104 protein-coding genes and 1 tRNA gene (1 of these 105 cut by a window edge) are annotated in these 113590 nt (G+C 70.1%); 69 read left to right on the top strand and 36 right to left on the bottom strand.

Going from position 1 to position 113590, the window contains the following annotated elements:
- On the bottom strand, positions 1–30 hold the 5' portion of the coding sequence (gene gshB, locus O9280_RS00525) for a glutathione synthase (protein WP_298337454.1). It extends 918 nt beyond the left edge of the window; only the first 30 of its 948 coding nucleotides appear in the window; it begins with the start codon at positions 28–30; the stop codon falls past the left edge of the window.
- Positions 31–213: 183 nt separating this feature from the next.
- On the opposite strand from gshB, the gene pilG reads away from it, so the two are divergent.
- The 6 genes from pilG (at position 214) to O9280_RS00495 (ending at position 12275) form a co-directional block, all read left to right on the top strand.
- Positions 214–615 carry a twitching motility response regulator PilG gene (pilG, locus tag O9280_RS00520; protein ID WP_297865840.1) on the top strand — a complete coding sequence of 134 codons (402 nt, stop codon included), beginning with the start codon at positions 214–216 and terminating at the stop codon, positions 613–615.
- Entirely contained in the window at positions 612–1139 is a 528-nt protein-coding gene (locus tag O9280_RS00515; RefSeq protein WP_297865841.1) for a chemotaxis protein CheW, read from the top strand. The genes pilG and O9280_RS00515 overlap by 4 nt, the downstream gene beginning before the upstream one ends.
- Positions 1140–1204: 65 nt before the next feature.
- Positions 1205–3238: a methyl-accepting chemotaxis protein gene (locus O9280_RS00510; protein ID WP_298337449.1), complete on the top strand. Its 2034-nt coding sequence runs from the start codon at positions 1205–1207 to the stop codon at positions 3236–3238.
- A gap of 56 nt (positions 3239–3294) precedes the next feature.
- Positions 3295–9750, top strand: a complete 6456-nt coding sequence (locus O9280_RS00505) for a response regulator (RefSeq protein ID WP_298337446.1) — start codon at positions 3295–3297, stop codon at positions 9748–9750.
- The gene (locus O9280_RS00500) at positions 9743–11776 is read left to right on the top strand and encodes a chemotaxis protein CheB (RefSeq protein ID WP_298337443.1); all 2034 of its coding nucleotides are present in this window, start codon (positions 9743–9745) and stop codon (positions 11774–11776) included. The genes O9280_RS00505 and O9280_RS00500 overlap by 8 nt, the downstream gene beginning before the upstream one ends.
- Positions 11777–11801: 25 nt before the next feature.
- Positions 11802–12275 (top strand): chemotaxis protein CheW, encoded by a 474-nt coding sequence (locus O9280_RS00495; protein ID WP_298337440.1) that lies wholly within the window; start codon positions 11802–11804, stop codon positions 12273–12275.
- Positions 12276–12319: 44 nt separating this feature from the next.
- Here O9280_RS00495 and rlmM read toward each other — a convergent pair whose 3' ends face one another.
- From rlmM to O9280_RS00470, 5 genes are all read right to left on the bottom strand, one after another.
- Positions 12320–13411 (bottom strand): 23S rRNA (cytidine(2498)-2'-O)-methyltransferase RlmM, encoded by a 1092-nt coding sequence (gene rlmM, locus O9280_RS00490; protein ID WP_298337437.1) that lies wholly within the window; start codon positions 13409–13411, stop codon positions 12320–12322.
- A gap of 4 nt (positions 13412–13415) precedes the next feature.
- A complete protein-coding gene (locus O9280_RS00485) occupies positions 13416–13973 on the bottom strand; it encodes a nucleoside deaminase (protein ID WP_298337434.1) in 558 nt (185 codons plus the stop codon).
- A complete protein-coding gene (locus tag O9280_RS00480; protein ID WP_298337431.1) occupies positions 13973–14407 on the bottom strand; it encodes a hypothetical protein in 435 nt (144 codons plus the stop codon). The genes O9280_RS00485 and O9280_RS00480 overlap by 1 nt, the downstream gene beginning before the upstream one ends.
- Position 14408: 1 nt before the next feature.
- The gene (locus O9280_RS00475; protein ID WP_298337429.1) at positions 14409–16151 is read right to left on the bottom strand and encodes a glutamine--tRNA ligase/YqeY domain fusion protein; all 1743 of its coding nucleotides are present in this window, start codon (positions 16149–16151) and stop codon (positions 14409–14411) included.
- 81 nt (positions 16152–16232) lie between these two features.
- Positions 16233–16583: a hypothetical protein gene (locus O9280_RS00470; protein ID WP_298337427.1), complete on the bottom strand. Its 351-nt coding sequence runs from the start codon at positions 16581–16583 to the stop codon at positions 16233–16235.
- A gap of 189 nt (positions 16584–16772) precedes the next feature.
- On the opposite strand from O9280_RS00470, the gene O9280_RS00465 reads away from it, so the two are divergent.
- Genes O9280_RS00465 through O9280_RS00455 form a run of 3 tightly spaced genes read left to right on the top strand, consistent with a single transcriptional unit; the run spans position 16773 to position 20508 of the window.
- Positions 16773–18971, top strand: coding sequence for a hypothetical protein (locus O9280_RS00465; RefSeq protein WP_298337424.1), 2199 nt, complete (start codon positions 16773–16775; stop codon positions 18969–18971).
- A gap of 3 nt (positions 18972–18974) precedes the next feature.
- Positions 18975–19616, top strand: coding sequence for a glutathione S-transferase family protein (locus tag O9280_RS00460; protein WP_298337421.1), 642 nt, complete (start codon positions 18975–18977; stop codon positions 19614–19616).
- Positions 19606–20508: a DMT family transporter gene (locus tag O9280_RS00455; protein ID WP_298337417.1), complete on the top strand. Its 903-nt coding sequence runs from the start codon at positions 19606–19608 to the stop codon at positions 20506–20508. The genes O9280_RS00460 and O9280_RS00455 overlap by 11 nt, the downstream gene beginning before the upstream one ends.
- Here O9280_RS00455 and O9280_RS00450 read toward each other — a convergent pair.
- The gene (locus tag O9280_RS00450) at positions 20478–21149 is read right to left on the bottom strand and encodes a hypothetical protein (protein WP_298337416.1); all 672 of its coding nucleotides are present in this window, start codon (positions 21147–21149) and stop codon (positions 20478–20480) included. The two genes, O9280_RS00455 and O9280_RS00450, sit on opposite strands and share 31 nt — an antisense overlap.
- The gene (locus tag O9280_RS00445) at positions 21146–22075 is read right to left on the bottom strand and encodes a LysR substrate-binding domain-containing protein (RefSeq protein WP_298337413.1); all 930 of its coding nucleotides are present in this window, start codon (positions 22073–22075) and stop codon (positions 21146–21148) included. The genes O9280_RS00450 and O9280_RS00445 overlap by 4 nt, the downstream gene beginning before the upstream one ends.
- Positions 22076–22245: 170 nt before the next feature.
- On the opposite strand from O9280_RS00445, the gene ahpC reads away from it, so the two are divergent.
- The 4 genes from ahpC to prmC all read left to right on the top strand — a co-directional run bounded on the left by ahpC (position 22246) and on the right by prmC (position 25978).
- Positions 22246–22809: an alkyl hydroperoxide reductase subunit C gene (gene ahpC / locus O9280_RS00440; protein ID WP_298337410.1), complete on the top strand. Its 564-nt coding sequence runs from the start codon at positions 22246–22248 to the stop codon at positions 22807–22809.
- A 100-nt stretch (positions 22810–22909) separates the two neighbouring features.
- Positions 22910–24505: an alkyl hydroperoxide reductase subunit F gene (ahpF, locus tag O9280_RS00435; protein WP_298337406.1), complete on the top strand. Its 1596-nt coding sequence runs from the start codon at positions 22910–22912 to the stop codon at positions 24503–24505.
- A gap of 58 nt (positions 24506–24563) precedes the next feature.
- A complete protein-coding gene (locus O9280_RS00430) occupies positions 24564–25127 on the top strand; it encodes a Pycsar system effector family protein (protein WP_298337403.1) in 564 nt (187 codons plus the stop codon).
- Positions 25118–25978 (top strand): peptide chain release factor N(5)-glutamine methyltransferase, encoded by an 861-nt coding sequence (gene prmC, locus O9280_RS00425; RefSeq protein WP_298337400.1) that lies wholly within the window; start codon positions 25118–25120, stop codon positions 25976–25978. Before O9280_RS00430 ends, prmC begins: the two co-directional genes overlap by 10 nt.
- Before the next feature lie 30 nt (positions 25979–26008).
- Here the strand turns inward: prmC and O9280_RS00420 are convergent, their stop codons facing one another.
- The 4 genes from O9280_RS00420 to O9280_RS00405 form a co-directional block, all read right to left on the bottom strand.
- Entirely contained in the window at positions 26009–26842 is an 834-nt protein-coding gene (locus O9280_RS00420) for an HDOD domain-containing protein (RefSeq protein ID WP_297865860.1), read from the bottom strand.
- A 32-nt stretch (positions 26843–26874) separates the two neighbouring features.
- Entirely contained in the window at positions 26875–28257 is a 1383-nt protein-coding gene (locus O9280_RS00415) for a leucyl aminopeptidase family protein (protein ID WP_298337397.1), read from the bottom strand.
- Between the two features lie 33 nt (positions 28258–28290).
- Positions 28291–29034, bottom strand: coding sequence for an HAD family hydrolase (locus O9280_RS00410; RefSeq protein WP_298337393.1), 744 nt, complete (start codon positions 29032–29034; stop codon positions 28291–28293).
- A gap of 70 nt (positions 29035–29104) precedes the next feature.
- Positions 29105–30562, bottom strand: coding sequence for a Do family serine endopeptidase (locus tag O9280_RS00405; RefSeq protein ID WP_298337390.1), 1458 nt, complete (start codon positions 30560–30562; stop codon positions 29105–29107).
- A 436-nt stretch (positions 30563–30998) separates the two neighbouring features.
- Between O9280_RS00405 and O9280_RS00400 the strand changes: the two genes are divergently transcribed.
- From O9280_RS00400 to O9280_RS00375, 6 genes are all read left to right on the top strand, one after another.
- Positions 30999–33149, top strand: coding sequence for an adenosylcobalamin-dependent ribonucleoside-diphosphate reductase (locus O9280_RS00400; RefSeq protein WP_298337387.1), 2151 nt, complete (start codon positions 30999–31001; stop codon positions 33147–33149).
- A gap of 156 nt (positions 33150–33305) precedes the next feature.
- Complete coding sequence (locus O9280_RS00395; protein WP_298337385.1) at positions 33306–33785, top strand: hypothetical protein; 480 nt, start codon at positions 33306–33308, stop codon at positions 33783–33785.
- 105 nt (positions 33786–33890) lie between these two features.
- Positions 33891–34646, top strand: a complete 756-nt coding sequence (locus tag O9280_RS00390; RefSeq protein WP_298337382.1) for an NrdJb — start codon at positions 33891–33893, stop codon at positions 34644–34646.
- Positions 34647–34676: 30 nt separating this feature from the next.
- The gene (locus tag O9280_RS00385; protein WP_298337379.1) at positions 34677–34997 is read left to right on the top strand and encodes a hypothetical protein; all 321 of its coding nucleotides are present in this window, start codon (positions 34677–34679) and stop codon (positions 34995–34997) included.
- A gap of 5 nt (positions 34998–35002) precedes the next feature.
- Entirely contained in the window at positions 35003–35326 is a 324-nt protein-coding gene (locus tag O9280_RS00380; RefSeq protein WP_298337376.1) for a hypothetical protein, read from the top strand.
- A gap of 340 nt (positions 35327–35666) precedes the next feature.
- Entirely contained in the window at positions 35667–36494 is an 828-nt protein-coding gene (locus O9280_RS00375; RefSeq protein ID WP_298337373.1) for a GGDEF domain-containing protein, read from the top strand.
- A gap of 6 nt (positions 36495–36500) precedes the next feature.
- On the opposite strand, the gene O9280_RS00370 is transcribed toward O9280_RS00375, so the two are convergent.
- Together O9280_RS00370 and O9280_RS00365 are read right to left on the bottom strand one after the other, a co-directional pair.
- A complete protein-coding gene (locus O9280_RS00370) occupies positions 36501–37631 on the bottom strand; it encodes a TraB/GumN family protein (RefSeq protein WP_298337367.1) in 1131 nt (376 codons plus the stop codon).
- A 91-nt stretch (positions 37632–37722) separates the two neighbouring features.
- A complete protein-coding gene (locus O9280_RS00365; RefSeq protein WP_298337364.1) occupies positions 37723–40128 on the bottom strand; it encodes an alpha/beta hydrolase fold domain-containing protein in 2406 nt (801 codons plus the stop codon).
- 44 nt (positions 40129–40172) lie between these two features.
- On the opposite strand from O9280_RS00365, the gene O9280_RS00360 reads away from it, so the two are divergent.
- The 3 genes from O9280_RS00360 to O9280_RS00350 are packed head-to-tail and all read left to right on the top strand — an operon-like array spanning position 40173 to position 42668.
- Entirely contained in the window at positions 40173–40685 is a 513-nt protein-coding gene (locus tag O9280_RS00360) for a DUF1993 domain-containing protein (protein ID WP_298337361.1), read from the top strand.
- 4 nt (positions 40686–40689) lie between these two features.
- Positions 40690–41400: an HAD family hydrolase gene (locus tag O9280_RS00355; protein WP_298337358.1), complete on the top strand. Its 711-nt coding sequence runs from the start codon at positions 40690–40692 to the stop codon at positions 41398–41400.
- Positions 41397–42668, top strand: a complete 1272-nt coding sequence (locus O9280_RS00350; protein ID WP_298337355.1) for a sialidase family protein — start codon at positions 41397–41399, stop codon at positions 42666–42668. Before O9280_RS00355 ends, O9280_RS00350 begins: the two co-directional genes overlap by 4 nt.
- A 34-nt stretch (positions 42669–42702) precedes the next feature.
- Here the strand turns inward: O9280_RS00350 and O9280_RS00345 are convergent, their stop codons facing one another.
- The 5 genes from O9280_RS00345 to O9280_RS00325 all read right to left on the bottom strand — a co-directional run bounded on the left by O9280_RS00345 (position 42703) and on the right by O9280_RS00325 (position 47504).
- Complete coding sequence (locus O9280_RS00345) at positions 42703–43521, bottom strand: DUF4239 domain-containing protein (protein WP_298337352.1); 819 nt, start codon at positions 43519–43521, stop codon at positions 42703–42705.
- Between the two features lie 66 nt (positions 43522–43587).
- Positions 43588–44076 (bottom strand): 8-oxo-dGTP diphosphatase, encoded by a 489-nt coding sequence (locus tag O9280_RS00340; RefSeq protein WP_298337349.1) that lies wholly within the window; start codon positions 44074–44076, stop codon positions 43588–43590.
- A gap of 466 nt (positions 44077–44542) precedes the next feature.
- The gene (locus O9280_RS00335; protein ID WP_298337347.1) at positions 44543–45883 is read right to left on the bottom strand and encodes an FAD-binding oxidoreductase; all 1341 of its coding nucleotides are present in this window, start codon (positions 45881–45883) and stop codon (positions 44543–44545) included.
- Positions 45880–46965, bottom strand: a complete 1086-nt coding sequence (gene aroB, locus O9280_RS00330; protein WP_298337344.1) for a 3-dehydroquinate synthase — start codon at positions 46963–46965, stop codon at positions 45880–45882. The genes O9280_RS00335 and aroB overlap by 4 nt, the downstream gene beginning before the upstream one ends.
- Positions 46965–47504 carry a shikimate kinase gene (locus O9280_RS00325; RefSeq protein ID WP_298337341.1) on the bottom strand — a complete coding sequence of 180 codons (540 nt, stop codon included), beginning with the start codon at positions 47502–47504 and terminating at the stop codon, positions 46965–46967. The genes aroB and O9280_RS00325 overlap by 1 nt, the downstream gene beginning before the upstream one ends.
- 55 nt (positions 47505–47559) lie before the next feature.
- On the opposite strand from O9280_RS00325, the gene O9280_RS00320 reads away from it, so the two are divergent.
- Both O9280_RS00320 and O9280_RS00315 read left to right on the top strand, forming a co-directional pair.
- Positions 47560–48375, top strand: coding sequence for an NAD-dependent epimerase/dehydratase family protein (locus O9280_RS00320; RefSeq protein ID WP_298337338.1), 816 nt, complete (start codon positions 47560–47562; stop codon positions 48373–48375).
- Positions 48376–48455: 80 nt separating this feature from the next.
- A complete protein-coding gene (locus O9280_RS00315) occupies positions 48456–50231 on the top strand; it encodes an acyl-CoA dehydrogenase (RefSeq protein WP_298337335.1) in 1776 nt (591 codons plus the stop codon).
- A 3-nt stretch (positions 50232–50234) separates the two neighbouring features.
- Here O9280_RS00315 and O9280_RS00310 read toward each other — a convergent pair whose 3' ends face one another.
- The gene (locus O9280_RS00310; protein WP_298337332.1) at positions 50235–51170 is read right to left on the bottom strand and encodes a neutral zinc metallopeptidase; all 936 of its coding nucleotides are present in this window, start codon (positions 51168–51170) and stop codon (positions 50235–50237) included.
- 10 nt (positions 51171–51180) lie between these two features.
- Positions 51181–51777 (bottom strand): pyridoxamine 5'-phosphate oxidase, encoded by a 597-nt coding sequence (gene pdxH / locus O9280_RS00305; RefSeq protein ID WP_298337328.1) that lies wholly within the window; start codon positions 51775–51777, stop codon positions 51181–51183.
- Between the two features lie 83 nt (positions 51778–51860).
- Here pdxH and O9280_RS00300 point away from each other — a divergent pair, with 83 nt between their 5' ends.
- Positions 51861–52691: a kinase gene (locus tag O9280_RS00300; RefSeq protein WP_298337325.1), complete on the top strand. Its 831-nt coding sequence runs from the start codon at positions 51861–51863 to the stop codon at positions 52689–52691.
- Between the two features lie 65 nt (positions 52692–52756).
- On the opposite strand, the gene O9280_RS00295 is transcribed toward O9280_RS00300, so the two are convergent.
- Entirely contained in the window at positions 52757–52966 is a 210-nt protein-coding gene (locus O9280_RS00295; protein WP_298337322.1) for a hypothetical protein, read from the bottom strand.
- Between the two features lie 65 nt (positions 52967–53031).
- Positions 53032–53691 carry a transcriptional repressor LexA gene (lexA, locus tag O9280_RS00290; protein ID WP_298337319.1) on the bottom strand — a complete coding sequence of 220 codons (660 nt, stop codon included), beginning with the start codon at positions 53689–53691 and terminating at the stop codon, positions 53032–53034.
- Positions 53692–53906: 215 nt separating this feature from the next.
- On the opposite strand from lexA, the gene O9280_RS00285 reads away from it, so the two are divergent.
- A complete protein-coding gene (locus O9280_RS00285) occupies positions 53907–54713 on the top strand; it encodes a DUF3313 family protein (protein ID WP_298337316.1) in 807 nt (268 codons plus the stop codon).
- On the opposite strand, the gene O9280_RS00280 is transcribed toward O9280_RS00285, so the two are convergent.
- Complete coding sequence (locus tag O9280_RS00280; RefSeq protein WP_298337313.1) at positions 54700–55365, bottom strand: energy transducer TonB; 666 nt, start codon at positions 55363–55365, stop codon at positions 54700–54702. The genes O9280_RS00285 and O9280_RS00280 overlap by 14 nt on opposite strands.
- Before the next feature lie 73 nt (positions 55366–55438).
- Between O9280_RS00280 and O9280_RS00275 the strand changes: the two genes are divergently transcribed.
- The 4 genes from O9280_RS00275 (at position 55439) to O9280_RS00260 (ending at position 58675) form a co-directional block, all read left to right on the top strand.
- Positions 55439–55906: a copper resistance protein NlpE N-terminal domain-containing protein gene (locus tag O9280_RS00275; protein ID WP_298337310.1), complete on the top strand. Its 468-nt coding sequence runs from the start codon at positions 55439–55441 to the stop codon at positions 55904–55906.
- Positions 55903–56295, top strand: a complete 393-nt coding sequence (locus O9280_RS00270; RefSeq protein ID WP_298337307.1) for a GFA family protein — start codon at positions 55903–55905, stop codon at positions 56293–56295. The genes O9280_RS00275 and O9280_RS00270 overlap by 4 nt, the downstream gene beginning before the upstream one ends.
- 84 nt (positions 56296–56379) lie before the next feature.
- Positions 56380–57864: an MFS transporter gene (locus O9280_RS00265; RefSeq protein WP_298337305.1), complete on the top strand. Its 1485-nt coding sequence runs from the start codon at positions 56380–56382 to the stop codon at positions 57862–57864.
- A gap of 13 nt (positions 57865–57877) precedes the next feature.
- Positions 57878–58675, top strand: a complete 798-nt coding sequence (locus O9280_RS00260; RefSeq protein WP_298337302.1) for an ABC transporter substrate-binding protein — start codon at positions 57878–57880, stop codon at positions 58673–58675.
- Here O9280_RS00260 and O9280_RS00255 read toward each other — a convergent pair.
- Positions 58672–61761, bottom strand: a complete 3090-nt coding sequence (locus O9280_RS00255; protein WP_298337299.1) for a diguanylate cyclase — start codon at positions 61759–61761, stop codon at positions 58672–58674. The genes O9280_RS00260 and O9280_RS00255 overlap by 4 nt on opposite strands.
- A gap of 152 nt (positions 61762–61913) precedes the next feature.
- Between O9280_RS00255 and dusA the strand changes: the two genes are divergently transcribed.
- From dusA to O9280_RS00230, 5 genes are all read left to right on the top strand, one after another.
- On the top strand, positions 61914–62915 hold the full coding sequence (dusA, locus tag O9280_RS00250) for a tRNA dihydrouridine(20/20a) synthase DusA (RefSeq protein WP_298337296.1): 1002 nt from the start codon (positions 61914–61916) through the stop codon (positions 62913–62915).
- On the top strand, positions 62912–63823 hold the full coding sequence (locus tag O9280_RS00245; protein ID WP_298337294.1) for an arginine deiminase-related protein: 912 nt from the start codon (positions 62912–62914) through the stop codon (positions 63821–63823). The genes dusA and O9280_RS00245 overlap by 4 nt, the downstream gene beginning before the upstream one ends.
- A 106-nt stretch (positions 63824–63929) precedes the next feature.
- On the top strand, positions 63930–64451 hold the full coding sequence (locus O9280_RS00240; RefSeq protein WP_298337291.1) for a hypothetical protein: 522 nt from the start codon (positions 63930–63932) through the stop codon (positions 64449–64451).
- A 38-nt stretch (positions 64452–64489) separates the two neighbouring features.
- Complete coding sequence (locus tag O9280_RS00235) at positions 64490–65170, top strand: response regulator transcription factor (RefSeq protein ID WP_298337289.1); 681 nt, start codon at positions 64490–64492, stop codon at positions 65168–65170.
- A 15-nt stretch (positions 65171–65185) separates the two neighbouring features.
- Positions 65186–66571 (top strand): ATP-binding protein, encoded by a 1386-nt coding sequence (locus O9280_RS00230; protein ID WP_298337286.1) that lies wholly within the window; start codon positions 65186–65188, stop codon positions 66569–66571.
- 13 nt (positions 66572–66584) lie between these two features.
- Here the strand turns inward: O9280_RS00230 and O9280_RS00225 are convergent, their stop codons facing one another.
- Positions 66585–67439, bottom strand: coding sequence for a M90 family metallopeptidase (locus O9280_RS00225; protein ID WP_298337283.1), 855 nt, complete (start codon positions 67437–67439; stop codon positions 66585–66587).
- Between the two features lie 18 nt (positions 67440–67457).
- A complete protein-coding gene (locus O9280_RS00220) occupies positions 67458–67733 on the bottom strand; it encodes a hypothetical protein (protein ID WP_298337279.1) in 276 nt (91 codons plus the stop codon).
- A gap of 161 nt (positions 67734–67894) precedes the next feature.
- Here O9280_RS00220 and O9280_RS00215 point away from each other — a divergent pair, with 161 nt between their 5' ends.
- From O9280_RS00215 to O9280_RS00180, 8 genes are all read left to right on the top strand, one after another.
- Entirely contained in the window at positions 67895–69745 is a 1851-nt protein-coding gene (locus O9280_RS00215) for a DegV family protein (protein WP_298337276.1), read from the top strand.
- Positions 69742–70371 carry a glycerol-3-phosphate 1-O-acyltransferase PlsY gene (plsY, locus tag O9280_RS00210; protein ID WP_298337273.1) on the top strand — a complete coding sequence of 210 codons (630 nt, stop codon included), beginning with the start codon at positions 69742–69744 and terminating at the stop codon, positions 70369–70371. The genes O9280_RS00215 and plsY overlap by 4 nt, the downstream gene beginning before the upstream one ends.
- Positions 70364–71134, top strand: a complete 771-nt coding sequence (locus O9280_RS00205; RefSeq protein ID WP_298337270.1) for a biotin--[acetyl-CoA-carboxylase] ligase — start codon at positions 70364–70366, stop codon at positions 71132–71134. The genes plsY and O9280_RS00205 overlap by 8 nt, the downstream gene beginning before the upstream one ends.
- Positions 71121–71876 carry a type III pantothenate kinase gene (locus tag O9280_RS00200; RefSeq protein ID WP_298337267.1) on the top strand — a complete coding sequence of 252 codons (756 nt, stop codon included), beginning with the start codon at positions 71121–71123 and terminating at the stop codon, positions 71874–71876. The genes O9280_RS00205 and O9280_RS00200 overlap by 14 nt, the downstream gene beginning before the upstream one ends.
- Positions 71877–71921: 45 nt before the next feature.
- A complete protein-coding gene (locus tag O9280_RS00195; protein ID WP_298337264.1) occupies positions 71922–72575 on the top strand; it encodes an SPOR domain-containing protein in 654 nt (217 codons plus the stop codon).
- A 40-nt stretch (positions 72576–72615) separates the two neighbouring features.
- Positions 72616–72691, top strand: a tRNA-Thr gene (locus tag O9280_RS00190).
- 54 nt (positions 72692–72745) lie between these two features.
- Positions 72746–73666, top strand: coding sequence for an arginase (rocF, locus tag O9280_RS00185; protein ID WP_298337261.1), 921 nt, complete (start codon positions 72746–72748; stop codon positions 73664–73666).
- A 91-nt stretch (positions 73667–73757) separates the two neighbouring features.
- Complete coding sequence (locus O9280_RS00180; protein WP_298337258.1) at positions 73758–73898, top strand: entericidin A/B family lipoprotein; 141 nt, start codon at positions 73758–73760, stop codon at positions 73896–73898.
- A gap of 7 nt (positions 73899–73905) precedes the next feature.
- On the opposite strand, the gene O9280_RS00175 is transcribed toward O9280_RS00180, so the two are convergent.
- Positions 73906–74706, bottom strand: a complete 801-nt coding sequence (locus O9280_RS00175; RefSeq protein WP_298337255.1) for a hypothetical protein — start codon at positions 74704–74706, stop codon at positions 73906–73908.
- An 87-nt stretch (positions 74707–74793) separates the two neighbouring features.
- On the opposite strand from O9280_RS00175, the gene O9280_RS00170 reads away from it, so the two are divergent.
- The 4 genes from O9280_RS00170 to O9280_RS00155 all read left to right on the top strand — a co-directional run bounded on the left by O9280_RS00170 (position 74794) and on the right by O9280_RS00155 (position 77213).
- On the top strand, positions 74794–76122 hold the full coding sequence (locus O9280_RS00170; RefSeq protein WP_298337252.1) for a tryptophan--tRNA ligase: 1329 nt from the start codon (positions 74794–74796) through the stop codon (positions 76120–76122).
- Positions 76123–76147: 25 nt separating this feature from the next.
- Complete coding sequence (locus O9280_RS00165) at positions 76148–76450, top strand: hypothetical protein (protein ID WP_298337249.1); 303 nt, start codon at positions 76148–76150, stop codon at positions 76448–76450.
- A 118-nt stretch (positions 76451–76568) separates the two neighbouring features.
- Entirely contained in the window at positions 76569–76757 is a 189-nt protein-coding gene (locus O9280_RS00160; RefSeq protein WP_298337245.1) for a DUF2892 domain-containing protein, read from the top strand.
- 102 nt (positions 76758–76859) lie between these two features.
- Positions 76860–77213 carry an HPF/RaiA family ribosome-associated protein gene (locus O9280_RS00155; RefSeq protein WP_298337242.1) on the top strand — a complete coding sequence of 118 codons (354 nt, stop codon included), beginning with the start codon at positions 76860–76862 and terminating at the stop codon, positions 77211–77213.
- 46 nt (positions 77214–77259) lie between these two features.
- Here O9280_RS00155 and O9280_RS00150 read toward each other — a convergent pair whose 3' ends face one another.
- From O9280_RS00150 to O9280_RS00130, 5 genes are all read right to left on the bottom strand, one after another.
- On the bottom strand, positions 77260–78324 hold the full coding sequence (locus tag O9280_RS00150) for a HEAT repeat domain-containing protein (protein WP_298337239.1): 1065 nt from the start codon (positions 78322–78324) through the stop codon (positions 77260–77262).
- Positions 78324–79763, bottom strand: coding sequence for a dihydrolipoamide acetyltransferase family protein (locus O9280_RS00145; protein ID WP_298337236.1), 1440 nt, complete (start codon positions 79761–79763; stop codon positions 78324–78326). Before O9280_RS00145 ends, O9280_RS00150 begins: the two co-directional genes overlap by 1 nt.
- 17 nt (positions 79764–79780) lie before the next feature.
- On the bottom strand, positions 79781–80779 hold the full coding sequence (locus tag O9280_RS00140) for an alpha-ketoacid dehydrogenase subunit beta (protein ID WP_298337234.1): 999 nt from the start codon (positions 80777–80779) through the stop codon (positions 79781–79783).
- On the bottom strand, positions 80776–81852 hold the full coding sequence (gene pdhA / locus O9280_RS00135; RefSeq protein ID WP_298337232.1) for a pyruvate dehydrogenase (acetyl-transferring) E1 component subunit alpha: 1077 nt from the start codon (positions 81850–81852) through the stop codon (positions 80776–80778). The genes O9280_RS00140 and pdhA overlap by 4 nt, the downstream gene beginning before the upstream one ends.
- A 141-nt stretch (positions 81853–81993) precedes the next feature.
- Positions 81994–88308 carry an Ig-like domain-containing protein gene (locus tag O9280_RS00130; protein ID WP_298337227.1) on the bottom strand — a complete coding sequence of 2105 codons (6315 nt, stop codon included), beginning with the start codon at positions 88306–88308 and terminating at the stop codon, positions 81994–81996.
- Between the two features lie 160 nt (positions 88309–88468).
- On the opposite strand from O9280_RS00130, the gene O9280_RS00125 reads away from it, so the two are divergent.
- The 3 genes from O9280_RS00125 (at position 88469) to O9280_RS00115 (ending at position 92645) form a co-directional block, all read left to right on the top strand.
- Positions 88469–89323, top strand: coding sequence for a tryptophan 2,3-dioxygenase family protein (locus O9280_RS00125; RefSeq protein WP_298337225.1), 855 nt, complete (start codon positions 88469–88471; stop codon positions 89321–89323).
- A 73-nt stretch (positions 89324–89396) separates the two neighbouring features.
- The gene (locus tag O9280_RS00120; RefSeq protein WP_298337223.1) at positions 89397–90968 is read left to right on the top strand and encodes an AbgT family transporter; all 1572 of its coding nucleotides are present in this window, start codon (positions 89397–89399) and stop codon (positions 90966–90968) included.
- A gap of 174 nt (positions 90969–91142) precedes the next feature.
- Complete coding sequence (locus tag O9280_RS00115; RefSeq protein ID WP_298337221.1) at positions 91143–92645, top strand: oligopeptide:H+ symporter; 1503 nt, start codon at positions 91143–91145, stop codon at positions 92643–92645.
- A gap of 103 nt (positions 92646–92748) precedes the next feature.
- On the opposite strand, the gene O9280_RS00110 is transcribed toward O9280_RS00115, so the two are convergent.
- Positions 92749–93234, bottom strand: a complete 486-nt coding sequence (locus O9280_RS00110; RefSeq protein WP_298337218.1) for a MarR family winged helix-turn-helix transcriptional regulator — start codon at positions 93232–93234, stop codon at positions 92749–92751.
- Positions 93235–93337: 103 nt separating this feature from the next.
- Here O9280_RS00110 and hppD point away from each other — a divergent pair, with 103 nt between their 5' ends.
- From hppD to maiA, 4 genes are read left to right on the top strand one after another with little or no spacing between them, the layout of a single operon-like run.
- A complete protein-coding gene (gene hppD, locus O9280_RS00105; protein ID WP_298337215.1) occupies positions 93338–94441 on the top strand; it encodes a 4-hydroxyphenylpyruvate dioxygenase in 1104 nt (367 codons plus the stop codon).
- A gap of 10 nt (positions 94442–94451) precedes the next feature.
- The gene (gene hmgA, locus O9280_RS00100) at positions 94452–95747 is read left to right on the top strand and encodes a homogentisate 1,2-dioxygenase (protein ID WP_298337212.1); all 1296 of its coding nucleotides are present in this window, start codon (positions 94452–94454) and stop codon (positions 95745–95747) included.
- Positions 95744–96742, top strand: coding sequence for a fumarylacetoacetate hydrolase family protein (locus tag O9280_RS00095; RefSeq protein WP_298337209.1), 999 nt, complete (start codon positions 95744–95746; stop codon positions 96740–96742). Before hmgA ends, O9280_RS00095 begins: the two co-directional genes overlap by 4 nt.
- A gap of 49 nt (positions 96743–96791) precedes the next feature.
- Complete coding sequence (gene maiA / locus O9280_RS00090; protein ID WP_298338348.1) at positions 96792–97457, top strand: maleylacetoacetate isomerase; 666 nt, start codon at positions 96792–96794, stop codon at positions 97455–97457.
- On the opposite strand, the gene O9280_RS00085 is transcribed toward maiA, so the two are convergent.
- The gene (locus tag O9280_RS00085) at positions 97458–98579 is read right to left on the bottom strand and encodes a PilT/PilU family type 4a pilus ATPase (protein WP_298337205.1); all 1122 of its coding nucleotides are present in this window, start codon (positions 98577–98579) and stop codon (positions 97458–97460) included.
- Positions 98580–98666: 87 nt separating this feature from the next.
- Between O9280_RS00085 and O9280_RS00080 the strand changes: the two genes are divergently transcribed.
- The 15 genes from O9280_RS00080 (at position 98667) to O9280_RS00010 (ending at position 112473) form a co-directional block, all read left to right on the top strand.
- A complete protein-coding gene (locus tag O9280_RS00080) occupies positions 98667–99038 on the top strand; it encodes a hypothetical protein (RefSeq protein ID WP_298337202.1) in 372 nt (123 codons plus the stop codon).
- A 4-nt stretch (positions 99039–99042) separates the two neighbouring features.
- Positions 99043–100014 (top strand): OmpA family protein, encoded by a 972-nt coding sequence (locus O9280_RS00075; RefSeq protein ID WP_298337199.1) that lies wholly within the window; start codon positions 99043–99045, stop codon positions 100012–100014.
- 327 nt (positions 100015–100341) lie between these two features.
- Entirely contained in the window at positions 100342–100560 is a 219-nt protein-coding gene (locus O9280_RS00070; RefSeq protein ID WP_297865388.1) for a YdcH family protein, read from the top strand.
- A gap of 94 nt (positions 100561–100654) precedes the next feature.
- The gene (locus tag O9280_RS00065) at positions 100655–102400 is read left to right on the top strand and encodes an ATPase, T2SS/T4P/T4SS family (RefSeq protein WP_298337195.1); all 1746 of its coding nucleotides are present in this window, start codon (positions 100655–100657) and stop codon (positions 102398–102400) included.
- Positions 102397–103596: a type II secretion system F family protein gene (locus O9280_RS00060; protein ID WP_298337192.1), complete on the top strand. Its 1200-nt coding sequence runs from the start codon at positions 102397–102399 to the stop codon at positions 103594–103596. The genes O9280_RS00065 and O9280_RS00060 overlap by 4 nt, the downstream gene beginning before the upstream one ends.
- Before the next feature lie 8 nt (positions 103597–103604).
- Complete coding sequence (gspG, locus tag O9280_RS00055) at positions 103605–104048, top strand: type II secretion system major pseudopilin GspG (RefSeq protein WP_298337189.1); 444 nt, start codon at positions 103605–103607, stop codon at positions 104046–104048.
- Between the two features lie 16 nt (positions 104049–104064).
- Entirely contained in the window at positions 104065–104451 is a 387-nt protein-coding gene (locus O9280_RS00050) for a prepilin-type N-terminal cleavage/methylation domain-containing protein (protein WP_298338346.1), read from the top strand.
- A complete protein-coding gene (locus O9280_RS00045) occupies positions 104441–104857 on the top strand; it encodes a prepilin-type N-terminal cleavage/methylation domain-containing protein (RefSeq protein ID WP_298337186.1) in 417 nt (138 codons plus the stop codon). Before O9280_RS00050 ends, O9280_RS00045 begins: the two co-directional genes overlap by 11 nt.
- Positions 104854–105444: a prepilin-type N-terminal cleavage/methylation domain-containing protein gene (locus O9280_RS00040; RefSeq protein ID WP_298337184.1), complete on the top strand. Its 591-nt coding sequence runs from the start codon at positions 104854–104856 to the stop codon at positions 105442–105444. Before O9280_RS00045 ends, O9280_RS00040 begins: the two co-directional genes overlap by 4 nt.
- Positions 105431–106495, top strand: a complete 1065-nt coding sequence (locus tag O9280_RS00035; protein ID WP_298337181.1) for a type II secretion system protein GspK — start codon at positions 105431–105433, stop codon at positions 106493–106495. The genes O9280_RS00040 and O9280_RS00035 overlap by 14 nt, the downstream gene beginning before the upstream one ends.
- Positions 106434–107495, top strand: a complete 1062-nt coding sequence (locus O9280_RS00030) for a hypothetical protein (RefSeq protein WP_298337177.1) — start codon at positions 106434–106436, stop codon at positions 107493–107495. The genes O9280_RS00035 and O9280_RS00030 overlap by 62 nt, the downstream gene beginning before the upstream one ends.
- Positions 107492–108061: a hypothetical protein gene (locus O9280_RS00025; RefSeq protein ID WP_298337174.1), complete on the top strand. Its 570-nt coding sequence runs from the start codon at positions 107492–107494 to the stop codon at positions 108059–108061. The genes O9280_RS00030 and O9280_RS00025 overlap by 4 nt, the downstream gene beginning before the upstream one ends.
- The gene (locus O9280_RS00020; RefSeq protein ID WP_298337171.1) at positions 108058–108528 is read left to right on the top strand and encodes a hypothetical protein; all 471 of its coding nucleotides are present in this window, start codon (positions 108058–108060) and stop codon (positions 108526–108528) included. The genes O9280_RS00025 and O9280_RS00020 overlap by 4 nt, the downstream gene beginning before the upstream one ends.
- Before the next feature lie 27 nt (positions 108529–108555).
- Positions 108556–110694 carry a secretin N-terminal domain-containing protein gene (locus O9280_RS00015; RefSeq protein WP_298337169.1) on the top strand — a complete coding sequence of 713 codons (2139 nt, stop codon included), beginning with the start codon at positions 108556–108558 and terminating at the stop codon, positions 110692–110694.
- Between the two features lie 318 nt (positions 110695–111012).
- The gene (locus O9280_RS00010; protein WP_298337167.1) at positions 111013–112473 is read left to right on the top strand and encodes a hypothetical protein; all 1461 of its coding nucleotides are present in this window, start codon (positions 111013–111015) and stop codon (positions 112471–112473) included.
- A 191-nt stretch (positions 112474–112664) separates the two neighbouring features.
- Here O9280_RS00010 and O9280_RS00005 read toward each other — a convergent pair whose 3' ends face one another.
- On the bottom strand, positions 112665–113426 hold the full coding sequence (locus O9280_RS00005; RefSeq protein WP_298337164.1) for a glycosyltransferase: 762 nt from the start codon (positions 113424–113426) through the stop codon (positions 112665–112667).
- Positions 113427–113590 lie beyond the last annotated feature (164 nt).

Below are 113590 nucleotides of genomic sequence, written 5' to 3'. Positions count from 1 at the left end.
GTCCATCACCACGGCCAGCCGACGCTGCATCCGGAACCGCCCTTCGGTGCGAGAATGTGAAACAGGGTATCAGGGGGCCGGAGGCACCGCTGAGCGTGGAATCATGAAGCGGGGCGCGGGCTTGACACGTTTTGTTGACACTGGGATATAGGTTGCGTTGCGGCGCGCCATGGCCTGCCCGGGCCTCTGCCGACGGCACTTTTGGGGATAGCGATGAGTGAAAGCAACGAGTCCGGCGCACTGGCGGGCCTGAGGGTCATGGTCATCGATGACTCGAAGACCATCCGCCGTACGGCGGAAACCCTACTCAAGAAGGAAGGTTGCGAGGTCGTGACCGCGAACGACGGCTTCGAGGCGCTCGGCCGCATCGCCGAGGTGCAGCCGCAGGTGATCTTCGTGGACATCATGATGCCGCGCCTCGATGGCTATCAGACCTGCGCCCTCATCAAGTCCAACCAGCTCTTCAAGAACACGCCGGTGATCATGCTGTCCTCGAAGGACGGCCTGTTCGACAAGGCCCGCGGCCGCATCGTCGGCTCCGAGCAGTACCTCACCAAGCCGTTCACCCGCGACGAGCTGCTCGACGTCGTCCGCCGCTACGCGCCCGCCGCATGAGCGCCTTCGACCTCCTGCTCGACTACGAGCGCCGCTCGCTGGCCCACCAGCCGGGCCGCCCCGAGTTGGTCGAAGCGCCCGGCCACTGGCGCGGCGTGGGTTTCCGCATCGGCAAGCACCGCCTCGTCGGCGCGTTCGGCGACGTGGTTGAAATCATCAGCCTGCCCGCGATCACCGCCGTGCCCGGCTCGCAGCCCTGGATGCTCGGCCTCGCCAACGTCCGCGGCAGCCTCTACGGCGTGGTCGACCTCAAGCAGTTCCTCGAAGGCGAGCGCAGCGCCGTCAACGAGGGGCAGCGCTGCCTGCTCGTCCGGCAGCCGGGTGGCAACGTCATCCTGCTCACCGACGAGCTCTACGGCCAGCGTTCGTTCAACGACTCGCACCTCATCGAGCGCCCGGAATCGCTGGAGGGCCGCTATGCCGCGGTCATCGCCCGCGCCTACCGCGTCGCCGACGTGACGTGGGGCGTCCTCGACATCCCGCTGCTGTCCCGCACCCCCGAGTTCCGCCAGGCCGCCGCCTGACCGCCGCACCCGCTTGAGCCGCACCCCAGCTTGAGTCAACCCGTTCCGATCCGAGGTCCGATGTAATGAGCGCTTCGAAAGTCACCTTCCAAGACCGCCTGACCAAGGTCGGCCTGCGCGTCTGGGCCTTCCTGCTCGCGGTGTCGCTGCTGGTCTTCGCGGCGAACTTCTTGGCCGCGACGTGGTTCGCCGGGCAGATCAACAGCGCTTCGGCGCTGTCCTTCGGTCTGCAGGTGGACGCGCAGAAGCTGGGTCGATACGCGACGGAGGCCATCGCCGGTCGTGAAGAAGCGTTCGCCGAACTCCAGGGCACGCGCGATGCCATCGTCACGGCGGTCGGCGCGCTCAACGACGGCACCGGCGGCAAGGGTGTGCCCGGCTACAAGGGCGACCTCAACATGCCTCAGGTGAACGCGGCGCTCGGCGAGGTCACGGAGACTTGGACGCGCATGTCGGCCGACACCGACAAGATCCTCGGTGCGCAGGACGAAATCATCGCGCTCGCCCAGACCGCCGACTCCTTCACCGGTCGCATCCCACGCCTCACCGCCCGTCTCGACGAAGTGGTGCGCGCCATGTCGGACGCCGGCGCCCCGGCCTCGCAGATCAACATCGCCAACCGCCAGATCGTGCTCGCCAACCGCATGGCGCAGCGCGTCGCGGAAATCCGCTCCGGTTCGGACCAGTCCGACGCGCTCTCGCGCGACGCCGCGGTGTTCGCCCAGGTGCTGGCCGGCCTGAAGCAGGGCAACTCGGACCTCGGCGTCGTGGCGCTCACCTCGCCGAACGCCCGCGCCGCCGTGGAAGCGGTCGAAACGCAGTACGCCGACGCCCAGAAGGAAATCGAAAGCATCCTGACCACCGCGCCGAACCTCTTCGCGGTGCAGGCCTCGGGCGACGTGCTCTCCGGTGACGCCGAGGTGCTCGGCGAGAACAGCGCGGCCCTCGCCGGCGCCTTCGCCAACGCCAACGTCACCCGCATCTTCCCGAACAACTGGTGGGCCATCGGTGGTGGCCTCGGCCTGCTCATCGGCGTGGTCGGCCTGTTGCTGACGATCTTCTCGGACGGTCGCAAGCGCGAACGCCAGGCCACCGAGCTCAACCAGCGTAACCAGGAGGCGATTCTGCGCCTGCTGGACGAAATGGGATCGCTCGCCGAGGGTGACCTGACCGCCAAGGCGACGGTGACGGAAGACATCACCGGCGCGATCGCCGACTCGATCAACTTCGCTATCGACCAGCTGCGCACCCTCGTCGGCACGATCAACGAGACCGCCGTGCAGGTGGCCGCCGCGGCCCAGGAAACGCAGGCGACCGCGATGCACCTCGCCGACGCCGCCGAGCACCAGGCGCAGCAGATCACCTCGGCCTCCGCGAAGATCAACGAAATCGCGGCGAGCATCGACGAGGTGTCGAAGAACTCCGCCGAATCGGCCGACGTGGCCCAGCGCTCCGTGCAGATCGCCGCCAAGGGCGCTGAAGTGGTGCGCCAGACGATCCAGGGCATGGACAACATCCGTGACCAGATCCAGGAAACCTCGAAGCGAATCAAGCGCCTCGGCGAAAGCTCGCAGGAAATCGGCTCGATCATCGAACTGATCAACGACATCTCGGAACAGACGAACATCCTCGCGCTGAACGCCGCCATCCAGGCGGCCTCCGCGGGTGAAGCGGGCCGCGGCTTCGCGGTCGTGGCCGACGAAGTGCAGCGACTCGCCGAACGCGCCTCGAACGCCACGAAGCGAATCGAAGCGCTGGTCGCCACCATTCAGAGCGATACCAACGAAGCGGTGTCCTCGATGGAACAGACGACCGCGGAAGTGGTCGCCGGTGCCCGCCTCGCCGAGGACGCCGGCCTCGCGCTGGTCGAGATCGAAAAGGTGTCGAACGACCTCGCCGACCTCATCCAGAGCATCTCCGAGGCCTCGCGCCAGCAGTCGGCCGCCGCGACGAACATCACCGCGACCATGACCGTCATTCAGGAGATCACCACGCAGACCTCGCAGGGTGCGAGCCAGACGGCCGAGTCGATCGGCAACCTGGCACAGCTCGCTGCCGACCTGCGCCGCTCGGTCGCCGACTTCAAGCTGCCGGACTGATCCGCTCTCCCGCGGCATCCGCCGCGGCGTGACCCCCGTACTGCCGAGAGCGCACGATGCGTCTGCAAGACCAGAACGACTACACCACGCTGACCTGGGTCAAGCCGGAGATCGACGAAACCCTCAAGCTGGCCCGCCAGGGCCTCGAGGACTACGTCGAGAACGGCCAGGACCCGGCCCAGCTCGAACTGTGCGCCAACGGGCTCGCCCAGGTGCACGGCGCGCTGCGCATGGTCGAGCTCTACGGCGCGGCGATGGTCGCGGAGGAAATGCACGCGCTGGCGAAGGCGCTGATCGCTGGGGGCATCGAGGATCGCGACAACGCCTTCAGCGCGCTGATGCGCGGCATCATGCAGTTGCCCGACTATCTCGAGCGCCTGCAGACCGGCTTCCGCGACATTCCTCTGGTGCTACTGCCGCTGCTCAATGATTTGCGTGGCGCCCGCGGCGAGAAAGGCGTGTCCGAGGCGATGCTGTTCTCGCCCAACCTCGGCGTCGAGCTTCCTGCGTCCGCCCGCGGCCCCGGCACGCCGCTGCCCCTCGACCAGGTCAAGCGCCGCGCCGAAGTCGCCAGCCAGTTGTTCCAGGGCTCGCTGTTGAAGTGGCTGAAGGACGGCGACAGAGCTTCCGCCCGGGACCTCGCCGACGTCTGCCTGCAGATGGTCGAGTTCACCAGCGCCGAATCGGCGCGTCGGCTGTTCTGGGTGGCGTCCTCGCTGCTCGATGCTGCGGCGCGTGGCGCCTTCCCGGTGGAGCGCGCGCACCAGCAGGTGATCGCCCGCATCGAGCGCGAGATCAAGCGCCTCGCCACCGAGGGCGACGCGGCCTTCCGCACCCAGCCGCCGGTCGAATTGACGCGGCAGCTCCTCTATTTCATCGCCCATGCGCCCGAGAAGTCTGGCCGCCTCGGCGAGGTCAATGCCGCGTTTGCGCTCGAGAGCTACATGCCGAGCGAGCGCGAGGTGGAACACGCACGCAGCGCGATGGCCGGCCACAACCGCGCCCTGCTGTCGACGGTCACTAACGCCATCAAGGAAGACCTCCTGCGCGTGAAGGACGCGCTCGATCTGCACATGCGCGCCCCTGCCGGCGTCGTCGCCGAACTCGGCGCGCAGATCGACACCCTCGACCGCGTCAAGGAAACCCTCGGCGTGCTCGGCCTCGGCGTGCCGCAGCGCGTCGTGCGCGACCAGCTCGCGACCATGCACGCCATCGCCGGCGGCCACCGTGCCCCGGACGAATCGGCCCTCCTCGACATCGCCGGTGCGCTGCTCTATGTCGAAGCGATGCTCGACGACCAGGTGGCGCGCCTTGGCGAAGGCGAGGCCGACGCCAACGCGCCGCAGCCGCTCCTGCCGGCCGCCGAAGCGCGCGCCGTGCTCGACGTGGTCGCCCGCGAAGCGCTGAACAATTTCAGCAGTGCGCGCGCCTGCTTCGTCGCCTTCGTCGAGACCCATTGGGACCACTCGCGACTGCAGGACGTCTCTCCCCTGCTGTCCGAAGTCGCCGGCGCCCTCCGGATCCTCGAAGTGCCCGCGGCGGTCGACCTGCTCACCGCCATCTCGCGCTTCACGGTGGAAGAGCTCATCGCCAAGCGTCGCGTGCCGACCGGCCACCAGCTCGATCGCCTCGCCGACGCCTTGGCCTCGGTCGAGTACTTCCTCGAGGCGATCCGCGATCGCCGGCCCAATCCGGACCAGATCCTCAACATCGCCCGCGAAAGCCTGACCGCCATCGGTTACTGGCCGCTGCCGGCCGCGCTTGGGCCCGCCATCGTGCCGGCGACGCCCGCGGCTCCGGCGTTCGAGCCGCCGATCACCGAAGCGTCGGCGGAATCGGTCGTCCCGGTCGATCCGGTCCTCATTGCCGCCATCGAAACCCCGGCCCCTGCCTTTGCCGAACCGCCCGCACCGGTGGCGCCGATCCCGGTGCCCCGCGTCGACGTGGCGGCCACCGTGGATACCCCGGCCCTCGCGCCGGCCGCTCCCGCGCCGAAGCCCGCGGCAGTCGTTGGCGAGCGCCTGCCGGGTTACGACGTCGCCTCGAACGAGGACGTCGACGCCGAGATCCAGGAAGTCTTCCTCGAAGAATTCTCGGAGGAGATCGAGAACCTCGGCACGCTGCTGCCGGCTTGGGCCGCGAAGCTCGACAACGTCGACGCGCTGCGCCCGATCCGTCGCGTGTTCCACACGTTGAAGGGCTCCGGCCGACTCGTGGGTGCCAAGGCGCTCGGCGAGTTCAGCTGGAAGATCGAGAACATGCTGAACCGCGTGCTCGATGGCACGCGCCCGCCGACCCAGGCGGTGCACGACATCGTCGCCGAGTGCGCGCGTGTGCTGCCGGACCTGCGCGCCGCGCTGGCCGGCGAGGAGCGCTACGCCGATCTCGACGGGCTGAAGGCCATTGCCGACCGCGTTGCCGCTGGTGAGGAAGCGCACTACGTCGCCCCGGCAGCCCATGCGCCGGAGCCCGACGCGCCGATCCAGGCGGCCGCGCCGGCCATCGAGCCGGTGCCTTCCGCGCCGGCCCCCATCGAGCCGCCGCCGCTGCCCGAAGTGCACGAGGTGGCGCCTGACGTGCCGGTCGTTCGCGCGGCCAGCCATTGGCCGATGCTGCCGGCCTACGAAGCGGTTCCGGAAGGGGTGTCCTTCGCGCTCGACCCGGTGCTGCTCGAGATCCTCCGTCCCGAGGTGGAAGGCCACTTGGAAGTGGTCGACGAGTGGCTGGCCCGCTCGGAAGCGCAGGGCCCACGGCGCATCGAAGAGCGCTTGCTCCGCTCGGTGCACACGATGAACGGTGCGTTCGCGATGACCGAGGTCAGCGCGATCACCGGTGTCACCTCGCCGTTGGAAGGCTTCCTGAAGCGCCTGATTTCCGCGCAGGCCCTGCCCTCCGCCGAGGACGTCGTGCTGGTTCGCCAAGCCACGTACGCCGTGCGCCAGACCCTCGACGCGTTGGCGGACCCCGAGGCGCGCCTGCCGCAGTTCCCGGCCCTGGCCGCGGCGCTGCAGGCCGTTCGCGACGCGCTGCCGGAGCCCGGTTCGCCGGTGCTCAGCCTTGGCGACGACGACACGATCGTCGCCGTCGACATGGGCGGCATCGACACGGCGGAAGTGCCACGCTTCAACGCCCCGGCCGAACCGGTGGCCGAAGCTACCGCACCGGAGGCCAGCGGTGAGTTCGCCCCGGCCGACGCCCAGGACCCCGAGCGCCTGACGCTCGACTCCTTCCTCGAGGCGCCGCTGCCGGTGGCGTTCGACATCGCCGAGAGCGAGTCCGTCGCCATCGAACCTTCCGTCGACGTCCCCGTCGACGCGACGCACGCCGCGGACGAGGCCTCCATCGCCGCTGCATTGCCGCCGGTCGACGATCGGGCCGAGGAAGCGGCCTACACCGCCGAGTTGGCGGCGCTGAAGGCCCTCGCCGATGCCGAGGCGGCTGCCGCGGCCGAGCAGGCCGCGCGTGCGCAGGCCGAGCGGGACGCCCGCGTCGCCGCCGAAGCCGCCATGGCCCTGGCCATCGCTGAAGCCGCCGCCGCCGAGGCAGCCGCCGCCGAGGCTGCCGCCGCTGAATCCGCAGCAGCAGCGCAAGCCGAAGCCGCCGCAGTGGCGGAAGCACAAGCGGCCGAACGTGCCGCCCAGGATGCCGAGGCGGCCGCTCTGGCTGCCGAGCTGGCGGCGTTCGAGCAGGCGGAGCGCGAGGCGCGCGCCGCTGCTGAACAGCGTGCCCGCGAGCAGTCCGAGCGCGAGGCCGCCGCCTTCGCCCAGATGCAGGCCGAGCTGGCCGAACAGGCCGCTCGCGCGCAAGCGGAGCAGGAAGCGCGTGAAGCCGAGGCTCGCGAGGCCGAAGCCCGCGCCGCTGCGGAACAGGCCGCCCGCGAGCAGGCCGAGCGCGACGCCGAAGCGGAAGCGCATCGGGCCGAGGCGGAGCGCGAGGCCGAGGAGGCCCGCCAAGCCGCCGACCGCGCCGAGCGCCAGCGCATCGCTGAAGAACTGGCCCGCCGCGAGGCGGCGCGTCTCGCCGCCGAATCGCCGTCCGGCGCCATCGACGCCGCCGGCGATACGGGCTTGGTCTTCGATGCCACCACCGTGCCCGACGCGGGCGATCCGGCCGATCCGGACGAGGCCCTCGACACCACCGAGATCGACACCGACCTGCTCGAGATCTTCCTCGATGAGTCGAGCGACCTGCTCGACCACAGCGACGGGCTGATGGCCCGCCTGCGCGACGAGCACGAGGATCGCGAGCTCATCACTGGCCTGCAGCGCGACCTGCATACCCTGAAGGGCGGCGCGCGCATGGCCGGCGTCTGGCCCGTCGGCGAACTCGGCCATGCGATGGAATCGCTGCTCGAGGCCGTCGCCGACGGCAAGCGCAGCCTCGATGCGCGCGGCGTCATCGTCCTCGAGCGCTGCTTCGACCGCCTGCACGCGATGACCACCCGCGTCACCGAGCGCAAGGCGATCGTCCAGCCGAACGGCCTCATCGCGCAGGTCAATGCCCTCGCGCTCGGCCAGCCGCTGCCGGGTGCGGGCGCAGGCGATGCCGAAGCCGGCACGCCGTCCGCCGCCGCGCCGGTCGCCGTCGACGCCCGCAAGCCCAAGCTCGCCGAGCTGTCCCGCCCGATCGACGACGTCCTCGACGACGACGACGGCGGTGCGCTGCGTGCCGCGCAGGAGCAGGTGCGCATCCGCGCCGACCTGCTCGACAAGCTGGTGACGTACGCCGGCGAGGTGGCCATCTACCGCGCCCGCCTCGAACAGCAGCTGGGTGCGTTCCGCGGCAACCTCAACGAACTCGAGCAGACGACCTCGCGTATCCGCGACCAGCTGCGCCGCCTCGAGATCGAGACGGAAGCGCAGATCGCCTCGCGCTACCAGCGCGAGGAAGAGACCAGCAAGCAGTTCGATCCGCTGGAGTTCGACCGCTTCTCGACGCAGCAGCAGCTCACCCGCTCGCTGGCCGAGTCGACGAACGACCTGGGCAACCTCTACGACTCGCTCGACGAACTGACCCGCGGTTACGAAGCCCTGCTGCTGCAGCAGTCGCGCGTGAGCTCGGACCTGCAGGAAGGCCTCATGCGCACGCGCATGCTGCCCTTCGAATCGCTGGTCCCGCGCCTGCGCCGCGTGCTCCGCCAGGCCTGCACCGACACCGGCAAGCAGGCCCAGCTCAAGGTCGACGGCGCCAGCGGCGAAATGGACCGCTCGGTGCTCGACCGCATGACGGCGCCCATCGAGCACATGCTGCGCAACGCCATCGCGCACGGCCTCGAAACGCCGGACGAGCGCCGCCAGGCCAAGAAGGACGCCGAAGGCACCGTCCGCATCGCGGTGGCGCGTGAAGGCTCCGAAGTGGTGCTGCGCCTGACCGACGACGGCAAGGGCCTCGATCGCGACCGCATCTTCGCCAAGGCCGTCGAACGTGGCCTGACCACGGCCGACGCCCAGCTCAGCGACGAGCAGGTGTTCGGTTTCATCCTCGAGTCGGGCTTTTCGACGGCCGAGACCGTCAGCAAGCTGGCCGGCCGCGGCGTCGGTATGGACGTGGTCTATAGCGAAATCCGCCAGCTCGGCGGCTCGCTGCAGATCCGCTCCACGCCCGGCAAGGGCAGCGAGTTCACGGTGCGCCTGCCGTTCACCCTCGCGGTCACGCAGGCCGTGTTCGTCAAGATCGGCGAGACGCGCTTCGCGGTGCCGATCGCCTCGGTGCAGGGTGTCGCGCGCATCGGCCGCAACGAACTGGCCGAGCAGGAGGCCACCGGGAGCCCGGTGTTCCGCTACGCCGGCGAGGACTACGGCATCTACGACCTCGGCCGACTGGTGGGCCATGCGCCGGCCAACGCGGAAGGCAGCCTGCAGATGCCGCTGCTGCTCGCCCGCTCCGGCGACCTGCGTGCCGCGATCTGCGTCGACCAGGTGCTCGGCAGCCGAGAGATCGTGGTGAAGCCGGTCGGCCCGCAGGTCAGCTCGGTCACCGGCATCTTCGGCGCCACCATCATGGGTGACGGCTCGGTCGTGGTGATCCTCGACGTCGCGCCGCTGGCGCGTCGTTTCAACGCCATCACCGCCGAGGCCATCGCCGAGGACCGCCCGGTCGCACCGGCCGCCGCGCCGCTGGCCGAGCGCAAGGTGCCTTTCGTGATGGTGGTCGACGACTCGATCACCATGCGCAAGGTCACCGGCCGAGTGCTCGAGCGCCACAGCTTCGAAGTCGGTACGGCGAAGGACGGCGTCGACGCCATCGAGAAGATGGCCGAGCGCGTGCCCGACCTGATGCTGCTCGACATCGAGATGCCGCGCATGGACGGCTACGAGCTGGCGCAGACGATGCGTGGCGATGCCCGCTTGCGCGACGTGCCGATCATCATGATCACCTCGCGCACCGGCGACAAACACCGCCAGCGCGCGTTCGAGATCGGCGTGAACCGCTACCTCGGCAAGCCCTACCAGGAGCCGGAGCTGATCCGCCACGTGTTCGAACTGCTGGCCGAGGTGGCCGCGCGTGGCTGACGGGTCGCGCCTGAAGGTCGCGCTGCTGGCCCGCGCCGGCGCCGCGCGCGAGCAGCTGAAGCGCGCCATCACCGAGCTCGGCGCCGAGCTCGTTGTGGAGGCCGACCCGAATGACCTTGCGCCGGGGGCCCTGGCGTCCGCTGGCGCGACCACCGTGCTGGTGAGCGTCGAGCCGGCGGTCGAAGACGCCCTCGATCGTCTCGAAGACGACCTGCTCGCGCCGTCGCTCAACGTCATGTTCGACGAGGCGGAGACGACGGCGAAGCTCGGCGGTTGGGATCTGAATCGTTGGGCGCGCCATTTGGCCGCCAAGTTGCTCGGCTGTGGCGTGCTGCCGCCCGGCGCCGAGCCGGAGGCGCACCAGGAGGCCGCCGCCTTCCTCGAACCCGGCGTGCCGACCACGCCGGCCGCGCTGGCGGACGAGGCCCGGATCGACGATTTCGCCGCCGAAATCAACGCGTCGGCGGCGGACGTGCCCAGCGCCTACCGGCCGAGCGATGCGCCGCCCACCGTCGAAGCCGCCGACACTGCCCCCGCCACCGAGGTCGCGCCGCCGGCCGACTGGGTGACGCCGCCGGTGGAAGAGGGCGACCCGGAACACCTTGAACTCGACCTCGCCGCGCTGGAACAGGCGATGCAGGCACCGGTCGTCGATGTCGGCGCCGCGGAGCCGGCCTCCCACAGCGGCCCGGCCGCGTTCGCGGTCGCGGATGACCTCGATGTCGGCATGATCGATCTGCGCGGCCTTGAACTGGTCGACGACGTCGACGTGCCGGCGCCGGAACGCCCGTCGCAATCGTCCGTCTCCCTGCTCTCGGCGAAGGAGATCAGCTTCGACGCGCCGGCCGCTTCGTCATCCGCGATCGACGTCGACGTGCTGTCGATGGACGTGGAAGAGCTGACCCTCACCGAGGAGGAGCTCGCGGCCTTCGGCGAAGGCGGTGGCTTCCGCTTCTCCAGCGGCGACACGTCGTCCGCCGGGGACGAGGAGGCCGGCGATGACGCGCTGGCCATGGCTCCCGAGCTGGCGAAGCTTGCCGCTTCCTTCGACGAGAACCTCGATTCGCTCGGTTTCGAAGGCAGCAGCGAGGACCTCGCCGACGACTTCGCCGATTTCGATCGCCGCGATACGCCGCTGGCGCTCGGACCGCAGGGCGAGACGCCGCTGGAGCCGGAGCGCGCTTTCGCCGAGCCGCCGCCGATCCCCGATTTCGATTTCGCGGAAGGGGCCTACGTCAGCGTTGCGAAGCCGGCGGCGATGCCGATCCCGGACACCAGTGGCCTGAGCCTCTCCGCCGAGGATGCCGCGCCGGTGGCCCCGGCTGCGGCCGCCGCCAACCCGGCCTTCAGCTTCGCGGGGCTGGGCGGCCTGGAACTGGCGCCGATTGATGACGTGCCGGCCGTGGCGCCGCCGCCGCCTCCGCTGGCCGAGCCGGTGGTGATCCCCGATGTCGCCCACCTCAGCCTGAGCCCGCTCACCGAGGAAGGTGCCGAGGCCGAGGCCGCGGCCGCCACCGGAACGGTGCTGGTGCTCTCGGGCATCGGTGGGCCGGATGCCGTGCGCCAGCTCTTGCGCGCGCTGCCGGCCAGCTTTCCCCTCGCCGTGCTGCTTCAGCAGAACCTTGATGGCGGGCGCCACGACCGGTTCGTCGAGCAGCTCGCGAAGATCAGCCGCCTGCCGGTGGCCCTCGCCGAGCCCACCGAAACGCCGCCGCCGGGTGCCGTCCGCGTGCTGCCGGAAGGTCTGTCCAGCGCCGGTGCCCTGAGCTTCCCCAAGGCCGAAGGGGTCGCCGCGCTGATCGCGGCAGCTACCGAGGTGCAGGGTGCCGTGGTCGTGCTCAGCGGCGCCGACGACGCCGTGGTCGAGCCGCTCGTGCAGGCCATGGCCAAGGGCACGCGCGTGCTGGTGCAGGACCCCGCCAGCTGCTTCGACGCCAAGGCCATCGTCGCGCTGCAGGCCGCGGGCGCGTCGCCGGTGTTGGCCGCCGACATCGCGGCGCGGCTCGATGCCTATTTCCCTACTTGATGATGCGAACCGACCGGAACACGCCATGAGCACCGAGCTGAACGATATCCGAGGCGTGATGATCGCCGTCGGCGGTGGTGGCCGCCTGCTGCTGCCGAACGCGAACGTGGCGGAAGTGATTTCGTACTCCGAGCCGGAGCGTGTCGACGCGGCGCCGGAGTGGATGCTGGGCGTGGCGCGCTGGCGCGGTTGGCGCCTGCCGGTGCTGAGCTTTCCGAAGCTGGTGGGCTGGCCGTCCGAGACCGTGCAACTCGGCGCCAAGCTCGCCGTGCTGAAGGCGCTGGGCGGCAATCCGCGCCTGCCGTACTACGCCGTGGTGTCGTCGGGCTTCCCGCGACTCGTCAGCGTCTCGCGCGAGCGCCTGATGCCCGTCGAAGACATGCGCGAGCACCCGCTCGGCGTGCAGGCGCGCGTGCAGCTCGGCGAGGACATCGTCGTGATTCCCGACCTGATGACGGTCGAGCTGCTGGTCGACGAAGCGCTCTCGAAGGTCGCCTGACGAAGGGCTTCAGCCCTTCGCGATGCGCTTGAGGACGGCGCGGCTCAGCGCCGCGCGAAGACCGTGATCTCTTCCCGGTCGTGGTAAAGCTGGCGCGCGCGCAGCGCCTTCAATTCGCCGGCCTGGGCGCGGAACAGGTCGAGGCACATCACCGTCTCGTCCCAGCGCTTCTTCATCGGCAGCTTGAGGTTGAAGATCGCGTTGCGGCACCAGCCTTCGCGGAACCACTCGGCCATGCGTTCGGCGACGCGACGCGGCTGTTCGACCATGTCGCAGACCATCCAGTCGAGCGGACGCGCCGGCTGCCAGCGGAAGCCGTCGGCACGCAGGTGCTCCACCTGCGGATGCCCGGCCACCGGATCCTTCAGCGGGCCGTTGTCGACCGCGGTGACGCGAAGTCCCGCACGCACCAGCACCCAGGTCCAACCGCCAGGCGCCGCGCCGAGGTCGGCAGCGCGCAGGCCATCGCGCAGCAGCGTCTGGCGCTCCTCGTCGGTGAGCAGGGTGTGGATCGCCTCGTCGAGCTTGGCGGCGCTGCGGCTCGGCGCGTTCGGCGGCTGGCGCAGGCGCGGGATGCCGCCGGGCCACGGGCTGCTGTCCTCCACGCGCGAAAGCGCGAGCTCCATCCGCGTGCCGGAATGCACGAGCACGTGCAGGCGCGGCTTGCGCGCATCCGGCTTGTCGGTGAGCCAGCCAGGCTTGCGGAGTGCCGGGCGCAGGGCATTACCGAAGCCGCGAGCGAGGCCGGCGAGTTCGCGTCCCTCGTCGGCGTCGCTGTGCTCGACCACGAGGTCGCCGAAGCGCAGGGTCCCGCCCGAGGCTGCCGCGACCGTTTCGCGGGTCGTCTCGAGGGCGGCCAGCAGCGGCGTGATGCGGTCCTTCGGATCGAGGCCATCCAGGCGCACGAGGCCCAGCAGTTTCTGCCGCGCGAAGATCAGGTCGTCGAAGGCGAGCTGCCGTTCCAGCAGTGCCGCGCTGGCGCAGACGTAGCGGACAACGCCGCTGTTGCGCTCGGTGGCGGCGTGGCCCCAGTGGTCGCGCTCGCCCGCGCGCGCGGTGAGTTCGGCGGCGAGCTCGGGCTCGAAGCCCGGTCGGCAGTAGGCGAGGAGGGCCGTTTCGGGTTTGGCGGTGCTCATCCGATCAATAGACCTTGCCGGCGCGGCCGTACTCGGCCAGAACGGCACACGCTTCGTCGCGGCGCAGGTCGGTGACGACGGCGATGCGGCGCTTCTGCAGCTCGCCGCGCCAGTCGGCCGGCAGCGGGCCTTCGTCGAAGCCCGCCAGCGATTCAACATCGCCGGCGCGCGCGCCGATCAACAGCCGGTCGATGCCCGCCCACACGCTGGCGCCGTAGCACATGCAGCAGGGCTGCGAGGACGTGGCCAAGGTGATCGGGCCACGCTCGGCGTTGAGGCGGAATTGCTGCACGCGCTGCTGGCTGGTGGCGAAAGCCATCATCTCGGCGTGCGCGATCGAGGTGCTGTGCGGCACCACGCGGTTGACGCCGACGCCGATCAAGCGGCCCTCCGGCGAGAACACCGCGGCGCCGAAAGGGCCGCCGCTACCGTGCTGCACGTTCAGTGCGGAGAGGCGGATCGCCAGCGCCATCTTGGCGTCGTCGTCGGCGTAGTCGGCCGCGGCGTCGACGGCCTCGTGCACCCAAGCCGGCAGCGTGAGGTGCACCTGCGCGTAGAGCATCAGCGCACGGCCTCGCCGCTGGTGGCCGGGCCGGCCTCGCAGCGACCCTCGACGCAGGCGCAGCCTTCGATGTCGCGGAAGCCGCAGACCGACTGCATGTCGTTCTGCGCGCACTCGGCTTTCACCTGCTCCGGGAAGGTCGGACTGTTCGTGTTGACGCAGGCCGGGTAGTAGCCGCAGCAGCTCCCCACGTCCTTGACGGCGCAGTCGGCGTCGGTGGTGCAGGAATAGTCCACCTCACCGGGCTTGGCGGCCTCCGTTGCCGGCACGGGTGCGCTCGAAACGGGCTGCTCGATCAGCGGCTTGCCGCTCGCATCGGTGGCGGCGCTGCCGTTGCCCGACGCGGTGCTGCCGCAGGCGCCGAGCGCCAGGGCGCCGAAAGCGACGGCGAGCGCGAACGCGAGATGGCGGAGCGATCGGGGGGAGGCGTGCATCTCAGGCTCCTTTCGCGGCCCAGCTGTCGCGCAGGGTCACGGTGCGATTGAACACCGGCTTGGCCGGCGCATGGTCGTAACGCTCGGTGGCGAAATAGCCGAGGCGCTCGAACTGCACGGCGGATTCGTTGGCCAGCGCAGCGGCGGCCGGCTCGACGACAGCGGTAACCACGCGGACCGAATCGGGATTCAGATGGTCGCGGTAGGTCTTGCCATCGGCGTCGTCGTCCGGGTTCTCGACCGAGAAGAGCCGGTCGTAGAGGCGCACTTCAGCCGTGATGCCGGCATTCGCGCACACCCAGTGGATGGTGCCCTTCACCTTGCGGTTCGCGCCCTCCATGCCGGGGCGGCTTTCGGGGTCGAGCGTGCAGCGCAGCTCGACGACCGCGTCGCCGTCCTTGATGACTTCGTCGCACTTGAGGATGCCGGCGCCGCGCAGGCGCACTTCGCCGCCGGGCACGAGGCGATGGAAGCCCTTCACCGGCGTTTCCATGAAGTCCTCGCGCTCGATCCACAGCGCGTTCGAGAACGGCACGTCGCGCTGGCCCTTGGATTCGTCCTTCGGGTGGTTGGCGAAGCGGAGGGTCTCGCGGTGGCCTTCGGCCACGTTGGTGATGGTCACCTTGAGCGGGTCGATCACCGCCATGCGGCGCTCGGCCTTGGCGTCGAGCACGTCGCGGATGCAGCCCTCGAACACCGAGAAGTCGATGACCGAGTTCTGCTTGGAGATGCCCACGCGCTCGGCCAGCAGGTGCAGGGCCTCGGGCGGCACGCCGCGGCGGCGGATGCCCTGCAGCGTCGGCATGCGCGGGTCGTCCCAGCCGGCGACGAGCTTTTCGTTCACCAGCGCGAGCAGCTTGCGCTTACTCATTACGGTGTAGTTGATGTTGAGGCGCGAGAACTCAATCTGTCGCGGCTTGGCGGCTTCATTCGCCACGCCACGGTCGGTCAGCGGCTTCAGCAGCTCGGGGCGTTCGTGCAGGCGCACGTGGTCCACGGCCCAGTCGTAGAGCGGGCGGTGGTCTTCGAACTCGAGCGTGCACAGCGAGTGGGTGATGCCTTCGATGGCGTCCGACAGCGCATGCGCATAGTCGTACATCGGGTAGATCGGCCATGCGTCGCCCGTGGCCTGGTGACTCACTTTCTTGATGCGGTACAGGGCCGGGTCGCGCAGGTTGATGTTGCCCGAGGCCATGTCGATCTTCGCGCGCAAGGTGCGCGCGCCGTCGGCGAACTCGCCTGCGCGCATGCGGCGGAACAGGTCGAGGTTCTCCTCGACGCTGCGGTTGCGGAACGGCGATTCGCGGCCCGGCTCGGTGAGGCTGCCGCGGTACTGGCGAACTTCCTCGGCCGAGAGATCGCAGACGAAGGCGTGGCCGTCGCGGATCAGCTGCTCGGCAGCCAGGTAGATCACGTCGAAATAGTCGGAGGCGTGGCGCAGTTCGTGCCACTCGAAGCCCAGCCAGCGCACGTCGTCCTTGATGGCCTCGACGTACTCGACGTCTTCCTTCTCGGGATTGGTGTCGTCGAAGCGCAGGTTGCAATGGCCGCCGAACTCGGCGGCGATGCCGAAGTTCAGGCAGATGCTCTTCGAATGCCCGAGGTGCAGGTAGCCGTTCGGCTCCGGCGGGAATCGGGTGTTGATGTGGCCGTGCTTCCCGCTGGCGAGGTCCTCGCGGACGATGTTGCGGATGAAGTCGGTGCGGGCCGGGACGGTCTCGGCCGCGGTGGAAGGTTCGCTCATGGCGCCTTGAAACGGAAACGGGGCAGACCGCGAAGTCTACCCCGCCGGGCACCTCGTCGCGCCGCGCGGGGGCGGGACGCCTTACTCGGTGAAGCGGAAGCTGGAGATCTCGCAGACGTCGATGCCGTGCTTGACCACTTCATCGCCGTCGTCGAACTCGGCCTTGAAGTCGAACTTGCAGTAGCCCGTACCGTCGTCGAAATTGATCATGACGGACTGGCCCGGCTCGAGCACCTTGTCGCCGAGGATGTCTTCTTCCCAGTCGGTGGTGCCGGCGTTCGAGCCGAAGAAACGGACGATGGTGTGGTTCGTCTCGTTGATGATGCGGACCCGGCGGTCTTCCTGGGCGCTCGCCGTGCCGCTGGCCAGGCCGGTGAGGGTGAGCACGACGAGGAGGATCGTGGTGCGGATGGCGGAGAGGTAGGACTTCACGCGGGAACTCCTTGGTTGGGAGCCTCGATCGTCGCGTATTCGCCGCGTGATGGGGAGTCACTTCCTGTCAAAGGCCGGGGGTAGCCCGCGTTGCGGGGCGGCTGGGGCGATCTGTCAAAAGCCGTCAAGGGTCGCAGCCCTTCCGCTAGAGTGGGGTTTCTCTCCCGCCTGCTCCCGCCCCGCATGCATGTGCGCCTGACCACCCTGGCCTTGGCCGCCATCGCCCTGCTGCTGCTCGCGGCGGTGGCGGTGGCGCCGGCCATGCGCATGGATCTCGCGCGCAGCGGCGTGCCGCTGAAGGTCGCGTCGACAGCGGCGCCCAACGACGTGCCCCTGGCCGACATCCTCAGCGGGCGCTATCAGCCCGGGTTCTTCCCGGCGCTGGACGGATCGGTGCGGGCCGCGCCGCGCGCGGACCGCATCGTGTGGTTGCGCCTTCAGGCCAACGTGCCGCCGCGGGAGGTCGGCGAGCGCTGGTACGTCCGGCTCGAACGCGCGCCGGTGGATCGCGTGGCCGTCCTGCTGCCCGGCGCGCCGGACCGCGAGGTGGCGGAGGCCCGCTATTTCCGCCTCGGCAGCTGGGATGCGCGTTGGCCCGACGGCTTCGTGTTGCCCTTGCCCGCGGCGGTCGTGGGCGACGTGGCGCTCTACGTGCGCGTGGAAGGGAATGTCGATGCCGACCTGCGGCCGCAGTTGATCGACGGCCGCGTGCTCGCCGAGCGCGAGGCGGCCGCGCTGCGCCTGTTCGCGCTCGTCTACGGCGTGCTGCTGGTGTCGCTGGCACTGTGCGTGGTCCCGGCGGTGCGGCGTTCGGGTGCCGGCGGTTGGAGCATGGCCGCGCTGACCGCCGTCTCCGCGCTGGCCATTGCCCTGATCAACGACCACCTGCCGCTGCCGCTGCGTGCCGTACTCGATCCCTGGTTGGCCGGTGGGCTCGTCTACGCGGTCACCATCCTGCTCGCGGGGGCCCTGCTGATCGTCGCGCGCCGCCAGTCCGGGCTGAAGGCGAACTCGGCGACGCTGGCGCACTGGTACCACCGCTTCGGGCTCGTGCTGATCCTGCTGGCCTTCGCCGGCACCCGCGTTCCGCCCGAGTACGCCGACCTGCTGAGGCAGGTGGCGGAACTCGTCTGGTCGCAGGCGTGGCTGCTCGTGCTGGTGGCCTTCGCGCTGGACCGTCGCCGCCTCCGCTCGGTGCCGATCGCCCTGATGGCGCTGCTGATCGCGGCGCTGGTGGTGCGCGCGCTGGCCGCCGGTGGCGCCGTGCCGGCGTCCGCGCTCGCGCTCTACGGCTACCAGTTGCTCATCGCCACCCTGATGTTAGCGCTGGTCCTGCTGCCGTGGATGCGCGGCCTGCCGGTGGAGGCACCGAAGGCCACCGCGCCGGAACCGGAGATTCCCGTCGAGGATCGCTGGGCGCGCGCCGAAGCGAAGATGGTCGCGGCCATCGACGCGGCGCTGCGCTACGGCGGCGGTGCGGAGGCCGACTGGGTGGTGGCACGCCGGCTCATCGAGACGCTGAAGCCGCTGCTGGAGGCGCGCTCCGTCGCCGTGGCGCGCTCCTCCCTGCACGGCGAGGACACGATCATCGCCGAGCCGGGGGACACCGAATCGGTCTACGCGATCCTGCTGCGCGATCGGGCCCGCGTGCTGCGCTCGCTGCTCCGCCTCGGCACCCCGCAGCAGCTCGTCCTGCCGATGGGCATCGATGGCCCGAGCCAGGTGGCGATGGTGCCGTATCTCGTCACCGAACGCGGTTGGACCGCCCTGTTCGCCGAGCGTCGCCGTCGTGGCTTCGAGCCGGACGAACTCGCCCGCATCGAGATGATGGTCGCCTCGGCGCGTCGGGTCGCGGCCAGTGCGCTCGATGAGCGCGAGGCGACGATCCGCGCCGATCTCGATCCGGTGCTTGACGTGCTGAACGCCGAGGCATTGCAGCGGGATTTGCGCACGGCCTTCGAGCGCTGCCGCGACAACAACGAGCCGATCGCCCTCCTGCGTGTGCCGCTGGCGGGCGAGGGCGGGTTCGAAGGGCGCGCCAAAGCGCTGATCGGAGCACTCGAAGTCCTCGATGCCTTGCCGTCCCACCTGTTGGGCCGTCCGGGCCCCGACGAACTGTGGATGGTGCTCCCAGGCCTCGACGTGCCCGCCGCGAGGGCCTTCGCCGAAGCCCTGCACCAGCGACTGTCCCCGGTCGCCGCGCCGGTGTCGGGGCTCGCGCCCGCGGGCAGACGCCCCATGGTGGCCGAGTGGGTGATCGGCATCGGCGCGATGGTGGTCGGCGAGCTCGTGCCGCGCCCGATGATCGAACGTGCGGGCGAAGCGCTCGAACGGGCCCGCGTGCCCGGCGCGCAGGCCGTCCAGGCCGTCGTGACGGCGCTACACTGAGGCATGCTCCGGCTCGTCATCGGCAACAAGAACTACTCCTCGTGGTCGCTGCGGCCCTGGCTGCTGCTGCGCCATTTCGAAGTGCCCTTCGACGAGGTCCGCCTGCCGCTCGACACCCCCGAGTTCCAGCAGCGCATCCCCGATTATTCGCCCACGGGCCGCGTCCCGGTGCTGCACGACGGCACTCGCGTGGTCTGGGATTCGCTGGCGATCTGCGAGTACGTCAACGAGACCTTCCTCGAAGGCCGTGGCTGGCCGTCGGATCCCTCGCTGCGATACCTCGCCCGTTGCGCCGCCGCAGAGATGCACTCCGGCTTCGGGCCGCTGCGTGCGCAGTTGCCGATGAACTGCCGGCGCACGCCGAACGCCTATCGCTGGAAGGCCGATGCCGAGGCCGACATCCGCCGCGTGCTCACGCTCTGGCGCGAGTTGCGTCGTCGTGCCGGCGGGCCGTTCCTGCTCGGCGATTTCGGCATCGTCGATGCGATGTTCGCACCGGTCGCCATCCGTTTCCGCGGCTATGGCGTCGTGCTCGACGACAACGCGGGGCGCTACAGCGAGGCGCTGTTCGCGCTGCCGGCGATGCGCGAATGGCAGGCCGCGGCCGAAGCCGAGACCGAGCGACTGGGCCACGATGCGCTCTGACCGGGGTGCGCTGCTGGCGATGGCCGGCGGTGCGAGCCTGATCAGCCTGACCGGCGTGCTGGTGCGCTTCGCCGACGTGCCGCCGACCGTCGCGGGCTTCTGGCGCATGGCCTTCGGCGGTTCGATGCTGGCGCTCGTGTTGTTCGCGTTGAGGCGCTGGCGCCACGTGCCTGCGCGCGCGTGGGCGTTCTGCCTGTGGCCGGCCTTCGCCTTCGCCGCCGACCTCTGGCTCTGGCATCGCAGCATCCATGCCATCGGTCCGGGGCTGGCGACGCTGCTGGCGAACACGCAGGTGTTCTTCATGGTGGCCGCCAGCGTGCTGTTCTTCGGCGAGCGCCTGCATGCGCGCTTCGCGCTCGGCGTCGCGCTGGCCTTCGGCGGGCTCGCACTGATCCTCGGCGATGGTTGGTCGGCCTTGGCCGCCGAGTCGAAGGCCGGCGTCTGGCTCGGCTTCGCCACCGGCATCGCCTACGCCGCCTACAATCTGGGCTTGAAGCGCAGCCAGCGCGAGGCGCCGATGGCCGCCGAGCCGATCCTCGTGGTGTCGACGCTGCAGTGCGCGGTGATCCTCGGCCTTGCCGCGTGGGTCGAAGGGGTGTCCTTCGCCATCCCCGACACCCGCAGCCTCGTCGCGCTGCTCGCGCTCGGGCTGATCGGCCAGTGCCTCGGCTGGGTGCTGATCGGCCGCGCCCTGCCGCGCATCAGCGTGGCCAGCGTCGGCCTGCTCCTGCTGCTGCAGCCGCTGCTGGCCTTCGTGTTCGACGTGCTGCTGTTCTCGCGCCCGACGGCGACGCACGAGTGGATCGGCGTGGCCATGTCGCTCGCCGGCATCTTCGTCGCCGGCCTGAAGCCTGCGGCACCTCAGGGCAACGCGGCGACCTCGCAGACGTAGACGATCTCGCAGGCGCCGTCGCCGCTGTCGTCACGACGCAGCGAGGTCGACCAGCGATAGCCCTCGGCCGTTTCGATGTCGACCAGCCAGCCGGTGAGGCGGATGCGGCGGCCGGTCTCGAGGTCGGCCAAGCGCTCCGCGACGGCCGGCGTGGCCGGGATCATGTGCATGTTGCTGCTGCTGGTGATGATGGTCTCCAGCGGCAGCGGCGGGCCGTCCGGGCCCCAGCGGTAGTGGTACCAGCGGCCCGACTGCGAAATGTCGAGGGCCTCGTAGGCGGCGGGATCGGACATCGGGCCCCAGCCCAGTGCGAGGTCGAGCGGTGAGACCGCGGCCTCGCGGCCCACGCGGTAGCGCTCGATGCCGAGCACGGTCGCTTCGACGGCGAAACCCGCGCGCGGTGTCGCCCGATGCTCATCGAGTTGGAAGGGCGGCATGGCCGGCGGCGTGGCCAGCTGCACCGGTGAGGGTGCGGCGCCGATGCGCGGCATCACGCAGGCGGCTGGCGCGCCGCTCGGGTCGCGAGCGGGCACGACCGAGGGCGCCCGCGATTGCCACCAGCCGAACGCCAGGCACCCCGCGATCACCAGGAGCAGGGTGCGCGGCACGGGCCCCAGCCCGCCAGGGAACAGCCCGCTCATTCGCGCGCCTCCAGGCGCAGGAGCTCGGCAGGGAGGCGCGCCAGCACGTCGGCGAAGCCGCGCAGGAAGGTGGCTCGGGCGGAACTCTTGCGCCAGAACAGGGCGATGCGGCGCTTCGGCGCCGGGGCCGCGAAGGGCAGCAGGCGCAGGTTGGGCTGCGGTGGCACCGGGGGTTTCACCGCCAGCACCGGCAGCAGGGTCATGCCCACGCCTGCGGCCACCATCTGCCGCAGCGTTTCCAGCGAGGTGGCGCGGAAGCCGTCCTTCTCGCTGGCGCCGGCGAGATGGCAGACATCCAGCGCCTGCTCGCGCAGGCAGTGGCCGTCCTCGAGCAGTAGCAGGTGCTCGTGCTGCAGCGTGTCGAGGCTGAGCGCCGCGCGCTTGCGGCCGCGCGGCGTGGCCAGCGGGTGCTTTTCGGGCACGGCCAGCACGAAGGGCTCGTCGAACAGCACCGCGTGCTCGAGGCCCTCGTCGTCGACGGGCAGGGCCAGCACCGCGGCGTCGATGCGCCCTTCGCGCAGCCGGGCGATCAGGGCTTCGGTCTTCTCCTCGACCAGCAGGAGTTCGAGCTTGGGATAGCGTGCGCGCAGCGGGCCGACGACGTGCGGCAGAAGGTAGGGCCCGAGCGTGGGGAACAGGCCGAGCCGCAGGGTGCCGGATTCCGGGTCGTGGGCGCGGCGGGCGATCTCGCGCATCTGTTCCACCTCGGCGATGACGTTCCGGGCGCGCTGGGCGATCTCGGTGCCGGCCTCGGTGAGCATCACCTTGCGCGGCGCGCGCTCGACGAGCGCGACGCCGAGTTCCTCCTCGAGCTTGCGGATCTGCGTCGAGAGGGTGGGCTGGCTGACGTGGCTGGCCTCGGCCGCGCGGCCGAAGTGCCGGTGGTCGGCGAGGGCGAGCAGGTAGCGGAGGTCGCGGAGATTCATATTGATAGTCTACAGCTATCAAAGCCATGCGTTCAATTCATTTCATCTTTTTGTGCGGTGCGGCTACATTGCGCTCCGTTGCCCCCGCCCCCACTTCCCCCGGCGACGCGCGGGCTCCCCTTCGCTGACTTCCCTTGTCCACCCGACCTTCCCCACCAGGAGTTGCAACGATGTCCCTGATCAACACGCACGTCCCGACGTTCAAGACCACCGCCTTCCACAACGGCAAGTTCGTGCCGGTGACGGAAGAGAGCTTCAAGGGCGAGTGGTCGGTGCTGGTGTTCATGCCGGCCGCCTTCACCTTCAACTGCCCGACCGAAGTCGAGGACGCGGCCGAGAACTACGCCGAGTTCCAGAAGCTGGGCGCCGAGGTCTACATCATCACGACCGATACCCACTTCTCGCACAAGGTGTGGCACGAAACCTCGCCGGCCGTCGGCAAGGCCAAGTTCCCGCTGGTCGGCGACCCGACCCACACGCTGACCCGCGCCTTCGGCGTGCACATCGAAGAGGAAGGCCTGGCCCTGCGCGGCACCTTCGTCATCAACCCGGAAGGCGTCATCAAGACCGCCGAGATCCACGACAACGCCATCGCGCGTGACATGAAGGAGACCCTGCGCAAGCTGAAGGCCGCGCAGTTCGTCGCCAAGAACCCGGGCCAGGTCTGCCCGGCCAGGTGGAACGAGGGCGCCAAGACGATCGCTCCCTCGCTGGACCTCGTCGGCAAGATCTAAGCCGCATTGCCACCCGGTCGCCGCGTCCTCGCGGCGGCCCGGGTGCTTGCCCAAGCCGCGCCGCGCGGTTTTGGCAAGCACCTGAAATCTGGAGTCCACCATGTTGGATGACGCCCTGAAGACCCAGCTCGCTGCCTATCTCGAGCGCCTGGTCGCCCCGATCGAACTGGTCGCCTCGCTCGACGGAAGCGAGTCTTCCGCCGAACTGCGCGCGCTGCTCGAGACTGTTGCCGGGCTTTCGCCGAAGATCTCGCTGCGCGAGGCAGCCGATGCCCGCACGCCGTCGTTCGCGATCCAACGTGCCGACGACGCGTCGGTGGCGGTGCGCTTCGCCGGTATCCCGCTCGGCCACGAGTTCACCTCGCTGGTGCTCGCCCTGCTGCAGGTCAGCGGCTACCCGCCGAAGGTCGAGCAGGCCCTGATCGACGCGGTGATTGGCCTCGACGGCGAATTCCACTTCGAAAGCTACTTCTCGCTGTCCTGCGGCAACTGCCCGGACGTGGTGCAGGCCCTGAACCTGATGGCGGTGCTGAACCCGCGCATCACCCACACCGCCATCGACGGCGCGCTGTTCCAGGCGGAAGTCGAGGCGCGCGAGGTGATGGCCGTGCCGGCGGTGTTCCTCAACGGCCAGCCCTTCGGTTCGGGCCGCATGGAGCTGGCGCAGATCGTCGCCAAGCTCGACACCGGCGCCGAGGCGCGCGCCGCCGAAGCCATCAAGGCGAAAGCGCCCTTCGACGTGCTGATCGTCGGCGGCGGCCCGGCGGGTGCGGCGGCCGCCATCTACGCGGCGCGCAAGGGCATCCGCACCGGCATCGCCGCCGAGCGTTTCGGCGGGCAGGTGATGGATACGATGGGCATCGAGAACCTCGTCGCCGTGATGGAGACGGAAGGCCCGAAGCTTGCCGCCGAGCTGGAGCGCAACGTGCGCGCCAACGGCGTCGACCTGATGAACCTGCAGCGCGCCGAGGCACTGGTGCCGGCCGGCGCCGACGGCCTCGTCGAGGTCAAGCTCGCCAGCGGCGCCTCGCTGAAGTCGAAGACCGTGATCCTCGCCACCGGCGCGCGCTGGCGCACGATGAACGTGCCGGGGGAGGACCAGTACCGCAACAAGGGCGTGGCCTTCTGCCCGCACTGCGATGGCCCGCTGTTCAAGGGCAAGCGCGTGGCGGTGATTGGCGGCGGCAACTCCGGCGTCGAGGCGGCCATCGACCTCGCCGGCCTCGTGGCGCACGTCACGCTGCTGGAGTTCGACAGCAAGCTGCGCGCCGACGAAGTGCTGCAGCGCAAGCTGCGCTCGCTGCCGAACGTCGCGGTGATCACCAACGCGCAGACCACCGAGGTCACCGGCGACGGCCAGCGCGTCGACGGCCTCGTCTACAGCGACCGCGGCACGGGTGAATCGAAGCGCATCGATCTCGAAGGCGTGTTCGTGCAGATCGGCCTGCTGCCGAACACCGAGTGGCTGAAGGGCACGATCGAACTGACGCCGCGCGGCGAGATCGTCACCGACGACAAGGGCCACACCTCGCTGCCGGGCGTGTTCGCCGCCGGCGACGCGACCACCGAGCCTTACAAGCAGATCGTCGTGGCGATGGGCGGCGGTTCGACGGCCGCGCTGTCGGCCTTCGACCACCTGATCCGCCACAGCGCGCCGGCCGCCGCCGCGCCGGTGGGCGCGCCCGAGACGGCCTGAGCGCGGGCGGGGCGGGCCGCCCGCTATCATCCCCTTCGTCCGACCGGGGGAGGGGACGATGGCGACGCCAGGGGAAGACCGGGCCCGATTCGAGGGCATTCCGGAACGCAACACCAGCGACAACCTGCTGCGCACCACGCAGCAGCACCACGTGCACCTGTCGGCGATGGCCGACACCAAGGCCAACATCGTGATCACGGTGTCCTCCGTGGTGCTGACGCTCAGCCTCGCGCGCCTCAACGACCCCGAGCTGCGCCACGCGATGATGGTGCTGGCGGTGTTCACCCTGCTGGCGCTGTTCCTCGCCGTGCTGGCCGTGCTGCCGAAGTACCGCCCGCTCCGCTTGCCCAGCCCCGATGCACCGCTCCCGCCGCAGTTCAACCTGCTGTTCTTCGGCCACTTCGCGGAACTGACGAAGGATCGCTTCCTCGATGAGATCGAGCGCTCGCTCAAGCCCGACGGCAGCGTCTACGCGACGATGGCGAAGGACGTCTATTCGCTGGGCTGGTACCTCTCGCACCACAAGTACCGCTACCTGCGCGGGGCCTACCTGAGCTCCCTGTGCGGCTTCGTCGGTGCCTGCGGCGTGCAGCTCGTGCGCGCGTTGGGCGGATGGTCCTGAGCGTCGGGGTGGCGGTCCGCGAGGCGGCGGCGACGCTGGTGTCCGCGGCGCCCAACGACGCCGCCGAGGCTCGCGCCGACGCCGAGATCCTCCTCGCCCACGTGCTGGGCAAGGACCGCACGTGGCTGTTCACCCATGCCGGTGATCCGCTCGACGCGGCCGCTGCCGCGTGTTTCGACGCACTGGTTGCCCGGCGCCGGGCCGGCGAGCCCGTGGCCTACCTCGTCGGCCAGCGGGGCTTCTGGCGCTTCGACCTCGAGGTCACGCCCGACACGCTGATCCCGCGCGCCGACACCGAGTGCCTGGTGGAGCAGGCGCTGGCGCGGCTGCCGAACGATCGGCCGCTGCGTCTGCTCGACCTTGGCACCGGCACCGGCGCGATCGCACTGGCGCTGGCGACCGAGCGGCCGCGGGCGAACGTTGTGGCGGTAGACCTCAGCCCGGGTGCCGCCACGGTGGCCCGGCGCAATGCCGATCGTCTCGGCCTCGCGGCACGCGTCGAGGTGCGCGAAGGCGCGTGGTTCGCGCCAGTCGCCGGCGAGCGCTTCGACCTGATCGCCAGCAACCCGCCCTACATCGAGGCCGACGATCCGCATCTCGCCGAAGGCGACCTGCGCTTCGAGCCGCGCAGTGCACTGGCCTCGGGTGCCGACGGCCTCGACGACCTGCGACTCATCGTGCGCGATGCCCCGGCACACCTTCGGCCGGGCGGATGGCTGTTGGTCGAGCACGGTTGGCAGCAGGGCGCGGCAGTGCGCGCGCTCTTCGACGCGGGAGGCTTCATCGAGATCGGGACGGAACGCGACCTCGAAGGTCGCGACCGGATCACGCTGGGGCGCCATCCCGCGTGAGCGGCGCCCTGTCGGGGTGACGCCCGGCTATCAGTCGAGCAGGGCGTCCATGTCGTTGCCGAGGGCCGCGACCTCGTCCCAGTGCTCCTCGAGCGTTTCCTGCTCCAGCTCCAGCCACGAGGCGACCGGCGCCGCTGCGCTGGAAAAGAGGCGATCGAGCGGCTGCTTGCCGATGACGAGCAGGTGGCAGGCCCGGGCGACATGCACGAGGCCGGCGTACTCGCTGGGCACCCTCGCGGCCATCGGTGCCGCCTGGTTCACCACCGCCTCGCACAGCGCGTCGGGGAAATGCCAATGGCTGGCGAGCGCACCGCCGATTTCCACCGAGGTGTAGCCGAGGATCATCTGTTCGGTGTCGCCGCGCGGCGCGCCGGCGGCGACCGCGGCATCGACTTCGCGCATGCGCTCGCCGTCGAGGGCGTGCATCAGCAGGTTGCCCACGTCATGCAGCAGGCCGGCGGTGAAGGCGGTTTCGGCGTTGAGGTTGCGCAGCTTGCCGCGCTTTACCAGCCAGCGGCACAGGCCCGCCACCATGAAGCTCTTGCGCCAGAACGCGCGCAGGTCGAAGCCCTCGGGGGCCTTGAAGGCCGCCACCACGCCGCCCGCGGCCACCATCGTCCGCAGCGAATCGACGCCGAGCAGCACCACCGCATCGTTGACCGAGCTGACCTTGCGCGTGCCGCCGTAGAAGGAGGAGTTCGCCAGGCGAAGCACCTTCGCGGTGAGTGCCTGGTCGAGCTGCAGCTTGGCGGCGATTTTGCCGGCGTCGACGTTCGGGTCGTCGAAGTCGCGCAGCAGCTCCTGCACGACCTTGGGGATCGACGGCAGCTGGTGGGCCTGTTCGAGCATCTTCTGCACGTGCATGGCGGGCTCCGTCCTGGCGTGGTGGGTGCAGCTTAGGGGGCGAACCGGCGTTTCAGGAAGCACCACGCGGCGCGCAGGCCCTGGGCCTCGCCGCCGGCGGGCTTGCCCGGGCGGTCGGCGTCGTTCCAGGAATACACGTCGACGTGCGTCCACGGCTGAGCATCGGGGATGAACCGCTCGAGATAGAGGGCGGCCGTCACACATCCCGCCATCCGCGAAGCGCCCGAGTTGGCCATGTCGGCGATGCCCGACTTCAGGTAGCTGTGGTACGGCCGCCACAGCGGCATCCGCCACAGCGGGTCGCGCTGCTCGGCGCCCGCGTCGAGGTAGGTCGCGGCGAGGTCGTCGCGGTTGCAGAACAGCGCGGGCAGGTCGGGGCCCAGCGCGATGCGCGCCGCGCCGGTGAGCGTGGCGAAGTCCATCACCAGCGCCGGCGACTGCTCGGCGGCGTAGGTGAGCGCATCGCAGAGGATGACGCGGCCTTCGGCATCGGTGTTGTCGATCTCGACGCTCAGGCCGGCGCGCGTGGCGATCACTTCGCCGGGGCGGTAGGCGTCCGGGCCCAGCGCGTTCTCCACGGCTGGCACCAGCAGGGTGAGGCGCACGGGCAGTGCGCGCTCGAGCACGAGGCGCGCCAGCGCGATCGCATGCGCGGCGCCGCCCATGTCCTTCTTCATGTTGCGCATGCCGTCCGGCGGCTTCACGTCGAGGCCGCCGGTGTCGAAGCACACGCCCTTGCCGACGATCACGAGGTGCGGCAGCGACGCGTCGCCGTGCGTGAGCTCGATCAGTCGCGGCGCGCGATGGCTGGCGCGGCCCACGGCATGGATGGCGGGGAAGTTCTGGGCCAGCAGTTCGGGCCCGCGCACGCTTCGGAAGCCCGCGCCATGCGACGACGCGAGGGCGTTCACCGTGGCCTCGAGCTCGTCCGGCCCCATGTGCTCGGTCGGCGTGTTGACGAGGTCGCGCGTCAGGATCGACGCGGCCAGCAGGGCCAGCGTCTCTGCCTGCGAGCCCGCGTCGATGGCGAGCTTCGCGGTCGGCTTCACCGACTTCAGGTAGCGGGCGAACTTGTAGGCGCCGAGGCCCCAGCCGAGCAGGGCGCGATCCGACGAAACGGCCACCGGGCTGTCGTCGGCGATGCGGAAGGCGATCGGCGGCAGCATCGAGGGCAGGTGGCCGAGGCTGGCCGGGTCCTGCGGGTCACCAATCCCGGCGACGGCGGCCGCTGGCGCGCCATTGGCGCCGGGGATCACCAGCTGGGTGAGCGCATCGCCCTTGAAGCCGTGGGCGTCGATCCAGGCCTGCGCGGCAGAGGGCTGGGCCGCCTTCCAAGCCGGGAAGCGCGCGGCGTCGACGAGGTGGAGCGGCAGGGCCGGGGCATCGGCCGGGACGAAGCAGGTGGGAAGCGACATGGGTGGCGGAATCGACGCGACGTGGAGCGGGGATCAGCCGAGCTTAACGGGTTCGCCGGGTGTGGCTTGCCGCGCTGCCGCAAGGCGGCCATCAGGCTCGAGGGCCGCCAACAGCGCGTCCAGCGTGGCCACCTCGAGATCCGGCGGTGGCAGTTCGGCCGGCCACGCGGCGCCGTGCCGGTTCACCCAGCAGGTGCGCAGCCCGGCGCGCGCGGCGCCGTCCACATCCAGCCAGGGGTCGTCGCCGACGTGCAGCACTTCGGCGTGGGCCACGTCGAGCGCGCGCACCGTGTGTTCGAAGATGCCGCGCTCGGGCTTGGCCATGCCCATCTCGCGGGCCGCGACGCGCACCGCGAAGCGATCGGCGATGCCGATGCGGTGCAGGTCGGCGTTGCCGTTCGTCAGCGAGGCGAGGACGAAGCGCGCGCCGAGGGCGTCGAGCGCCGGGAGCGCGTCGTCGTAGAACGTCACGTGGTTGCGCTCGAGGTACAGCGCCTCGAAGGCCGGGCGGGCGTGGGCGAGGTCTTCGCCGCCCTCCGTCAGGGCGCGCTCGAGGCAGATCAGGCGCTGCGCGGTGAAGTCGTGGGCGAGGTGCGGGTGCTCGTGCGCCACCTGCTCGCGCAGCGCGCGCATGCGCGGCAGCGGATAGGCCGCGGCGGTGCGCGGGCAGTGGGCGTCGAGGTAGGCGTGCAGGGCGGCTTCGGCGCGCTCGATCACCGGCCAGATCGGCCACAGGGTGTCGTCGAGGTCGAAGCTGATGGCGCGGATGGTCGTCATCCGCGCATTGTCCTCCAGAAGGCGTGAAGCCGGGCCTCGCGGTTCGGCGAGGCCCGCCTTGGCCGCCGGCTCAGCGCAGTTCGAGGTCGCCCTGCTGCGCGCCGCGCTGCACGCGCAGGATCAGCCGCGTCGGCGGCTGTGCGAGGGCGCTGCGCAACGCGGGCAGATCGTCGACCCGGCGGCCGTTGACGCCGTAGATGCGGTCGCCCGGCATCAGGCCGTTCTGGCCGGCGCGGGAGTCCGGCGCCACGTTCACCACCGCGACACCGGCAAGGCCGCCGCGGCGGAACTTTTCGGCCAGCTCGCCCAGCGTGGCACCGCCCAGACGCGCGTCGATGTCGGCGCCCGGCAGCTGCTTGGGCTGTTCGCGCAAGGTGGCCGAAAGCTTCAGCGCTTGCGCGCCGCGGCGCACGTCGAGTGCCGCCGCTTCGTTCACCGGCAGCAGGCCTTCGGCATTGCGCAGCGCCTGCGCGCTCTCCACGCGCTGGCCGTTGATGGCGGTGACCACGTCGCCGGGCCGCAGGCCCGCGGCCTCGCCCGGGGCGTTGCGGTACACGCGGGTGACGATGGCGCCACGCACGGCCGCGTCGAGGCCCAGCTCCTGTGCGAAGCGCGGCGTGAGATCGACCAGCTCGATGCCGAGCGAGCCGCGCTTCACTTCGCCGTAGACGAGCAGCTGGCGCATGACCTCGTGCGCGAGGTTGGCGGGGATGGCGAAACCGAGGCCGATGTTGCCGGCCGCGCTGCCGCGCGGGTTGAAGCTGGCGGTGTTGATGCCCACCAGTTCGCCGCGCAGGTTGACCAGCGCGCCGCCGGAGTTGCCCGGGTTGATCGAGGCATCCGTCTGGATGAAATCCTGGAAGCCGAGGCCGGTGAGGCCGCTGCGGCCGACGGCGGAGACGATGCCCGACGTTACGGTCTGGCCGAGGCCGAAGGGATTGCCCACGGCCACGACGAAATCGCCCACGCGCAGGCTCTGCGAGTTCGCCAGCGGCAGGGCGCGCAGGTTCTCGGCCGGGATGCGGATCAGCGCGACGTCGGTGCCCGGATCGCTGCCGATGAACTCGGCTTCCACGGTGCGGCCGTCGTGCAGCTGCACGCTCACTTCGGTGGCGTTGTCGACGACGTGGTGGTTGGTGAGCACGTAGCCGCGCTGCGCATCGACGATCACGCCGGAGCCCAGCGACTGCGACTCGCGCTGCTGCGGGCCTTCCGGCATGCCGAAGAAGCGGCGGAAGAACGGGTCGGCGGCCAGCGGGCTCTGCACCTCGACGACCTGCCGCGTGTAGATGTTCACGACCGCCGGGGTGACGCCTTCCAGCATCGGCGCCAGCGAGGGCAGGGCCGGCAGGGCGGCGACGCTCCGCGGCGTATCGGCGGTGACGGGGGGGGCGGCCGCCGTCGCAAGTGGCGGGGCGGCCGGGCTCGCGATGGCGGCGGGCACCGGGGCCGGGGCGAGGCCGCGGGCGATCAGGCCGCCGCCGATGGCGGTCGCGAGCAGGCAGGCGAGGAGGGGCAAGGGGCGCATTCGCAGGCGGTCCTCGAAGGGTTCGATGAGCACGATAGATGCGGATTCCGGACGTCTTCCGCAAGGGCCGGAGGTGGGCTCGGCCCCGTCCGTATGGATCGCGTGAATTCCCGCAAGCGATTGAAAACGCAGCGGAAAAATCCGCCGATCGCGATGCCGCGGCGCGGCATTCAAATCCGTTGACAGGGGTAGGGGGCGGGCGTACCGTTGTTCTCCGCCGGCCCTACATGTTGGGGTCCCGGCGGGGAGGGGCCCCAAGATTTTGGGGCTTGAACACAGCTGATGACGCAGGCCGGACGGTTCGTCATGGGGCAGGTCGACTGAAAAACGGGGTTCCGCCGGCGCATCGCGCCGAGGGCGGCCGTCTTTCCGTCTCCGAGGCCCCGGCGCCGAGCCGGTCGATAACGACGCCCCCCGGGCGGAGGAGAGACGAGGAATGAGCACGGTTCGCCTGGAAGCGGTCAAGACGGAAGGCCCGGTGGAGATCGCCATGCAGCCGGCGTCCTGGGACATCTGGGACAAGAAGTACCGCCTGAAGACCAAGAAGGGCGAGCCGGTCGATGCGGATATCGACGGCACCTACCGCCGCGTCGCCAAGGCCCTGGCCGACGCCGAGCCGAACGTCGAGAAGCAGAAGTACTGGTACGAGCGCTTCCTGTGGGCGCTGCGCCGCGGCGTGATCCCCGCCGGCCGCATCACGTCCAACGCCGGTGCGCTGGAGCACAAGCCCGCCACCTCGACGATCAACTGCACCGTGTCGGGCACGATCCCCGATTCGATGGACGGCATCCTCGAGAAGGTCCACGAAGCCGGCCTGACGCTGAAGGCCGGCTGCGGCATCGGCTACGAGTTCTCGACGCTGCGCCCGCGTGGCGCCTTCGTGGCCGGCGCCGGCGCCTACACCTCGGGCCCGCTGAGCTTCATGGATATCTACGACAAGATGTGCTTCACCGTCTCGTCGGCCGGCGGCCGCCGCGGTGCGCAGATGGGCACGTTCGAGATCAGCCATCCGGACGTCAAGGAATTCATCAAGGCCAAGCGCGAGGACGGGCGCCTGCGCCAGTTCAACCTTTCGCTGCTGATCACCGACGAGTTCATGGACGCCGTGGCCCGCGACGCCGAGTGGCCGCTGGTGTTCCCGATCAGCGACAAGGAGGTCGGCGACATCGATCTCGCCGACGCGAACCAGGTCATCTGGCGCGATTGGCCGACCAGCAAGGGCTACGTGAGCCGCGACGACGGCATGGTGGCGTGCCGGGTCTACAGCCGCGCCCGGGCGCGCGGCCTGTGGGACATGATCATGACGTCCACCTACGACTTCGCCGAGCCGGGCTTCATCCTCATCGACCGCGTCAATGAGATGAACAACAACTGGTTCTGCGAGGCGATCCGCGCGACCAACCCCTGCGGCGAGCAGCCGCTGCCGCCCTACGGCGCTTGCCTGCTGGGCTCGGTCAACCTGACCAAGTTCGTGCGCGACCCGTTCACCGACAAGGCGCGCTTCGACTGGGAGGAATACAAGGAAGTCGTGCGCGTGTTCACCCGCATGCTCGACAACGTCGTCGAAGTGAACGGCCTGCCGCTCGAGCAGCAGCGCATCGAGATCATGCGCAAGCGCCGCCACGGCATGGGCTTCCTCGGCCTCGGCTCGACGATGACCATGCTGCGCATGAAGTACGGCTCGCCGGAGAGCTGCGAGTTCACCGAAGCCGTGTCGCGCGAAATGGCCGTCGCCGGCTGGGAAGTGGCGCTGGCGCTCGCCGAGGAGAAGGGCCCGGCCCCGATCATGGACGAGGACTTCACCGTCACCGCCGAGATGCTGCGCAAGCGTCCGGAGATGGCGAAGGACGGCTTCAAGGTGGGCGATGCCATCAAGGGCCGCCTGCTGCACGCCAAGTACAGCCGCTACATGCAGCGCGTCGCCGGCGTGGCGCCGGAGCTGGTGCAGAAGCTCGCCGACACCGGCGCCCGCTTCACCCACCACAGCTCGATCGCGCCGACCGGCACGATCTCGCTTTCGCTCGCCAACAACGCCTCCAACGGCATCGAGCCCTCGTTCGCGCACCACTACTCGCGCAACGTGATCCGCGAAGGCAAGAAGTCGAAGGAGAAGGTGGACGTCTACAGCTTCGAGCTGCTGGCCTACCGCGAGCTGGTGAACCCCAAGGCGATGCCCTACAGCGATGACCCGGAAGCCAAGCTGCCGGACTACTTCATCGCCGCGGACGACATCTCGCCGAAGGAACACGTCGACATCCAGGCCGCCTCGCAGATCTGGATCGACTCCTCGATCTCCAAGACGGCGAACGTCCCGACGGACTTCCCGTACGAAGATTTCAAGGACATCTACCGCTACGCCCACGAGAAGGGCCTGAAGGGCTGCACCACCTTCCGTTTCAACCCCGCCGCCTTCCAGGGCGTGCTGGTGAAGGAGAAGGACCTCGAGAACACGACCTACCGCTTCGAACTCGAGGACGGCAGCGTGGTCGAGGTGAAGGGCAACGAGCAGATCGAGTACGACGGCGAGATGCACACCGCCGCGAACCTGTTCGATGCGCTGAAGGAAGGCTACTACGGCAAGTTCTGAGGCTTCGCGGTAAGTTCTGACGGAAGGCCGCGGGCAGAGCGCTCGCGGCTTCCGAATCGAGGCCCACCCGACCCGCCCCGGCGAGGTGGGCCCGAACCGGAAAGCGTGCACCGGCCCCCAAGGCACGCGGATGCAGCACCCCACTGGAGTGTTCCCATGAGCAATGGCAACGGTGTGACCACGACGATCGCCCAGGCGGTCGAAGCGGTGAGCGGCAAGGCCAACGAGGTCGTCGAGCAGGCGAAAGCCAAGGCGGCGCCGATGGTGAAGAAGGCCAAGGCCGAGGTCGCGAAGGTCGAGAAGGCCGCCAAGGCGAAGATGAAGCAGGCCGAGAAATCGCCCGCCGGCCAGGCCGTCAAGAAGGCCGTCGGCAACGCGAAGAAGAAGGTCGCGGCGGCGAAGAAGTCGGTCGACGCGGCAGTGAAGTCGGCGAAGGCCAAGCTCGGCGGCAAGCCGGCCGCGAAGAAGGCGGCACCGGCCAAGAAGGCCGCCAAGCCCGCGGCGAAGAAGGCGGCCAAGAAGGCGCCGGTGAAGAAGGCCGCGGCCAAGAAGGCACCCGCCAAGAAGGCGGCGCCGAAGAAAGCGGTGAAGAAGGCGGCCCCGAAGAAGGCCGCCAAGAAGACCGCGCGCCGCTGATCGCGGCGCTCGGCCCGGAAACCCCGCTCCCTGAGCGGGGCCGGAAGCGTCACCCCTGAATCCGCACCAGACAACGCAACACGCACCACCCGCAGGAGCGCCGGCATGGCCATCAAGATCAGCAAGAAAATCAAGTCGTACAGCGTTGCCACGCAGGACGACAAGGCCGCCACGCCGGCACCCGCTCCCGTCGCCGCCGCGCCTGCGCCGCTGCCGACGGCCGAGATCATCCAGATGCACGAGCGCGTCGAGCGCCCGGAGACGCTCGTCGGCGCGACCTACAAGATCAAGTCGCCGCTGTTCGAGCACGCGCTGTACGTGACGATCAACGACATCGTGCTGAACCCCGGCACCGAGCACGAACTCCGCCGTCCCTTCGAGCTGTTCATCAACTCGAAGAACATGGAGCACTTCCAGTGGATCGTCGCCATCACGCGCATCGTCTCGGCGGTGTTCCGCAAGGGCGGCGACGTGACCTTCCTCGCCGAGGAGATGAAGGCGGTGTTCGACCCGCGCGGCGGCTACTTCAAGGCCGGCGGCGTCTACATGCCTTCGATCATCGCCGAGATCGGCGGCGTCATCGAAGAGCACCTGAAGTCGATCGGCATGATCATCGACCCGGAGATCAGCGACGCGCAGCGCGCCCTGATCGCCGAGAAGCGCGCCGCCTACGAGAACCGCTCAAAAAAAAACCCTGACGTGAGCGCCGCCCCGGCGGTGGGCGGTGACATCGCGATCACCGGCGACGGCACCAGCTTCCCGCCGTCGGCGACGATGTGCAGCAAGTGCAACACCAAGGCCCTCGTGCTGATGGACGGCTGCCAGACCTGCTTGAACTGCGGTTATTCGAAGTGCGGCTGAGGCCGTCCGTTCTTCCACAGCCCCCCGCGCATGACCAATACCCTGACAAATGATCCGGCCTCGGCTCTGCCTTCCCGTGGCTGGCTGGCGACGTTCGCCTTCCTCGGGGTCGTGATGGCCCTCGACGGCCTGCTGAGCCTTGCGGCTGGCGAAGCGGCAACCGCCGCGATGGTGGAAGCTGCCGGCAAGGCGCTCGGCGGATCACTGGTGGCGGCCTATGGCGCCCTCGGCCTGCGCGGTGCCCGGCCGCTGGAGGGCAAGGGCATCGAAGGCTTGGCGATCATTGCGCTTTGCCTGTACGCCGGGGGCAAGGTCGTCGGCAGCGCGTGGTGGACATTGATCGTCGGCTGAAGCCAATGACTCTCGACACCTTCCGCTGCGGCCGTTGCGGGGGCGCCGTCCCTGAGCACACGTTGCGGGCGACCGCGGCCTACCCCCTCGGCGAGGCGACCTGCCCGCATTGCGGCACTCGCGTCGCCAGGCTTGCGGATGGCGCGTGGCGATCCTGGATGCAGGCGACGTTCGTGATGCTCGGTCTTGTCGGCCTCCTGGGCGGTTTGCGCGAAGGACACGGCGGCATCTGGTGGCCCTATGCGCTTGTCGTCGCCTCCAGCGCCTTGGCCGTATGGCAGTTCCGGGCGCGTCCTGATCGCGTCCTCCTGCCCGTGGCGATGGACTGATCGGTACTCGGGCGCGATTCCGGCGCCCGCCTCTGGCGGCATACTGCCGCCGTGACCGACACCCTCGACGCTGCCACTCGCCAGATCGCCTTCGAGCAGTTCGCGCGGAACTTCGGACGGGCGTTGCTGATGACGCCGGCCGGCTGGCTGGCTGTTCGTCGTCGCGATGTCCTGGGATTACGCCCCGGAGGGATCGCTGTGGGCTTGGTTCGCTGGTGCACTCGCCTGCTGGCTCACGAGCGCGGTGTTGTGCCTGCGGGCCCGACGTTCCGGCTTCGACCTTGCCGCGCATCGGGGCGCGCTTTGATCATCGGCATTCATCGACGGCGTCGGCTGGGGATTGCTGCCGGTCTTCCTGATGGGCCTCGATGCCACGCTGGACGCCCGCCTGGCCGCCGTGCTGTGCGGGGTGGTGGCCGTGACCGTGGGCGTCTACATCACGTCGCTGCCAGCCATGCGCCTGCAGATCGGTGGGACCTGGCTCGGGCTCGCGGTGTCGGTGCTGCTGGGCGGTGGTCCCGATGGCGCCATCCTCTTCGGCCTTGCCGTGATGCATTTGCTGACCCTCGTCCTGCTTCCCGGCATCTCCCTGCGCGTCGTCGACGGCATCCGCCTGCAACAGGCCAACGCGCAACTGGCGGAGCAGCTGCGCCTGCACCTTCAGACCGTCGAAGAGGAAGCCGCCACCGACCCCCTCACCGGCGTGCTGAACCGTCGCGCTCTCGACCGCCTGCTGGCGCGCGAGACCGACCGCTGCGAGGCGCAGGGCGGCATGGTTTCGGTGCTGGCGCTGGACCTCGATCACTTCAAGGCGGTCAACGACACGCACGGGCACGCGGTGGGCGACGAAGCGCTGCGCGCCTTCGCACGGCGCATCCGCGGCCCGTTGCGGCAGAGCGACCATCTCGCACGCGTGGGCGGGGAGGAATTCATCGTGCTGCTGCCCGGCGCGCCCCTGTCGAACGCGCACGAGATTGCCGAGCGACTGCGCGCGATCGTGGCTGAAGCCCCGCTGGTCGATGTGCCGCGTGTGGCGGTGACCGTGTCGATCGGCGTCGCGGCATTCCGTCCCGGCGACGGTGGCACCGACCTGCTCGCCCGCGCGGATGCGGCGGCCTACGAGGCCAAACGCTCAGGCCGTGACCGGGTGGTGTTGGCTGAGGGTTGAGGCCGCTCAGTTCGATGCGGGTTCGGTAGCCTCGACGGGAGCGCTGGCCCCGGCGGGCTCGCCTTCGGTGACCGCATCGGCCGGCGGCTCCTCGCCCGGCGCGATGATCGTGTAGCCCTTGGCGCGCATGGCGGCCAGCAGCCCATCGTCGGCGGTGAGCACCTGGTAGTCGGCCACGGCCACCGTCGTCGCATGCCCGGCGAGGCTTTCCTCGGCCACGCGCACCCACTCGTCGACCACGCGCTTCGGCAGATCGTCGAACCCACGGTTCTTCAACGCATCGGTGCCGAGCAGTGCCAGCGCGCAGGCGCGGATCTCGCTGTCGAATTCGAGTTCCTCGAGCGTTTGCAGGTCGCCCACGGCCCAGGCGTTCGCGCGCTCGACCATGTTGGCGGTGTCGGTCTCTAGGCGTGCGAGTGTCGACTCCATGCAGCCGACATCGTCGACGGCCGAGCGCTCGAATTCCTTCAGCGCATCGCGCGGGTCTTCGACCTTGATGCGGACGCTGACGCCCACGATCGGGCGATCGTTGCGCTTGGCGATGCGTTCCACGCGGTTCCACACGATGTTCTCGCGCTTGAGGTCGAGGTCGCCGAGGGCTTCGTCCATCAGCTCGTAGGCAGCGAACACTGGCCGGCGGTTCTCGACGCCGCGGTCGCGGCCCATGTAGATCGCCTTCTGGGCCTGCCAGCGTGCATAAAGCTCGGGCGGCAGCACCTCGGCCAGCGTTTTGTCGTCCGGGTTATTGCGGGCGCGAAGCGCCGTGGGCAGCAGTCGCAGGCTGCCGAAGAAGCCGATGTCGGCATCGACGCCGACGCCGGGCGAACCGAGGACACGGTCGGCGCGCGCCACCAAGGCATCGAGTTCGCGCGGCTCCCACTCCATCCGTTTCGGCAAGGGGCTCAACGTGGCCATGACCCACAGCGTGTTCTCGCCCTTGCGGATCTGCCACAGGCCGGGGCCGGGCTGGATGCCGGTGACGACCACCGTTTCCATCGTGGCGAGCGCGGGCTCGGTGGGCGCGCTGGCCTCGGTGCCGGAGGCGGGGGCGGATTCCGCAGGCGCGGTCTGCGCGTTGGCGGCGAGGGACGCGATCAGCGCGATGGCGAGGGCGAGCGGGCGGAGGCGCATGGCCATGGGTGGAATCCGGTTTCCGGGGGACGGACGCATGCTCGCGCAGTCGGGGCGGGGGCGGGATAGGCCGGAAGTCGCGTTGTGGGCGAACCGTTCAGCCCCAGCGATAGTCGGTGGGTTCAAGGGTGCCGGCCTTGCGCACGTATTCCGGCGTGAAGCCGGGGAAGATCGCGACCACGCGGCCGTCCTCCATGCGGTACCAGCTGCGGCATTGCGTCCAGATCGAGCCGCGCAGGCGTGCCTGCAGCGACGCATCGTGCGCGGCCATGGCCTCGGGCTTCACCGCAGCCCAGCGCCCGCCGCCATCCCGCACGCGACGCATCACCGCGAGGGCGTGGCGTGCGGCGGCTTCGATATAGAACAGGGTGCTGGTGTGGCCGGTGGCGGTGTTCGGCCCCAGCATCAGGAACAGGTTCGGGAACCCGGCGACGCCGATGCCATGCAGGGCCACGGGGCCGTCGCGCCAGGCCTCGGTGAGCGTCCGGCCTGCGCAGCCGGTGATCGTGATCGATTCGAGCAGTTTCACCGTCTCGAAACCGGTGGCGCAGACCAGCGCGTCCACGCGGTGCTCGCGGCCGTCGGCGGTGACGATGCCGTGCGCGGTGACGCGCTCGATGGTCTCGGTGACAAGCGCCACGTGCGGCTGCGCGAGCGTGGGGTAGTAGTCGCTGGCGTAGATGATCCGCTTGCAGCCCAGCGGGTAGGGCGGGGCGAGGGTGGCCTCGAGGGCGGCGCGATCGGGCGCGTCGCGCAGTTGCCGGCCGCGATGCCAGCGCGCGAGGCCCAGCATGAAGCGCCGCGCGAACGTGCCCTCGTCGAAGCCGCGGCGGGTCCATTCGAGGAAGCCCGCCCACGCCAGCCGCACGGCCGGCGCGTAGCCCGGCACCCGCATCAGCCAGCGATCGAACCAGCGATAGCGGCGTTCCAGCCGCGGAAGCACCCAGTTCGGTGTGCGCTGGAACACCTCGAGTTTCGACGCGCGAGCCGCGAGTTTCGGGATGAGTTGCACGGCGGTGGAGCCGGTGCCGATCACGCCGATGCGTTTCCCGTCGAGGGCTGTGTCGTCGGCGGGCCAGCGCGCGGTGTGCAGCCTCGGGCCTTCGAAGTCGTCGAGGCCGGGGATCGCCGGCCAGCGCGGCTGGCTCAAGGGCCCGGTGCTGCAGACGAAGAAGCGCGACTCCAGCGTGTCGCCTTTCGTGGTGCGAAAGCGCCACAGCGCAGCCGATTCGTCCCAGGTGGCGGAAACCAGCGCGGTGCCGAGGCGCAGGTGGCCCAGCAGCCCTGCGCGCGCCGCGAGCGCCTCCTGGTAGGCGTGGATGTCCGGCGCGTCGGCGAAGCGCTGCGGCCAATGGCGGTTCGGCGCGAATGAGAACGCATAGGCCGGCGCGGGCACGTCGACCTGCGCGCCCGGGTAGCGGTTGTCCCACCAGGTGCCACCGAGGCCGGGATGCTTCTCCAGCGCGACCGCGTCGTGGATCCCGGCCTGCTTCAGCGTGCGCAGCATGCACAGCCCCGACATGCCGGCGCCGAGCACGACCACGTCGTGTCGCGTGGTGCGCGGCGGGGTGGCGGCTTCGAGGTGCGGCAGGGCGAAGCGCGCGGCGCGGCCGAGGGCGGCATCGGCGCTCGGCAGCGTGCCCGCATGAAGCGCGAACACATGCCAGCGGTTCGCCACGACGTCGGCCGTCGCGGTGACGCCGGCGCCGTGCAAGGCAGCGACGAGGCGCGTGCAGCCGGGGGCGAAGATCTCGTCGCTGCCCCATTGCACGAAGGTGGGCGGCAGGCCGTCGAGCCGCCCATGCCACGGTGAAACGCGCGGATCATCGGCCGGGAGCGCGGCGCGGAAATGATCGATGCAGGCCGACACCCAGGGCTTGGACAGGAGCGCTTCGCCGGGGATGGTGTCGGGTAGGCCCGACAGCGTGAGGTCGGCCAGTGGCGAGAGCAGCAGCAGGCAGGCCGGCGGGGCTTCGCCGCGATCGCGCAGGGCCTGCGCGAGCAGCAGCACCAGCGTGCCGCCGGCGGAATCGCCCGCGACGATCACCGGCCCCTCGGCGGCCAGCGCGCGATACGCCGCCAGCGCGTCGTCGAGTGCGGCGGGGTAGGGGTGTTCCGGCGCCAGCCGGTAGTCGGCCGAGAACACCGGCAGGCCGAGGTCGCGGGCGAGCTTCGCGGTCAGTGCGCGATGCGTGGCCGGCGAGCCGACGCAGAACGCGCCGCCATGCAGGTAGAGCACGCGACCGGCCTTCACCGGTGCGTGCGGCGGGTGCAGCCATTCGCCCGGCACGCCGCCTTGCATCGCGGCTTCGAAACGGGTGCCTTTCGGCAGCCGGTTCAAGGGAATGAAGCGCTGCAGGCGTGCGCGCTGCGCGGCGATCGGGACCCGAGGCGAGAAGCGCGGCTTCACGGCGAGGCGCAGCACAGCGCGGAGCAGGGGCGCGATGACGGCTTCGCGCAGGCCGCTCGGCGTGACGGTGGTGGGCGGAGTCAGCAGGTCCATGGTGACGATTTACACTGCGTGCCTGTCCATCTCCAGTGACGCCCATGCACGCCCTGACCGTTCCTGCCCTTGTCCGCACCCTGACGCAGCTGAAGCACATCCTCGCCAAAGGCGAGGCCCACGCCCGCGCGCAGGGCTGGGACCCGGCGGTGCTGCTCGGCATGCGCCTCGCCCCGGACATGTTCCCGCTGACGCGGCAGGTGCAGATCGCGACCGACATCGCCAAGAACAGCGTCGGCCGCATGACGGGTGGCGAGGCGCCGAAGTTCGACGACACCGAGACGAGCTTCGAGCAGCTGGTCGATCGCGTCGAGCGCACCATCGCCTACATCGGTTCGGTGCCGGCCGCGGCCTTCGAAGGGGCGGAGACGCGCGACATCACCGTGCCCACCCGCGCCCGCGGCGACCTGCACTTCAAGGGCCTCGACTACCTGTTCGCCTTCATCCTGCCGAACGTGCACTTCCACGTGACGACCACCTACGCCCTGCTTCGCCACGCCGGCGTTCCGCTGGGCAAGGCCGATTACCTCGGACCGGTCGGCATGGGGCAGGGCTGAGGCCGTGGCCCGTAGCATCACCCTGGTCGGCTTCGATGCCGACGACACCCTCTGGCACAGCGAAACGTATTTCCACGAGGCGCACGCGGAGTTCGAGCGCATCGTCGGTGGCTACGTGGATCTGGCCGACGCCGGCGTGCACGAGCGCCTGCTCGCGACCGAGCGCGAGAACATCAAGCTGTTCGGCTACGGCGCCAAGGGCATGACGCTCTCGATGATCGAGACCGCCATCGCCCTGAGCGGCGAGCGCATCAGCGCGGCCGACCTGCACCGCATCGTGGGCCTCGGCAAATCGATCCTGCAGCATCCCGTCGAGCTGCTGCCCGGCGTGCGGTCCGCCGTCGAGGCCGTGGCCGCGACGCATCGCGTGGTGCTGATCACCAAGGGCGACCTCTTCCACCAGGAGCGGAAGGTCGCTGCGTCGGGACTCGCCGACCTGTTCCAGCGCATCGAGATCGTCAGTGAGAAGGACGAGAAGAGCTACACGCGGCTGTTCAAGGAGTTCGACGTGTCGCCTGCGGAGTTCGCGATGGTCGGCAACTCGCAGAAGTCCGATATCGCGCCGGTGCTGGCGCTGGGCGGCTGGGGCATCCACGTGCCGTACCCGCTGGTGTGGGCCTTGGACCGCGCCGAGATCGACCCGGCGCATCCGCGCTTCGCCAGCGTGCCGAATGCCGGCGCGGTGCCGGCCGTGCTGGCCGGTTGGGACGCATGAACCGGCGCGTCATCGTGCTGGGCTTCGGCTTGGCCGTCGCCGCACTGCCGGCGCTGGCCGTGCAGGTCGAGCCGCTGGCGTGGACGCCGGGGCCGAACAGCGCGCAGCCGAGCCTCACGGCGACGCGCGAAGGCAGCTTCGCGCTCACCTGGCAGCAGAAGCGCGGCACGGATGCCGATCTGCAGGTCGCGCGCTTCGATGCGCCGCGTCGCGTAGGCGCGAATCCGTCCGAGGCTTCGTCCATCCCCTCGGCGCAGGCCGCCGTCGCCCGCGGCGACGACTGGTTCGTGAACTGGGCGGATTTCCCCTCGCTCGCCGTCCTCGACAACGGCGACTGGGTGACGTTCACCCTGCGCAAGTCGGCGGGCTCGACCTACGCCTACGACATCCACCTGCAGCGAAGCCTCGACGGCGGCGCCACGTGGCAGCCGCCGGTGAAGGTCAACGACGACGGCCAATCCGTGCAGCACGGTTTCGTCTCGCTGCTGCCCGATGGTGGCGACCGCGTGCTGATGGTGTGGCTGGATGGCCGCCAGGACGCAGCGCATGCCGGCCACGGCGCGTCGAACGGCCACGAACACGGCCACGACGAGGGCCCGATGAGCCTGCGCAGCGCGGTGCTCGGCCGCGACGGCGTGGCGCGCGAGGGCGCGAAGCTCGATGCCGACACCTGCTCCTGTTGCCAGACCGATCTCGTGCGTCGCGGTGGCGAGGCCATCGCGGTGTACCGCGACCACGCCGAAGGCATCCGCGATATCGCGCTGGTGCGGCGCTCGAGCGCGGGGCGCTGGCAGGCCGCGCAGTCCGTGCACGACGACCAGTGGCGCATGCCGGGCTGCCCGGTGAACGGCCCGGCCGCCGCGGTGAACGGCGACGCGCTCGCCGTCGCCTGGCCGACGATGGCCGCGGGGCCGCTCGAAGTGAAGCTGGCGATCAGCCCGCGCGCAGGCGCGGCGTTCGCGGAGCCCGCGGTGCTCGAAGCCGGCGAGTCGGTGCTGGGGCGCGTCGATGTGGCGCCGTGGCGCGACGGCGGCTTCCTCGTCAGCTGGGTCGGCAGCGATGCGGGCAGCGCGGTGCTGCGCGTGGCCGAAGTCGATGCGCACGGCCGCGTTGGCGAGCGCATCGACGTGGTGCGGCTGCCGCCGGGCCGCCAGCTCGGGCATCCGCGCCTCGCGGCCACCGGCGGCGACGTCGCGATGGTCGCGTGGACCGAACCCACCGTGCAGGGCCCGCGGGTCCGCGCGGCGTGGCTTCGGGCGCAGGACTAGGCGTCGCGCTCAACCGCCGCTGCGGCAGCGCGCCTCAGGGCGCGCGGGCGTCGAAGTCGTTTTCCAGCAGGCGCTCGAAGGCGCCGGGCGGATCGTGGAGCGGGTAGGTGAAGGGGCTGGAGAACGCCTGCACGAAGAACAGCACGAGGCCGGCGTAGGCGCCAAGGCTCGCCAACAGCAGGCGGGTTTGCCGCGTCGGCGGAAACACGCAGAGCGGCAGGGTCACCAGCACCAGCCCCGCCAGCGCCGGCAGCCAGAACACCACGCTGAAGCCCTGCTCGGCCCACTCCTCGCGCAGGTGGCGATGCTCGGCGATCACGCCGAGGCGGGCCAGCATGCGCTCGCGCAGCGCCACTTCGCGCGGCGTCGCGGGCAGGGCGTCGAGCACTGCCGCATACGCCCGTTCGCGGGCGTCCCAAGCGCGGCGGGAGAGGCGCCTTTCCGTGCCGAGCAGCCGCCACTCGCGGTCGACGACGAAGCGCACGTAGTCGCGCATGGCGGACTGCACCGGCTCGGCGAGGTCCCCGCCGTAGCGTCCGGCGTCATGGAAGACATCGGCGATGGCCACCGCCTCGCGGGAGAGGCCCTCGCGCACCTGCTGGTACTGGCCCAGTTCCTGCGCGTAGACCATCGCGAGGATGACGCCGAAAAGCGCGGCGGTGCGCAACCCGATCACCTGCGCCGCGTCGCGCACCACCGGCGGGTGGTCATGGCCGTCGGCCGCGGGCGGCGTGCCTTCCGGCGCGGGCGGTGGCGCCATCCAGCGCCGACCGGCCGCATGCACGGCGAGCACGAGGCCGATGCTGCCGCCGATCCACAGCAGCGCGAGCAAGAGATCGATCAACCACGCCATGGGCCGGCGTCCGCAAGGGAGTCGGCGCCACGCTAGGCCGTCGCGCGGCGGCCGGCAAGCCTCGCCTCAGAACCTCGAGTAGGCCCAGCGCACCATCCGGCCGTCGCGGTAGGGCATCACGCCGTGGAAGGGCCGGCGGTCGCCGTCGAACACCAGGGGCAGGAAGTGGCGATCGCCTTCCCACATCGGCAGGTCCATCAGGCGGTCGAGCGGCACCCATTCGAGGTCGCCCTCGACATTGCGCGTCGGTGCCTCGCCCTCGAAGGCGGTGATCAGGAAGACGAAGCCGAGCCAGTCCTCGCCGTTCTTGCCGAAGCCCGGCCAGCTGATCGTGCCGCGCAGTTCCATCGCGGTGACGGTGAGGCCGGCTTCCTCGTGGATCTCGCGCGCCATGCCGGCGGCGACGTCCTCGTCCGCCTCGAGCTTGCCGCCGAGGCCGTTGTACTTGCCGAGGTGCTCGTCGCCGGGCCGCGCGTTGCGGTGGACCATCAGCACGTGCCTGCCGTCTGGCGAGAGCACGTAGCCGAGGGTGCCGGTGATCGGGGTGTAGGGCATGCGGGTCTCCGTGGTCGGCGCATTATCGCGCGGGGAGCGCGCCGTCGCGCCTGCCGCGCGTGGCGATGGGCCGCTCTCCGCGGACTCGGGTCTGTCCTGCCCCGAGCCGCGCGCTCGCCATCCATGGCTCGCTTGTCGCTGGCCCCTCACCCCGCGGGCGCGGCGCTCCACACCCTTCGCCGCTCATTCGAGCGCAGAGCGGCGGGTCAGCGAGGCGCAACGTTGCAGCGTGGCTTCGACGTGTGACGAACGCGCAGCGCCAGCACCCGGCCCGCAGCGAGGCGAATAAGGAGCCCCGGCGCGCTGTCGAGGCGAAAGCCCCGAAGGGGTCGCTCAGGATGAGCGATCGATCCGAGGGACATGGATGTCCCCTTCGGATCGACCGCCGGAAACGTCGAGAGAGAGGTGACGGGGCGGGCCAGCCTCGTTGCGGGCCGGGTGATGGACGCTTGCGCGTCCGGATGCCTCAGAAGACCTTCCCCGCGTTGAACACGCCTTTCGGGTCGAGTGCCTGCTTGATGCCGCGCAGGGCCGCGATGGCGAACGGATCGGTGTGCTTGAGGAAGGCCTCGCGCTTCGCGAGGCCGATGCCGTGTTCGCCGGAGAGCGTCCCGCCGAGTTCGATGCACAGCGCGAACAGCGGATCGAGCGCAGCGTCGAGGGCCGTGCCTTCCAGCTCGCCAGCATGCAGCAGATTGACGTGCAGGTTGCCGTCGCCGAGGTGGCCGTAACTCACCGTCTTCGCGTCCAACGCCGCGAGCCGCGCGAAGAACTCGGGCAGGCGGTCGCGCGGCACCACGACGTCCTCGCTCACCTTGCGCGGGAAGCGCTGCTTCAGGTGCACGCTGGTCATTCGCCGCACCGCCCACAGGGCTTCGCGCTGCGCGCCGGTGGTGGCCACCTGCGCGTCGGCAGCGAGCGGGCCGAGCGCGTCGAGCAGGGGCTCGAGGAAGCCGGTGTGCGAGCAACCGGGGTCGTCGAACTCCAGCAGCACCAGCGCCTCGCCAGGCAGGCGGCGAGCGTCGTCGGTGCCGTGCTGGCGTAGATCGGCGAGGACCGCCGAGTCCCAGAATTCGAGCGCCGACGGCAGGAAGCCGGCCGCGAACAACTGCGCCGGAAGCGCGGGCAGCAGCGCCATGTCCGGCAACGGCAGCAGCAGTGTGAGGTGCTCGCGGGGCCGGGGGATCAGCGCGACGGTGGCGCCAAGGATCATCCCGAACACGCCTTCGCTGCCGACCATCAGCTGCGCGAGGTTCGGGCCGGTGTTCTGCTTCACCGAGTCGATGCCGAAGCGATGCACTTCGCCGTCGGCCATCAGCGCCTCGACGCTCAGCACCCAGCGCCGCGTCATGCCGTATTTGCAGGCGTTCGGGCCGCCGGCATTCGTCGCGAGCGAGCCGCCGAAGCTGCACAGCGGCCAGGAGTTCGGGTCCGGCGGGTACCACAGCCCCTGCGCGTCGGCGTGTTCCTTCACCGCCGCCAGCCCGGCGCTGGCGGGCGCCGAGAGCGTGAGGTTCGCGGTGTTCACGGTGATGCTGCCCGGCCAATCGGAGAGATCGACGACGACACTGCGGGCATCGGGTACGCAACCACCGGCCTTGCCGCTGCCGGCCCCGCGTGGCACCAGGGTGAAGCCCTCGCTGCTGGCGCGACGCACCAGCTCGCGCAGCCCTTCGCGGCAGCGCGGCTTGATCACAGCGAGCGGTTCGGGCCCGCGCACATGCGATTCGTCGTGGCGGAAGCCGGCGGTCTGCGCGGGGTCGCGCAGCACGCGGGTGTCGGGCAGGGCGTCGAGCCAGTGCGTCACGCCGGGACCGGGGGTGCCGCCAGCGCGGCATGCACGGCGTGCTCCTCGACGCCGGTGGCGACGAAGGCTTGGCCGATGCCACGCCAGAGGATCAGCCGCAGCGTGCCGCTGAGGTTCTTCTTGTCGAGCCGCATGCGCGCGAGCAACGCCTCGGGATCAAGGCCCTCAGGGACAGCGGCGGGGAGGCCGAGCGCGTCGAGTGCGGCGACCAGTCGCTCCGTGTCCTGTGCGGGAGCGAGACCAAGCCCAGCGCTCAGTCGTGCGGCCAACACCATGCCCACGGCAACGGCTTCGCCGTGCACGAGGCCGCCGAAACCCTGCTCGGCCTCGATGGCGTGGCCGAAGGTGTGTCCGAGGTTCAACAGCATGCGTTCGCCGGTTTCGGTCTCGTCACGGGCGACGATGCCGGCCTTGTGCGCGCAGCTGGTGGCGATGGCGTGGGCCAGCGCGTCGGCGTCGCGCGACAGCAGGGCGGTCGCGTTGGCCGCCACCCAGTCGAAGAATGCCGCGTCGCCGAGCGCGCCGTACTTGATCACTTCGGCGAGGCCCGCGCGCAGCTCGCGATCCGGCAGCGTCGTCAGCGTGGCGGTGTCGGCGATCACGGCCGAAGGCTGGTGGAAGGCGCCGACGAGGTTCTTGCCCTCGGGCAGATCGACGGCGGTCTTGCCGCCGACGGACGAGTCAACCATCGCGAGCAGGGTGGTCGGCAGCTGTACGAAGCGCACGCCGCGCATCCAGCAGGCCGCGGCGAAACCGGTCATGTCGCCGATCACGCCGCCGCCGAGGGCGATGAGGGTTGCATCGCGGCTGGCGCCGAGGGCGGCCAGCGCCGACATCAGTTCGCCAAAGCGCGCGAGCGTCTTCTCCTGCTCGCCCGGCGGAAGGATGTGGCTGGCGACGCGCTTTCCGGCGAAGGCAGCCTCGACCCGCGCCAGGTAATGCGGCGCGACGTTGGCGTCGCTGACGATGAGCACATGGCGGCCGGGCGCCAGCGCCGCGAGGCGCGGTGCGTCATCGAGCAGTCCGGGGCCGATGTGGATCGGGTAGCGGCGCGTGCCGAGTTCGACGTCGACCGTGCGCATCACGCGGCCCTCGCCCGCAACCAGCGGTCGCGGAGCTGCGGGATGAGTTTTTCGCAGGCCTGCGCGGGCGTGAGGCCGCTCGAGTCGAAGCGCAGGTCGGCCACTTCGTCGTACAGCGGCGCACGCGTGGCGGCCATCGTGCGCAGCACCGCCTCGCGGTCGGGGCGCTGCAGCAGCGGGCGAACGCGGTCGTTGGCGAGGCGCCGGAGCTGCTCCTCGACCGACACCGCGAGGTGCAGCACGTAGCCGCGTTCGCGCATCAGGCGGCGGCTTTCCTCGCGCAATACGGCGCCGCCGCCGGTGGCGACCAGCTTGTCTTCGCCGTCGAGTTCGATCGCCAGCTGGCGCGCCTCGCGATCGCGGAAGCCCGCCTCGCCTTCGCGCTCGAAGATGTCGGCCACGCGCACGCCGGTGGCGGCTTCGATGGCGTGGTCGAGGTCGACAAAGGCCAAGCCGAAGCGCTCGGCGAGGCGCTTGCCGATGGAGGTCTTGCCAGCGCCCATGGGGCCGACGAGCACGAGGTTCACCGCGGGATTCATTAGCGAACGGTAGCATCGGCCTCCCGCCAATTCATCGCCGAGCGATCACGCCCGCATGCCCGCCCTGCACGACACCCGCCGCAGCCTGCTGATCGCCGGCGCCGGCGACACCGGCTCGCGCCTCGCCGCCCTGGCGGCCGCGAACGGGTTCGACGCGCTCGCGCTGCGCCGCCGGGACGTGGCGATGGGGCCCGGCATCCGCGCCCTGCGCGCCGACCTGCGCAGCGGCGAGGGCTTCGCGGCGATCCCCAAGCGGCTCGACGCCCTGGTGTTCTGCGCCGCGCCAGACGAGCGCACCGAGGCCGCCTATCGCGCGCTGTACCGCGACGGCCTGCGGCGCCTGCTCGACCGCAGCGAGATCGGCCGTGTGCTGTTCGTCTCCAGCACGGCCGTCTACGCCGAAGACGCTGGTGCCACCGTGGACGAAGACACGCCCGCCGACGCCACCGCCTTCAACGGCCGCGTGCTTCTCGAGGCCGAGCGTGAACTCGATGCCCATCCCGACGCCGCGGCCTTCCGCGCTTCGGGCATCTATGGCCCGGGCCGCGAGCGGATGTGGAACCGCGCGCGCCGGGACGAACCCGGCGAGCCACGCTGGACCAACCGCATCCATGTCGAGGACGTCGCCGGCGCGCTGTTGCACCTGCTTCAACCGCCGCGCATCGCCCGTGTCTACTGCGGCAACGACGATGCGCCGACACTTGAGCACGAGGTGGTCGATGGCCTGCGCGCGCGCCTCGGCCTGCCAGCGCTGGGTGCCGCTGACGGCCCCACGACCGGCAAGCGGGTGTCGAATGCGCGCTTGCGCGGCAGCGGCTGGCAGCCGCGCTACCCGACGTGGCGCGAGGGCTACGCCACGCCCCCCGCCTGATCGGCGATGCTCGCGGCGCCTTCTCGCCGCGCTCCCCAGACTTCGCGGTGCCCTTGGCCCGCCTTTCCCGGAACCTCCCCATGCTCCCACCCCGCGACGATCTGCACTTCTGGCTCTACGACTGGCTGCAGGCCGACACCTTGGCCGCGATGCCGGCCTTCGCCCATGTCGACCGTGAGACCGGCGTCGCGATGATCGATGCCGCGCTCGACCTCGCCGCATCGCACTTCCTGCCGCATGCGGCGGCGTCCGACCAGAACCCACCGAAGCTGGTGGACGGCAAGGTCGAACTGATGCCCGCCATCCGCGAGGCGCTCGCCGCCTATCGCGAGGCCGGCTTCTTCGGCATGGAGGCCCCGGCCGAGGAAGGTGGGCTCGGCCTGCCGTACACCTTCGTCGCCGCGTTGGGTGGGCTCTTCAGTTGCGCGAACGTCGCGACCAACGGCTATGCCTTCCTGACCCAGGCCGCGGCCAACCTGATCCGCGAAGTGGGCAGCGACGAGCAGAAGCGCCGCTTCCTGCCGGCCATGAACGAGGGCCGCTGGTTCGGCACGATGTGTTTGTCGGAACCGCAGGCCGGTTCCTCGCTGGCCGATTTGCGCTGCGTCGCCGAGCCGCTGCCTGACGGCCGCTACGCGATCCGCGGCAACAAGATGTGGATCAGCAGCGGCGACCACGAGATCGCGGAGAACATCGTCCACCTCGTGCTGGCCAAGATCCCGGGCGGCCCGGCCGGCACCAAGGGCATCTCGCTGTTCATCGTGCCGCGTCGCCACGTCGATGCCGAGGGCAAGGCCGGTGCGCGCAACGGCGTGCGCCTGATCGGCCTGAACCACAAGCTCGGCACGCACGGGCAGGTGAACTGCCTGCTCGGCTTCGGCGAGGAGGAGCCTGCCATCGGCGAGCTCGTCGGTGCGCCGCACGACGGCCTGCGCGGCATGTTCGTGATGATGAACGAGGCGCGGATTGGTGTGGGCATCGGCGCGGCCATGACCGGCTACGGCGGCTACCGCGCGGCACTCACCTACGCGAAGGAGCGTCGCCAAGGCCGCAAGCCCGGCGAGCGCGACGCCACCACGCCGATGGTGCCGATCATCGAGCACGCCGACGTGCGCCGCATGCTGCTGAAGGCCAAGAGCTTCGCGGAGGGCGGCCTCGCGCTGTGCCTGTACGCCGGGCGCCTCGTCGACGAGGCCAAGCATGGCGGCGATGCGGAGGCGCAGGCGCTGGTCGATCTGCTCACGCCGATCGTCAAGGCCTGGCCCTCGGACTACGGGCAGGAGGCCAACTCGCTGGCCATCCAGGTGCATGGTGGCGCCGGTTACACCCGCGATTTCCCGGTCGAGCGTCTGTGGCGCGAGAACCGCATCAACGCCATCCACGAAGGCACCAACGGCATCCAGGCGATGGATCTGCTCGGCCGCAAGCTGCTCGGAGACGGCGGCAAGGCCTTCGGCCTGCTCTCGAAGCGCGTGGAGGCGACCCTCGCCGCCGCGCGTGCCGACGCCGCGCTCGCTCCCTTGGCCGAGGCGCTGGCGGCGCGCTGGGCGGCGCTCGGCCCGGCGGTGTTGAAGGCCGGCAAGGTCGCCGCGACCGACCTCGAACTCGCGCTCGCGAACGCCTACCTGCTGCTCGACGCGATGGGCCACGCGGTCGTGGCGTGGCTCTGGCTCGATCAGGCACTCGCTGCGAATCGCGCGCTCGCCGCCGGCGACGTGCGCCGCGCGATGCTGGAAGGCAAGGTCGCCGCCGCGCGCTACTTCATCGATTGGGAACTGCCGACCAAGGATGCGGTGTTGGCGCGCTTCGCCAGCGTCGACCCGCTGTGCCGTGACCTCGATCCGGCGGTGCTGTGAGCGCTAGAGCGACTGCGCCGCGAAGGTGTCGCAGTCGTTCGGCTGGCCGCCCTCGAAGCCACGGCTGAACCAGCGCACGCGCTGCTCGCTGGTGCCGTGCGAGAAGCTGTCCGGCACCACGACGCCGCGCGCCTGCCGCTGCAGCGCGTCGTCGCCGATGGCGGTCGCGGTGCTGAGGGCCTCCTCGATATCGCCGGGCTCCAGCCACTGGTGGCGCGCCTGCGCGTGGTGCGCCCAGACACCGGCGTAGCAGTCGGCCTGCAGCTCCTGCCGCACCAGCAGGCCGCCATCGCCCTCGACGTTCTCGCCGCGGCGCCGCGCGGCGTTCACCCGTGCCGACACGCCGGTGATCGTCTGGATGTGGTGCCCGACCTCGTGTGCGATCACGTAGGCCTCGGCGAAATCCCCACCACCGCCGAGCCGGGCCTGCATCTCCTCGAAGAAATCCCGGTCGATGTACACCTGCCGATCGCCGGGGCAGTAGAACGGCCCCACGGCCGACGTCGCCTGCCCGCAGGCGCTTTGCACCGCACCGCTGAACAGCACGAGCCTCGGCGCGGGATAGGACTGGCCGTTCTGCTGGAACACCGCGCCCCACACATCCTCGGTGTCGCCGAGGATGCTGGCGACGAAATCGCGCTGGGGGTCGGCCGGAAGGGCCGCGGGGTCGTTCGCCGCGCCGCGCTCTGACGGCCGTTCCGGCGCGGATTGGGCGGGGACGTCGCCTTGCTGCTGGTTGAGGAGCCCGAGCATCTCCATCGGGCTGATGCCCATCACCCAGCCGATGAGCACGATCGCGATGAGCCCGCCCAGCCCCAAGCCGCCGCCACGCACGGGAAGCCGGCCACCACCGCGCCACCCGCCGGTGCCGTCGCCGCGCCAGCCGCTGCCGCGGCGATCCTCGACGTTCTGGCTCTGCCGCGCGCGCTGCCACTTCATGGGGGGCTCCTCAGGGGTAGAGCATCCGCTTCGTCCAGCGGCCGTCCACCCGAGCATAGCGCTGGCGCTCATGCAGCCGGTACTTTGCGCCGTACCAGAGCTCGATCATCTCCGGCACCACGCGGAAGCCCGACCAGTGCGACGGGCGCGGCACCGGGCCGCCGTCGAACTTCGCGGTGAATTCGGCGATGCGCGCTTCGAAGGTCTCGCGTGAATCCAGCGTCTGCGACTGCAGCGACGCCCACGCGCCGATCTGGCTCTCGCGCGGGCGGCTGGCGAAGTAGGCGTCGGCCTCGGCGGCGGTGACCGGTTCCACCGTGCCTTCGATCTTGGCCTGCACCTGTTCGCGCAGGGTCTTCCACAGGAACAGCAGCGCGGCCTGCGGGTTCGCCGCGAGCTGCCGCCCTTTGCGGGAATCGAAGTTGGTGTAGAAGACGAAGCCCTGTTCGTCGACGTGCTTCAGCAGCACGGTCCGCGCCGAGGGCCGGCCCTTCGCATCGGCGGTGGCCAGCGTCATCGCCGTCGGGTCGGGGTCTCCGGCCGCGCCGGCTTCGGCCAGCAGCGCCTTGAAGGTGTCGATGGCTTCGGCGAGCAGGGGATCGGTCACGGGGTTTCCTCGGGGGCGATGGTCGTCCGCGCTATTCTCGCCGGCCCCGCGCGATGCGCGCATGACCTCGCTCAATCCCCCGCATGGCCGTGCTGAAACCCGTCGGAACCGGCTACCCCGACGCCTTCGTGGCGAGCGTCCTCGAGCGCGCATTGGCCTTGCCGGGCCCGTGCCGCGTGTTCGGCATCACCGGCCTGCAGGGCACGGGGAAATCGACGCTGTCGGCACAGGTGGCGGCCTTAGCCGAGGCTCGCGGCTTGCGCGCGGTGGTGCTGTCGATCGACGACCTCTACCTCGACCAGCCGGAGCGCCAGCGTCTCGGCCGCGAGGTGCATCCGCTGCTGGCGACCCGCGGCGCGCCGGGTTCGCACGACCTCGCCCTCGGACGCGCCACGTTCGATGCGCTGCGTGCCGGCCGCGCGCGCCTGCCGGCCTTCGACAAGATCGGCGACCGGCGCTTGCCCGAATCCGATTGGGCGCGGATCGACGGCGTGCCAGACCTCGTGCTGTTCGAGGGCTGGTTCCACAAGGTGCCGCCGCAGGCCGAGGCCGAGCTGGTGGCGCCCATCAATGCGTTGGAGCGCGACGACGACCCCGACGGCACCTGGCGCCGCTGTTGCAATGCCGCGCTCGCCGGCTATGCGCCGCTGTGGGCGGAACTGGGGACGCTGTTGTTCCTGCAGGGGCCGGGCTTCGAACAGGTGCCGGAATGGCGCGGCCAGCAGGAGCGGACCTTGGCGGCCGCGAACCCGGGCCGGCGCACCATGACGCAGGCCGAGGTCGAGCGCTTCGTGCTGTTCTTCGAGCGGGTGTCACGCCAGGTCTTGGCGACCCTGCCCGGCATCGCCGACTGGACGGTGCCCGTGGATGCCCAGCGCCGCGTGATCGAGGGCTTGCCGGGCGCGGAATCCTGATCCGCAGGGCCCCCGCCGGGGACGAGGCCGACGGGAGGCCGCTGCGGGCCAAGACGTTCCGAAATTCAATGTGATGCGCGCGCCTGCCAGCGCCGGCGCGGCGCGGGCCGATCGTCATGGCGCTGCAGGCCGAAGGCGAACAGCCCCGCACCCACCATGGCGAAGCCGAGCCAGAAGGGCACGCTGAGCACCCAGGCGAACAGACCGCCGAAAACCGCGCAGAGCGAGAGCGCGAACAGCAGGGTGGCGAGGTCGGGCGTGCGGACGAGGTGCATGGGGTACTCCGGTGGCGTGCAACGCGGTAGCGGATGGAAGGACGACGAAGCGGGAGCCGGGCGATTCAACCGCGGCGCACGAGGCCGCAGTACAGGCCCTCGATGGCGAAATCGGCCTGCTCGGGCACTTCGATCGGGGCGTAATTCGGGTTGCGTGGCATCAGCAGCACGCGGCCCTTGCCGCGCTTGAGGCGTTTCACCGTGACCTCGCCATCGATGCGCGCGACCACGATCTGGTTGTTGTCGGCGTCCGGCGTGCGGCGCACGGCGATCAGGTCGCCATCGAAGATGCCGTCATCGACCATCGAATCGCCCTTCACCCGCAGCAGGTAGTCGGGCTGCGGGAAGAACAGCGCGCGGTCGAGCAGCATCTGGCCTTCGTAATCGGCCTGCGGGTCGATCGGCCGGCCGGCGGCGACGCGACCGAGCAGGGGCAGGGTGAGCAGTTGCGGGGCGTTCGCCGCCGTTCCGCCGCCGAAGCCCGCGGGGCCCGCCGAGGCGGCGAGCGGCTCCCCGTCCTCGTCGAGCAGGCGGATGCCACGGGCGCCGGGCACCAGCTCGATCACGCCCTTGGCCGCCAGCGCCTGCAGGTGGTCCTGGGCGCTGCGGGCCTGGCGGAAGCCGAAGGCCTGGGCGATCTCGGCGAGCGTCGGGGGGCGGCCTTCCGCCGCGATGTGATCGCGGAGGAAGTCGAGGATGGCCTGCTGGCGGTCGGTGAGTGTCATGCCACAAATTTGTGTGGTTCTTTGTCGGAATGCAAGAGGCGCGATGTGAAGGCCGGAATCGGCGGGCAGCGCGGCCCCGGCGTGGACGGCATTCCCGCATGGGCCGTTCTCACAGGCTGCGACAGCCGCCCGTTCACGACGCCGGCACGCGATCCGCACGTGCCCTGCATCGATCGAGCGTCAGTCTTCGCGGGGTTTCCCGTAGGCTCCCTCTGATGTCGATTCGCACGCTTTTCCTATTGCTCGCCACGCTGTTGCTGGCGGCCTGCGCCTCCGCCCCGAAGCCGACCGGCACCGGCATCCGCACCGAACAGCCGATGGCTGTCACGAGGGACGAGAGTTACGCGAAAACCGAGAGTTTCGTCGATGCCGAGGCCGTGCTCGCCGCGCGCAGCGTGGGTCTGCCGCGCGTGCGCATCGCCGACGGCGCGGTGGGCGAGGGCATCACGCCCGAGCAAGCCGCGCTGGTGGCCAATCGCGCCGCCCGCGACACCTGCGTGCAGCTGGCGCGGCGCTATCGCATCGATCCCGAGTCGCCCGACCTCGACATCGAGATCGTCGTGACGGCCATCGCGCCCACCTCGTCGGGTGCGGCCGGGGCCTCCGCCCTGCTCGGCGTGTTCGTGCCGGGCCCGTTCCGCCTGCCCGCGGGCCTGGGGGGCTTCGCCGCCGACGGCGCTGTGCGTGCGGATCTCGCCGACGTCGCGGTGCTGCGTTGGGCCGAGGGCGCCGGCGCCATCACCGAGGACGCCAAGGTGTCGCGCATTGGTGACGCCTACCAACTCGCCGGGGATTTCGCCGACGACCTGGCCAAGGCCTTGAACGACCCGTCCGGCGCGCAGGGCGACACCCGCGTGCCGCTCGAGGCCAGTGAACGCGAGGCCGGGCAAGCCCGCTGCTGGGCCCGGTTCGGCCGGGCCAGCGTGGCCGGGCGCGGCGCGTCGATCCTGCTGCCGCTGTCGCCCGAGTCGATCGACGCCGGCGCCCCGGCAGAGGGCGCCACTCCGCTCAAGGCAGGGTGAATCGCACCGGCACGCGGGCGTAGGCCGGAACGGCAATGCCGAAGCGCTGCGAGGGTTCGAACACCCAGCGGCGCAGCACGTGTTCGCGGGCGGCGCGGTCCAAGATCCCGTGGCCGCTGCTGCGCGTGATCGTCACCGATTCCGGGCGTCCGTCGACGCCGACGAGGATCAGCAGTTCCACTTCGCCTTCGAGACGGCGTGACAGGGCTGACGGCGGGTAACGCGGCGGCGCGCCGCTCCGCAGCTGCAGGCTTTCCTCCGCGGGACCGCTGTCGATGCCGGTCGTCTCTCCGCTTGGGTCCGGTGCGACCGTGTCCAGCAGCGACGGCGTGTCTGTAGTGGGCGCGATCACGGCCTCCGGCACCGGCAGGGGAACTACGGGCGTCGGCACGGAAACGGGGCGCGTCGGTGCCACGGTGCGGATCACGCGCACCGGTGGCGGTGGGGCGATCGGCGGGGGTGGCGGGGGCGGCAGGAAATCGGTCCGGACGACGGTCTGCTCGGGCATTTCGGCGTCGGGCGCGGCGATCGGCATGGCCAGCATCGCGGCGAGGCTCAGGTGCAGCGTCACGGCGGCGGCGATGGCGACGCTTCGCGGCAGGCTGAAGCCGCTGGGCAGGGCGGAAGACGTAACGGATGCTGCGGTTCGCATGGCGGGCTCCGGGGTGGGGCCACGCTTCCAACGCATGACGCCGCGCGACGGGGTTGGGGGCTACCATCCGGCCATGGTCTGGTCTGCCCGCCGCTCCCTGATGCTCCTTTCCGCCGCCTTGCTGGCCACGGTGTTGGCCGGCTGTGCGCGCGATGAGGGCGTGTCCGAGGCCCGCGGCGACGACCGGCCCGAAGGCGGGCTCGCGCCGCTGTCCGAGGCTTTCGAGGGCGTCTGGGCCGGGGTGCTCCCCTGCGCCGACTGCGAGGGCATCGATGTGGAGCTCGAGCTGCAGCGCGAAGGCGGTGCTGCCGGTCGCTATCGACTGGTTGAAACTTATCTCGGCGCGGCCGATGCGGTGGGCTTCGAGGTCGCGGGTGAATGGCGCGAAGACGCTTGCCGCGTCGGCGAGATCGCCGGCAGCTGCCTCGTACTGCTCGAATCCGGCCAGCGCTGGTTCCGCCACGCCGACGGTTCCCTGCAGGCCGTGGACGCCGAGGGCCGTGCCCTCGACGTCGAAGGCGCCAGGCTGCAGCGGCGATGACAGTGCTCCGGACCCACCATGGCGGCTGCCACTGCGGCGCCGTGCGCTTCGAGGTGGAGGCCCCGGCTGACCTCATCGTGCAGGATTGCAACTGCTCGATCTGCAGCAAGGCCGGTTTCCTGCACCTGATCGTCCCGGCGGCGCGTTTCCGCCTGCTGTCGGGCGAGTCGCAGCTCGTCGACTACCTGTGGAACAGCGGTGTCGCCCGCCACCGCTTCTGCGGCGTGTGCGGCATCAAGAGCTTCTATGTGCCGCGCAGCAACCCGGACGGCATCGACGTCAACGTGCGCTGCCTCGACGAGGGCACGATCGCCTCGATCACGGTGGAGCCCTTCGACGGCCGCAACTGGGAAGCCAACGCCGACGCGCTGGCCCACCTTTCGCGCTGACGCCCGGCCCATCCGGTCGGAGCCCCTGTCGCCGCGCGCCCCCGACCGGTAGTCTCCGCCGACGTCCTGGGAGGGAACGATTCCATGCTGCAAATGCAACAACGGCTGTCGCTGCCGTTCCTCGTGCTGCTCGGCCTGCCGTCGACGGCGATGGGCTTTGCGCTCGCCGTGCAGATTTCCGCGCTGAGCTGGCTGCTGCGCACCAGGTACCAGCTCGACATCCACGAGATCGGCATCGTCTGGGCCGCGGGTCCGCTGGCGGGCATCCTCGGCCAGGTGCTGATCGGCATCATCAGCGACAAGGTGTGGTTCTGGGGCGGACGCCGCCGGCCCTTCATCCTCGTCGGTGGCCTGCTCACCGCGCTGTCGCTGATGGCCCTGCCCTCCATCGGCCTGATCGACCAGGCGCTCGGCCTCGACGCCATCCTCGGCGTGGCGATTGCCGTGGCGCTCGCGCTCGACCTGTCGATCAACGTCAGCTTCAACCCGACACGCTCGCTGATCGCCGACGTCACGCCGGAAGGGCCGCAGCGCACCGCGGCCTACACCTGGATGCAGACGGTCTCCGGCACCTTCGGCGTGCTGGCCTATGCTGTCGGCGCGGTGTTCGGCAACGTCGCGCTGATCTACTTCGGCGTCGTCCTGGTGCTGCTGTTCTCCCTCGTGCCGCCGCTGCTGATCACCGAGCCCCGGGCGCTGGCCGGCGCCGAGGCGGAAGCCGCGGAGGCCCGCGCGCCGAAGCTCAGCCTGGGCACCGTCCTGCTGTTGATGCGCCCGCTGTGGCCGTTCGCCATCTACGCGGTCGTCGCGATGGGCCTGAAGCTCACCGGCCATGCCAGCCACTCGATGTGGATCGAAGTCGGATTCGCCGCGCTGGCCGTCGGCTTCCTCGTGCATGCCCTGATGGAGCCGCAGCCCGCTCCGAACACCGCGCGCGAGGACCTGCCGGCCTTCCGCAAGGTGCTGGCCGCACACTCCCTGAGCTGGATCGGCGTGCAGACGATGTTCGTCTACATGATCGCCTTCGTGCAGCAGCGCTTCCCCGGCCTCGACGATGACGGCACGGGCCGCCTGATGTCGACCTCCTTCCTCGTGCTCAATGCGGTCGGCGCGCTCGTGCCCGCCTTGCTGCTGAACCCGCTCGCGCGGCGTTTCGGCGAGGTGCACGTGCACGCCGCCAGCCTCGCCCTGATGGCGCTGGGTTTCGCCTTCGTCTACTTCGCGGGGCACAGCGCCACGGCCGTCTACGTGGGCATGGCGGTGATGGGCCTCGGTTGGGGCGCCATCGTCAGCCTGCCGTTCGCGATCTTCTCGCAGTGCGTGGCCCCGGCGCGCATCGGCCTGTACATGGGCGTGTTCAACCTCAGCGTGGTGCTGCCGCAGCTGGCGGTGAGCCTCGGCGTCGGCATGCTGATCGAGCACCTGCCCGACAAGGGCAGCGTGTTCCTGGTCGGCGCGGCCACCGCGGCCCTGTCGGCGATCGCGTGGATGGCGGTGAAGCGCGTGCCGCTGGCCGGTGCGCCGGCCGGCGCGGGCACGTCCGCGATGCCGTCCTCCGGCGGGCACTGAGGCGTCCGCCTTCGTGCGAGGCCCCCGCCGCATCGTCTGCCTGGTCGAAGAACCGACCGAGGTGCTCTACGCCCTCGGTGAGGACCACCGCATCGTCGGCATCAGCGGCTTCACCGTTCGCCCGCCGCGGGCGCGCAAGGAGAAGCCGAAGGTCAGCGCCTTCACCAGCGCGAAGGTCGACCAGATCCTCGCGCTGAAGCCCGATCTCGCCATCGGCTTCTCCGACATCCAGGCCGACATCGCCGCCGAACTCGTGCGCCGCGGCGTGGAGGTGTGGATCAGCAACCACCGTTCGGTGGCCGGCATCCTCGATTACGTGCGGCGCCTCGGCGCGATGGTCGGCGCGGCGGCCAAGGCCGAGGCCTACGCGGATTCGCTCGAACGCGGCGTCGACGCGGTGGCGGCGAAGGCGGCCCAGTTTCCGGTGCGCCCGCGCGTCTATTTCGAGGAATGGGACGAGCCGCGCATCAGCGGCATCCAGTGGGTGGCGGAGCTGGTGCGGATCGCCGGCGGCGACGACATCTTCCCGGAGCTCGCCGCGGAATCGCTGGCCAAGCACCGCATCCTCGCCAGTGACGACGCCATCCTCGCCCGCGATCCGCAGATCGTGTTCGGCTCTTGGTGCGGCAAGAAATTCCAGCCCGGCACCGTGGCCGCGCGGCCCGGATGGAACGGCGTTTCCGCTGTCCGCGACGGCCAGCTGTTCGAGATCAAGTCGCCGATCATCCTGCAGCCCGGGCCTGCGGCGCTGACGGATGGGCTGGCGGAAATGCACGCGCACATCTCCCGCTGGGTGGCGGCGCGCTCCTAGGGCTGGCGCAGAGGCGTTGAACGCAGGGCGCGAAGCACGTCCTCGGGCCAGCCGTCGATTTCGCCGGCAAGGATGCGTCCCACCGAGGCGCGGTCGGCCTCCGGGCCCGGCAACAGGCCCGCCCAGCCGTTCTTGCCGCTGCTCTTGATCCGGTAAAGCGCGCGGTCCGCGAGCCCGATGCTCTGCTCGCTGTCGCCGAGCATCGGCCAGGCCCGCGCCCAGGGCCACGGGGCGAAGCCGATCGAGCAGGTCACGCTCAAGGCGTGGCCGCTGGCCAGATCGAAGGGTCGATCGCGGGCGGCCGCGCACAACTGCTCGGCCTTCGCTGGGGCGTCGTCGACGTCCTCGAGGTGCAGGGCGTAGAGGAACTCCTCGCCGCCCCAGCGCACCAGAAGGTCCTCGGGGCCGCTCAGGGCCTCGAGCCGCGAAGCGAACTCGACGAGCACCGCGTCGCCCGCGTGGTGGCCGTTCTGGTCGTTGATGCGCTTGAAGTCGTCGATGTCGACCATGAAGAACACCAAGGCCCCCTTGGCGTCGCCAAGCGCGAGCCGGGCAAGCACCCGGCTGCCTTCGCGCTCCATCCAGTGCATGAATTCGCGGCGGTTCGCGACCCGGGTCAGCGGGTCGATTCGGTTGAGCTGCTGCAATTGCCCGTTCATCGCCTGCAGGCGCGCGTTGGCCCGTGCGATCTCCGCCGTGCGTTCCTCGACCAGCCGATTGAGCTCGGCGATCTGGGCGGCCTTGCGCCGTGACCTCGCCCGCAGCGCGAAGACGGTGCCGAATGCCGCCATCATCACCAGAACCGCGTACGCGGCCCGGGCCGTAGGGCTCAGCCACGGGGGCGGCGCCACCTCGATCGCCAGCGCGCGGGTCGGGCCGAACCGCCCGTCCCGTCCCGCCGCCTGGGCTTCGAGCACATGTGCCCCTGCCGGCACCTGCGTCAGCAGAACCTCGGCGGTCGCCCGCCCCGGCGTCACCCATTCCGGGAGCACGTCACCCATCCGGTAGCGCACTTGTGCGGCGCCTGGAGCATCGAAGTCGAGGGCCACGAGGTCGATCGCGACCACCCGGTCGCGATGGTCGAGCCGCACGGTGTCGCCGAGCAGCAGGTCGAACCCGGCCGGTCCGCGATCGCGGCCGCTCTGGCCCAGACGGCGGAAGCGGGCGAAGGCCGCCTCGACCGGGCGCGCCGAGGGGCGGAACGACCCGGGATCGACCACGTCCACGCCGTCGGTGCCGCCGAAGTACAGCCAGCCGCGCGCGTCCGCCATGCTGGCGCCGCTGTTGTACTCGCGGTTCGTCAGCCCATCCCCCCAGTCAATGCGCTGGGTGATGGCCGTCGACGGATCAAGCACGCTCAAGCCGGCATTCGTGCTCAGCCACAACCGTCCCGCGGCATCGGGTTCGATGCGGTAGATCACGTTGTTCGACAGGCCCTCGCGATCGGTGTAGCGACGCACCGAGCCGTCCTTTCGATCCACGCGGATCAGCCCGCCGGAAAACGTGCCGAACCACAGGGCCTCATCGTCGGCGTGCAGCGACCAGACCGAGTCGTGCGGCAGGCGGCCGTTGCCGGTATGCCATTGCTCCATGCGGCCATCGGGCCGCAGCAGGAACACGCCGCGCTCGTTGCTGCCGATCCAAAGCGTGCCGTCGGCGTCCCGTCGCAGGGCCGTCAGGACCAGGCCATCGAGGGCCTCGGGAACCGGCAGGGAGCGGAGGGTGTCGCTGGCGAGTCGCGCCAGTCCGCCGCGCGTCGCCACCAGCAGTTCGTTGCCCTCCACGAGGATATCGAGCACCCGCGGATCCGGCAGGGGCGCCAGGGTTTCGGTGGCCGTGCCATCGGCACCCAGCCGCCACAGCCCGTGTTGGGTGCCGATCCACCAGCCGCCAGCGGCCGCCGGGGTGATGCGGCGCACCTGCGTGCCGGAGAACGCCGTGATTTCCCGCCATGCCTCGTCGCCCTGACGTTGCCAGAGGCCGGCATCGGTGCCGAGCAGCAGCTGCGTCTCGTCGCGCCACAGCGAGCGGATGCTCCGGCTCGGCATCGACGGGGGCATGTCGAACGTGTCGTTGCGCACCACGTCCGACAGCCCCCGAACGCGGAAGGCCCCGTTGGTCATCGTGGCGATCCAGCGACCGCCCTCGCGATCCTCGAAGAAGCCGGAGACCTTGGAGCCGATCGGCGTCCGCAGCGTCACGGCGACGGGCAGGGCCCCGTCGCCGGCCGGGAGGGTGAAAACGCGGCCGATCGATGTGCCGATCCACGTCGAGCCGTCGCGCCAACGGTGCACGCTGGCGAGATCGTCGCGAGCACCATCGAAGCGCTCCTTGGGCCAGTGCGTCCGCGTCTGCCCGTTCCGATCGACGAGCAGCAGCCCATGGCGGCTGGTGGCGATCACGAGCCCATCGTCGTGGGCTGACACATCCACGCAGCGTGCGCGCTGCGGCGCGACGACGCTGACGGGTGCGGCGCCTCGGGCATCGAGCCGCCACAGCCGGCAATCCGCGGCCAGCGCAAAGGCGCCGTCGGCCCCGGAAGCGGCGAGCGCGATGATGCCGACCCCGGACAGCAGGGGCGTGCCCACGTCCGCGCCCTCCGCCAGATGCGCCAGGCCGCGTGGCGTGGCCAGCCAGGCGCCACCCTGACCGTCGAAGGCGATGGCCTGCACGGTGGGATGCCCTGCGGCGGCTTCGCCCAGGGCCTCGTGCCGTCCGCTGCGGAGGTCGAGCCGATCGAGGCCGCGATCGTTGGTGCCGATCCAAAGCCGCTGCCCGCCATCGATCGCCAGCGCGTCGACGCTGCTGCTCGACAGGCCGGCGCGCTCGTCGATGCTCTCGCGAAGCACCGTGAAGCCTTGCCCGTCGAAGCGGTTCAGGCCGTCCTGCGTGCCCCACCAGAGGAAGCCCCGGGCGTCCTGCGCCATCGCCGTGAGCGCGTTCTGCGAGAGGCCGTCATCGAGACCGTAGTGCTGCAGGTCGAGGGCGGGGGGCGGCGCGCGCTCCACGCCATGGGCCGGGGCCGACCACGTCGTGCCGGCCAGCCATAGGGCGAAAAGGACGACGCGGGCGTCGGGGCGATCCATCGGCGACGGGCGGGCACGCGAGAGTGATGTCCGGCGACGATAAGCGAACTCCGGATGAAGCCGCCGTCGCTGCGACGGCGCCGCGGCACGGGTTCGCCCCCGGCGATGGCGGGGGCTGAGGCATCATGTCGCTTTGCCGCCGATCGTCCCGCATGCCTTCGTTCGACGCCCATCCTCCGGTCACCGGCTCGCGCCTCTCGGTCGCGCCGATGATGGATTGGACCGACACCCACTGCCGCAGCTTCCATCGCGTGATGTCGCCGGGCGTGCTGCTCTACACCGAGATGGTCCACGCGCAGGCGGTGATCCACGGTGACCGCGCGCGCCTGCTCGGTTTCGACCCCAGCGAGCACCCGGTCGCGCTTCAACTCGGCGGCAGCGACCCGGCGGCCCTCGCCGAAGCCAGCCGCATCGGCGCCGACTGGGGCTACGACGAGATCAACCTCAATGTCGGCTGCCCTTCGGACCGCGTGCAGGCCGGTCGCTTCGGCGCCTGCCTGATGAAGGAGCCGCCGCTGGTCGCCGAGTGCATCGCCGCGATGCAGGCCGCGGTGCGCGTGCCGGTCACGGTGAAATGCCGGCTGGGTGTCGATGAAGTGGAGGACTACGCCGTCTTCCTCGCCTTCATCGATGCCGTGGCTGCCACCGGCTGCCGGCGCTTCGTGGTGCATGCCCGCAAGGCGTGGTTGCAGGGCCTGTCGCCGAAGGAGAACCGTGAGATCCCGCCACTGCGCCACGACTGGGTGCATCGCTTGAAGCGCGAGCGGCCCGAACTCGTCATCAGCATCAATGGCGGCCTGCGCGAGCTCGCGGAGGTTCGTGCTCAGTTCGCCCACGTCGACGGCGTGATGATCGGTCGCGCGGCCTACCACGAGCCCTACCGCCTGCACGAGTACGCCGTGGCGCTCGAAGGCGAGCCGCCGCGCACGCGCGAAGCCCTGCTGCGCGCCTGGTTCCCGTACGTCGAATCGCAGCTCGCTCGCGGCGTCGCGCTGAAACACCTCACGCGCCACATCCTCGGCCTGTTCCACGCCCAGCCCGGCGGTCGCGCCTTCCGGCAGGTGCTGAGCGAAGGCGCGCCCAAGGCCGGCGCCGGGCTCGAACTGCTCGAACGCGCGCTCGCCGCCACCCGCAGCCACGAGGCCGCCGCATGATCACCCGCGACCCGGAACGCTTCTTCGCCTTCGCGGCCCACGCCGCTCCCAACCCGGCACGGGCCACGCCGAAGGCGGTCTTCCTCGTCGCGCCGGAGGGCATGTCGCTGGCCGCCGAGTCGGCGCAGGACAACGCCTACATGGCGATGGCCGAGCGCATCGATCCGGACGGCGCGCTGGCCGAGCAACGGGCGCTGGCCAAGGCCTTGTCGCCCCACGTGCCCGTCGTCACCTTCCCCGGCGACCCCGCCACGCCGGACGCCGTCTTCCCGAACAACGTCTTCGCCAGCGCGCCCGGACGGTTGGTGATCGGCCACATGAAGCACGCCGTCCGCCAGCGCGAGGCCACGCGCGCCGACATCCGCGGCTTCTTCACCGAAGCCCTGGGCCGGCGCGAGATCGACCTGTCGCGCCAGCCGGGCATCGCGGAGCTCACCGGTTCGCTCGTGATCGACCGCGCCCGCAACATCGGCTACTGCGGACTCTCCGAGCGCTGCGACGAGACTGGCGCCGCCGCGATGCACGCCGCCTTCGGCCTCGACGCCATGCTGGTGTTCGACCTGGCGCCGGGCGAGTACCACACCAACGTGCTGCTGCAGATCTACGCCGGGCGTCTCGCCGTGGCCTGCCCGGACGGCTTCGCCGACCCGGGCGTGGCGCGCGCCATCCTCGAATTCCATGCGCCGCATGCGCTGGCGCTCGACGAGCGTGCGCGGCAGGCCTACGCCGGCAACGGCATCGCCGTCTCGGGTGACGCCGCCTTCCTCAGCGCCCGGGCCGTGGACGCGCTGTCGGCCGCTGAGCGCGCCGCCTTCGCTCGCGCCGGCTTCACCCTGCATGCCGTTCCCCTGCCGGAGATCGAGAAAGCCGGTGGTTCACTGCGCTGCTGCGTCGGCGAGATCTTCTGAACCGCCGTTGCGCGGCAATCCGGGGTTAAGAGGCAATTCACCCCCCCACGACCAGACTTCGCCGCATTGCTGGCCCCTGCCGCGCCCGCCCCGCTATCCTCCGCCCATGATCCTTCGCCGCCCGCTGTCGCTCGTCGTCGCCCTGGCCCTCGCGGCCGGTGCGGCGCATGCGCAGCAGGACGCGCCGCCGCCGCCGGCCTTCGATCCCCCGTCGTCGCCGCCCGCCGAGATGCGTCGGTCGGAGTTGCCGGAATCAGTGCTGCGCGCGGAGCGCCAGACCGGTGGCGAGGTGCTGCGCGCCGAATCGATGCAGCGCGATGGCCGCGAGGTCTACCGCCTCAAGGTGCTCACGCCCGACGGCCGCGTGCGGATCATGCGCGACGATCCGCACGAACGCCGGCGCGAGGCTTGGCGCGAGGCGCGGGCCGACGCCCTGCGCGACCCCTTCGCCGAACCGGACCTCGGTACGGGAAACCCGGTCATCGACGCCGATCGCGGCGCCCTGCCGCGCGAGGACCGCTTCCGCGATCGCCGCGAGGAACGCTTTGAACGCTTCGAGGCGCCGCCGCCGGCCGACCTCGACGTGCCTGAAACCCTGCCGCCTGTCGAACGCGGCGACCGTGACTGATCACCGGCCCTGAGCGCCGGCTTGCCCAAGGAGAGTCCATGCGCATCCTGCTGGTCGAAGACGAAGCCCCGCTGCGTGAAACCCTCGCGGCCCGACTGAAGCGCGAAGGCTTCGCGGTGGACGCCGCCGGCGATGGCGAGGAAGGCCTCTACAACGGCCGCGAAGTGCCGTTCGACATGGCGATCATCGACCTCGGCTTGCCGAAGATGTCGGGCATGGACCTCGTCCGCGCGCTGCGCTCGGAAGGCAAGAAGTTCCCGATCCTGATCCTCACCGCCCGCTCCTCGTGGCAGGACAAGGTGGAAGGCCTGAAGTCCGGCGCCGACGACTACCTCGTCAAGCCCTTCCACGTGGAGGAGCTGCTGGCGCGCATCAACGCGCTGCTGCGCCGCGCCGCCGGCTGGAGCAAGCCCTCGCTCGAGTGCGGCCCGGTCAAGCTCGACCTCTCGGCGCAGACGGTCACCGTCGGCGGCAGCGCGATCGACCTGACGAGTTACGAGTACAAGGTGCTCGAGTACCTGATGCTGCATGCGGGCGAGCTCGTCTCGAAGGCCGACCTCACCGAGCATATCTACCAGCAGGATTTCGACCGCGATTCGAACGTGCTCGAGGTCTTCATCGGTCGCCTGCGCAAGAAGCTCGATCCGGACGGCGAACTCAAGCCGATCGAGACCGTGCGCGGTCGCGGCTACCGTTTCGCGATCCCGCGCAACGAGTAAGCACGCTTGGGCGTGGTGCGCCGCCGCCTCTCGCTGCAGGCGCGCCAGCTGCTGGCCGCCGGCCTCGCGCTGGTGGCCTTCCTGGGTTTGACGGGTTACGCGCTCGACCGCGCGTTCACCGAGGCGGCGCTCAACAGCCAGCGTGAGCGTCTCGACAGTTTCGCGAAGGCCTACCTCGGCGGCGCTGAGACACTGCGCTCCGGCGCCATCGTGATGCCGCAGGTGCCGCCGGACCCACGTTTCGACCGGCCGGGCAGCGGCCTGTACGCCGTGGTGATCGGCGAGAACCTTCGCTGGGAATCGACCTCGACGCTCGGCCGTATCCTGCCGCCGCCTGAGCCCGGCCCGCCCGGCGACCAAGGCAGGTTGGTTGGCCCGCTGCCCGTCACCGACTCGAGCGGTCGCGAGCTTCAGGTGTACCTCTATTCGATGACCGCGATCATCGAGACGTCGCGCGACGAGATCGAACTGATCTTCGGCATCTACGAGGACGCCGCCTACGTGGCCGGGCAGGTGGGCGTATTCCGCCGCACGCTGTGGGCGTGGTTGGGCGCGGCCGCCATCGTGCTCGCGCTGGTGCAGGCGCTGGCCCTGCGCTGGAGCCTCAGGCCCGTCGCCGGCGTCGAGCGGGCGCTGGCCGACGTGCAGCAGGGCAGCGTTGCGCGCCTCGTCGACGAGCATCCGCGCGAGCTCCAGCCGCTGACCGAGAGCATCAACGCGCTGATCGATTCCGAACGCCGCAACCTCGAACAGGTGCGGCGGACGCTCGGCGACCTCGCGCATTCGCTGAAGACGCCCCTCGCGGTGCTGCAGAGCCGCCTCGAGGCGGGCGCCACCGGCGACGAGCTGCGCGAGGACGTGCGCACCCAGGTGCAACGCATGAACGACATCGTCGGCTACCAGCTGTCCCGCGCCGCGCGTTCGGGCCATGTGCTGTACGCCGCGCCGCTGAAGATCGAGGGGACCGCCGAGGAGATCGTGCTCGGCCTCGAGAAGATCTACGCGACGAAGGGCGTGCTGGCCGAATTCGACATCGATGCGGCGGCGCGCTTCCACGGCGAGCTCGGCGACCTGCAGGAGCTGCTCGGCAACCTGCTGGAGAACGCCTTCAAGTGGGCGAAGCGCCGCGTGGCGCTGCAGGTGACGACGCTGCCCGCCCCGACCGGCAAGCGCAGCGGCGTCGAGTTCGCGGTGGAGGACGACGGCCCCGGCATCGCCGAGGACCAGATCGACCGCGTGCTGCAGCGTGGCGTGCGCGGCGACGAGCGCGTGCAGGGCCACGGCATCGGCCTCTCGATCGTCCAGGACATCGTCGCGGCCTACCAGGGCGTGCTCACCGTCGAGCGCTCGGCCGAGCTCGGTGGCGCGCGCTTCGTGGCGAGGTTCCCGCCGCAGGGGTGAGCGGGTGTCCGGCTTAGGCCGGCGTCGGATCGTTGTCGCGGTCCAGGGCCGGCGGCGGCCCATAGAACCGCTCGAGGTGCGCGGCCACCGCCGGGAAGGCCGCACGCAGGCGCTCCGGGTCGGTGAAGTGGTACTCGCTGCAAACAGCGAAGAACTCTTCCGGGGCTTCCGCGGCGTAGGGATCGATGGCGGGTCTGGCGCCGTCCTCATCCGGCTCTTCATCGTCATGCGGGCCGTGCTGCGCCCCGGCGGCGTCGAGCGCGTCGAGTTCGGCGTTCAGGGCCTCGAAGGCGGCGCCGAAATCGCGGGCCCAGGCTCGCTGCCACTCGCGCGGCAGGGGCGGCGTGCCGTCCATGACGCCGTCCAGCGCGTCGAGCTTGTGGGCCATTTCGTGGACCACGAGCTGGTAGCCCGGTTCCGGCTCGGCGATCTCGGCGTCGAGGTCGGCCCAGCTCAGCACCATCGGCCCGTGCTGCCAGCTTTCGCCTTCGCGGTCTTCGAAGCCGTCCTCGACGACTTCGAGTTCGTCCATTTCGTGCGGTGCACCATGCCGTCCATGCTCCACCCGGAAGGCGCCGGGGTGGACGATCACCTCCGACCAGCCGCGCAGGCCTGCCTCGCCGATGCCGAGCAGGGGCAGGCAGGCGTGGGCCGCCAGCGCCAGCCGGTCGCCGTCGTCGAGGGTCAGGCCGTGGGCCGGGGAGATCGCCTTGCCGTCGAGGAATCGGGCGGTCAGCCCGCGCAGGCGTGATTGACGCAGTGGGCCCAGGCCTCGAACCAACGGAGCCCGGGCCAGCAGGGCGGCCCAGTGCGCGTCGTGGATGTCAGGGGGTGGCTTGCGCCAGCGTCGCCACCAGGCCCAGGGCATGCCGGTGCGCGGCGTGGGTCAGCGGAACATGCCCGGCAGCAGGCGGTTCCAGCGCGGCGTGGTGGTCCGCACGTTGCCCGGGCTGCGCGCGCTGGCCGGACGGGTCGGCGTAGCCTCGGTATGGCGCGCTGGGGCGTCGGTCGGTGCCGCGGCCTCGGCGGCCGGCGCGGTGGCCGGCTTGGCATCGCAGGCGCTCGGCGCTTCGGCGGCGGGCGCTTCCGTGACCGCTTCGGCGGCAACGCCGGCCATCGGCAGGGCCAGCAGGGCGAGCGACAGGAGAGCGGCGCGGATCATGGCGGTTTCCGTAGGGGTAGGCCCGGAGAGATGCGGCACCGGGCAAACGCGTCGCAGGATCATACGCCGCCGGTGAAGGCCGCGCATGGGCGCGCCTTGCCAGCCGGGCATGCTGTCGCGCAGCATGCCGAACCGTGGGGAGTTCCCCCAGACTCCGGCGTATGTCCGCGACCACGCCCCTCGCTTCCCCGCTGCCGCCACCCGGCCCCATCCGCGCCGCCGCCCTGCGCCATGCGCTGATCGCTGGCGTGCGCCGGGTCATCGCCCGCCGCGACGCGCTGAACAAGATCAACGTGTTCCCCGTGCCCGATGGCGACACCGGCAACAACCTCGCCCTGACGCTGAGCACGGTGCTCACCGGCGCGCTGCAGCGTCGGGCCGGTGGCGTGGGCCGCCTGCTTCGGCGGGTCGGCGACGAGGCGATCGACGGCGCGCGCGGCAACTCCGGCGCCATCCTCGCGCAGTTCTTCAGCGGCTTGGCCGATGCCGTCGGTTCGCGGGCCTCGCTCGACCGCCGCGGCCTCGCCGAGGCGGCGCGCGCCGCATCGCGTTCGGCGCGCTCGGCGATGGCTGATCCGAAGGAAGGCACGATGATCAGCGTGATCCATGCCTTCGCCGAGGCGCTGGTGCACGCCGCCGAGCAGGGCGAACGCCAGGAGCTCCGCGCCTGGTTCGAGTCCGCGCTGGCGCAGGCGCGCATCGCCCTCCAGCGCACGCCCGACCAGTTGCCCGTGCTGCGCAAGGCCGGCGTGGTCGATGCCGGCGCACAGGGCTTCGTCGATCTCCTCGAAGGCATCGGCGATTTCATGGCGCGGCGCGGGGCGTCTGGCGCTGCCGATGGTGCCGACGATCGCTCCGATCTCGACATCAGCGATGTGCACGATGCGCTGCACGCCGAACTCGACGACATCGATCCGCGCCATCGCTGGTGCACGGAATGCCTGCTGGTTGGCGAGGGCCTCGACCGCGCCGGGCTGCAGGCGGCGATGTCCGACCTTGGCGCCGACTGCGTCGTCGTCGCGGGCAGCGCGCATCGGGTGAAAGTGCATGCGCACGTGGCGAAGCCCTCGGCGATGTTCGAGGCGCTGGGCCGCTTCGGCCGCGTCGAATCGACCAAGGCCGACGACATGCTGGCGCAGGCGCGCACGGCCAACGCGCCGGGCGGCTGCGTGGTCGTCACCGACAGCTCGGCCGACCTGCCGGACGGCTTTGCCGACGCCCTGAACCTGCACGTGATCCCGCTGCGGGTGAACTTCGGCGAGCAGGACTACCTCGATCGCGTCGGCATCAGCCCCGCCGAGTTCTACGCGCGGCTGCGCCACGAGCACCTGCTGCCGCGCACCAGCCAGCCGCCGGTGGGTGATTTCCGCCGGCAGTTCGATTTCCTGCTCTCGCACCATGCCGAAGTCGTCTACATCGGGCTGTCGCGCGCGGTGTCGGGCACGCTGCAGGCGGCCGAGGCGGCTGCGCAGCGGGGTGATGCGTCCCGAACCCATGTGTTCGACACCGCGAATGCCGCGGGCGGGCAGGCCCTGCTCGCCATCGCCGCCGCCGAGAAGGCCGCCACCGGCGCCGCCGCGGCCGAGGTGCTCGCGCATGTGGCCGCGTTGAAGCCGAAGACGCTCACCTTCGCGCTCGCCCGCGACATCCGCCACGCCGTGCGCGGCGGCCGCGTGCCGCGCTGGGCCGGATGGATCGCGTCGGTGCTTCGCGCCACGCCGATCGCCAAGGTCGTGCCAGAAGGCCGCCTGAAACCCTGTGCCGCGCTGTTCGGCGAGGCGCGCGCCCGCGAGCGCTTTGCGGCCTATGTCGCCAAGCAGGCGCCTGCGGGAACGCGCTGGCGTCTGATCGTCGGCCATTGCGACGCGGCTGACGATGCCGCGGCCTTGCTGGCCGCCCTCAAGCTGCGGCTCGACATCGCCGAAGGCTGGCTGGTGGAAACCGGCCCTGCGGTTGGCGCGCATGCCGGCCCCGGGGCGCTGGTCGCCTGCCTGCAGCCGGTGGCGCCGTGAGCCTCGCGACGATGCTCGCGGCCGGTGCTGCGGCCTATCTGCTCGGTTCCATTTCCGGAAGCCTGTGGCTCGGCAAGTTGCGCGGCGTCGACATCCGCACCCAGGGCAGCGGCAATGCCGGCGGCACCAACGCCCTCCGTACCCAGGGTTGGGCCTTCGCGCTCGGCACCGTGTTGATCGACATCGGCAAGGGTGCGGCCGCGGTGGCGCTGATGCGCTGGGTGGGCGGTGATGTCGTGGCGCAGATGGTGGGTGCGTTGCTGGCCGTGGCTGGCCATGTGTGGCCGGTGTTCCACGGCTTCCGCGGCGGCAAGGGTGCGGCGACGCTGGTGGGCGGCCTCGCCCTGCTGTGGCCGCTGGCCTTGGCGCCGCTGCTGGGCGTCTGGCTGCTGGTGCTGCTCTCGACCGGCTACGTTGGGCTCGCGACCGTGCTGGCCGGCATCGCCCTGCCGGTGTGGGCGCTGGTCGAGGGCCGCGACGGCGCCTGGATGGGCTTCGCGCTGGTGGCCGCCGTGCTGCTGGCGTGGACGCATCGCGCCAACCTGCAGCGGCTGCGGGCCGGCAACGAGCACCGCTTCGAGAAGGCGCGCGTCTTCGCGCGACTGTGGGCCCGTACCGATGCCTGAAGCGTTCGGAGAACGCGACCTTGCGCTCGATGAGGCGGCGCTCGGTGAGCTGGCCGCATTCCATCACGTCGAAGCGGTCGACTCGACGCAGGACTGGGCGCTCTGCAGCCCGTTGCCGATGCGCGGTGCCGCGGTGTTCGTCGCCGACGGCCAGTCGGCCGGTCGTGGCCGACGCGGCCGCGCTTGGCAGACCGATCCCAAAGGCGCGCTGGCCTTCACCGTGCTCCGACGTTTCGCGCTGCCGCCCTTGCGGCTTGCCCCATTGGGTCCCGCCGTCGGTGTCGCAGTGGCGCGCGCCCTGCACGATTCTGGCGCCTCCAGCGTGCGCCTCAAGTGGCCGAACGATCTCGTGGTCGATGACGCCAAGCTCGCGGGCCTGCTCATCGAAGCCCGCGGCGAGGCGGTGGCCATCGGCATCGGCCTGAACCTCGACGTCGCGGCGGTGCCCGGCGTCGAGCAGCCGTGGACCGATCTGCGTCGCGCCGGCGTGGAGGACGTCGCGCGGCCGCGCATCCTTGGCGCCGTGCTGCGTCGTCTGCTGCCGGCGCTGGCCGAGTTCGAACGCGAGGACTTCGCGGCTTTCGTGGAGGACTGGGCCCGCTTCGACGCCTTGGCCGGTCGGCCGGTGCGGGTGCTGTCCGGTGAGCGCGTGGAGGACGGGGTGGCGATGGGCATCGACGTGGGCGGTGGCCTGCGCGTGCGCCATGTCGATGGCGATCGCGTGCACCATGCCGGCGAGGTGAGCGTCCGTGTGGCTGCTTGATCTCGGCAATACGCGCTTGAAGCTGGCGCGCGCCGATGCCTCGGGCCTCGGCCCGGTCACGGCGCTGGCCCATGGGGATGCCGGCTTCGATACCGCCCTCCACGAGGTGTTGGCCCAAGACGCGCCTGGCGATGCCGCGTGGCTGGCCAGCGTCGCGCCGGAGGCCATCCGCCAGCGCGTCGAGGCGGCGCTCGATGCCTGTGGCCTGCGACCGCAGCGCGCCGTCACGCGCGCCGAGTGCGCCGGCGTGCGCATCGCCTACGCCGACCCGGCGCGTCTGGGCGTCGACCGCTTCCTCGCCCTGTTGGCGGCGCGGGCCCGCGGCGGCGACCAGCTCGTCGTGAGCTATGGCAGCGCGATCACCGTCGATCTCCTCGACGCCCGGGGAATCCACCACGGTGGCCTCATCGGGATCGCTCCCGCGCATGCGCGCCAAGCCTTGGCGGCGCGGTTTCCGGCGCTGGATCGTGGCGAAGCGCCCACGCCTGCCGCCGTGGCTTTCGGCATCGATACCCCCGAGGCCGTCGCCGCCGGGGCGCGCGGGCAGGCCCTCGGCCTCGTCCTTGCCGCGTGGGACGACGCCTGCGCCGTGTTGGGCCGACCACCGTCCCTGCTGGTCGGCGGCGGCGATGCGGCGGCGTTCGCTGATGCCCTGGCTCGGCGCTTGTCCGCTCGAGTTGTGCATCACGAAGCGATGGTGCTGGAGGGGCTGCGCGTCTACGCGGCGGCCGGATGCGCTTGACCGCGGGATGAGCGAAGCCGCGTGCCGCGCGGCTACACTGCACGCATGCTTTCGCGCGGTGCCCTGATCATCCTGCTGTGCCTCAACGTCGCGGCGGCCCTCTGGTGGGGGCTGCATGCGCCGTCGCACGCGGCCGCCCTGCCGGCCACCCAGCCCGGCGTGCCGGGCCTCACCCTGCTGGCCGAAGCCGAACCCGATTCGCTGCCCGCCTCGGCGGAGTTGGCCGTGGCGCCCACCCGCATGGATGCCGCCATGGCCTGCCTCTCGGTCGGTCCGTTCGACACGCCCTCGGCGCTGCGCCGGGCGGTCGATGTGCTGGGTGCGAGCGTCGGCAAGCTGCAGTACCGCGAAGCCCAGGTCCAGAGTTCACGCGGCTGGCGCGTGTATGTGCCCGCGGCCGCCACCCGCGGCGATGCCTTGGCGAAGGCGCGCGCGCTGGCCGGGCAGGGCATCCGCGACTACTACGTCGTGACCGCCGGGCCGGGCGAGAACACCGTGTCGCTCGGCTTGTTCCGCGAACAGCAGAACGCCGAGGCTCGCCTCGCGGAAGTGAAGGCACTGGGCATCGAAGCGGTCATGGAGACCGCCAGCGAGGATCGCCCGCAGTGGTGGCTCGAGATCGCGGTCGCCGCCGATTACGACTGGCGCACGCCGCTGGGTGCGGGCAACTGGCAGGCGCGGCCCATCCCCTGCTTCTGATCGCCCGGTTGCCGGGCTGGTTTACACTTCCGCCCCCAGCGCCGGCATAGCTCAGCTGGTAGAGCAACCGCCTTGTAAGCGGTAGGTCGTCCGTTCGATTCGGACTGTCGGCACCACCTCCGCCGTAAGCGCCGTCCGGCCGAACGACGACGCAGCACGAAGGAGTGAGCATGAGTCGTTTTCCGACCGTCGCGCTGATCGGCGCGCCCACCGACATCGGCGCCGGCCACCGTGGTGCCGTCATGGGCCCCGAAGCCCTGCGCGTCGCCGGCATCGCCGAAGCGCTGCGCGAGCGCGGCGTCACCGTCGAGGACCGCGGCAACCTGACCGGCCCGATGAATCCCTGGCTGCCGCCCCTGAACGGCTACCGTCACTTGCCGCAGGTGGTCGAGTGGAACGAGGCGGCGATGCGCGCCGTCGAGGCCGAGCTCGATGCCGGCAACCTGCCGGTCCTGATGGGCGGCGACCACTGCCTCGGCCTTGGCAGCATCACCGCGGTCGCGCGCTGGTGCCGGCGCGTGGGCAAGAAGCTGCGGGTGATCTGGCTCGACGCGCACGCCGACTTCAACACCTCGGACGTGACGCCCTCCGGCAACATCCACGGCATGCCGGTGGCCTGCCTCTGCGGCCTCGGCCCGAAGGAACTGACGCATCTTGGCGGCAGCGCGCCGGCGATCTCGCCCGACGTCGTCCGCCAGATCGGCATCCGCTCGGTCGATGCCGGCGAGAAGAAGCTGGTGAAGGAGTACGGCCTCGACATCTACGACATGCGCTACATCGACGAGGTCGGCATGAAGCGCGCGATGGACGAGGCGCTGGCCGGCATCGACGCCGAGACCCACGTGCACGTGAGCTTCGACGTCGATTTCCTCGACCCCGGCATCGCCCCGGGTGTCGGCACCACGGTGCCCGGCGGCCCGAACTACCGCGAGGCCCAGCTGGTGATGGAAATGATCGCCGACACCGGCCGCATGGGTTCGCTCGACATCGTCGAGTTGAACCCGGCCTTCGACGACCACAACAAGACCGCGCTGCTGGCCGTGGACCTCGTCGAGAGCCTGTTCGGCAAGTCCACCCTGATGCGCGATTGAGTCGTCCCCGCGGTGGCGTGAAGACCCGCATTCCGCCGGTCTTCACCCGCCGGGACGCTAGAATCCGGCCACGTTCCAAGGGAGACCTTCCATGACCAAGTTCCGCCTGCTCGCCGTCGCCCTGCTTGCCCTCGTCGCGCTTTCCGCCTGCAACACCGTCTCCGGCTTCGGCAAGGACGTGAAGAAGGTCGGCGAAGTGATGACTCGCGAAGCCGACGAAGCCAAGGACTGAACCCGGCTCACGGGTCCGGCATGAAACCGCCCGGGAAGGCCCGCGGTTCGCGGGCCAGCCACGGCTGCCGTTCGAATCGGATGACGCCGCGTGCCACCAGCGCCTCGTGGCGGTCATGGCGCAGGGCGATGAGTTCATCGGCCTGCCGGCTTGCTCGTTCGAAGGTCGTCCGCGCGCTGGGCGACCAGCGCCGCTCGCCATGCGCGGTGCCCAAAGGCGAGGCGGGTGCGGGGGCTCCCGCCGCGGCGTCGGCCACGGTTTCCGCGGCTTGGGCGGATGGCGCGCTGCGCTCGGCCCGTGCGATCGGCGGGGTCGGTATCGGCCAAGGTTCAACCACCGCGGCTTCGCGGAACACCGCCGCACCGATCACCCCGAGGTCGAAGGGCCGCCCCGTGCGTGCGGCGTAGCTGTCCGCTGCGGCGCTGAATCGGAAGGCCGCGACCTCCTGCATCGATTTCCGCCAGCCGTCGATCTCGGCGCTCGCATAGGGCGCGAGCACGTAGCCGGACTGCGCTGGATCGGCCGATTCGCCCGTCACCACGTTGACGCCATCGACGCTGAGCACGACCAGCACGCGCGCCCCCATGATGTTGGTGAGGCGCAGGGTGTAGGGCTGGTCGTCCTCGCCGGCCACCCAGGCCTCGCGGCGGTGCCGGTATTGCGGCAAGGCCGCGCCGGTGTCGCGATCGACCACCTCGAGCCGCACCATGCGCGCCTCCTCGGGTGTCGTGGGGCGCGGATGGGCGCAGGCGATCTGGGACGCCGCGAGCAGCGCGACGGCGGCGAAGGAGCGGGGCAGGGCGGGCATCGCGGTTCTCCGTGGGGTCTGGAACCCTGCAACGCACCGCGCGCGCAAACGGGGTTGGACGGCCTGCCCGCAGGCTAAAATCGCGGCATGACCGCTCCCGTCCGCATCCTCACCGGCATCACCACGTCCGGCACCCCGCACCTCGGCAACTACGCCGGCGCCATCCGTCCAGCGGTGGCCGCCAGCCGCCAGCCCGGCACCGAGAGCTTCTACTTCCTCGCCGACTACCACGCGCTGATCAAGGTGCAGGACCCGGCGCGCGTGCAGCGTTCGACGCTGGAGATCGCGGCCACGTGGCTGGCCTGCGGGCTCGATCCGGATCGCGTGTGGTTCTACCGGCAGTCGGATATCCCGGAGATCCCCGAGCTCACGTGGTTCCTGACCTGCGTGGCCGGCAAGGGCCTGCTGAACCGCGCGCACGCCTATAAGGCGGCCGTGGACGCGAACACCGCCAATGGCGAGGACGCCGATGCCGGCGTCACTGCCGGGCTCTACATGTACCCGGTGCTGATGGCCGCCGACATCCTTGGCTTCAAGGCGCACAAGGTGCCGGTGGGCCGTGACCAGATCCAGCACATCGAGATGGCGCGCGATTTCGCCGCACGCTTCAACCACACCTACGGCGAGTACCTGGTGCTGCCGGAAGCGGTGATCGAGGAACAGGTGGCCACGCTGCCCGGCCTCGACGGCCGCAAGATGAGCAAGAGCTACGACAACACCATCCCGCTGTTCGCTCCGCCGGCGCAGCTGAAGAAGCTGATCGCCTCGATCGTCACCGACTCGCGCGCGCCGGGCGAGGCCAAAGACCCCGACGCCGCGCATCTGTTCACGCTGTACCGCGCCTTCGCCACCGAGGCGCAGGCGGCCGAGATGCACACCGCGCTGCGTGGCGGGCTCGCCTGGGGCGAGGCGAAGCAGGCGCTGTTTGAGCTGCTCGATGGCCACCTCGCGCCGATGCGCGAGCGCTACGAGGCGCTGATCGCGAAGCCGGCCGACATCGAAGCCACGCTGCAGGCGGGTGCCGCGAAGGCGCGTGCCATCGCCACGCCGCTGTTGCGCGAATTGCGCGAGGCCGTGGGCCTGCGGCCGCTGACCGCCACCATGGCCGAGGCGCCGAAGGCCAAGGCGGCGAAGGTCGCCCAGCCCACCTTCAAGCAGTACCGCGAGAGCGACGGCCGCTTCTACTTCAAGCTCGTGCATGCCGACGGCCGCGTGCTGGTGCAGAGCGAGGGCCATGCCTCGCCGAAGGACGCCGGGCAGCTCATCGCGAAGCTCAAGGCCGAAGGCGCGGCCCTGGTGCATCGCGCGGACGAAGGCCTGCATTTGGCCGGAGCGATGATCGGCCGTCTCGAGGACGGCATCGAGCTCGCCGAGGTGCTGGAATCTCTCGCCGCCTTCGCCGAGGACGCGGCCTGAACATCGCGTTCGGCAGACTATGCGCATGAGTCTCCTCGCCGTTCTTCTCCTCGCCCCGTGGTTCGCCGTGCTCGGCTGGATCTACTGGCGCACCGCGCCCGCCCGCTTCGCCAGCGCCCGTGGTTTCGACATCGCGGCGTTGGTCGGCGCCATCGCGCTGTCGGTCGCTGGCATGGTCGCCGGCCTGCAAGTCGAGCCCGCCGGACACCATCCGATCATCCGCGAGATCGTCGCTTCGCTGATCGCCTACAAGGGCTTCCTGCTGGTGTTGGTTGCAGCGTGGTTCTGGCGACGCCGCGCACCGCTCGCAGCGAACGCGCGTTCCTGACCCGCCGGCCCTCGGGCGGCAGCGAATTGATCGAGGTCATGGCGGCTCGCGGCGGCCTCCCGCAGGCTGGAATGGCGCGCTGGTACCCGGCGCTTGACCCCATCACGGAGCCTGCCTCATGAAAGCGAATGTCGGTGGCATCGATCGGATCCTGCGCGCCGCCGCAGGTTTGGGACTGGTGGGCTGGGCCGCCTTCGGCGGGCCGGTCTGGGCGTGGGTTGGCGTGGTGCCGCTGGCGACGTCCGCCATCGGCTTTTGCCCGATTTACCCGTTGCTCGGCCTGAACACGTGCCCCGTGAAGGGCTGAGCCCCTTCAGCGTCGTCAAGGTTCGCTGAACGCCGCGAGCGACGCGGGAACCTCCCGCCCGCCGCGGCACTCTGTCGTTGCCCAACCGCGGAGGAACGAACGATGCACATCGCCCTGCTCAGCCATCGCGACATCCATGGCACCGACACGCTCGACGCCCTGCAGCGCCGCGCGGAACGGCATCTCAGCCGCATCGCCCACTTGATCTCGGACCTCGTCGTTTCGCTCGCCGACCTCAATGGCCCGAAGGGCGGCATCGACCGCCAGTGCCAGGTGCAGGCCAAGCTTCACGATGGCCGGCTCGTCGTGGTGAAGGCGCGCAGCGAGGGCTTCGGCCCCGCCATCGACGGCGCGCTGCACAAACTGCTGAAGCGCCTGATCAAGCAGCGCAAGCGCATGGTCGAGCAGCGGCGTTCGGCGGTGCCGTTCGGGCGACTGGCTGCGGCGGTCACGTAGCCCAACGCCGGAGCCGACGGCTCGCCGAATCCCCGGGCTGGCTTGTTCAGTAGCTGAATTCCGCGAATGGATCGGCGCCGTACGCGAGGCAAGGCCATTCCACCACCTGCGCTTCGCGACCGATCACGAAGCCTCCCCAACGCCGGGAGGTCAAGTACAGGCGGCCGTCTCGCCCCATTCGCGGGCCCTCGCGGTACACGATGTCGTCGCTTTCTGATCCGGTGACGGTGCCCAAGCTGCCAGGTGCCCTGGCCACAACGCGGGCACCAAAGGTCCTGTCGGCGCGGCGGGAAATCAACAGCACGTCGGGTTGCTCGTGTGTGCCGCTTTCGACGGCGATCCAGCCCGATCCAAATGGCGCCAGAAAGCTGAGGTTTTCGTTGGCGAGAGGGGTGATGCTGAGACCACGATCGACGAACGCCAGCATCCCGCCCCATTCGCCGGCAGACTCGGCCACCAGCCAGCCATCGTCGATCCATACCGAGCGGAGCATGCCGGGTGTACGGAACGTGCTCTCCGATGCGAGCGTGAAGCCGTCGGGTAGCTCGGGGCCTTGGACGACCGGCGCTTCCTCGAAGACTGGAAACGCCAGGCAGGCGCGCGTCCGATCATGCGGCGTCGCGGTGAGACTTCGCGGAAGGATCGAGCGGCGCCGGATTTCCGCTTGACCCTCCGGCGTATTGAACGCGGCGGCCCGGTCGCGTGCCGGCGCAAACCAATGGGTCTCGGAGATTCGCTTCAGTGCCGCCTTCGACTCGTGTGTCGCCATGTAGGCCAGCGCATTGATCGCGAGGAAGCCCAAAGCGAGATCGTTCCGTCGATCGACGACTCGGACAAGCTCGTCCACGGCCGCCGGCGTTCCCAGTTCCGCCAGTACGCGAACGGCTCCGCTTCGATGATGCCGCTGCTGGTCGTCCAGAACCGCGCGGAGCTCCGGGAGTATGTTTTCGCCGGAGCGGTAACGATCGAGCTCTGCCTCGATGAGCAAGTCCTCGAAGCTCCGATCCAAAGGTGCCGGGTCGAGCTGTTGCCCGGCGGTCGTCGTCGCCCAGGCGGCGAAGATCACTCCAAGCCACAGCGGGTTTCGCACCTTCCGGCTCGTCATCGGCATCACCGCGCCCGCTGCAGGTCGTCGATCATCGCCTTGAGGAACCGCGCCGCTTCGCCACCTGTCGCTGCTCGATGATCGAAGGTGAGCGAGAGCGGCATCAGGCGGTGCGTCTCGATGCCGCCCAGCACCGGCACCACGCCGTGGTACAGCCGGCCCGCCGCAACGATGCACACGCAAGGCGGCACCACGACCGGCGTCGCGTACTTGCCGGCGAACTTGCCGAAGTTGCTCAGCATGATCGTGTAGCCGGAGAGCTCTTCGGCCGGCAGCGAGCGGTCCTTGAGGCCATCGCGCAGGCGCGAGATGCCCGCGCGCATTCCGGCGGCGTCCATCCGGTCGGCGCCGCGCAGGTTGGTCACGAACAGGCCGTCCGCGTGATCGATGGCAATGCCGACGTCGACGCGCGCATGGCGGCGCAGCGTGCCTTCCTTCGCGTTGAGCCAGGCGTTCATCGCCGGCTCGGCCGCGCTGGCGACCACCAGCGAGCGGATCAGGCGCACCGTGATGTCCTCGCCCGGCGACCATGCGTGGAGGTCGGCGTCGTCCATCAGCGTGGTCGGCACCACTTCGGCATGCGCGGCGGCCATGCTGCGCACCATGTTGCGGCGCACGCCGCGGATCGGCGCGTCGGTGTCGAAATCGGCATCGATCGAGCGCTCGGGGCGAGGAGGCATGGCTGCAACGGGTGGCCGGACATCGGCCACGGGTGCCGCGATCGACGGTGCCGGCGCGCGCAGCGCCGATGGGGTGGGCGACTCGCCGAGGCGGGCCTCGCCGCGTTCGGCGGCGCGCTTCACGTCGGCAAGGGTCACCACGCCGTCGGCGCCGGTCGGCGCGATGCGGGCAAGGTCGACGCCGAGCTTCTTCGCCAGCGCCCGAACGGCGGGTACGGCCTTGACGCCGCCGACCGCGACGGTGGATTCGCGCCTCACTTCGCTCGACACCTGCATCGCGCCGACGACGGTGCCAGCGTCCTCACGCTGGGCCGGCGCCGGAGTCGGCGCGGGCGCGGCCAGCGCCGGTGTCGCGTTCTTGAAGCCGCCGCCGAAGGCGGGCGTCACGCCTTCCGGCAGGTCGTTCGACAGGTCCGAGGCGGAGAGCGAGGGCATCGGCGGCATGACGGTTGGCGCGGGTGCGTGCCCTGCGCCATGCACATGCCCGGTGTCGTGGCCCGCGGCGCGCTGCGGCAGGGTCGGGTCCAGCTCGAATTCGGCCAGCCACGCGCCGGTGGTGATTACGTCGCCGGCCTTGCCGGCCACGCGCAGCAGGGTGCCGGAACAGGGCGCCGGCACGTCGACGACGGCCTTCGCCGTCTCCATCGACACCAGCGGATCATCGAGGCGGACGACCTGGCCGACGGCGACATGCCACTCGACGATCTCGGCGTCCGGGAGCCCTTCGCCCAGGTCGGGCAACAGGAACAGGTGCGTGGTGCTCATGCGGGGGGCGTCCTGGGTCAGGAGACGGCGAGCGTGCGCTTCGCGGCGGCCACGATCTTGTCGACCGAGGGCAGGTACTTCATCTCGAGGCGGAACAGCGGGATCGGCACGTCGTAGCCGGTGACGCGCTCCACCGGCGCGACGAGGTCGTACATCGCGTGTTCGGCGAGACGCGCGGCGATCTCGGCGCCGAAGCCGGCGGTGCGGCAGGCCTCGTGGACGATCACGCAACGGCCGGTTTTCTTCACCGACTCGTGGATGGTGTCGAAGTCGAGCGGCTTGAGCGTGGCGACGTCGACGACTTCGGCGCTGATGCCTTCGCCAGCGAGCTTCTCCGCGGCTTCGAGGCACTCCTTCACCTGCGCGCCCCAGGTGACGAGGGTCACGTCGGTGCCGTCGCGCAGCACGAAGCAGACGTCGAGCGGCAGGGCTTCGCCGTCGTCGGGCACCTCCTCCTTGTATTGGCGGTAGATGCGCTTCGGCTCCATGTAGATCACCGGGTCCGGGTCGCGGATGGCGGCAAGCAGCAGGCCGTAGGCGCGCTGCGGCGAGGAGGGCATCACCACGCGCAGGCCGGGGACGTTGGTGAACATCGCCTCGTTCGCTTCCGAGTGGTGCTCGGGTGCGCGGATGCCGCCGCCCCAGGGCACGCGCAGCACCATCGGGCAGGTGAGGCGGCCGCGCGTGCGGTTGCGGAAGCGCGCGGCGTGGCAGACCAGGTGGTCGAGCATCGGATAGACGAAGCCGTCGAACTGCACTTCGGCCACCGGCTTCATGCCCTGCGTGGCGAGGCCGACGGTGAGGCCGGCGATGGTCGTTTCGTCGAGCGGCGTGTCGAGCACGCGGTCCATACCGAAGCGCATCTGCAGGCCAGCGGTGGCGCGGAATACGCCGCCGTTGACGCCGACGTCCTCGCCGAGCACGAGGACGCTCGGATCGTTCGTCATCTCGTAGGCCAGCGCCTGCGTGATCGCTTCGATCAGGGTGATCGTGGGTGTCGTCGTTTCGGCGCTCATCGGCGGCTCTCCCAGTCGATGGCGTCCTCGCGCTGGGCGGCGAGGTCGAGCGGCAGCGTCTCGTAAAGGTGGTCGAACATGTCGGTGACCGGCGGCGGCGGCACAGCGAGGTAGGCATTCACTTCCTCGTCGACGCGTGCGTTGCACACCTCGCGCCACGCGAGCTCCTCGGCCTCGCTCCACACCCCGAGTGACGTGAGGTAGGTGCGCAGGCGCACCAGCGGTTCGCGGGTCCAGGCCGCCTTCACTTCCTCGTCGGGGCGGTAGCGGCGGGCATCGTCGGCGGTGGTGTGGTCGGCGAGGCGATAGGTGACCAGCTCGATCACGCTGCCGCCGTGGCCGGTGCGCGCGCGCTTGAGCGCATGGTCCATCGCGGCGCGCACGGCGATCAGGTCGTTGCCGTCGACCTGCACGCAGTCGAGGCCGCCGGCCAAGCCCTTCTGGGCCAGCGTGCGCGCGCCCGTCTGCGCCTTGCGCGGCACCGAGATCGCCCACTGGTTGTTGATGATGCACAGCACGAAGGGCAGGCAGTAGGCACCGGCCGAATTGATGGCGGCGTAAGTGTCGGTCTTGGAGCTGCCGCCGTCTCCCACGCAGGCCACGGCCACGCGGGGTTCGTCGCGCAGCTTGAAGGCGAGCGCCGCGCCGGCCGCGTGCAGGCACTGGGTGCCGATCGGCACGCACCACGGGTAGTCGTGCGCGGGGCCGGAGAAGTGGTTGCCGCGCTCGTCGCCGCCCCAGTACATCAGCACTTCGCGCGGCTTCACGCCGCGGACGAACTGCGCGCCGTACTCGCGGTAGCTCGGCGCCAGCACGTCGTCGAGCTGCATCGCGCTGCCGATGCCGATGTGCGTGGCCTCGTGGCCGAGGCAGCTGGCGTAGGTGCCAAGCTTGCCGGTGCGCTGCAGCGCCACCGCCTTGGTGTCGAAGGCGCGCACGAGGAGCATCTGCTTGAACAGCGCGACCAGCGCCTTCGGGTCCTTCGCGAACTCGGGCAGGTCCTCGCGTAGCAGGCGCCCGTCTTCGCCGAGGAACTGGACGTAGTCGATCTCGAACGTCGCTGCCGTGCGCATCCGCTGGGCTCCCGCCGAAGGGACCTGCTTGATAGCAGGCGGAGGGCACGGACGACAAGGTCTGTCGCGTCGCACCAAAGCAGAGGGCCCGGCATGGCCGGGCCCTCTGCGTTCCTCAGCGCTTTCGCGGTGCGCTTCCGCTCAAGGCACAGCGCATCCCTGCGTCATCCCGAGGGGCTGGACGCGATCGGTGCCGACCCATCGGCCCGACACGCCGTTCACGAAGGTCGCGTCGACGGTAAAGCTCTGCAGTGCACCTCCGCCGATGACGCGGCGCAGCGTTCCCACGCTGGTCCGCCGGGGAGCGGCGTCGCGTTCGCACCCCGGGCAGAAGCCGTTGAGTTGCTCGAGCACCAGCGTCTCGTCCACCCCACCGAAACGCGGGCGTTCGGCAATCGCGAAGCGTGCGACGCCGCTGGCGTCGTAGCCGTAGACCGCATGGAACTCGTAGTTCGGGAACAATTGCACGCTGTAGCCACTTCCGGCACGCGCGGGGTCGAACCAGTTGCCACTGGCGTCCAGCGTTCCTCCGCTGACACTCGGGCAGCCGCGGCCGAGTGCCGAGAAGGCTTCGCTCCCCGTGTAGCCATCGAGCGTGTAGGTGAACGTGAACGCATCAGGCCCGGTGGGCGTGGCCACCGCGCCGCCGATCGCCGTCAGGGTGTTCGACGTGCCATTCCAGCTGCTGCGGTAGAGCGTGCCGCGCCACACGCCGTTCTGCGCCGGCGCCGGGCCCTGCAGGTAGTACCAGGTGGCCGAGCCGTCTTGAAGATAGGTGTACCAGACGCCGGCCCACTGGTTCCCCGCAGGGTGCATGAACAGCCCGTGGCCACTGCGGCCGCTGTTGAAGTAGCTGCCGCCGCGAACGGCGGGCGCTTGCCCGACGAGTTCCACGCCGAGCGTGACCTCCGCCACGGCCGTGCCGAGGTTGCGCGGCACGAGGTAGAGGCGGCCCGCCGGCGGCGATTCGATCGCGATCTGTCGCGCGACTCCACCGGCCTCCTGCGAGGCGGAAATGACCGTCCCATTGGCCGGTGCGATCAGCGGCGCTTGCGGGCCCGCCGTCGGTGCCGGCGCGGCAAACACCTGGAAATCGAGCGGCTGCGACGTGCCCAGATTGACCAAGAGGCGTGTCGTTCCAGCGGGCACGTCGACGAACACGCGACGCGCCTCCTCGTTGGGGGCGAGTCGAAGCGTCGGCGGACTGAAGGGCAGGGGCGCTCCGCCCTCCGGGGCTGCAAGTGGGCCGACGGCACCTCCTCGACGTTCGATTGACACCGGCATCCATGCGGCCGGCGCGCCTGGGGCCTCCGCGATGCTCAGCCATGCGACGCGCCGCTCGCCGTCGAGAAGGGTGGGTTCATTCCACGCCAGCCGCACGGGCCATTCCGCCAGGCGGTCGGCGCGCGCCGGGCCGGTGGCCACCAGGGACGGCGTCCCCGCTAGCACCGGAACCTCGAAGACTTCCACGCGAGCGATGCTTGCGCCGCCATGGGGCATATGGCCCATGACCCAGTATCGGACCAGCGTGTTCGCCGGAACCTCCACCGTGAGCGAACAGCGCTCGATTAGGCTCGTCATGGCTGCGGTGCACCTCAGTTCTCCGCGTTCCGCGTCGCCCTGCCCGTCGTCGTCGATGCCGACGTAGAGATCGATGCCGTCCCCGAAGGGCCCTGGCGTTTCGACGAGCACGCGCCACTGGCGTGCGACGCTCGCGCTCGGCAGCGTGCGCAGTTCAGCGCGCCAGCCGTCCGCGTTGTCCCACGTCGTCTCGAAGGTCCGATCGGCGGGCACGGCAAGCTCGAAGCGCTGCGCCGCGACGGCGGGGGTGACGTTGATGCGCGCGTCCGAGGTTGCGCGGAATCCGCGGACCGTAACGTCGACGGCACCGCTCGTACCGTCCCTCTGCAATCGCAGGGCGGATTCGGCAATCGGAGTGACGATCAGCTGCAACCGGCCCTGCGCGCAGCGACTGCGGTTGTCGCAGAGTCGGTACTCGAGTCGATCTTCTCCGCTGCGGTCGTTCACCGGGCGGTAGACCACCCGGTCGTCGGCGACGTTGCCCGATGTGCTCGCGCTGTCGATGCTCGCCGTCCCGTAGGCCGGCCCTTGGATGATCTCGAGGCGCCCGCCCGCCAGCGCTGACGCCTCGAAGACGTCGTTGCCCAGGACATTGATCGAAGCGACGCCACTGTTCTCACCGATCCGGACAAGGTCGTCTCGGACACCGAACCGCGGGCCCGTCATCGTGATCGCCACGGTCGCGGTGGAGCAGGCGTTCTGGGGGTCGCAGGCCTCGTAGTCGAAGGTTACGCGGCCCCTGAAGCCCTCGGGTGGCACGAAGCGCAGCGCCCCGGCGTCAGAGACCGTGACCGTGCCCTCGCTGGGTGCACTCCGGAGGCGAGCCGTCAAGGCATCGCCGTCGGCATCGGTGTCGTTGGCAAGCACGCCCGGGGTCGGAATCTCTAAGGCCAAGTCGGCTCCGGCCGTGTAGGTGTCGGACGTCGCGACGGGGGGCGCGTTGACGATGACGACGGCTCGGCTGGTGATCCTGGCCTCGTTGGTGGCGTCCCGGACGGTCGCCTCGAAATCGATGCTCGCCCCGCGGTCACCCGTCCTCACGGTGTAGCTCGAGCCGGCGGCGCCGGGGATCGGCGTGCCGTTCCGACGCCAAACGATGGTGATGGTCGTCGGATCGTTTTCGGGGTCCCTCCAGCCGACAGAAACGTACAGCACGGCCCCCGCAACGGGGGTCCCTGAGATGCTTGGCGTGCCGCTGAATTCCGGGGCGCGATTGGCGACGACGGCGATGGTGGCGCTGGTCGTGTTGTCGGCGGGCGTCAGTTCGGTGCCCCGACTTTCGGCGGTGGCGGTCAACGCGATGTCTCCGTTGGCCAATCCGCTGCTGTTCGCCAGGGACACCTGGAACGTCGCCAGTGCACCGGAGGCGAAGGACTCGCGGCGACAGGTGGTGGACGTGGTGGTTGCGGTCGTTGTGATCGGCGCGCACGTCCATCCGCTCGGGGCGGCGACCGCCAGTCCGTTCAGCGGACGGTCGACGCGAAGCTCCACTGCTGTGCCGGGAGCCACATCGCCGTCCGACACCACATCGACCGTCCAGCCGAGGGACTGGCCGATGCTGATGGTCCTCGCGGTGGGGAACGCGCCGACACGCAGATTGACGCTGCGGAAGCTCGCCGCGGTGAGTTGGAGCACGACGGGATCGTGGTCCGAAACGCGCAAGGGGCCCGTGCCAAAGCGCGTTTCCGCGAAATCGGCATTGATCCTCGCGTGCTCGGCCTTCACCGCCAGCAGGCTGTCGAGCACACGCTGGTTGACCACCGCATGGTCGAGGGACTGGGCATTGCCGTCGAAGGCGAACGAATAGCGATCGTCGCGCGGCGAGAGTGGTGTCAATACGGTCAGCGGCGTCGTCACCGGGCTCGGGAAGTGCGTCAGCACCTGGTCGGCCGGCGCGGCGTTGCCTGTCACGATCCCCATCCCGTCGACGAGGCCGTCATTGAACTCGAAGACGTTGAAGTCGCCGAGGAGCAGCAGCCGCTCGTTGCTGTCGGCCGTCTGACGCTGCTGGACGATGTTGGCGAGGAACACCGCCTGCTGGCCCCGCTTGGCGCGCACGCGTTCCCCCGAGGTGGCCCAGCCGTTGCTGCCTGCCGCGGTGTCGGACGCGCCACCCAGCGAACGCATGTGGTTGTTGATGACGGTGAAGGCCTCCGACGCGCCATTCGGATGCTCGACCACGGCGCGCAGGAGCAAGGGCGGTCGGTCGTTCAGGAGCTCGGTGCTCGCGTCCGGGTTGGTGAACAGCGCATCCTTGCCGATCTGCTGCACTTCGAGCACGCGGACCCGCGGCACGCCCGAGCGAACTTCGCGGGTCGACACCAGGTAGCCGACATCGATGCCGCCGACGTCGTTGCCTTCCACGAGGTAGGCGACGTACTGCGGGTTCTGCGTGCAGCCGTTGGTCCCGGCGGCGCCGGAGGCGTTGATGCGGTCCGCCAGCTGGGTCAGCACGGCGAGGTTCTCGACCTCGACGATGCCGAGGATGTCGGGCACGCGCACGTAGCGGCAGATGGCTTCGGTGGTCTGGGTGAGCCGGCGGTCCAAGGCGGCCGCGGTCAGTACCGGCTCGCCAACGAGGGGGTCGTTGACGCTGTCGAAGAAGCGCAGGATGTTGAAGCCGCCAACGGTGGCCATGTCGCTAGCCGGGGTGGGGACGGCGGCCGCAGCGCGGCCGCCGGCCAGGAAGCCGCCGGCGTCGACCTGCAGCTGGCCGGCATCGGGCAACAGCGAGTAGTAGTTGAACGCGTAGTCGATGACGCCAACGAGGTTGCTCAGGGCAACGCCGGCGTCCGCCGACACGCGCAGCGCCCCGATCTGGCCATCGCTGTCCACGCGAAGGAGCTCGGAGTTGTTGTCGAAGCGCGGCACCGTCGACGGCGCCGTCGTTGCGACCAGCTCGTCGGGGTCGAGTCCGGCTTCGCGCAGCGGGCGCGGCACGCCAGCCAGCGTGGCGAAGAACACGCCGTTTCCATTCGTCGCCGTCGCGTTCGCCTCGCTGATGTTGGCATTCGTCGGCGCGACCGTGACCAGCGACGGTGCGCGCACGCGCATTCCCTCGAAGCGCTCCATGGCTTCCGGGCCATTGCCCGGGGCGAGGTCGGCAGTCTGCAGGTCGACCGTGGCGGGCAGCGGCTGTCCACTGGCGATCAGGGTCACGCTGAGCGTCACGCCGGCGCCCGCGTTGCTCGCGAGCTGCGTGATCGGCAGGGAGCGGCTGACGGTGTCGCTGAACGCGAACTCGGTGACCCGGCCGAAGACACGGACGCGGTTCCCCACGGCCGCCGCGGCCGGGGGCGCGCTGGAGGTGAAGACGAAGATGCCCTGCGAGGTCGTCGGGTCGGCGTCGGCCTCACCTTCGGCGGTCTGCAGGAAGAAGCCGTTGTTGGATTTGCGCGCCGTGACGATGCCTTCCACCGTCACATCCGTCCCCACCAAGGGCGACTGTGCCCCGTTGCCCTGGATGGCGTGGATCGCCGTCAGCGCCACGTCGTCGTTGCGGATCGTGCCCGTCGCGCTGCCGTCCACCACGGTGGCGCCGCTGACATTGGCGATCGTGACGGTGAAGGTCTCGTCGGCCTCGAGCGTCGAGTCGCCGTTGATCGTCACGTCAAAGTCGAGGCTGCTGGCGCCCGCGGCGATGGTCTCGGCTGCCAAGTTGCGGGCGACGTAGTCGCTGCCGGCCGAGGCCGTTCCGTCCGCCGTCGCGATGTCGAAGCGGACGCCGCCGGCCGGGGCCGGGGTCGCGAGGCTCACCGTGAATCGGGCGATCGTCGTCCCGGCATTGCCTTCGAACAGGCTGGCGTCGTTGATCGACAGGTCGGGGGAGGCAGCGGCGTCGTCGTTGGTGATCGTGCCGAGGCCCTGGCCGTCAGCGACGTTCGCGCCGATGACGTTGGTGACGTTCACGAAGAGCGTCTCGTTCGCCTCGACCTGCGTGTCGCCGCTGATGTCGACGGTGAAGTTCGCGGTGCTGGCCCCGGCCGCGATCGACTGGCCGGACAGCGCTTTGGCGACATAGTCGCTGCTGGCGGTGGCGGTGCCATCGGCGGTTCCGATGTCGAACGTGACGCCACCCGCGGGCGCGGGCTGGTTGAGGCTGACCGTGAAGGTGGCGCTGGTGGCCCCGCTGTTCCCCTCGGCCACGGTGACGTCATTGATCGACAGCGTCGGCGTCGCCGAACCGGCCGTCAGGGTGAAGTCGTCGATCGCGAGGCCGTCGTCGGCGCCACTCGCATCGACGTCGACCCACCGGAGGCAGAAGGACGCTCCGTTGGCGATCGCCAGTGCATTGATGGAGGCGGCGATCGCCGTCCGGTTGCCGGCGGCGTTGCCGTCGCGTGCGCCCGCGGTGCCGCCGCTGTTGGGCGTGGTGAAGTCCAGCGTGTCGATGTCCGTCCAGGTGCCCGTGGTCAGGCTGGTGGCATCGAGGCTGTACTGGGCATCAAGGCGGTCCGAACGGGCCGCCGTACCGAGGCGCCACTGCTCGCCGGTATAGCCGACGTCGATGTTCGCCAGCGTGGCGCCGCTCTGGTTCGTGAAGCAGGCGCCGTAGGTCGCGATCAGCGTGCCGCTTCGGATCGATCCGAGGGCGCGTTCTGTGGAGCCGGCGGCGCCATAGCTGAACGTGTCGCCGGTGTTCGAGGCGCCGGTGTCGACGGCGTACTGCTCGTTGTCGCGCGCGCCGCCGCCGGTTTCGTTGAGGAGCCATCCGGTGGGCAGGGCCGTGTTGGTCGTGCTCCCCGCGGTGTTCGACAGGGTGTCGAAGTTCTGCGAGTACGTGCCTCCCGACAGGGGGACGGTCTGGGCGGAGGCGGTCGTGGCGGACAGGAACAGGAGGGCGGCCGCAAGGGCGGCCGTCGTCGGGAGACGCATCGGCAGGGCTCGGAAGAAGGGGGGGGCATCGCGCGCTTGGGGGCCGCGCGAACGGCCGCGTAGTTTACTCGCGAATGTGACGTCTTGTTTACGTCCGGTTCATTCGCCGGGCGTGCGAGGCGGCCCCGTAGACTGTCCGGCCACCCTGTTCAGCATCCCCATGACCGATCCCGTCCACCGCCCGCTGGAAGTCGGCATCACCACCGACCTCCGCGACCGCCTGAGTTACTCCGGATACCTGCGTCTCGACGTGTTGCTGGCCGCCCAGCAGCCGCGCAGCGCGCCGGACAACCACGACGAGCTGCTGTTCATCGTCCAGCACCAGACCTCCGAGCTGTGGATGAAGCTGGTCATCGCCGAACTGCAGGCGGCCATCGGCCACCTTCGCGAGGACCGGCTCGATCGCGCGCTCAAGGGCATCGCCCGGGTCAAGCACGTGCAGAAGCAGCTGGTCGAGCAATGGAGCGTGCTCGAGACGCTGACGCCCAGCGAGTACGCGGGCATCCGGCCGCATCTCGGGCCGTCCTCGGGCTTCCAGTCGCTGCAGTACCGGATGATCGAGTTCCTGCTCGGCAACAAGAACGCCGCGATGCTGGCGGTGTTCGCCCACGAGCCGGCCGAGCACGCGGCGCTGGCGGCCGTCTACGAGGCCCCCAGCCTCTACGACGAGGTGCTGCGCTTCCTCGCCCGCCGCGGTCACGCCGTGCCGGCCGACCTGCTCGCCCGCGACGTGCGCCAGCCGCACGCCCGTCGCGCTGATCTGGTGCCCACGCTGGTTGGCATCTATGCCGACACCGCCACCCACTGGGACGCCTACCACTTGTGTGAATCGCTGGTGGACCTCGAGGTGAACTTCCAGCTCTGGCGCTTCCGGCATCTGAAGACGGTCGAACGCATCATCGGCTTCAAGGCCGGCACCGGCGGCAGTTCGGGGGCGGGCTTCCTGAAGCAGGCCTTGGACCTCACTTTCTTCCCCGAGCTGTTCGACGTCCGGACCGCCCTCGGGGCGGGCTGACGACGCGATCTTCACGGGCTGCTGACGGCGGCCCGGCTTTAGTCGCGCGTCCTTCCCATCCGGTGATCCCCGCGTGACCACGGCTGTTCCTGCTCCCGATGCGCCGCGTGGCGCCCTGATGCGTTTCCTCGACGGCGTCGAGAAGGTGGGCAACAAGCTGCCCGACCCGGCGCTGCTGTTCATCCTGCTGATGCTGGTGGTGTTCGGCCTGAGCTGGGTGCTCTCCGGCGTGACATGGGACGTGGTCGACCCGCGCACCAAGGCGCCGCTGGTCATCAACAACCTGCTCGGCGGTGATGCCCTCGTGGGCTTCCTGTCGAACATGGTCAACGCCTTCGTGAACTTCCCGCCGTTGGGCGTCGTGCTGGTCTCGATGCTCGGCCTCGGCATCGCCGAGCACACCGGCTTCATCAACGCCGTCCTGCGCGCGCTGATGGCGATCACGGTGAAGCAGCTGATGACGCCGATGGTGGCCTTCGTGGCCATCCTCTCGCACTACGCGGTGGATGCCGGCTATGTGCTGGTGATCCCGCTGGCCGGCGTGATCTTCCACGCCGCCGGGCGCCACCCGCTCGCCGGTATCGCCGCGGCGTTCGCGGCCGTCTCGGGCGCCTACAGCGCGACCTTCTTCCTGCCCACCAGCCTCGATCCGATGCTGGCCAACATCACGATGGCCGGCGCGCAGATCCTCGACCCCACGCACCAGGTGGGCTCGGCCAACAACCTGTACTTCACCTTCGCCTCGGCCGGCCTGGTGATCGCCATCGTCTGGGCGCTGACCGACCTGATCATCGAGCCGCGCCTGAAGCGCACGGCCTCCATCGACGGCGACTTGTCGGCGATCGAAGCCTTCCAGCCGCTGGCTCCGCAGGAGCGCTCGGCGATGTGGGCGGCGCTCGGTTCGATGCTGTTCGGTCTCGTGGCCCTCGCGCTGACGGCCCTGCCGGAAACCTCGTCGTGGCGTTCGCCCACCACGGGCGCGCTGGAATCGACCGATGCGCCGCTGATGAAGTCGATCGTGCCGCTGATCTTCGTGCTGTTCCTGTTGCCCGGCGTCATCTACGGGATCATGGCCGGCACCGTGAAGACCCATCGCGACATCATCGCCGGCATGAGCAAGGCGATGAACGGCATGGGCTATTACCTCGTGCTGGTGTTCTTCTGCGCGCAGTTCATCGCGGCCTTCGGGCAGTCGAACCTCGGCGTCCTGCTGGCCCTCGAAGGTGCGGAAGTGCTGAAGGCCGCGGCGCTGCCGGCGGGCGTCACCATGGTGGGCATCATCCTGCTGACCGCCTCGGTGAACCTGGTGATCGGCTCGGCTTCCGCCAAGTGGACCCTGCTGGCGCCGATCTTCGTGCCGATGCTGATGCAGCTCGGCATCTCGCCGGACCTCACCCAGGCCGCCTACCGCGTCGGTGACTCGAGCTCGAACATCATCACCCCGCTGATGCCGTACTTCCCGCTGGTGGTCGTGTTCTGCCAGCGCTACGTCAAGAACACCGGCATCGGCACGGTGGTCGCGATGATGCTGCCCTTCACGATCACTTACCTCGTGCTGTGGAGCGGCTTCCTGCTGCTGTACTGGAGCCTCGGCATCCCGCTCGGCCCGGGCGCCAGCTACGTGTACCCGACGCCGGCCGGCTGATCCCCCGGCTTGGTCGCCCTAGGACGCCCCGCCTCGTGCGGGGCGTCTTTTTTCGTGGGCCGTCCGAAGCCATGCCGCAACGCGGTTTGACCTCCGCCTTCACAAACGGTACACAGTCGCGGCCCCGGCGCCTGTTGTCGGGTTTCTCTTCCTGACGAACCAAGGGGATACCGCATGAGCGGTGCTGCAACTTCCGCGACGGCCACGCCGCCGCCGGCCTTCGACCAGCTGCTCGGCCATCCGAAGCCGCTGTGGATGCTGTTCATGTCGGAGTTCTGGGAGCGCTTCGCGTTCTACGGCATCCGCTGGGCGCTGGTGCTGTACATCGTGGCGCAGTTCCACGGCGGCGATGCGGCGGGTCAGCAGCCGGCCGGCCTGATCTACGGTTCGTATCTCGCCCTCGTCTACGCCGCCGCCATCTTCGGCGGGCTCGTGGCCGACAAGTACCTCGGCTACCAGCGCTCGATCCTCGTCGGCGCCGTGTTCATGGCCGCCGGCCTGTTCATGATCGCCGTGCCCAACGAGACGGTCTTCAAGCTCGGTCTCGCCACCATCGTCGTCGGCAACGGCCTGTTCAAGCCGATCATCTCGACCCTCGTCGGCAAGATCTACGCCACCGGTGACGAGCGCCGCGATTCGGGCTTCACCATCTTCTACATGGGCATCAACCTCGGCGCGATGATCTCGCCGATCCTGACCCAGATCCTTGCCGCCAAGATCTTCGGCACCGAAGCGATGCCGGCCTACAAGGTCGTGTTCATCGCCGCGGGTATCGGCATGGTGATCTCGCTGTTCTGGTTCTACATGGGCCGTGCCCAGCTCAAGGGCGTGGGCGAGGCGCCGGAAGGTGCCGGCGGCATCGGCCGGGTCGTGACCGTGTTCGTCGGCTGCGCCATTGCTGTGCCGGTGGTCTATGCCCTGCTGGCCATGGGCGCGGCGACGCTGCAGATCATCCTCACCGTGATGTTCGTCGTGCTGGCCGGCATGCTGCTGGTCGAGGGCATCAAGAACGGCGCGCAGGCCCGCGACAAGGTGATCGCCATGCTGATCATCTTCGCCTTCAACATCCTGTTCTGGATGTTCTTCGAGCAGGCGGGCAGCTCGTTCACCTTCCTCGCCGACCAGATCGTCAACCGCGACCTCGGCTTCATGACCTTCCCGACGGCGTGGTTCCAGTCGGTGAACTCGGTGGCCATCATCGTGCTGGCTCCGCTCATCGCCTGGGGCTGGGTGAAGATGGGTTCGTGGAATCCGTCGATCCCGCGCAAGTTCGGCCTCGGCATCCTCTTCAACGGCCTCGCTTTCCTGCTGCTGATGATTGCCCTGGGCAGCATGGTCGACCCGGAGACGATGAAGATCCCGTTCTGGACCCTGTTCGCGGTCTACTGGATCCAGTCGATCGGCGAGCTCTGCCTGTCGCCGATCGGCCTCTCGATGGTGACCAAGCTGGCCCCGCTGCGCCTCGTCGGCTTCGGCATGGGCGGCTGGTTCCTCTCCACCGGCATCGGCAACAACCTGTCGGGCATCTTCGCCGGCCATGTATCGGGCGAGGGCGGCATGACCGCGGCCTCGGCCCTGTCGGGCTACACCTTCGGGTTCTGGGCGCTGTTGATCGGCGGTGTTTCGCTGTTCCTGCTCGCCCCGCTGATCCAGAAGCTGATGCACGGCGTGAAGTAAGCGCCTCGGCAAACGCTGAAACGCGAACGGCCCGGAGTGATCCGGGCCGTTTCGTTTTCGGGACCTCGTCGCGGTCAGCCGCGCGCCAGGCTTGAGCGGCGGGTCAGGGCATCGACGCCGCGGCGCTGGCTGCCGCTCGCGCGGCGCGCTCGGCGCGGTCCGCCTCGGCGGTGAGCTGCTCCATCCGTGCGAGCAGGCGGTCGAGGGCCTGGCGCTCGTCGGTGCGCAGGGCGCCGAGCAGGCGCTGTTCGTAGGCGAGGGCCTGCGGGGCGATGTCCTCGTAGACGGCCTTGCCGGCGTCCGTCAGCCGGAGCACGCTCTTGCGGCGGTCGTCGCTGTCGATGTCGCGCTGGATGCGGCCGGCATCCAGCAGGGAGGACACCGCGCGGCTCACCGCCACCTTGTCCATGGCCGTGCGCTGGGCCACTTCCGTGGCCGAGAGGCCGGGGCGCTTCGCCAGGACGGCGATCACCCGCCACTCCGGGATGGCCATGCCGTAGCGGGTCTCGTAGAGCTGGGCGATGTCGGCGCTGATGCGGTTCGACAACACGGACAGGCGGTAGGGCAGGAAGCGTTCGAGGTCGAGCATCGGATGCTGCAGTGCGGCGCAAGTTGCGCGTGGTTTCAAATGAAACTATAACGGGCGGCGAACCATCCCCTGTGCCGTCCCGTCCCCAGCTCCGGAGCATGCCATGAACGCTTCTCCCGCAATCGCCGCGCCGAACCTCGGCATGAACGTCACCACCTTCGAGAACCCGATGGGCATCGACGGCTTCGAGTTCGTCGAGTTCGCGGCACCGGCCGGGCAGGGCGAAATGCTGCACGCCTACTTCCGCGCGATGGGCTTCACCGCGGTGCGCAAGCACAAGGCGCGCCCGATCACCCTGTACCGGCAGGGCGGCGTGCACTTCCTCGTCAACGAGGACCCGGACAGCTTCGCGGCGGATTTCGCCAAGGCGCACGGCCCCTCGGCCTGCGGTTTCGCGATCCGCTTCGAGAAGAACGCGCATGAGGTGCAGGCCGCGGCGCTGGCCGCTGGCGGCGAGTACGTGGCCCGCGAAGCCACGAAGGCCATCGATCGCCCGGTCATCCAGGGCATCGGCGGCTGCATGCTCTACCTCGTCGACGACTACGGCAGCGTCGACAGCATCTACCGCGATTTCGTCGCGATTCCGGGCGTCGATGCGAACCCGTTCGGCTTCGGCCTGACCTTCATCGACCACCTCACGCACAACCTCTACTTCGGCAACATGCAGAAGTGGTCGGACTACTACGAGAAGCTCTTCAACTTCCGCGAGATCCGCTACTTCGATATCAAGGGCGCGAAGACCGGCCTCGTCTCGAAGGCCATGACCGCGCCGGACGGCATCGTCCGCATCCCGCTGAACGAGTCGTCGGACCCGAAGTCGCAGATCAACGAGTACCTCGACGCGTACCACGGCGAGGGCATCCAGCACATCGCCTGCTTCACCGACGACATCTACGCCACCATCGAAGCGATGCGCGGGCAGGGCATGCAGTTCCTCAACACGCCCGACACCTATTTCGACGTGATCGACGCGCGCATCCCCAACCACGGCGAAGACGTGGCGCGCCTGCGCGAGAACAAGATCCTGATCGACGCCGACCCGGAGACGAAGTCGCGCAAGCTGCTGCAGATCTTCACGCAGAACGCCATTGGCCCGATCTTCTTCGAGATCATCCAGCGCAAGGGCAACGAGGGCTTCGGCGAGGGCAACTTCCAGGCCCTGTTCGAGAGCATCGAGCGCGACCAGATGCGTCGCGGCGTGCTCTGAGGGCGCGGCCATGACGCTCGCCTACCAGTCCGGCTTCGGCAACGAGTTCGCCACCGAGGCCCTGCCCGGCGCGCTGCCGGTGGGGCGCAATTCGCCGCAGCGCTGCCCCTACGGCCTCTACGCCGAGCAGCTCTCCGGCACGGCCTTCACCGCGCCGCGCCACCAGAACCACCGCAGCTGGCTCTACCGCATCCGCCCGAGCGCCATGCACGGCGCGTTCGAGCTCCTGCCGGAAGGCGCGTTCCACAACGTCTTCGGTGATGGCCCGGTCTCGCCGGAGCAGATGCGCTGGAACCCGCTGCCCGCTCCGACGGCGCCCACCGATTTCCTCGATGGCCTCTACACCATGGCCGGCAACGGCGGCCCCGGGGCCGGTGTGGGCGTGGGCATCCACCTGTACGCGGCCAACCGCTCGATGCAGGGCCGCTACTTCTACGACGCCGACGGCGAGCTGCTGATCGTCCCCCAGCAGGGCCGCCTGGTGATCCGCACCGAGTTCGGCGTGCTCGAGGTCGAGCCGCAGGAGATCGCGCTGATCCCGCGTGGCATCCGCTTCGCGGTGGATCTGCCGGACGGCGAAGCCCGCGGCTACGTCTGCGAGAACCTCGGCGCTGGCCTGCGCCTGCCCGACCTCGGCCCCATCGGCAGCAACGGGCTCGCCAACCCGCGCGATTTCCTCGCGCCGGTGGCGGCCTGGGAAGACGTGGAGGGCGACTTCGAGCTGGTGGCGAAGTTCGACGGCCGGCTGTGGCGCGCCGCGATCGGCCACTCGCCGCTGGACGTGGTGGCGTGGCACGGCAACCACGTGCCCTGCAAATACGACCTGCGCCGCTTCAACACCATCGGCTCGATCAGCTACGACCACCCGGACCCGAGCATCTTCCTCGTGCTCACCTCGCCGAGCGATACGCCCGGCGTTGGCAACATGGACTTCGTGATCTTCCCGCCGCGCATCCTCGCGATGGAGGACACCTTCCGTCCGCCGTGGTTCCACCGCAACGTGGCCAGCGAGTTCATGGGCCTCGTGCACGGCGCCTACGACGCCAAGGCCGACGGCTTCGTGCCGGGCGGTGCCTCGCTGCACAACAGCTTCACCGGCCACGGCCCGGACGCCGAGACCTTCGAGAAGGCGAGCGCCGCCGACACCAGCAAGCCGCACTACATCCGTGACACGATGGCCTTCATGTTCGAGTCGCGCGCGGTGCTGCGCCCCACGGCCCAGGCCGTCGCGGCGGCCCACCGCCAGCGCCAGTACGTGGCCTGCTGGCACGGCCTGAAGAAGCACTTCAACCAGGACAAGCGATGAAACTCGGATCCCTGAAGGAAGGCGGCCGCGACGGCACGCTGATCGTCGTCTCCCGCGACCTCGCCCGCGGCGTGCGCGTTCCGCACATCGCGCCGACCCTGCAGCGCGCGCTGGAGGACTGGTCGAACACGGCGCCGCGCCTCAACGGCGTGTCGGAGGCCCTGAACCGCTCCACGGCGCAGACGATCGATGGCCATGAAGTGTTCGCCCTCGACATGGCCGCGCTGGCCGCGCCCTTGCCGCGTGCTTACGAGTTCGTCGACGGCTCGGCCTACCTGCCGCACGTCGAGCGCGTGCGGCGCGCCCGCGGTGCCGAGGTGCCGGAGAGCTTCTACAGCGACCCGCTGATGTACCAGGCGGTGAGCGCCGGCTTCTACGGCCCGCGCGATGCGGTGCTGGTGCGCGACGAGGCCTACGGCATCGACCTCGAGGCCGAGGTCGTGATCGTTACCGACGACGTGCCGCACGGCGTGTCGGCCGAGGATGCCGCCGAGCACATCCAGCTGGTCGGACTCGTCAACGACGTCAGCTTGCGCAACCTGATCCCGAACGAGCTGGCCAAGGGTTTCGGCTTCCTGCAGAGCAAGCCGCGTTCGGCCTTGAGTCCGGTGTTCGTCACGCCGGATGAGCTGGGTGACGCCTGGAAGGACAGCAAGGTGCACCGCCCGCTGCTCACCCACATCAATGGCGAGTGGTTCGGCGCGCCGGAGGCCGGCGAGGACATGCAGTTCAGCTTCGCGCAGCTGGTCGCCCACGCCGCGAAGACGCGTCCGCTGTCGGCCGGCACGATCGTCGGCTCGGGCACGGTCGCGAACCAGAGCACCGACAAGGGGGCGAGCTGCTTCGCCGAACAGCGCACCATCGAGACGCTCCGCGACGGCAAGCCCTCGACGCCCTTCATGAAGTTCGGCGACACCGTGCGCATCGAAATGTTGGATGCCGACGGCAAGTCGATCTTCGGCGCCATCGAGCAGGTGATGAAGCGGCAGGATTGAGCCTGCCGCGCTAGGCTGGCAGGGAAGGGCCGGGGAGGGCAAAGCCATGGTGAGCGGCGGATTGCGGCTGTATTCCTACTGGCGCTCGAGCGCCGCCTACCGCGTGCGCATCGCTTTGAACCTCAAGGGGCTCGATTACCAGCTGGCGCCGGTGCATCTGGTGCGAGGCGGTGGCGAGCAGCATGGTGCCGAGTTCCGGAAGGTCAACCCGCAGGGCCTCGTGCCCACGCTGCAGCACGGCCAGCGGCTGGTGCGTCAGTCGATGGCGATCATCGAGTACCTCGACGAGACCTTCGCCGACCAGCCGCTGCTGCCGGCGACCGCGCGCGAGCGCGCCCGGGTGCGCGGGCTGGCCCAACTCATCGCTTGCGACATGCACCCCTTGGGCAACCTGCGGGTGCTGCAGTACCTCGAGCGCGAGTTCAAGGCGACGCCGGAGCAGCGCGAAGCCTGGATCCGCCACTGGCTGTCGTTGGGCTTCGAAGCGATCGAGGCCTTGCTGGCGGAGCACCCGTCCACTGGCAGCTTCTGCGACGGGGAGCACCCCGGCCTCGCGGACTGCCTGCTGGTGCCGATGGTCTACAACGCACGGCGGTTCGCGCTCGACCTCTCGCCCTATCCGACCGTGCGGCGCATCGACGCGCAGTGCCTCACGCTGGAGGCCTTCCAGCGCGCCGCGCCGGAAGCCCAGCCGGACGCGCCTCCTCCGGGTTGATCAGCCGAAGGCGCCGCCCGCACCGCCGAACACGTCGGCGTAGGGATCGTGCTCGGCGTTCGCGCCTTCCGACAGGCGGATGCGCAGGGCCAGGCCATCGCGCGAGTCGGCCTTCCGCAGCGCTTCCTCGAGGTCGATCTTGCCTTCCTTGTAGAGCTTGAACAGCGACTGGTCGAAGGTGTGCATGCCCGCTTCCAGCGACTTCTCCATCGCCTCCTTCACCTCGTGGATCTGGCCGCGGCGGATCAGGTCGCGGATCATCGGGGTGTTGATCAGGATCTCGGAGGCGGGCAGGCGCTTGCCGTCCTTGCCGATCACGAGGCGCAGCGAGACGACCGCCTTCAGGTTCAAGGACAGGTTCATCAGGATGTTCTTGTGCGCCGCCTCGGGGAAGAAGTTGAGGATGCGCTCCAGCGTCTGGTCGGCGTTGTTCGAGTGCAGCGTCGCGAGGCAGAGGTGGCCGGTCTCGGCGAAGGCGATGGCCGATTCCATGGTCACGGAATCGAGGATCTCGCCGATCAGGATGACGTCCGGCGCCTCGCGCATCGCGTTCTTCAGCGCGTTGTGGAAGGCGTGGGTGTCGAGGCCGACCTCGCGCTGGTTGACGATGGACTTCTTGTGCGTGTGCAGGAACTCGATCGGGTCCTCGATGGTGAGGATGTGGCCGGTCGAGTTGGTGTTGCGGTAGTCGATCATCGAGGCCAGCGCGGTCGACTTGCCCGAGCCCGTGGAACCCACCACGAGCACGAGGCCGCGGGGTTCCATGATGATGTCCTTCAGCACGTGGGGCAGCTGCAGCTGTTCGAGCGTCGGCACCGTGCTCTTGATCGCACGGATGACCATGCCGACCTCGCCGCGCTGCTTGAACACGTTGACGCGGAAACGCCCGGCGTCCTTCACGGCGATCGCCATGTTGTACTCAAGGTCGCGCTCGAACTGGGGCACCTGGCCCTCGTCCATCAGCGAGTAGGCGATCTTCTTCACCATGCCGGCCGGGAGGCCGGTGTTGCCGAGCGGATAGAGCTTGCCCTCGACCTTGATGTACACCGGCGCGCCGGTCGTGAGGAACATGTCGGAGGCGTTCTTCTCCGTCATCAGCTTCAGGAAATAGCCGATGTCCATGGGGATGGGCTCCTCAGCGCCATTGCGTAACCGGGTCAGGCTTTTGAGAATAGCCGCGTTCCGCCACCAAAAGCGACCCGTATCCCCATGAGCCGAAACGTCCCCGCCGGCCTTGCCGCCGGCCTCCTCCTCGCGACGCTGCTGGGCGGCTGCGCCAGCGTCCCGCCGCCCACCGCCGAACTCGACGCGGCCGACCGCGCCATCCGCAGCGCCGATGCCCTCGAGCCCCGCGGCGCGGCCCAGCAGGCGCTCGACGAGGCCCGCCAGCGCCTCGCCGCGGCCCGCGATGCCGCATCGCGCAAACGCCATGCCGAAGCCCTCGTTGCCGCGCGGGAAGCCGAGGCCGCCGCGGCGGTCGCCGCCGCCGAAGCCCGCCGCGCCACGCTCGAGGCCGAGGTTGATTCCAAAGCCGCGCGCAACGCCGAGCTGCGCCGCCGCCTGCTGGTCCAGGGAGATTGATCCGATGCGTGCTTTCCACTCTGTCCGAATCCACGCCCTGGCCCGCGGCCTCGCGTTCGCTGCTGCCGTCGCGCTGGCCGTGCCCGCCGTGTCCGCCGATGACGAGATCGACCCCGTCGTCGCCCGTCTCCAGGCCCAACTCGCCCAGCTCGATGGCGACGCCCAACTCGCCGGCATGGGCGGCGTCGAGCGGCTGAAGGCCCAGCAGGCCGTGCAGGCCCTCGCCCTCGCGAAGTCGAAGGAGTACGCCTCGGCCCAATTCGTGGCCGAGCGGCGCGTGCGTGCGGCCTTGGCCGCGGCGCAGGCCGACGCGTTGGCGCGGCAGTCGACCGACCTCGACCGCGAGCGCGACCAGATCATGGTGGCGGCCGCGCGCCGCGATGCCGATGCCGCCCGTCGCGACGCCGAGCGCCTGCGCATGCAGAACCTCGCTCGACAGGAAGAAGCCGAAATGGAGCGCATCGCGCGCGCCGAGACCTTCGCGCTGGCCGAGCAGGCCAAGGCTGATGCCGAGCAGGCGCGCCGCCTGGCCGCCAGCCGCGGCCGCGAGGCCGCGCTGGCCCGCGAGGAAGCCGAACTGGCGAACTCGCTCGTGGCCGAAGCGCTGGCCGCCGACGCGCCCCTGCCGCCCTCGCGCAGCGTCGGGCCGGCGACGGTCTACACGCTGGCCGGTTCGGCCTTCGCCAGCGGTCGCGCCGCCCTGACCACCGAAGCCAACGCCAGCCTCCGTCGCCTTGCCATGGAGATCGGCGGCCGCAATGTCGAGGTCGTCGGCTACACCGACAGCCAGGGCGCCGCCGCTGCGAACCAGGCGCTGTCCCTGCGCAGGGCCGAGGCCGTCGCCGCCATCCTCAAGGAGTCGGGCGCCAGCGGTTCGATCCGCACCGACGGCCGCGGTGCCGCCGACCCGGTGGCCGACAACGGCTCGGCGGAAGGCCGCGCGGCCAACCGCCGGGTGGAAATCACCGTCCGCTGAGGGCGGTTCGCCTTCACCCGGCTGAACCCCGTTAGGGGCGGGTGAGGGCTTCCGAGCGGTCTTGTTAAGTGGTGTTTCCGGGGCGGAAAAAGGCCTTGCCGCCCCGCGGCGGCGGGCGTAGCGTCGTTTTCCCGAGGGGGCTGTTCCCTTCGGGAGAACGAGCCAGGCCGATGACCGCTGACCTCATCCCGCCCCCGCTGCCGCGTCCCGCCCGGGATGCGCGTGGCCCGCGGCCCGAGGCGGCCAGCCTTCCCGACCTGACCCCAGTCCAACCCCAACGCCCCGCGCCTCCGAGCCGGGGCGTTCGCGTTTGAGGAGGTCGCTGAAATGTTCGAAGGTCAATCCACCGCCGATGTCGAAGCCTTGATCAAGTCCGATCCGGAGTTCCGCCAGCTCTACCGCCACCACCAGCAGCTGAACAGCAAGGTGATGGACGCCGAGCTCGGCGTGCTGCCGATCGACGACATGACGCTGGCCCGGATGAAGAAGGAAAAGCTGCTGGCGAAGGACCGGCTCACCCGGTTGTTCGCCCGAACCCGACATTGACGGTGGCGGCGACGGAAGGAAGGCGGCCCGCTGCGTGCGGGCCGCGTTGTTTCCGGCCGGCCGCAGCCGCGCGGCTGGGCATTAAGATGGCGGCATGCTGACCACCGACGCCTTCCGAGACCCCGGCGCCCCAAGGGCCGCGCCCAGTCCCCGCCGTCTCGGCGACCTGCTCGTCGAGCGCCGCCTGGTCGTTCCGGCGGACCTTGCGCGAGCCCTGAGCCTGCAGCCGCAAATCGGCGGACGCGTCGGCCAGATCCTTGTCCGGCTTGGCGCGCTGTCGGAGGAAGCGTTGATCCCGGTCCTCGCGGAACAGTTGGCGATGCCGATTCTGGCGTCCTCCGAGTGGCCGCAGGACAACGAGGCGTTCCGCTTGGGGGACGCCGCCCCCGGTGTTGCCGTCGACTGGTGGGTCGACCAGGGCGTGGCGGCGTGGCGCATCGCAGAGGGCGAGCTTCTCGTCGTTGCTCGCGATCCCCTGGACGCCACCGTCAACGAAGTTCTGGAAAAGCGGCTGGCGGCGCCGTGGCAGTGGCGCCTCGCCCGCGCCCAGGACGTCGAGCGCCTCGTGGATGCCTTCCAGCGGGCGAACCGCGCGGGCGAGGCCGAAGACGACGATGTCGGTCACCTCCGCGAGCTCGCGGAAGAGGCGCCTGTCATCGAGCTGGTGAACTCGCTGCTGGCGCAGGCGATGGACCGCGCCGCGTCCGACATCCACGTCGAGCCCGAGGAGGACAGCTTCAGCGTGCGCTTCCGCATCGACGGCGTTCTGCATCCGGTGCTGCAACTGCCGCTCTCGCGCTTCGCTGCCGTGGCATCGCGCGTGAAGCTGATTTCCGGCATGGATATCGCCGAGCGACGCCTGCCGCAGGACGGCCGGCTGTCCGCCCGCGTCAGCGGCAAGGAGGTCGACGTTCGCGCCTCGGCGGTGCCTGGGGTGCACGGCGAATCGATCGTGATGCGCCTGCTGCCGAAGGAGCGCGAGGACCTGTCGCTGGAGAAGCTCGGCTTCGAGCCGCGCGATCTCGCCCGGTTCCGGCGCTGGGCGGCTGAGCCACACGGCATCGTGCTGGTGACCGGCCCCACCGGTTCCGGCAAGAGCACGACGCTGTACGCCACCCTCGAGAGCATCAACGACCGCGAGGAAAAGATCATCACGGTCGAGGATCCCGTCGAGTACCGCGTCAAGGGCATCACCCAGATCCAGGCCAACGCCGAGATCGGCTACACCTTCGCCCGTGCGCTGCGCGCCATCCTGCGCCAGGACCCCGACGTGGTGATGATCGGCGAGATCCGCGACCGCGAGACCGCCGAGATCGCCATCCAGGCGGCGCTCACCGGCCACCTCGTGTTCTCCACCCTGCACACCAACGACGCCGTCAGCGCGTTCACCCGCCTCGTCGACATGGGCGTCGAACCCTTCCTCGTCGCGACCAGCGTGCGCGCCGTGCAGGCCCAGCGCCTTCTGCGTCGCCTCTGTACTGCGTGCGCCGTCCCTGCCGATGTCCATCCCGATATTGCGGCCACCGCCGCGCATCTGGCGCCGGGCGAGACGCCGCGCTGGCGCAAGGCGGTTGGTTGCCCGGCCTGCCAGGGCACCGGCTACCGCGGTCGCGTTGGCATCTACGAGCTTGTTGATGTCGATCCCGAACTGCAGGGGCTGGTCATGCAGCGCGCGAGCGCCGGCGAGATGCGCCGGCATGCCAGCAGCAAGGGCAGCCTGACCCTGCGCGAGGACGGCTTGCTGAAGGCTCTCCGCGGGCTGACCACTGTCGACGAGGTGGTGCGCATCACCGGCGCCGCGCTCGAAGCCGCCGATGACGTCGGAGCATCGGCACCGTGAACTTCCGTTATCGCGCCATCGATGGGCGCGGCCAGGAAGTCAGCGGCCTGCTCGAAGCCGCTGACCTCCGGGCCGCGGACCGGGAAGTGCTGAGGCGCGGCCTCACGCCCGTGCTGCTCGAGCCGGACCAACCCGTCGTCGACGCCTGGCGGGATCGGCTGCCGCCCTCGCCCCGGGAAATGCAGCTCGTGCTGCAGGAGTTCGCGACCCTCGTCGACTCGGGTGTCAGCCTCGCGACGGCACTCACGTCGCTGTCCAACTCCAGCCACCATCCGAAGATCACCGGCGCGTTCGCCGCGATGGCCAAGGCGGTGCGCCGCGGCGACAGTTTCGCCCACGCCCTGGCCGCCAGTGGGCTCGACCTGCCGGCCTACATCCAGCAGCTCGTCGAGGCGAGCGAGCTCACCGGTCGGTTGGGGCCGGCCCTCGAGGACGGCGCGCGCCAGTACGAATACGACCTGCGCCTTCAAGCCGAGGTTCGGTCGGCGCTGGTCTACCCGGCGGTGCTCGTCGCTTCTGGCATCGGCGCGGTCTGCATCGTCTTCCTGTGGGTGGTTCCGCGCTTCGGTGGACTGTTGGCGCAGCGGGCCGAGCAACTGCCGGCGCTCTCGCGCTGGGTGATCGGCGGCGGCGTTTGGTTCGCCGACCACATTGGCTTTGTTGCTCTGGCCGCCGCTGCGCTGGTTGCCTTCCTCGTGCTGCTGCTGCGTCGCGATAGCGTGCGCCAGTCGATCCTCGAAGCCTGTGCCAAAGCCCCGCTGCTGGGCCCTTGGCTGATGGAGTCCGAGGTCGGGCGCTGGGCCGGCACGCTCGGCACGCTGTTGTCCAACCGCGTCGAACTGACGCGCGCGCTGGATCTTTCGGCGGCCTCGGTCGGGCTCGCTTTCCTTCGGGCGCGCCTGTCGCAGGTCACGCGCTCGGTGCGCGGCGGGGCGACGCTCTCCCATGCACTGCGCGAGCATCGCGCGCTCAACGCCAGCGGCTACGACCTGGTCTCGGTAGGCGAGGCCTCCGGCGAGCTGCCGAAGCTGCTGCTCGCCTTGTCGCGCCTCTACCAGACCAGCGGCCGCGAACGCATGCAGCGCGCGCTCAAGCTCATCGAGCCCGCGGCCATCATCGTGATCGGCGGTGCGATCGGCTTGCTGGTCACCGCCGTCATCCTCGCCATCACCAGCGTCAACGACCTGCCCCTGTGAGCCCCCGAATGTCCCGTTCCCCTCGCGCCGCCCGCGGCTTCACCCTGCTCGAGATCCTCGTCGTCCTCGTCATCATCGGCTTGATCGCCAGCCTCGTCGGCCCGCGCCTCTTCACCCAGCTCGAGGGCTCGCAGGTACGTGTCGCCGAGACCCAAATCAAGATGCTGCGCGGCGCGGTCGAGACGTTCCGCCTCGACATGGGTCGCCTGCCGACGGTCGACGAGGGGCTGGGCGTGCTTTATGCCAAGCCGTCCGAGCCGCGCGCGGCCGAACGCTGGCGCGGCCCCTACCTCGAGGAAGCGGCCCCGCTGGATCCTTGGGACACGCCCTACCAGTATTCGATTCCCGGGCGCGATGGCCAAAGCTTCGCGCTTTACTCCTTCGGTGCCGACAAGGCGCCGGGAGGCGAAGGCAACGATGCCGACCTTGGCGTACTGCCGCCGGCGAACTGAGCCCGCCGCCTTGGCGATGCGCGGGTTCAGCCTGCTGGAGATGCTGGTCGTGCTGGTGCTGCTCGGGCTGGCGGCGGGGCTCATCGCCCCTTCGCTGTCGCGCACTGCGGATCGCGTGCAGGCTGCCGGTGATCGCGACGACGTGCTGCGCCGCATTCAGGGTTTGCCGGCGATGGCGCGCCAAGCGGGTCGGCCGTTCCGCTGGGAGGCCGGCAGCCTCGTCGAACGACCGGGCCTCGTCTGGCCATCGGGCTGGCGCGTGGTCGCGCTGACGCCGCTCGAACTCGCGGCCAACGGCTGGTGCGAAGGGGGCCAACTGCAGGCGCAGGGCGCGGGCCTTTCGATGCGCCTTGAGGCACTCGCGCCGGACTGCCGTGTCGTGGAGCTCACCGATGCACCGTGACCACCACGGCTTCACTCTGCTCGAAGCCATCGTGGCGCTCGCCATCCTCGCCGCGGGCGGCATGGCTTTGTTCGCGGCGCTCAACACGTCGCTGCGGTCAATCGAGCGCGTCGATGCAGCGGCGCGTCGGGATACGGCGACGCAGAGTGCGCTGTCGCGCATCGAAAACCTGAACCCGATGCTGCAGCCGACCGGCGACGAACCGCTCGGCGATCGACGGATGCGCTGGACGGCGACGCCCGTCGAAGCGCCGCGCGACGGCCTGACCGATTACCTCCAACCCGGGTACTACGAGGTAGGCCTGTACCGCGTTGAGGTCGAGTTGCTTTCAGGGACGCAGGTCGACCATCGCTTCGTCGTGCGCAAGGCCGGCTGGCGCCAGGTGCGGTTCCCGGAGTCGCTATGAACGCACGCGGCTTCAGCCTTCTGGAGGCGATGGTGACCCTGGTGGTCATCGCCCTGGTGGCCACCCTGCTCATGCAGTCGCTCGTCCATGTGCTCGGGATGCGCGAGCGCGTCCTCCGCCATGAGCGCGATGCGCGGGTTGCCGCGCTGCACGAGCGCTGGTTCCGCGACACGATCGCCGCGGCTGCGGCGGATCGCCCGGGCGAAGCGCTGGCGTTCCGCGGCGACGCCACGGCGATGGAGTTCCTTTGCCTCGACGCCCTGCGAGCCGGTGCCGCGGCACGCGTTGGCTGGCGCCTCGTCGACGCCGAACGGGGGCGTCAGGTGGTCTATGCCGAGGGCGGTGCGGACTGGCCGCTCGTCAGCGCGAATCTCGAGGATGCGGCCTTCGCCTACCTCGACTCGGGCGGCCGCTGGCACGACGTCTGGCCAGTCCCCGAGCAGCCCGCTGAGGTTTTGCCGCGCGCGGTGCGCCTTGGCTGGCGCACCGAGCAGGGTGTTCGCCTGTGGTGGGCGCACGTGGGGCCGGCGGTCGGCCTGCCTCCCGCGCTGGCCAATCGGATGGAGCAGATCGATGGCTCGTTCTGAATGCCGCTCGCGGGAGCAGGGCTTCATCTTGGCCATGGTGCTCTGGATGCTGGTGGCCATCGCCGTGGGCGTGGGCTTCCTGATGCTCTGGACGCGGGAGCGGGTGGCGGAAGCGACGCTGGATCGCGCCGAGGTCGACGACCGCATCGCCCTCGTATCGACTCGCGAAACACTGCTGTACGTCGCGGCCACGGTGCCGTTGACCCAGGCCGGCCAGCCCCTGTCGCCGATTCCCGACGGCGAACTCGCGGCGCGGCGATTGGAGGATTTCGGAGGGTTCGATCGCAGCCCCCGTGGCGGCGAACTGCGCCTCGACGGCCATCCGTATCGAGGCCTCGGCGGCATCACCGTCGCCATCCAGGACGAATCCGGCCTCGTGCCCGTGGCTTTTCCGGAAACCTCGCCGGTGCCGCGCCTGCTCGCGGCGGCGGGCGCGCCCGCGCGCGATGTGCCGGCCCTCGTCGACCGCCTTGCCGACTACACCGACGCGGATGACCTGCGCCGGCTCAATGGCGCCGAGGCCCGCGAGTACGAGCGGGTAGGGCGTTCGCCGCCGCCCGGTCGGCCCTTGCTCCATCCGCGCGAGTTGTCGCGCGTGCTGGGCTGGGACGCGCTGCCGCCCGCGGTGCTGGCCCGGGCGCAAGACTGGTCGACGAGTGCCTACAGCGGGGCACTGAACCTCAACACCGCCCCGTTGCCCCTGCTCGCAGCCTTCGTCGAGGATTGCGGCACGGTATGCCGTGATCGCCTCGCTCGACGCGATGAGGCCCTGTTTTTCTCGGGTCGGCAGTTCGAGGCTGAAACCGGGGCGCGGCTGCTCGGCGATCGCGATACCGATTTCCGCAACGCGCCGTCGGAGGCGTGGCGTCTGGCGTTCTGGGGCGCCTCAGGCAGGGCCTGGCGCATCCATGTACGATTGACCCCCTTGGCGGATCAAGCGGCGCCGTGGACTGTCGATGCCGTCTACCGCGCCCCTCGCCCCGATGCAGATGACGCTCCGCCGACGATTCCAAGCCCTCTTTTCGCCGACGCGCCGCTGGATCGGGGCTGAGGGCGAAGCGATCCAGTCGGGAGGCTGGCTGGGGGCCGTCGAAGTCGTCGTGCCGCGCACGGCTTGCGAACATCGCCGCCTTGCGTTTCCGCAACTCGCCGCTGACCAGCGAACTGCCGCGCTGAAGCTCGCTGCGTCCCGCGCTCTGCCGTCGGAGGGCGGGCGCTGGATCGCGCGTTGGCAGGACGACGTGGCACAGGTCTGGCTGGTCGACGCCGCTGTTCTCGCCGACGTCGATCCTGCGGCCACACTCGTGCCGGAAAGTGGGCTTCGTCCACCACCGGCGACGCCCGAGGCGACGCGTCTGCTGGCCATGCGCGAAGGCGTGGAGGGTCAGGTCTGGCGCGAGGGGCGGCTGTTTGCCTCGCGCTGGTGGCCGTCGGCCCCGGATGCCGCGTCCTGGGGCCGATTCCTGCGCTCCGCCTCGCTCACGGCTGACGATGTCACGCCTCCACCGGTGGAGACCTTGCCGCTGGCGTCGTCGCCGTGGGGCCGTGCCGACGATCGACTGCGTTGGTCGGCGACCCAATTGGAGCGCGCGTTCTGGCGCAGCCTTGGCCTGGTGGCCGGCCTGCTCCTGGGCTGGCAGGTGGTCGCCACCGCGATCTGGGCCGTTGCGGCCCGCTGGCAGGACGCGGAACTCGACCGTGTCCGCCGCGAGTCGATGCCGCTGATCGAGGCCCGCGAGCAGGCCGAAGCCGCGCAGGCCCGCATGGCGGCCTACGTCGATCTGTCGAACACACCGGTGGACCATGTGCTGATTGGCGACCTGAAGCGTGGCCTTCCCGCGGATGCACGCCTGCTCACGTGGAACCGGGATGCCGGCGGCTTGCGGGTCGAAGTGCAATCGGCGACCAGCGATCCGAGGGTTTTCGTCCAGGCCTTCCGCGAGCACCCGGCGCTCGCCGAAATCGTCGCCAATCCCAGCGAAGCGGGCCGCATCGTTCTCGAAGTCGATCTCGATGCCCCTGCGGCAACGTCGCCGGAGGCCACGCCATGAGCGCTGCCTGGCAGTCCTTGCAAGGCCAATGGCGCGCGAACCGCCGCCTACGCATCGCCGTCGGCCTGGCCCTCCTGGTGGCCGTCCTGCACGCAGCGATCGCCCTTTCGGAGGCCCGCGGCGCGCGCATCGAGCGCTACTTGCAGGATCGCAGCCTGCTGGGGCGGCTCGAGGGTGCGGCCGCCGATGCGGCGTGGACCGGCCGCGCTACGGAGGCACGTGACGCGCTCGCAACGATGGAGGCGACGATGACGGCCGCGGCCAGCGCCGGCGAGGCACAGGCCGAACTGCAGGCGATGCTGAGCGCCCTGGCCACCACGGCCGGCCTCGACCAGCCCCGCGTGCGTTCGGAGGCGGCGCTCGACGTCGAGGGTGTGCCTGACCTCTGGCAGGTCGTGGCCCGGCTGGATGCCGGTGCCACGCCAAGCGCCATCGACAGCGCGTTGCAGGACTTGGCGCAGCGGCCGTGGTTGCGCGTCGAGCGCATCGAGATCCGCGACGGATCGCCGGCCACCGTGCAGCTCATCGTCCGCGGCTACCTCCGCAAGGCGGGGGAGGGCGAATGAGCACCGCTTGGACCCTTGCCGTCGCGCGTGTTCGTGCCGCGATGCGTCAGCCCGACGTGCGTCGCGTCATCGTCGCCTTCGTGTTGGGTGGGCTGGCGTTCCTTGTGTTGGGCACCACGCCCACCCGTTTGCCGGCGACGACGACCGGCCCGCTGGCCTGGGCGCTGCCCGCCGTCTCCTCGACCCCGCCGACGCCGTGGGATGTGCCCGTCTGGGCCTCCGAGCCCGCGAAGGTCGCCGCTGCGGCGGCCGAGGCCCCTCAGCCCCGCCTGCTGGGGACGGTGCGCGTCGCCGGCCGCTGGCGCGCGCTGTTCGAGATGCCTGATGGACGCCGCGTACGTGCCGCGGAAGGCGAGCGCTTGCCCGATGGCGCTGAAGTCACCACCGTGGCGGCCACCCGTGCCGAATGGCGCGACGGTCGCGGGGAGCGCCACGAGGCGCGCCTCCTCGACGCCCGCCAGCCTTGAACCGATTGATGTGATCCGGACGAACCCATGCCCCTTTCGCTGACGCCCGCCCGACTGCCCCTCGCCCTGCTGGTCGCGCTCGTGCTCGCTGGTTGCGCCACTGCCCCGGCGAACTTGCCGGAGCCGCTGCGCGCCCCGCTGCCGACGACGGAGACGCCCGCGGTGGCCGAGGACGCCGCCGATGAAGGCGCGCGCATCTCCGAGGGGCCGCGGACCGAAGCGCCGCCCGCGCGGCTCCTCGATGCGCGCCGCAGCCCGGTCCGGCCGGGCGGGGCACCGATCGCCCTCGCCATCGACGGCGCGAACCTCACCGCCTTCATCGACGAGGTGTTCGCCAACCAGTTGGGCTTCTCGATCGAGGTCGAGCAGGCGGTGCGCGACAAGCAGGACCTCGTGAGCCTCCGCCTCGTCGATCCTGAGCCGCCGAACCGCCTATACGCGATCGCCGAGGAAGTCTTGAAGCGCTACGGCGTCGCCGTCGTGCAAGAGCAGGGGCGCTTGCGCTTCACCGCCGAGTCGGGTGCCGTCGTCGAAGCGCCGCAGTTGCTGACCGGCCGCGCCTTGCCCGAGGTGCCCGCTGGCCAGCGCCCGATCTTCGTGTTCATGCCGCTCGACGTCGCGGACCCGGCGCGCATCAGTGCGCAGGTCCGCACGCTCTATGGCAGCGGCGGCCCCGCGGGCCTGCAGGTCACCGAACTCAACGACAACAACGCGCTGCTGCTCAGCGGCCCGCCGGCGCTGGTGAACTCGGCGATGGAAGCGGTGCAGTTGCTGGACCGCACGGGCCTGCGCGAGAAGCGCTCGCTGCGGATTTCGCCGCTGTACCTGAGCGTCGACGTGCTCGCCAAGGAGCTCCGCGAGTTGCTGTCCGGCCAAGGGTTCTCCTTCCGCAGCACGCCCGGCAGCGGCGGTGCGCTGACCTTCGTGCCGGTGGCCTCCGCGAATGCCCTCGTGGTGTTCAGCGAGTCGGATGCGGCACTCGAAGCCGTGGCGCAGTGGGCCGAGACGCTTGACCAGCCCGCCGATGACGGCGGCACGCAGGCAGGCGCCTACATCTACCAGGTGCGCCACACCACGGCCGAGAGCCTGCGCATCACGATGGAGGCGCTGATCGGCGGCACGGGGTCGACCTCGACCTCGGGCACCAGCGCCTCGGCCGGCCGCCAGGGCACGACTACCGTGCAGGGCGGGAATGGCTTCGACGAGCCGGGCCGCACGGTGGCGTCGGGCGGCAGCGGGAGCGCCGGCACTGGCGCGCAGGCGTCGGTGAGCGTGGCGCCGGATGGCAGCCGCATCGTCGTCGACCCGCAGCGCAACGCCATCATCTTCCAGGGTGAGGCGAGCCGCTGGCGCACCTTGCAAAGCGTGCTTGCGCGCCTCGACCAGCCGGCTCGGCAGGTGCTGGTGGAAGTGACGGTGGCGGAGGTCACGCTCAACGACGAGTTTTCGCACGGCGTGGAGTGGGCGCTGCGCGAGGCCGGCATCAGCGATTTCGGCGGAAGCCTCGGCGCCTACACGGGAACAGTGCCCACCCGCGGCGTGGTGTGGAGGCCGATCTCGTCGAGTGGGCAGGTGCGCGCCGTGATGAACCTGTTCCAGAACAGCCAACGGGTGAACATCCTTTCCACGCCGCGCCTGATGGTGCGCAGTGGCGAAAGCGCGAGCATCGACGTGGGTACGGAAGTACCGATCCTCACCAGCCAGGCCACGGCGCCCGACCTCGGTGGCGTGACGCCGTCGATCCTCCAGCAGGTGCAGTACCGCAAGACCGGCGTGCTCCTCGAGATCAAGCCGATCGTGCATTCGAGCCAGCGCGTCGACCTGACCGTGAGCCAAGAGGTCAGCGAGGCGCAGCAGACCGAATCGAGTACGATTTCGTCGCCTAGCATCTTTTCGCGCCGGTTGCAAACGGCGATGAGCCTCTCCGACGGTGAAGCGACCCTGATGGGGGGGCTCATTTCGAACACGACGACGAACGGCGGCACCGAGATCCCGGGTTTGGGGCGCCTGCCGGTGGTCGGTGAGCTGTTTCGCAGCCGCAGCCGCAAGACCGACCGCACTGAACTGATGATCCTGATCACCCCCTACGTGATCGAAGATGCCAGCCAGGCAAGGCAGATCACCGAGGCGCTGAAGGCCCGTTTGGGTGAAATCCCGCGCGAATAGACGGACAAAGGACTCTGCCGTAAGTCATTGCCGTGGCGGTTCTTTTCGGTTGTGTGACGAGCCTAGCTAACAATTTCTCCACAATCGTTGACGCCCTGAAAAGCCACGTACTACTATCGGCGGGCGTTTGGGGACTGCGTGGTGCTCTTGCATGCGCAGAAGGTGGGTGCCAAAACCGCGATCTCTCTGTCATAGTGAGTTCCGGCGGCAACTTTCCTCCCGTGCCGGCGCCGGCATGATGCATGCAGGCGCTAGGTGGTGCCCGGACGTTGTGCTGTTCTGATGCTTCAAAACCCTAAGCTTAGGAGTAACAACGTAATGACCCTCAACAAGAAGATTCTCGCCGCAGCGATCGTCGGTGGCCTGTTCGCCACGGCGGCCCAGGCGCAGGTCAACCTCAGCGCCACCGGCGGTTCGACTCCGGTGACCTTCGCGTCGGAGCTGATCATCTCCAACCCGACGAACGGCCTCGCCATCACGAACGCCGCCAACGCGCTCGACCTGGCTGCGAACCTCCGTTACAACTTCTCCGAGAACGAAGTGCGCTACGCGCGCGTCGAGTGCTCGAGCAACGTCCGTTTCTCGGCCGGTAGCGCCGTGACCCTGGGCGCCGGCACCGGCGTCGCGGGCGACCTGACGGGTGCCACCATCGGCGCCATCAACGGTCTCGGCACCAACGTGATCACCTTCTCGATCACCTCGGGCACCGGCCTGCTGAAGTCGGTCAACACCCTGACCATCAACGGCAACCGCAACATCACGGCCACCACCGCCGGCTCCTGCTCGTACAGCCTGTACGATCAGCCGTCGCAGGCTGCTGCGGGCGGCACCGCGGGCCTGATCACTACCCTCTCGGGTAACTACATCTCGTTCGCCCAGAGCTACGGCCTGGCCGTGCTCAACCCGCGTGGCGCCGTCGCCAACGTCGAGGCCAGTCCGTCGTTCTCGCGCTTCGTCTCGGCCGCCCCGACCAGCTCGGTTGACCGTGGCAACATCGGTACGATCGTGTTTGACACCCGCGCCAACGTCGCCGTTGCTCAGGGCTCGACCGCGACTCAGCCGCGCCTCGCCAACGGCGTTGCCGCCACGCTGGCCGATCTGCTCGACGCCGACTCGACCCACTCGATCGCTGGTGATTTCTCGGCCGCGGCCAACTCCAACGGCACGTTCTCGGGTGCTGCGCTGAGCCGCGTTTACTTCTCGGTGAACGCCGACTGCTCGACCGTCGACGTTGCCGCGAACGCGGTCACGGCCACCTCGGCCCGCTTCGACACCGGCGCGACGGCCGTCAACGCTTCGCTGTGCTATGCCCCGCGCACGGGCGTCGCCATCCCGGCGTCGGGCTACGCTCAGACCTTCAATGCGGTGTCGGCTGACACGGCGCTGTACTCGGTCACCAGCCTCGGCCCGGTCACGCTGGGTTCCATCACCCGCAACGGCACCACGCTGCAGGCCCCGTTCGTCCAGCTCCCGGCTGGCTGGCTGAGCCGCGTTGTCCTGACGAACACCGGTTCGGTGGCCCGTCCGTACACCATCGCGGCGCAGACGGAAACCGGCACGACGGCGGCGCTGGGTTCGGCGGCCACGGGCACCATCCCGGCCGGCGGCACCATCGTCCTGAGCGTCTCGGACATCGTCAGCTTCACGGGCAACTCGCGCGGTACGCTGGTCGCCACGGTTGCTGGCCCGAACAACGACATCCAGGGTCTGTACCAGATCGTGAATGGCGTCACCGGTTCGATCGCCAACACCGCGATGCAGCGTCCGGGCACCAACTAATCCTTGCGGGTTAGTCGCAACACGAGAAAGGCCCGCGTAAGCGGGCCTTTCTTTTTGGCTTCGATCACAACGCTGTGAATGCGTTGCCCTGTGCGGCGAGTGGCGACGGCATGCCTGCCCAGATGAACCTCACGAAGTGAGTGCGCAGGCTCGCGCAGGCCAGGGTTTCTTCCCCGGCTATCGTCGTTGCTCTAGATGCGATCGATCTCTATCCGCCAGAACTCCAGCAAGGCTTCCTCCATCATCGCCGGGCTGTAGCGGGCCACGGTTGCGGCCATGGCCTGACGAACCGATGAGCTCGCCGACGGCTCCGCCTTGTACATGTCCAACGCCGCTGCCAGGCCTTCGACGCAGGCCCGCCAATCGCCAGTATCCGCCCACCAGCCATTCTCCTCGTTCATGTACTCGCGCCCGCCGTCACCATGGAAGCCGGCGACCAAGCATCCTGCGGCCATCGCTTCCAGAGGTGGGAGTCCAAAGGACTCTTTGTGTGACAGGGAAAAGAACACGGCGCTTTCGCCGAGTGCTGCTGCGGCTTCCTGCTGCGTACCCCCCTGGATGGCGACCCAAGGAACGTTTGCGTGGCGTGGGTGCATCCGTCGTAACGTCGCCTGCACGAATGCAGCGTAGTCGCCCAGCTTGCGTGGCATGCAGGCCACTTGGAGTTTCTTGTTCGGCGCTGGCGTGAATCGACGCGGATCGACGGCGCAAGGTATGAGCGGCACATCGGTCAATCCATACACATCGGCGAAGAGCTTCTGAACGGCTTGACTCGAAGCGATGAAGCCGTCGACACCCAGTTCAGACGCACCTTTGCCTGGTTCAGGAGGAAAAGGAATGTAGTACTGGTTCTGACAGAACATCAGTTTGCGTACCGGTGCTTGCCGCAGAGCTTCGACATAGGTGGAGAACCCCTCGGGAATCACCCAAATGTCGCCCGGCTCGACTGTCAATCGACCGCCGTGCAAAGTGATTGGTGTCACCGCCGACTGAAAACTGACCCACCGTCGCCGAAGTAAATCTGACCCACCCCGGCGAGGATGGCGACCTTTTGGAGGTCGCCTGGATGCTGAGCCAGGAGGAGTCGGTGGAGATCAAGGTATTGGCCCGTCAGGGC

Origin of the sequence: Silanimonas sp. (genome assembly GCF_027531545.1) — a bacterium.
In the GTDB taxonomy this organism is placed as follows: Bacteria; Pseudomonadota; Gammaproteobacteria; order Xanthomonadales; family Xanthomonadaceae; genus Silanimonas.
The sequence above is the reverse complement of the archived record's forward strand: the minus strand, read 5'-3'. Positions and strand labels throughout refer to the sequence as shown.

Bases quoted from the DNA above. Each gene is read 5' to 3' on its own strand.
- pilG (WP_297865840.1), top strand. From the start codon at position 214: ATGAGTGAAAGCAACGAGTCCGGCGCACTGGCGGGCCTGAGGGTCATG.
- O9280_RS00515 (WP_297865841.1), top strand. From the start codon at position 612: ATGAGCGCCTTCGACCTCCTGCTCGACTACGAGCGCCGCTCGCTGGCC.
- O9280_RS00510 (WP_298337449.1), top strand. From the start codon at position 1,205: ATGAGCGCTTCGAAAGTCACCTTCCAAGACCGCCTGACCAAGGTCGGC.
- O9280_RS00505 (WP_298337446.1), top strand. From the start codon at position 3,295: ATGCGTCTGCAAGACCAGAACGACTACACCACGCTGACCTGGGTCAAG.
- O9280_RS00495 (WP_298337440.1), top strand. From the start codon at position 11,802: ATGAGCACCGAGCTGAACGATATCCGAGGCGTGATGATCGCCGTCGGC.
- rlmM (WP_298337437.1), bottom strand. From the start codon at position 13,411: ATGAGCACCGCCAAACCCGAAACGGCCCTCCTCGCCTACTGCCGACCG.
- O9280_RS00485 (WP_298337434.1), bottom strand. From the start codon at position 13,973: ATGCTCTACGCGCAGGTGCACCTCACGCTGCCGGCTTGGGTGCACGAG.
- O9280_RS00480 (WP_298337431.1), bottom strand. From the start codon at position 14,407: ATGCACGCCTCCCCCCGATCGCTCCGCCATCTCGCGTTCGCGCTCGCC.
- O9280_RS00475 (WP_298337429.1), bottom strand. From the start codon at position 16,151: ATGAGCGAACCTTCCACCGCGGCCGAGACCGTCCCGGCCCGCACCGAC.
- O9280_RS00460 (WP_298337421.1), top strand. From the start codon at position 18,975: ATGCTCCGGCTCGTCATCGGCAACAAGAACTACTCCTCGTGGTCGCTG.
- O9280_RS00455 (WP_298337417.1), top strand. From the start codon at position 19,606: ATGCGCTCTGACCGGGGTGCGCTGCTGGCGATGGCCGGCGGTGCGAGC.
- O9280_RS00450 (WP_298337416.1), bottom strand. From the start codon at position 21,149: ATGAGCGGGCTGTTCCCTGGCGGGCTGGGGCCCGTGCCGCGCACCCTG.
- O9280_RS00445 (WP_298337413.1), bottom strand. From the start codon at position 22,075: ATGAATCTCCGCGACCTCCGCTACCTGCTCGCCCTCGCCGACCACCGG.
- ahpC (WP_298337410.1), top strand. From the start codon at position 22,246: ATGTCCCTGATCAACACGCACGTCCCGACGTTCAAGACCACCGCCTTC.
- ahpF (WP_298337406.1), top strand. From the start codon at position 22,910: ATGTTGGATGACGCCCTGAAGACCCAGCTCGCTGCCTATCTCGAGCGC.
- O9280_RS00430 (WP_298337403.1), top strand. From the start codon at position 24,564: ATGGCGACGCCAGGGGAAGACCGGGCCCGATTCGAGGGCATTCCGGAA.
- prmC (WP_298337400.1), top strand. From the start codon at position 25,118: ATGGTCCTGAGCGTCGGGGTGGCGGTCCGCGAGGCGGCGGCGACGCTG.
- O9280_RS00420 (WP_297865860.1), bottom strand. From the start codon at position 26,842: ATGCACGTGCAGAAGATGCTCGAACAGGCCCACCAGCTGCCGTCGATC.
- O9280_RS00415 (WP_298337397.1), bottom strand. From the start codon at position 28,257: ATGTCGCTTCCCACCTGCTTCGTCCCGGCCGATGCCCCGGCCCTGCCG.
- O9280_RS00410 (WP_298337393.1), bottom strand. From the start codon at position 29,034: ATGACGACCATCCGCGCCATCAGCTTCGACCTCGACGACACCCTGTGG.
- O9280_RS00405 (WP_298337390.1), bottom strand. From the start codon at position 30,562: ATGCGCCCCTTGCCCCTCCTCGCCTGCCTGCTCGCGACCGCCATCGGC.
- O9280_RS00400 (WP_298337387.1), top strand. From the start codon at position 30,999: ATGAGCACGGTTCGCCTGGAAGCGGTCAAGACGGAAGGCCCGGTGGAG.
- O9280_RS00395 (WP_298337385.1), top strand. From the start codon at position 33,306: ATGAGCAATGGCAACGGTGTGACCACGACGATCGCCCAGGCGGTCGAA.
- O9280_RS00390 (WP_298337382.1), top strand. From the start codon at position 33,891: ATGGCCATCAAGATCAGCAAGAAAATCAAGTCGTACAGCGTTGCCACG.
- O9280_RS00385 (WP_298337379.1), top strand. From the start codon at position 34,677: ATGACCAATACCCTGACAAATGATCCGGCCTCGGCTCTGCCTTCCCGT.
- O9280_RS00380 (WP_298337376.1), top strand. From the start codon at position 35,003: ATGACTCTCGACACCTTCCGCTGCGGCCGTTGCGGGGGCGCCGTCCCT.
- O9280_RS00370 (WP_298337367.1), bottom strand. From the start codon at position 37,631: ATGGCCATGCGCCTCCGCCCGCTCGCCCTCGCCATCGCGCTGATCGCG.
- O9280_RS00365 (WP_298337364.1), bottom strand. From the start codon at position 40,128: ATGGACCTGCTGACTCCGCCCACCACCGTCACGCCGAGCGGCCTGCGC.
- O9280_RS00360 (WP_298337361.1), top strand. From the start codon at position 40,173: ATGCACGCCCTGACCGTTCCTGCCCTTGTCCGCACCCTGACGCAGCTG.
- O9280_RS00350 (WP_298337355.1), top strand. From the start codon at position 41,397: ATGAACCGGCGCGTCATCGTGCTGGGCTTCGGCTTGGCCGTCGCCGCA.
- O9280_RS00345 (WP_298337352.1), bottom strand. From the start codon at position 43,521: ATGGCGTGGTTGATCGATCTCTTGCTCGCGCTGCTGTGGATCGGCGGC.
- O9280_RS00340 (WP_298337349.1), bottom strand. From the start codon at position 44,076: ATGCCCTACACCCCGATCACCGGCACCCTCGGCTACGTGCTCTCGCCA.
- aroB (WP_298337344.1), bottom strand. From the start codon at position 46,965: ATGCGCACGGTCGACGTCGAACTCGGCACGCGCCGCTACCCGATCCAC.
- O9280_RS00325 (WP_298337341.1), bottom strand. From the start codon at position 47,504: ATGAATCCCGCGGTGAACCTCGTGCTCGTCGGCCCCATGGGCGCTGGC.
- O9280_RS00320 (WP_298337338.1), top strand. From the start codon at position 47,560: ATGCCCGCCCTGCACGACACCCGCCGCAGCCTGCTGATCGCCGGCGCC.
- O9280_RS00315 (WP_298337335.1), top strand. From the start codon at position 48,456: ATGCTCCCACCCCGCGACGATCTGCACTTCTGGCTCTACGACTGGCTG.
- O9280_RS00310 (WP_298337332.1), bottom strand. From the start codon at position 51,170: ATGAAGTGGCAGCGCGCGCGGCAGAGCCAGAACGTCGAGGATCGCCGC.
- O9280_RS00300 (WP_298337325.1), top strand. From the start codon at position 51,861: ATGGCCGTGCTGAAACCCGTCGGAACCGGCTACCCCGACGCCTTCGTG.
- O9280_RS00295 (WP_298337322.1), bottom strand. From the start codon at position 52,966: ATGCACCTCGTCCGCACGCCCGACCTCGCCACCCTGCTGTTCGCGCTC.
- lexA (WP_298337319.1), bottom strand. From the start codon at position 53,691: ATGACACTCACCGACCGCCAGCAGGCCATCCTCGACTTCCTCCGCGAT.
- O9280_RS00285 (WP_298337316.1), top strand. From the start codon at position 53,907: ATGTCGATTCGCACGCTTTTCCTATTGCTCGCCACGCTGTTGCTGGCG.
- O9280_RS00280 (WP_298337313.1), bottom strand. From the start codon at position 55,365: ATGCGAACCGCAGCATCCGTTACGTCTTCCGCCCTGCCCAGCGGCTTC.
- O9280_RS00275 (WP_298337310.1), top strand. From the start codon at position 55,439: ATGGTCTGGTCTGCCCGCCGCTCCCTGATGCTCCTTTCCGCCGCCTTG.
- O9280_RS00270 (WP_298337307.1), top strand. From the start codon at position 55,903: ATGACAGTGCTCCGGACCCACCATGGCGGCTGCCACTGCGGCGCCGTG.
- O9280_RS00265 (WP_298337305.1), top strand. From the start codon at position 56,380: ATGCTGCAAATGCAACAACGGCTGTCGCTGCCGTTCCTCGTGCTGCTC.
- O9280_RS00255 (WP_298337299.1), bottom strand. From the start codon at position 61,761: ATGGATCGCCCCGACGCCCGCGTCGTCCTTTTCGCCCTATGGCTGGCC.
- dusA (WP_298337296.1), top strand. From the start codon at position 61,914: ATGCCTTCGTTCGACGCCCATCCTCCGGTCACCGGCTCGCGCCTCTCG.
- O9280_RS00245 (WP_298337294.1), top strand. From the start codon at position 62,912: ATGATCACCCGCGACCCGGAACGCTTCTTCGCCTTCGCGGCCCACGCC.
- O9280_RS00240 (WP_298337291.1), top strand. From the start codon at position 63,930: ATGATCCTTCGCCGCCCGCTGTCGCTCGTCGTCGCCCTGGCCCTCGCG.
- O9280_RS00235 (WP_298337289.1), top strand. From the start codon at position 64,490: ATGCGCATCCTGCTGGTCGAAGACGAAGCCCCGCTGCGTGAAACCCTC.
- O9280_RS00225 (WP_298337283.1), bottom strand. From the start codon at position 67,439: ATGCCCTGGGCCTGGTGGCGACGCTGGCGCAAGCCACCCCCTGACATC.
- O9280_RS00220 (WP_298337279.1), bottom strand. From the start codon at position 67,733: ATGATCCGCGCCGCTCTCCTGTCGCTCGCCCTGCTGGCCCTGCCGATG.
- O9280_RS00215 (WP_298337276.1), top strand. From the start codon at position 67,895: ATGTCCGCGACCACGCCCCTCGCTTCCCCGCTGCCGCCACCCGGCCCC.
- O9280_RS00205 (WP_298337270.1), top strand. From the start codon at position 70,364: ATGCCTGAAGCGTTCGGAGAACGCGACCTTGCGCTCGATGAGGCGGCG.
- O9280_RS00195 (WP_298337264.1), top strand. From the start codon at position 71,922: ATGCTTTCGCGCGGTGCCCTGATCATCCTGCTGTGCCTCAACGTCGCG.
- rocF (WP_298337261.1), top strand. From the start codon at position 72,746: ATGAGTCGTTTTCCGACCGTCGCGCTGATCGGCGCGCCCACCGACATC.
- O9280_RS00180 (WP_298337258.1), top strand. From the start codon at position 73,758: ATGACCAAGTTCCGCCTGCTCGCCGTCGCCCTGCTTGCCCTCGTCGCG.
- O9280_RS00175 (WP_298337255.1), bottom strand. From the start codon at position 74,706: ATGCCCGCCCTGCCCCGCTCCTTCGCCGCCGTCGCGCTGCTCGCGGCG.
- O9280_RS00170 (WP_298337252.1), top strand. From the start codon at position 74,794: ATGACCGCTCCCGTCCGCATCCTCACCGGCATCACCACGTCCGGCACC.
- O9280_RS00165 (WP_298337249.1), top strand. From the start codon at position 76,148: ATGAGTCTCCTCGCCGTTCTTCTCCTCGCCCCGTGGTTCGCCGTGCTC.
- O9280_RS00160 (WP_298337245.1), top strand. From the start codon at position 76,569: ATGAAAGCGAATGTCGGTGGCATCGATCGGATCCTGCGCGCCGCCGCA.
- O9280_RS00155 (WP_298337242.1), top strand. From the start codon at position 76,860: ATGCACATCGCCCTGCTCAGCCATCGCGACATCCATGGCACCGACACG.
- O9280_RS00150 (WP_298337239.1), bottom strand. From the start codon at position 78,324: ATGCCGATGACGAGCCGGAAGGTGCGAAACCCGCTGTGGCTTGGAGTG.
- O9280_RS00145 (WP_298337236.1), bottom strand. From the start codon at position 79,763: ATGAGCACCACGCACCTGTTCCTGTTGCCCGACCTGGGCGAAGGGCTC.
- O9280_RS00140 (WP_298337234.1), bottom strand. From the start codon at position 80,779: ATGAGCGCCGAAACGACGACACCCACGATCACCCTGATCGAAGCGATC.
- pdhA (WP_298337232.1), bottom strand. From the start codon at position 81,852: ATGCGCACGGCAGCGACGTTCGAGATCGACTACGTCCAGTTCCTCGGC.
- O9280_RS00130 (WP_298337227.1), bottom strand. From the start codon at position 88,308: ATGCGTCTCCCGACGACGGCCGCCCTTGCGGCCGCCCTCCTGTTCCTG.
- O9280_RS00125 (WP_298337225.1), top strand. From the start codon at position 88,469: ATGACCGATCCCGTCCACCGCCCGCTGGAAGTCGGCATCACCACCGAC.
- O9280_RS00115 (WP_298337221.1), top strand. From the start codon at position 91,143: ATGAGCGGTGCTGCAACTTCCGCGACGGCCACGCCGCCGCCGGCCTTC.
- O9280_RS00110 (WP_298337218.1), bottom strand. From the start codon at position 93,234: ATGCTCGACCTCGAACGCTTCCTGCCCTACCGCCTGTCCGTGTTGTCG.
- hppD (WP_298337215.1), top strand. From the start codon at position 93,338: ATGAACGCTTCTCCCGCAATCGCCGCGCCGAACCTCGGCATGAACGTC.
- hmgA (WP_298337212.1), top strand. From the start codon at position 94,452: ATGACGCTCGCCTACCAGTCCGGCTTCGGCAACGAGTTCGCCACCGAG.
- O9280_RS00095 (WP_298337209.1), top strand. From the start codon at position 95,744: ATGAAACTCGGATCCCTGAAGGAAGGCGGCCGCGACGGCACGCTGATC.
- O9280_RS00085 (WP_298337205.1), bottom strand. From the start codon at position 98,579: ATGGACATCGGCTATTTCCTGAAGCTGATGACGGAGAAGAACGCCTCC.
- O9280_RS00080 (WP_298337202.1), top strand. From the start codon at position 98,667: ATGAGCCGAAACGTCCCCGCCGGCCTTGCCGCCGGCCTCCTCCTCGCG.
- O9280_RS00075 (WP_298337199.1), top strand. From the start codon at position 99,043: ATGCGTGCTTTCCACTCTGTCCGAATCCACGCCCTGGCCCGCGGCCTC.
- O9280_RS00070 (WP_297865388.1), top strand. From the start codon at position 100,342: ATGTTCGAAGGTCAATCCACCGCCGATGTCGAAGCCTTGATCAAGTCC.
- O9280_RS00065 (WP_298337195.1), top strand. From the start codon at position 100,655: ATGCTGACCACCGACGCCTTCCGAGACCCCGGCGCCCCAAGGGCCGCG.
- gspG (WP_298337189.1), top strand. From the start codon at position 103,605: ATGTCCCGTTCCCCTCGCGCCGCCCGCGGCTTCACCCTGCTCGAGATC.
- O9280_RS00050 (WP_298338346.1), top strand. From the start codon at position 104,065: ATGCGCGGGTTCAGCCTGCTGGAGATGCTGGTCGTGCTGGTGCTGCTC.
- O9280_RS00045 (WP_298337186.1), top strand. From the start codon at position 104,441: ATGCACCGTGACCACCACGGCTTCACTCTGCTCGAAGCCATCGTGGCG.
- O9280_RS00040 (WP_298337184.1), top strand. From the start codon at position 104,854: ATGAACGCACGCGGCTTCAGCCTTCTGGAGGCGATGGTGACCCTGGTG.
- O9280_RS00035 (WP_298337181.1), top strand. From the start codon at position 105,431: ATGGCTCGTTCTGAATGCCGCTCGCGGGAGCAGGGCTTCATCTTGGCC.
- O9280_RS00030 (WP_298337177.1), top strand. From the start codon at position 106,434: ATGACGCTCCGCCGACGATTCCAAGCCCTCTTTTCGCCGACGCGCCGC.
- O9280_RS00025 (WP_298337174.1), top strand. From the start codon at position 107,492: ATGAGCGCTGCCTGGCAGTCCTTGCAAGGCCAATGGCGCGCGAACCGC.
- O9280_RS00020 (WP_298337171.1), top strand. From the start codon at position 108,058: ATGAGCACCGCTTGGACCCTTGCCGTCGCGCGTGTTCGTGCCGCGATG.
- O9280_RS00015 (WP_298337169.1), top strand. From the start codon at position 108,556: ATGCCCCTTTCGCTGACGCCCGCCCGACTGCCCCTCGCCCTGCTGGTC.
- O9280_RS00010 (WP_298337167.1), top strand. From the start codon at position 111,013: ATGACCCTCAACAAGAAGATTCTCGCCGCAGCGATCGTCGGTGGCCTG.